General features: G+C 71.0%; 105 protein-coding genes (2 of these 105 running past the window's edge). 53 read left to right on the top strand and 52 right to left on the bottom strand.

The annotated features are described in order from the left end of the window. From AAHG03_RS13425 to AAHG03_RS13400, 6 genes are all read right to left on the bottom strand, one after another. On the bottom strand, window positions 1–215 hold the 5' portion of the coding sequence (locus AAHG03_RS13425; RefSeq protein ID WP_091941058.1) for a type III secretion system chaperone family protein. 292 nt of this gene lie to the left of the window's left edge; 215 of the gene's 507 nt are visible here — the first part of the coding sequence; it begins with the start codon at window positions 213–215; its stop codon lies off the left edge, out of view. Window positions 216–608: 393 nt separating this feature from the next. Further along, window positions 609–890 carry an accessory factor UbiK family protein gene (locus AAHG03_RS13420; protein WP_342151172.1) on the bottom strand — a complete coding sequence of 94 codons (282 nt, stop codon included), beginning with the start codon at window positions 888–890 and terminating at the stop codon, window positions 609–611. 138 nt (window positions 891–1,028) lie between these two features. Continuing rightward, the gene (locus AAHG03_RS13415) at window positions 1,029–1,241 is read right to left on the bottom strand and encodes a helix-turn-helix domain-containing protein (protein WP_342151171.1); all 213 of its coding nucleotides are present in this window, start codon (window positions 1,239–1,241) and stop codon (window positions 1,029–1,031) included. After that, a complete protein-coding gene (locus AAHG03_RS13410; RefSeq protein ID WP_342151170.1) occupies window positions 1,238–1,477 on the bottom strand; it encodes a Clp protease/crotonase-like domain-containing protein in 240 nt (79 codons plus the stop codon). Before AAHG03_RS13410 ends, AAHG03_RS13415 begins: the two co-directional genes overlap by 4 nt. 240 nt (window positions 1,478–1,717) lie before the next feature. Continuing rightward, window positions 1,718–2,050, bottom strand: a complete 333-nt coding sequence (locus AAHG03_RS13405; protein WP_342151169.1) for a helix-turn-helix domain-containing protein — start codon at window positions 2,048–2,050, stop codon at window positions 1,718–1,720. A gap of 2 nt (window positions 2,051–2,052) precedes the next feature. Continuing rightward, window positions 2,053–2,391, bottom strand: a complete 339-nt coding sequence (locus AAHG03_RS13400) for an addiction module toxin RelE (protein ID WP_342151168.1) — start codon at window positions 2,389–2,391, stop codon at window positions 2,053–2,055. A gap of 261 nt (window positions 2,392–2,652) precedes the next feature. Here AAHG03_RS13400 and AAHG03_RS13395 point away from each other — a divergent pair, with 261 nt between their 5' ends. Both AAHG03_RS13395 and AAHG03_RS13390 read left to right on the top strand, forming a co-directional pair. Then, window positions 2,653–3,375 (top strand): response regulator, encoded by a 723-nt coding sequence (locus tag AAHG03_RS13395; RefSeq protein ID WP_342151167.1) that lies wholly within the window; start codon window positions 2,653–2,655, stop codon window positions 3,373–3,375. Continuing rightward, complete coding sequence (locus AAHG03_RS13390) at window positions 3,372–4,802, top strand: ATP-binding protein (protein WP_342151166.1); 1,431 nt, start codon at window positions 3,372–3,374, stop codon at window positions 4,800–4,802. Before AAHG03_RS13395 ends, AAHG03_RS13390 begins: the two co-directional genes overlap by 4 nt. Window positions 4,803–4,811: 9 nt before the next feature. On the opposite strand, the gene AAHG03_RS13385 is transcribed toward AAHG03_RS13390, so the two are convergent. Next, window positions 4,812–5,468: a glutathione S-transferase family protein gene (locus tag AAHG03_RS13385; protein WP_342151165.1), complete on the bottom strand. Its 657-nt coding sequence runs from the start codon at window positions 5,466–5,468 to the stop codon at window positions 4,812–4,814. A 371-nt stretch (window positions 5,469–5,839) separates the two neighbouring features. Here AAHG03_RS13385 and AAHG03_RS13380 point away from each other — a divergent pair, with 371 nt between their 5' ends. Both AAHG03_RS13380 and rpsU read left to right on the top strand, forming a co-directional pair. Then, a complete protein-coding gene (locus AAHG03_RS13380; protein ID WP_342151164.1) occupies window positions 5,840–7,054 on the top strand; it encodes a polyhydroxyalkanoate depolymerase in 1,215 nt (404 codons plus the stop codon). 432 nt (window positions 7,055–7,486) lie between these two features. Further along, window positions 7,487–7,798, top strand: a complete 312-nt coding sequence (gene rpsU / locus AAHG03_RS13375; RefSeq protein ID WP_342151163.1) for a 30S ribosomal protein S21 — start codon at window positions 7,487–7,489, stop codon at window positions 7,796–7,798. A gap of 97 nt (window positions 7,799–7,895) precedes the next feature. On the opposite strand, the gene AAHG03_RS13370 is transcribed toward rpsU, so the two are convergent. Then, window positions 7,896–8,282, bottom strand: coding sequence for a response regulator (locus AAHG03_RS13370; RefSeq protein ID WP_342151162.1), 387 nt, complete (start codon window positions 8,280–8,282; stop codon window positions 7,896–7,898). Between the two features lie 301 nt (window positions 8,283–8,583). Here AAHG03_RS13370 and AAHG03_RS13365 point away from each other — a divergent pair, with 301 nt between their 5' ends. From AAHG03_RS13365 to AAHG03_RS13345, 5 genes are all read left to right on the top strand, one after another. Then, window positions 8,584–9,369: a class II glutamine amidotransferase gene (locus tag AAHG03_RS13365; protein ID WP_342151161.1), complete on the top strand. Its 786-nt coding sequence runs from the start codon at window positions 8,584–8,586 to the stop codon at window positions 9,367–9,369. A 261-nt stretch (window positions 9,370–9,630) separates the two neighbouring features. After that, window positions 9,631–11,064 (top strand): NAD-dependent succinate-semialdehyde dehydrogenase, encoded by a 1,434-nt coding sequence (locus AAHG03_RS13360; RefSeq protein ID WP_342151160.1) that lies wholly within the window; start codon window positions 9,631–9,633, stop codon window positions 11,062–11,064. A 353-nt stretch (window positions 11,065–11,417) separates the two neighbouring features. Then, window positions 11,418–12,776 carry a polyhydroxyalkanoate depolymerase gene (locus AAHG03_RS13355; RefSeq protein ID WP_342151159.1) on the top strand — a complete coding sequence of 453 codons (1,359 nt, stop codon included), beginning with the start codon at window positions 11,418–11,420 and terminating at the stop codon, window positions 12,774–12,776. Window positions 12,777–12,849: 73 nt separating this feature from the next. Then, window positions 12,850–13,056 (top strand): hypothetical protein, encoded by a 207-nt coding sequence (locus AAHG03_RS13350; protein WP_342151158.1) that lies wholly within the window; start codon window positions 12,850–12,852, stop codon window positions 13,054–13,056. A 77-nt stretch (window positions 13,057–13,133) separates the two neighbouring features. Further along, window positions 13,134–13,850 carry a RibD family protein gene (locus tag AAHG03_RS13345; protein WP_342151157.1) on the top strand — a complete coding sequence of 239 codons (717 nt, stop codon included), beginning with the start codon at window positions 13,134–13,136 and terminating at the stop codon, window positions 13,848–13,850. 125 nt (window positions 13,851–13,975) lie between these two features. Here the strand turns inward: AAHG03_RS13345 and AAHG03_RS13340 are convergent, their stop codons facing one another. Both AAHG03_RS13340 and AAHG03_RS13335 read right to left on the bottom strand, forming a co-directional pair. Then, complete coding sequence (locus tag AAHG03_RS13340) at window positions 13,976–14,446, bottom strand: SRPBCC family protein (protein ID WP_342151236.1); 471 nt, start codon at window positions 14,444–14,446, stop codon at window positions 13,976–13,978. A gap of 23 nt (window positions 14,447–14,469) precedes the next feature. Then, complete coding sequence (locus tag AAHG03_RS13335; protein WP_342151156.1) at window positions 14,470–14,889, bottom strand: VOC family protein; 420 nt, start codon at window positions 14,887–14,889, stop codon at window positions 14,470–14,472. Window positions 14,890–15,075: 186 nt separating this feature from the next. Here AAHG03_RS13335 and AAHG03_RS13330 point away from each other — a divergent pair, with 186 nt between their 5' ends. From AAHG03_RS13330 to AAHG03_RS13305, 6 genes are all read left to right on the top strand, one after another. Further along, window positions 15,076–15,882, top strand: coding sequence for an SDR family NAD(P)-dependent oxidoreductase (locus AAHG03_RS13330; protein ID WP_342151155.1), 807 nt, complete (start codon window positions 15,076–15,078; stop codon window positions 15,880–15,882). Between the two features lie 4 nt (window positions 15,883–15,886). After that, a complete protein-coding gene (locus tag AAHG03_RS13325; protein ID WP_342151154.1) occupies window positions 15,887–17,257 on the top strand; it encodes a dihydrolipoyl dehydrogenase in 1,371 nt (456 codons plus the stop codon). A 533-nt stretch (window positions 17,258–17,790) separates the two neighbouring features. Continuing rightward, entirely contained in the window at window positions 17,791–20,436 is a 2,646-nt protein-coding gene (locus AAHG03_RS13320) for a histidine kinase dimerization/phosphoacceptor domain -containing protein (protein WP_342151153.1), read from the top strand. A 12-nt stretch (window positions 20,437–20,448) separates the two neighbouring features. Then, entirely contained in the window at window positions 20,449–21,021 is a 573-nt protein-coding gene (locus tag AAHG03_RS13315) for a biliverdin-producing heme oxygenase (RefSeq protein ID WP_342151152.1), read from the top strand. Between the two features lie 214 nt (window positions 21,022–21,235). Further along, complete coding sequence (gene tmk, locus AAHG03_RS13310; RefSeq protein ID WP_342151151.1) at window positions 21,236–21,922, top strand: dTMP kinase; 687 nt, start codon at window positions 21,236–21,238, stop codon at window positions 21,920–21,922. Next, complete coding sequence (locus AAHG03_RS13305; protein WP_342151150.1) at window positions 21,912–22,994, top strand: DNA polymerase III subunit delta'; 1,083 nt, start codon at window positions 21,912–21,914, stop codon at window positions 22,992–22,994. Before tmk ends, AAHG03_RS13305 begins: the two co-directional genes overlap by 11 nt. Window positions 22,995–23,013: 19 nt before the next feature. On the opposite strand, the gene AAHG03_RS13300 is transcribed toward AAHG03_RS13305, so the two are convergent. Then, window positions 23,014–24,630, bottom strand: a complete 1,617-nt coding sequence (locus AAHG03_RS13300) for an acyltransferase family protein (protein WP_342151149.1) — start codon at window positions 24,628–24,630, stop codon at window positions 23,014–23,016. 229 nt (window positions 24,631–24,859) lie between these two features. Here AAHG03_RS13300 and metG point away from each other — a divergent pair, with 229 nt between their 5' ends. From metG to AAHG03_RS13285, 3 genes are read left to right on the top strand one after another with little or no spacing between them, the layout of a single operon-like run. Beyond that, window positions 24,860–26,422, top strand: coding sequence for a methionine--tRNA ligase (gene metG, locus AAHG03_RS13295; protein ID WP_342151148.1), 1,563 nt, complete (start codon window positions 24,860–24,862; stop codon window positions 26,420–26,422). A 42-nt stretch (window positions 26,423–26,464) separates the two neighbouring features. Further along, window positions 26,465–27,262 carry a TatD family hydrolase gene (locus tag AAHG03_RS13290; protein WP_342151147.1) on the top strand — a complete coding sequence of 266 codons (798 nt, stop codon included), beginning with the start codon at window positions 26,465–26,467 and terminating at the stop codon, window positions 27,260–27,262. Window positions 27,263–27,296: 34 nt separating this feature from the next. Further along, the gene (locus AAHG03_RS13285; protein ID WP_342151146.1) at window positions 27,297–28,106 is read left to right on the top strand and encodes an MBL fold metallo-hydrolase; all 810 of its coding nucleotides are present in this window, start codon (window positions 27,297–27,299) and stop codon (window positions 28,104–28,106) included. 184 nt (window positions 28,107–28,290) lie between these two features. Here the strand turns inward: AAHG03_RS13285 and AAHG03_RS13280 are convergent, their stop codons facing one another. Beyond that, window positions 28,291–28,683: a group III truncated hemoglobin gene (locus AAHG03_RS13280; RefSeq protein ID WP_342151145.1), complete on the bottom strand. Its 393-nt coding sequence runs from the start codon at window positions 28,681–28,683 to the stop codon at window positions 28,291–28,293. A 54-nt stretch (window positions 28,684–28,737) separates the two neighbouring features. Beyond that, complete coding sequence (locus AAHG03_RS13275; protein ID WP_342151235.1) at window positions 28,738–29,532, bottom strand: SGNH/GDSL hydrolase family protein; 795 nt, start codon at window positions 29,530–29,532, stop codon at window positions 28,738–28,740. Between the two features lie 802 nt (window positions 29,533–30,334). Here AAHG03_RS13275 and AAHG03_RS13270 point away from each other — a divergent pair. The 7 genes from AAHG03_RS13270 to AAHG03_RS13240 are packed head-to-tail and all read left to right on the top strand — an operon-like array spanning window position 30,335 to window position 38,490. After that, window positions 30,335–30,424, top strand: coding sequence for a K(+)-transporting ATPase subunit F (locus AAHG03_RS13270; RefSeq protein ID WP_342151144.1), 90 nt, complete (start codon window positions 30,335–30,337; stop codon window positions 30,422–30,424). A gap of 22 nt (window positions 30,425–30,446) precedes the next feature. Beyond that, window positions 30,447–32,162, top strand: coding sequence for a potassium-transporting ATPase subunit KdpA (gene kdpA / locus AAHG03_RS13265; protein ID WP_342151143.1), 1,716 nt, complete (start codon window positions 30,447–30,449; stop codon window positions 32,160–32,162). Window positions 32,163–32,164: 2 nt separating this feature from the next. After that, window positions 32,165–32,323: a hypothetical protein gene (locus tag AAHG03_RS13260; RefSeq protein ID WP_342151142.1), complete on the top strand. Its 159-nt coding sequence runs from the start codon at window positions 32,165–32,167 to the stop codon at window positions 32,321–32,323. A 27-nt stretch (window positions 32,324–32,350) separates the two neighbouring features. Next, window positions 32,351–34,462: a potassium-transporting ATPase subunit KdpB gene (gene kdpB, locus AAHG03_RS13255; RefSeq protein WP_342151141.1), complete on the top strand. Its 2,112-nt coding sequence runs from the start codon at window positions 32,351–32,353 to the stop codon at window positions 34,460–34,462. A gap of 20 nt (window positions 34,463–34,482) precedes the next feature. Next, window positions 34,483–35,085 carry a K(+)-transporting ATPase subunit C gene (locus AAHG03_RS13250; RefSeq protein WP_342151140.1) on the top strand — a complete coding sequence of 201 codons (603 nt, stop codon included), beginning with the start codon at window positions 34,483–34,485 and terminating at the stop codon, window positions 35,083–35,085. Window positions 35,086–35,092: 7 nt separating this feature from the next. Then, the gene (locus tag AAHG03_RS13245; protein ID WP_342151139.1) at window positions 35,093–37,801 is read left to right on the top strand and encodes a sensor histidine kinase KdpD; all 2,709 of its coding nucleotides are present in this window, start codon (window positions 35,093–35,095) and stop codon (window positions 37,799–37,801) included. After that, window positions 37,798–38,490 carry a response regulator transcription factor gene (locus AAHG03_RS13240; protein ID WP_342151138.1) on the top strand — a complete coding sequence of 231 codons (693 nt, stop codon included), beginning with the start codon at window positions 37,798–37,800 and terminating at the stop codon, window positions 38,488–38,490. The genes AAHG03_RS13245 and AAHG03_RS13240 overlap by 4 nt, the downstream gene beginning before the upstream one ends. Window positions 38,491–38,684: 194 nt before the next feature. Here AAHG03_RS13240 and AAHG03_RS13235 read toward each other — a convergent pair whose 3' ends face one another. The 3 genes from AAHG03_RS13235 to AAHG03_RS13225 form a co-directional block, all read right to left on the bottom strand. Further along, window positions 38,685–39,719, bottom strand: coding sequence for a sensor histidine kinase (locus tag AAHG03_RS13235; RefSeq protein ID WP_342151136.1), 1,035 nt, complete (start codon window positions 39,717–39,719; stop codon window positions 38,685–38,687). A 97-nt stretch (window positions 39,720–39,816) separates the two neighbouring features. Beyond that, the gene (locus AAHG03_RS13230; protein WP_342151135.1) at window positions 39,817–40,743 is read right to left on the bottom strand and encodes a DMT family transporter; all 927 of its coding nucleotides are present in this window, start codon (window positions 40,741–40,743) and stop codon (window positions 39,817–39,819) included. Window positions 40,744–40,782: 39 nt separating this feature from the next. Next, complete coding sequence (locus tag AAHG03_RS13225; RefSeq protein WP_342151134.1) at window positions 40,783–41,355, bottom strand: Uma2 family endonuclease; 573 nt, start codon at window positions 41,353–41,355, stop codon at window positions 40,783–40,785. A gap of 483 nt (window positions 41,356–41,838) precedes the next feature. On the opposite strand from AAHG03_RS13225, the gene AAHG03_RS13220 reads away from it, so the two are divergent. The 3 genes from AAHG03_RS13220 to AAHG03_RS13210 are packed head-to-tail and all read left to right on the top strand — an operon-like array spanning window position 41,839 to window position 45,037. Then, a complete protein-coding gene (locus tag AAHG03_RS13220) occupies window positions 41,839–42,663 on the top strand; it encodes an SDR family NAD(P)-dependent oxidoreductase (protein WP_342151133.1) in 825 nt (274 codons plus the stop codon). Between the two features lie 2 nt (window positions 42,664–42,665). Then, window positions 42,666–43,574, top strand: a complete 909-nt coding sequence (locus AAHG03_RS13215) for an alpha/beta hydrolase (protein ID WP_342151132.1) — start codon at window positions 42,666–42,668, stop codon at window positions 43,572–43,574. Then, window positions 43,571–45,037, top strand: a complete 1,467-nt coding sequence (locus AAHG03_RS13210) for a flavin-containing monooxygenase (protein WP_342151131.1) — start codon at window positions 43,571–43,573, stop codon at window positions 45,035–45,037. The genes AAHG03_RS13215 and AAHG03_RS13210 overlap by 4 nt, the downstream gene beginning before the upstream one ends. Window positions 45,038–45,191: 154 nt before the next feature. Here the strand turns inward: AAHG03_RS13210 and AAHG03_RS13205 are convergent, their stop codons facing one another. Next, on the bottom strand, window positions 45,192–45,500 hold the full coding sequence (locus tag AAHG03_RS13205; RefSeq protein ID WP_342151130.1) for a hypothetical protein: 309 nt from the start codon (window positions 45,498–45,500) through the stop codon (window positions 45,192–45,194). Window positions 45,501–45,593: 93 nt separating this feature from the next. Here AAHG03_RS13205 and AAHG03_RS13200 point away from each other — a divergent pair, with 93 nt between their 5' ends. Then, window positions 45,594–47,072, top strand: a complete 1,479-nt coding sequence (locus tag AAHG03_RS13200; RefSeq protein WP_342151129.1) for an MFS transporter — start codon at window positions 45,594–45,596, stop codon at window positions 47,070–47,072. Window positions 47,073–47,228: 156 nt separating this feature from the next. Beyond that, window positions 47,229–48,230 carry an alpha/beta hydrolase gene (locus AAHG03_RS13195; RefSeq protein WP_342151128.1) on the top strand — a complete coding sequence of 334 codons (1,002 nt, stop codon included), beginning with the start codon at window positions 47,229–47,231 and terminating at the stop codon, window positions 48,228–48,230. A 142-nt stretch (window positions 48,231–48,372) separates the two neighbouring features. On the opposite strand, the gene AAHG03_RS13190 is transcribed toward AAHG03_RS13195, so the two are convergent. From AAHG03_RS13190 to AAHG03_RS13175, 4 genes are all read right to left on the bottom strand, one after another. Then, window positions 48,373–49,344, bottom strand: coding sequence for a polysaccharide pyruvyl transferase family protein (locus tag AAHG03_RS13190; RefSeq protein ID WP_342151127.1), 972 nt, complete (start codon window positions 49,342–49,344; stop codon window positions 48,373–48,375). A 257-nt stretch (window positions 49,345–49,601) separates the two neighbouring features. After that, a complete protein-coding gene (gene argF / locus AAHG03_RS13185; protein WP_342151126.1) occupies window positions 49,602–50,546 on the bottom strand; it encodes an ornithine carbamoyltransferase in 945 nt (314 codons plus the stop codon). A gap of 72 nt (window positions 50,547–50,618) precedes the next feature. Next, window positions 50,619–51,815 (bottom strand): aspartate aminotransferase family protein, encoded by a 1,197-nt coding sequence (locus AAHG03_RS13180; protein WP_342151125.1) that lies wholly within the window; start codon window positions 51,813–51,815, stop codon window positions 50,619–50,621. Window positions 51,816–52,095: 280 nt separating this feature from the next. Continuing rightward, on the bottom strand, window positions 52,096–52,869 hold the full coding sequence (locus AAHG03_RS13175; protein ID WP_342151124.1) for a class I SAM-dependent methyltransferase: 774 nt from the start codon (window positions 52,867–52,869) through the stop codon (window positions 52,096–52,098). 337 nt (window positions 52,870–53,206) lie between these two features. Here AAHG03_RS13175 and AAHG03_RS13170 point away from each other — a divergent pair, with 337 nt between their 5' ends. Both AAHG03_RS13170 and AAHG03_RS13165 read left to right on the top strand, forming a co-directional pair. Continuing rightward, complete coding sequence (locus tag AAHG03_RS13170) at window positions 53,207–53,680, top strand: RidA family protein (RefSeq protein ID WP_342151123.1); 474 nt, start codon at window positions 53,207–53,209, stop codon at window positions 53,678–53,680. Continuing rightward, window positions 53,677–54,435, top strand: coding sequence for a glycerophosphodiester phosphodiesterase family protein (locus AAHG03_RS13165; RefSeq protein WP_342151122.1), 759 nt, complete (start codon window positions 53,677–53,679; stop codon window positions 54,433–54,435). The genes AAHG03_RS13170 and AAHG03_RS13165 overlap by 4 nt, the downstream gene beginning before the upstream one ends. Before the next feature lie 193 nt (window positions 54,436–54,628). On the opposite strand, the gene AAHG03_RS13160 is transcribed toward AAHG03_RS13165, so the two are convergent. Beyond that, entirely contained in the window at window positions 54,629–56,314 is a 1,686-nt protein-coding gene (locus tag AAHG03_RS13160; RefSeq protein ID WP_342151121.1) for a methyl-accepting chemotaxis protein, read from the bottom strand. A 130-nt stretch (window positions 56,315–56,444) separates the two neighbouring features. Here AAHG03_RS13160 and AAHG03_RS13155 point away from each other — a divergent pair, with 130 nt between their 5' ends. Further along, the gene (locus AAHG03_RS13155; protein ID WP_342151120.1) at window positions 56,445–56,633 is read left to right on the top strand and encodes a hypothetical protein; all 189 of its coding nucleotides are present in this window, start codon (window positions 56,445–56,447) and stop codon (window positions 56,631–56,633) included. 96 nt (window positions 56,634–56,729) lie between these two features. On the opposite strand, the gene AAHG03_RS13150 is transcribed toward AAHG03_RS13155, so the two are convergent. The 6 genes from AAHG03_RS13150 to AAHG03_RS13125 form a co-directional block, all read right to left on the bottom strand. Beyond that, on the bottom strand, window positions 56,730–57,848 hold the full coding sequence (locus AAHG03_RS13150; RefSeq protein ID WP_342151119.1) for an alpha/beta fold hydrolase: 1,119 nt from the start codon (window positions 57,846–57,848) through the stop codon (window positions 56,730–56,732). Beyond that, complete coding sequence (gene glpK / locus AAHG03_RS13145) at window positions 57,845–59,362, bottom strand: glycerol kinase GlpK (RefSeq protein ID WP_342151118.1); 1,518 nt, start codon at window positions 59,360–59,362, stop codon at window positions 57,845–57,847. Before glpK ends, AAHG03_RS13150 begins: the two co-directional genes overlap by 4 nt. A gap of 50 nt (window positions 59,363–59,412) precedes the next feature. After that, on the bottom strand, window positions 59,413–62,649 hold the full coding sequence (locus tag AAHG03_RS13140) for a matrixin family metalloprotease (RefSeq protein ID WP_342151117.1): 3,237 nt from the start codon (window positions 62,647–62,649) through the stop codon (window positions 59,413–59,415). Window positions 62,650–62,924: 275 nt separating this feature from the next. Beyond that, window positions 62,925–63,464: an ankyrin repeat domain-containing protein gene (locus AAHG03_RS13135; protein WP_342151116.1), complete on the bottom strand. Its 540-nt coding sequence runs from the start codon at window positions 63,462–63,464 to the stop codon at window positions 62,925–62,927. A gap of 73 nt (window positions 63,465–63,537) precedes the next feature. Next, on the bottom strand, window positions 63,538–63,822 hold the full coding sequence (locus tag AAHG03_RS13130; protein ID WP_342151115.1) for a hypothetical protein: 285 nt from the start codon (window positions 63,820–63,822) through the stop codon (window positions 63,538–63,540). 251 nt (window positions 63,823–64,073) lie between these two features. Beyond that, window positions 64,074–65,411, bottom strand: coding sequence for a capsule biosynthesis protein (locus tag AAHG03_RS13125; protein WP_342151114.1), 1,338 nt, complete (start codon window positions 65,409–65,411; stop codon window positions 64,074–64,076). A 292-nt stretch (window positions 65,412–65,703) separates the two neighbouring features. On the opposite strand from AAHG03_RS13125, the gene AAHG03_RS13120 reads away from it, so the two are divergent. Together AAHG03_RS13120 and AAHG03_RS13115 are read left to right on the top strand one after the other, a co-directional pair. Beyond that, window positions 65,704–66,087 (top strand): hypothetical protein, encoded by a 384-nt coding sequence (locus tag AAHG03_RS13120; protein ID WP_342151113.1) that lies wholly within the window; start codon window positions 65,704–65,706, stop codon window positions 66,085–66,087. Next, window positions 66,080–67,159: a lysylphosphatidylglycerol synthase domain-containing protein gene (locus tag AAHG03_RS13115; protein WP_342151112.1), complete on the top strand. Its 1,080-nt coding sequence runs from the start codon at window positions 66,080–66,082 to the stop codon at window positions 67,157–67,159. Before AAHG03_RS13120 ends, AAHG03_RS13115 begins: the two co-directional genes overlap by 8 nt. 5 nt (window positions 67,160–67,164) lie before the next feature. Here the strand turns inward: AAHG03_RS13115 and AAHG03_RS13110 are convergent, their stop codons facing one another. The 8 genes from AAHG03_RS13110 to AAHG03_RS13075 all read right to left on the bottom strand — a co-directional run bounded on the left by AAHG03_RS13110 (window position 67,165) and on the right by AAHG03_RS13075 (window position 72,724). Then, window positions 67,165–67,494: a helix-turn-helix domain-containing protein gene (locus tag AAHG03_RS13110; RefSeq protein ID WP_342151111.1), complete on the bottom strand. Its 330-nt coding sequence runs from the start codon at window positions 67,492–67,494 to the stop codon at window positions 67,165–67,167. Next, on the bottom strand, window positions 67,491–67,856 hold the full coding sequence (locus tag AAHG03_RS13105) for a type II toxin-antitoxin system RelE/ParE family toxin (protein ID WP_342151110.1): 366 nt from the start codon (window positions 67,854–67,856) through the stop codon (window positions 67,491–67,493). The genes AAHG03_RS13110 and AAHG03_RS13105 overlap by 4 nt, the downstream gene beginning before the upstream one ends. Before the next feature lie 107 nt (window positions 67,857–67,963). Then, on the bottom strand, window positions 67,964–68,740 hold the full coding sequence (locus AAHG03_RS13100) for an ABC transporter permease subunit (RefSeq protein ID WP_342151109.1): 777 nt from the start codon (window positions 68,738–68,740) through the stop codon (window positions 67,964–67,966). Then, window positions 68,737–69,651, bottom strand: coding sequence for an ABC transporter permease (locus tag AAHG03_RS13095; RefSeq protein ID WP_342151108.1), 915 nt, complete (start codon window positions 69,649–69,651; stop codon window positions 68,737–68,739). Before AAHG03_RS13095 ends, AAHG03_RS13100 begins: the two co-directional genes overlap by 4 nt. Next, entirely contained in the window at window positions 69,648–70,736 is a 1,089-nt protein-coding gene (locus AAHG03_RS13090) for an ABC transporter ATP-binding protein (RefSeq protein ID WP_342151107.1), read from the bottom strand. Before AAHG03_RS13090 ends, AAHG03_RS13095 begins: the two co-directional genes overlap by 4 nt. 35 nt (window positions 70,737–70,771) lie before the next feature. Next, window positions 70,772–71,518, bottom strand: a complete 747-nt coding sequence (locus tag AAHG03_RS13085) for a hypothetical protein (RefSeq protein WP_342151106.1) — start codon at window positions 71,516–71,518, stop codon at window positions 70,772–70,774. Further along, window positions 71,515–72,030: a hypothetical protein gene (locus AAHG03_RS13080; RefSeq protein WP_342151105.1), complete on the bottom strand. Its 516-nt coding sequence runs from the start codon at window positions 72,028–72,030 to the stop codon at window positions 71,515–71,517. The genes AAHG03_RS13085 and AAHG03_RS13080 overlap by 4 nt, the downstream gene beginning before the upstream one ends. A 1-nt stretch (window position 72,031) precedes the next feature. After that, window positions 72,032–72,724 (bottom strand): Crp/Fnr family transcriptional regulator, encoded by a 693-nt coding sequence (locus AAHG03_RS13075; protein WP_342151104.1) that lies wholly within the window; start codon window positions 72,722–72,724, stop codon window positions 72,032–72,034. A 340-nt stretch (window positions 72,725–73,064) separates the two neighbouring features. Here AAHG03_RS13075 and AAHG03_RS13070 point away from each other — a divergent pair, with 340 nt between their 5' ends. The 3 genes from AAHG03_RS13070 (at window position 73,065) to AAHG03_RS13060 (ending at window position 76,741) form a co-directional block, all read left to right on the top strand. Next, on the top strand, window positions 73,065–73,316 hold the full coding sequence (locus tag AAHG03_RS13070; RefSeq protein ID WP_342151103.1) for a hypothetical protein: 252 nt from the start codon (window positions 73,065–73,067) through the stop codon (window positions 73,314–73,316). 83 nt (window positions 73,317–73,399) lie between these two features. Continuing rightward, window positions 73,400–76,045, top strand: a complete 2,646-nt coding sequence (locus AAHG03_RS13065) for a DUF2339 domain-containing protein (RefSeq protein ID WP_342151102.1) — start codon at window positions 73,400–73,402, stop codon at window positions 76,043–76,045. Window positions 76,046–76,345: 300 nt separating this feature from the next. Then, on the top strand, window positions 76,346–76,741 hold the full coding sequence (locus AAHG03_RS13060; RefSeq protein ID WP_342151101.1) for a hypothetical protein: 396 nt from the start codon (window positions 76,346–76,348) through the stop codon (window positions 76,739–76,741). Window positions 76,742–76,866: 125 nt separating this feature from the next. Here the strand turns inward: AAHG03_RS13060 and AAHG03_RS13055 are convergent, their stop codons facing one another. From AAHG03_RS13055 to AAHG03_RS13040, 4 genes are all read right to left on the bottom strand, one after another. Beyond that, window positions 76,867–77,739, bottom strand: coding sequence for an SDR family oxidoreductase (locus AAHG03_RS13055; protein WP_342151100.1), 873 nt, complete (start codon window positions 77,737–77,739; stop codon window positions 76,867–76,869). A gap of 75 nt (window positions 77,740–77,814) precedes the next feature. Then, entirely contained in the window at window positions 77,815–80,754 is a 2,940-nt protein-coding gene (locus AAHG03_RS13050; protein WP_342151099.1) for an FAD-binding and (Fe-S)-binding domain-containing protein, read from the bottom strand. 248 nt (window positions 80,755–81,002) lie between these two features. Beyond that, complete coding sequence (locus tag AAHG03_RS13045; protein WP_342151098.1) at window positions 81,003–81,971, bottom strand: UDP-glucuronic acid decarboxylase family protein; 969 nt, start codon at window positions 81,969–81,971, stop codon at window positions 81,003–81,005. Next, window positions 81,893–83,257 carry a glycosyltransferase family 61 protein gene (locus tag AAHG03_RS13040; RefSeq protein WP_342151097.1) on the bottom strand — a complete coding sequence of 455 codons (1,365 nt, stop codon included), beginning with the start codon at window positions 83,255–83,257 and terminating at the stop codon, window positions 81,893–81,895. The genes AAHG03_RS13045 and AAHG03_RS13040 overlap by 79 nt, the downstream gene beginning before the upstream one ends. A 184-nt stretch (window positions 83,258–83,441) precedes the next feature. Here AAHG03_RS13040 and AAHG03_RS13035 point away from each other — a divergent pair, with 184 nt between their 5' ends. The 9 genes from AAHG03_RS13035 to AAHG03_RS12995 all read left to right on the top strand — a co-directional run bounded on the left by AAHG03_RS13035 (window position 83,442) and on the right by AAHG03_RS12995 (window position 93,656). Then, on the top strand, window positions 83,442–83,879 hold the full coding sequence (locus AAHG03_RS13035) for a GlcG/HbpS family heme-binding protein (protein ID WP_342151096.1): 438 nt from the start codon (window positions 83,442–83,444) through the stop codon (window positions 83,877–83,879). A gap of 7 nt (window positions 83,880–83,886) precedes the next feature. After that, window positions 83,887–85,482: a peptide ABC transporter substrate-binding protein gene (locus AAHG03_RS13030; RefSeq protein ID WP_342151095.1), complete on the top strand. Its 1,596-nt coding sequence runs from the start codon at window positions 83,887–83,889 to the stop codon at window positions 85,480–85,482. Window positions 85,483–85,651: 169 nt separating this feature from the next. Then, complete coding sequence (locus AAHG03_RS13025) at window positions 85,652–86,572, top strand: ABC transporter permease (protein ID WP_342151094.1); 921 nt, start codon at window positions 85,652–85,654, stop codon at window positions 86,570–86,572. Further along, window positions 86,569–87,654, top strand: a complete 1,086-nt coding sequence (locus tag AAHG03_RS13020; RefSeq protein WP_342151093.1) for an ABC transporter permease — start codon at window positions 86,569–86,571, stop codon at window positions 87,652–87,654. Before AAHG03_RS13025 ends, AAHG03_RS13020 begins: the two co-directional genes overlap by 4 nt. 264 nt (window positions 87,655–87,918) lie before the next feature. Continuing rightward, window positions 87,919–89,733 (top strand): aspartate--tRNA ligase, encoded by a 1,815-nt coding sequence (gene aspS / locus AAHG03_RS13015; RefSeq protein WP_342151092.1) that lies wholly within the window; start codon window positions 87,919–87,921, stop codon window positions 89,731–89,733. Between the two features lie 196 nt (window positions 89,734–89,929). Next, window positions 89,930–90,829, top strand: a complete 900-nt coding sequence (locus tag AAHG03_RS13010; RefSeq protein ID WP_342151091.1) for a glycosyltransferase family 2 protein — start codon at window positions 89,930–89,932, stop codon at window positions 90,827–90,829. A 97-nt stretch (window positions 90,830–90,926) separates the two neighbouring features. Beyond that, on the top strand, window positions 90,927–91,136 hold the full coding sequence (locus AAHG03_RS13005) for a ferredoxin (RefSeq protein ID WP_342151234.1): 210 nt from the start codon (window positions 90,927–90,929) through the stop codon (window positions 91,134–91,136). Further along, a complete protein-coding gene (locus AAHG03_RS13000) occupies window positions 91,133–92,395 on the top strand; it encodes an NAD(P)/FAD-dependent oxidoreductase (protein ID WP_342151090.1) in 1,263 nt (420 codons plus the stop codon). Before AAHG03_RS13005 ends, AAHG03_RS13000 begins: the two co-directional genes overlap by 4 nt. Before the next feature lies 1 nt (window position 92,396). Then, window positions 92,397–93,656, top strand: a complete 1,260-nt coding sequence (locus AAHG03_RS12995) for a cytochrome P450 (RefSeq protein WP_342151089.1) — start codon at window positions 92,397–92,399, stop codon at window positions 93,654–93,656. 153 nt (window positions 93,657–93,809) lie between these two features. Here the strand turns inward: AAHG03_RS12995 and AAHG03_RS12990 are convergent, their stop codons facing one another. After that, window positions 93,810–94,184: a HesB/IscA family protein gene (locus tag AAHG03_RS12990; protein ID WP_342151088.1), complete on the bottom strand. Its 375-nt coding sequence runs from the start codon at window positions 94,182–94,184 to the stop codon at window positions 93,810–93,812. A gap of 156 nt (window positions 94,185–94,340) precedes the next feature. Here AAHG03_RS12990 and AAHG03_RS12985 point away from each other — a divergent pair, with 156 nt between their 5' ends. Next, window positions 94,341–94,928, top strand: coding sequence for a Uma2 family endonuclease (locus AAHG03_RS12985; RefSeq protein WP_342151087.1), 588 nt, complete (start codon window positions 94,341–94,343; stop codon window positions 94,926–94,928). A gap of 4 nt (window positions 94,929–94,932) precedes the next feature. Here the strand turns inward: AAHG03_RS12985 and AAHG03_RS12980 are convergent, their stop codons facing one another. The 7 genes from AAHG03_RS12980 to AAHG03_RS12950 form a co-directional block, all read right to left on the bottom strand. Continuing rightward, window positions 94,933–95,316: an SUF system Fe-S cluster assembly protein gene (locus AAHG03_RS12980; protein WP_342151086.1), complete on the bottom strand. Its 384-nt coding sequence runs from the start codon at window positions 95,314–95,316 to the stop codon at window positions 94,933–94,935. Window positions 95,317–95,364: 48 nt separating this feature from the next. Then, the gene (locus tag AAHG03_RS12975) at window positions 95,365–96,621 is read right to left on the bottom strand and encodes a cysteine desulfurase (RefSeq protein WP_342151085.1); all 1,257 of its coding nucleotides are present in this window, start codon (window positions 96,619–96,621) and stop codon (window positions 95,365–95,367) included. 296 nt (window positions 96,622–96,917) lie between these two features. Continuing rightward, entirely contained in the window at window positions 96,918–98,240 is a 1,323-nt protein-coding gene (locus tag AAHG03_RS12970; RefSeq protein ID WP_342151084.1) for a SufB/SufD family protein, read from the bottom strand. Next, window positions 98,240–98,992, bottom strand: a complete 753-nt coding sequence (sufC, locus tag AAHG03_RS12965; protein WP_342151083.1) for a Fe-S cluster assembly ATPase SufC — start codon at window positions 98,990–98,992, stop codon at window positions 98,240–98,242. The genes AAHG03_RS12970 and sufC overlap by 1 nt, the downstream gene beginning before the upstream one ends. A 51-nt stretch (window positions 98,993–99,043) precedes the next feature. After that, the gene (locus AAHG03_RS12960; RefSeq protein WP_342151082.1) at window positions 99,044–99,508 is read right to left on the bottom strand and encodes a CCDC90 family protein; all 465 of its coding nucleotides are present in this window, start codon (window positions 99,506–99,508) and stop codon (window positions 99,044–99,046) included. Between the two features lie 9 nt (window positions 99,509–99,517). Further along, window positions 99,518–100,987, bottom strand: a complete 1,470-nt coding sequence (gene sufB, locus AAHG03_RS12955; protein ID WP_342151081.1) for a Fe-S cluster assembly protein SufB — start codon at window positions 100,985–100,987, stop codon at window positions 99,518–99,520. Window positions 100,988–101,072: 85 nt separating this feature from the next. Continuing rightward, window positions 101,073–102,245 (bottom strand): cysteine desulfurase family protein, encoded by a 1,173-nt coding sequence (locus tag AAHG03_RS12950; RefSeq protein WP_342151080.1) that lies wholly within the window; start codon window positions 102,243–102,245, stop codon window positions 101,073–101,075. Window positions 102,246–102,520: 275 nt separating this feature from the next. Here AAHG03_RS12950 and AAHG03_RS12945 point away from each other — a divergent pair, with 275 nt between their 5' ends. Then, window positions 102,521–103,177 (top strand): alpha/beta hydrolase, encoded by a 657-nt coding sequence (locus AAHG03_RS12945; protein WP_056237741.1) that lies wholly within the window; start codon window positions 102,521–102,523, stop codon window positions 103,175–103,177. A 73-nt stretch (window positions 103,178–103,250) separates the two neighbouring features. Next, on the top strand, window positions 103,251–103,424 hold the full coding sequence (locus AAHG03_RS12940) for a hypothetical protein (RefSeq protein ID WP_342151079.1): 174 nt from the start codon (window positions 103,251–103,253) through the stop codon (window positions 103,422–103,424). A gap of 43 nt (window positions 103,425–103,467) precedes the next feature. On the opposite strand, the gene AAHG03_RS12935 is transcribed toward AAHG03_RS12940, so the two are convergent. From AAHG03_RS12935 to AAHG03_RS12920, 4 genes are all read right to left on the bottom strand, one after another. Continuing rightward, window positions 103,468–103,746, bottom strand: coding sequence for a virulence factor (locus tag AAHG03_RS12935; RefSeq protein WP_342151078.1), 279 nt, complete (start codon window positions 103,744–103,746; stop codon window positions 103,468–103,470). After that, window positions 103,746–103,958 (bottom strand): DUF5397 family protein, encoded by a 213-nt coding sequence (locus AAHG03_RS12930; protein WP_342151077.1) that lies wholly within the window; start codon window positions 103,956–103,958, stop codon window positions 103,746–103,748. Before AAHG03_RS12930 ends, AAHG03_RS12935 begins: the two co-directional genes overlap by 1 nt. A 69-nt stretch (window positions 103,959–104,027) precedes the next feature. Further along, complete coding sequence (locus AAHG03_RS12925; protein ID WP_342151076.1) at window positions 104,028–108,110, bottom strand: Pls/PosA family non-ribosomal peptide synthetase; 4,083 nt, start codon at window positions 108,108–108,110, stop codon at window positions 104,028–104,030. Between the two features lie 262 nt (window positions 108,111–108,372). Further along, on the bottom strand, window positions 108,373–108,969 hold the full coding sequence (locus AAHG03_RS12920; RefSeq protein WP_342151075.1) for a histidine phosphatase family protein: 597 nt from the start codon (window positions 108,967–108,969) through the stop codon (window positions 108,373–108,375). Between the two features lie 113 nt (window positions 108,970–109,082). Here AAHG03_RS12920 and AAHG03_RS12915 point away from each other — a divergent pair, with 113 nt between their 5' ends. The 3 genes from AAHG03_RS12915 to AAHG03_RS12905 form a co-directional block, all read left to right on the top strand. Further along, a complete protein-coding gene (locus tag AAHG03_RS12915) occupies window positions 109,083–110,123 on the top strand; it encodes a polyphosphate kinase 2 family protein (protein WP_342151074.1) in 1,041 nt (346 codons plus the stop codon). A 260-nt stretch (window positions 110,124–110,383) separates the two neighbouring features. Beyond that, window positions 110,384–111,661, top strand: coding sequence for a bifunctional phosphopantothenoylcysteine decarboxylase/phosphopantothenate--cysteine ligase CoaBC (gene coaBC, locus AAHG03_RS12910; RefSeq protein WP_342151073.1), 1,278 nt, complete (start codon window positions 110,384–110,386; stop codon window positions 111,659–111,661). A gap of 86 nt (window positions 111,662–111,747) precedes the next feature. Continuing rightward, on the top strand, window positions 111,748–112,044 hold the beginning of the coding sequence (locus AAHG03_RS12905) for a putative bifunctional diguanylate cyclase/phosphodiesterase (RefSeq protein ID WP_412759744.1). 1,674 nt of this gene lie beyond the right edge of the window; only the first 297 of its 1,971 coding nucleotides appear in the window; its start codon is at window positions 111,748–111,750; its stop codon lies off the right edge, out of view.

Raw genomic sequence — 112,044 nt, 5'->3', positions numbered from 1 at the left:
TTCAGGTCGAAGGCGGCGGCGACATGCAGGGCCTCGACCTCCTCGATCCACGTGAAGGCGACGTGATACTCGGCCCAGCGCCCCGAGACCGACACCGACATCTCGTCGGTCTCGATCCGGTCGAAGATCCAGTCGCGCAGCGAGGCGAGACGCTCGACCACGTCGATCGGGTGCTCGGACCGGTCGTTGTCTTCGATGAGGCTGAGCTGGGTCATGGCGATCCAAGTAGTCGGTCCGGTCGGACGGGTCCGATCGGGCCGGCGGGCAAAGCAGGGCCGTGGCGGAACCCGGACGAGTCCCGTCGTTCTCCGTCCTGCGGAGGATGTCGGTCTAAGTTCAGGCGCCCCCGCGGTCCGGCTGGTCTGTCCCGACGGGGCGAATCGTCTTGAAACCGGTTATAGCCCGCAGCCCCGGCGGGCTTCAAAGCGTCGTCCCGGCATCAGCGGTGGGCAACGAACGCTTTCCACCGCTGCTTCCTGTGCAAAGAAAATTCGAATCCGGACGGTGTTGCCTCGCGCCGACGTGCGGATCGCGGCCCCGCCGCGGGGAGGGAATCCGGAAGAGCGCCCCCGGTTTCCCTCTGCCGCGACGACGAGGTCGCAAAAGAATCAGACCGCTTCGGTACTGCCCGCGGTGCCGGCTTCCGTCCCGAGCCGGGCTTCGAGCGCGGTGACGCGGGCGGCGAGCGCGTCGTTCTGGCTGCGCAGGGCCGCGACGAGATCGCGCAGGACATCGACCTCCTCGCGGGTGGCGACGTCCATGTCGCGGATCAGGCGCTCGGCCTGTCCCTTGATCAGGGTCTCGGCCTCGCGGCGCACCCCCTGGGCCGCCCCGGCGGCATCGGTGAACAGCCGGGCGACGTCGTCGAAGAGGCGGTTCGGGCTCTGCATGGGGTACTCCTCCCGGGCCCGAGGGTGTCCGGGCGCGTGGTCCGACATAAGAATCCGCGGGCGAAGGGGCAATCGAGGGCGCGCAACGCGGCAATCGTCGGGCACTCTGCATCTGCAATCGCGGACAGGCCGCTGTCGTCACGCCGAGCGGCGGCGCCAGCCTTCGGGCGCCGGACGCCGGGCATGAGCCTCGGCAAGGTCGGCCAGCCACGTTGCCACGTCCGGCGGCACGGTGGCGTCGCCGGAAGCCCAGCGGCGCACGAGGCGGTCGTCGCAGCCCAGCGCCTCGGCCAAGCCCCGCTGCGACCAGCGCAGCAGGGACAAGGCCTCGCGGAGGCGGAGGGGACTCACGGGAAGAAGACCTTCACGACGGCCGCCGTGCCGCCGATCAGCGCGGCGGTGGCCGCGACGGAGGTCGCCACGATCTGCCAGGGGGCGAGGGTGCGGTCGCGCTCGAACTTCGCCGCTTCGGCGCGGAGCTTCGCCTGCTCCTCGATGAACTTCTGCGTCTCGGCATTCGAGCGGCGGATGCGGGCGAGCTGCTCTTCGAGGTCGGCGACGCTGGCGGGAATGGGGGAAGCGGTCATCGGGACGACCTTCCGTTCGGAAAGAGACGGCTCTTTGGGATGCCTCTTTCATGTCCGCAATATGAGGGAGAAACTGAGCCCGTCAAGGTGCCGAGTCACCTCGATCGGACCGTTCCGAACGAACACTTACAATCCCATACCTCCCGCCAACTTCCAGCGTGGACGCGTGCAGGTTCATGACTTTACCCCGCCAAGACTTCACCCCGCCATGAGCGCGAAGGCTCCCGCATCCCCATCGCCTCAAACGCCGGCCCCAAGCGTCTCCTGAACGAGACGCGGGTTCTTCTCGATCAGCGCCAGCAGCACCCGCGCGGGTCCCTCCGGTTGGCGGCGGCGCTGCTCCCAGCCCCGCAGCGTGCCGACGGCGACGCCGATGCTGCGCGCGAAGGCGTCCTGAGAGAGCGCGGTCGCCCGCCGGATCGCGGCGACATCGATCTCGCGGGGAACGTCGATTTCACGCGGGGCGTGGACGACGAGGCCCGGCACGGTCTCGCCGCGAACATGCGCGGCGGCCTGCTCCAGCCCCTCCATGATGTCGTCGAACACCTGACGGTCGGTGGTCTTCTTGCCCATCGTCACCCTCTCTCCTTGGCCTTCTGCTTGACCGCTTTCGTCGCCGCGCGCATCGCCGCGACCTCGGCGTCGGAGAAGTTCGCCCGTTGCCCCTTCGCCAGGACTGAGAGCAGGAACACCGGCACGTCGATGCCGAGGTAGGCGGCCATGACCCGGAAGCCCCCGGAACCGGCGAAGCGCACTTTGCGCACGCCGCCGGAGCCGCGCACCACATCGCCGTCCGTGGGATCGGCTGCGACCTGATCCACGATGGCGGTCCGATCCTCGTCCGTCAGCCCGACACGCTTGGCCGCCGCGAGGTAGGCGGAGGTCTCGACGACGGTGTGCAGCGGGTCGGCCATGGTGCCCTGTACTTCATTGACGCATATACGTCAATGACGTAAAAGTGGGCTGCACATTCGGCGCCGGCGAATGCGCCGTGCTCGATGCCCCGACACGACGCCGAGTGCGGCCGCTGCGTCACGCGCTCCCACGGCACCGGCGGCCCGCCCCACCTTGTTGCCGAACCTCTCTCGACACCGCCCGCGAAACCGCCAGTTACAATCCTCTTCCGCCCACCCGCTTCCGGCCCGAGCCCGAGCCGGCCTAAGACTTCTGCCGCCATGAGCGCGAACGCCCCCAGCCCCCACATCCTCGTCGTCGAGGACGACCGCGAGATCTCGGCGCTCGTCGCCCGCTATCTGCGCGCCAACGAGTGCCGGGTGAGCGTCGCCGGCGACGGGCGCGAGATGGACCGGGTGCTGGCGGATGCCCGCGTCGATCTGATCGTGCTCGACCTGATGCTGCCCGGCGAGGACGGCCTGAGCCTGTGCCGACGGCTGCGGGCCTCGTCCCAGGTGCCGATCCTGATGCTGACGGCCAAATCCGAAGAGATCGACCGGATCGTCGGGCTGGAGATCGGCGCCGACGATTATCTCGGCAAGCCGTTCAACCCGCGCGAGTTGCTCGCCCGCATCCGCGCGATCCTGCGGCGGAAAGGCGCCGAGCCGCAGGACGGCGACGGGGTGCGCCGCTTCCACTTCGCCGGCTGGACGCTGGATGCGGGCCTGCGCCAGGTGCTGAGCCCGGAAGGCGCGCGCCTCTCGATCACCGGGGCGGAGTTCGACCTGCTGCACGCCCTCTGCCTGCGGCCGGGCCGGGTTCTTTCGCGCGACCAGCTTCTGGACCTGACCCAGGGGCGGGCGGCGGGGCCGTTCGAGCGCAGCATCGACGTGCTGGTCTCGCGCATCCGCCAGAAGATCGAGCGCGATCCGCGCAACCCCGAGATCATCCGCACCATCCGCTCCGGCGGCTATCTGTTCGCCCCGGAGATCGCCCGCTCATGAGCGCCGGCCGCACGCCCGCCGTGTCCGTGCCCGTGGCGGAGGCCGCCCCGCGGCGGCGCCTCCTGTCCTGGCCGCGCCCCAAGAGCGCGGCGGGGCAGATCGCGCTGCTCGTCGTGGCGGCGATGCTGGCCGCCCACGTGCTCGCCACCGTCGCGGTGATCGCGCTGCGCGAGCCGTGGCGGGCGGACGGGCGGCCCGGCGTCGCGGCGATCCGGCTCGCGACCGTGGTGCGCCTGATGGATGCCGCCGAGCCCGCCGAGCGCGAGGCGATCCTGCACGCGGGCGCCCGCAGCCTGCCGAGCCTGCGCATCGCCCCCTGGGACGGCACGCCGCCCCCGGCCGGGGCGGAGGGAGCATCGCTCGAACACCACCCACTGGTCGAGCGGCTGCGCGACGGCTTCGGGCGCGGCCTCGTCCTCACCGACCTCGCCCCCGCGGGCCACGAATCCGGCTTCCTCCAGATCGGGCTCGCCACGCCCGCGGGCGCCCGGCTGCGGGCGGCGTTGCCGGACGACAACCCGCGCCCGCCGATCGGGCAGGGCGCCCTGATCTTCACCTTCGTCTTCCTCGGCGTCAGCCTGCTGCTGCTGCTGTTCTGGGCGACGCGGGCGCTCACCGCGCCGCTCGCGGGGCTCGCCGCCGCCGCGGAGGCCTTCGGCACCGCCGAGGAGGCGCCGCCGCTGCCCAAGCGCGGGCCCGAGGAGGTGCTGGCGCTGGCGCGCGCGCTCGACCGGATGCGCGCCCGCGTGCTGCGCCTCCTCGACGACCGCACCCAGATGCTGGCGGCGATCAGCCACGACCTGCGCACGCCGATCACCCGGCTGCGGTTGCGCGCCGAGTTCATCGAGGACGAGCGCGCCCGCGAGATGACGCTGCGCGACCTCGACCAGATGAACGGCCTCGTCGAATCCGCCCTCTCCTACGTCCGCGACGGGCAGGGCGGCGCGATCGAGGGCGAGCCCGCACTGATCGACCTCGCCTCGGTGGTCCAGACCGTCTGCGACGGGTTCTCCGACATCGGCGCGGCGGTGAGCCTGGAGCGCAGCCGCCACGTCCTCGTGCGCGGCCGGCCCGACGACCTGCAGCGGGCGTTGACCAACCTCGTCGACAACGCCGTGAAGTACGGCGGCGGCGCCCGCATCCGCATGGGCCCCGCGGGGCAGGGAAGCCGCCCCGGCGTCGCCGTCGAGGTGCTCGACGACGGCCCCGGCATCCCGGAGGCCGAGCGCCACGCCATGCTCCAGCCCTTCGTGCGCGGCGACCGCGCCCGCAACCTCGACACCGCCACCGGCTTCGGGCTCGGCCTGTCGATCGTGCTGGCCATCGTCGAGGGCCATGGCGGGCGCCTGACCCTGGAGAACCGCGAGGGTGGGGGCCTCTGCGCCCGAATCGAGCTGCCGCTGGCCGCTTCCGCCCGGGCCGGCTGAGGCCGCCCCTCAGAACTCCATGTCGAGTTCCTCGATCTCGTCCGGCTCCTCCTCGGCCTGGGCTGCCCATTCGTTGAGCAGGTCCCAGCCCAGAATCGTGTCGCGGTAGGTCGCCGCGGTGAAGGGCAGGGCGACGTCGTAGGTGCGGAAGCGGGTGCAGACCGGGGCGTACATCGCGTCCGCCATGGTCGGCGCCGCGCCGAACAGGAACGGCCCGCCCGAGCGCGACAGGCAATCCTCGAAGATCGCGCAGATGCGCTCGATGTCGCCCTTGGCGCCGTTGAAGATCTTGAAGCCGCGGTGCAGGCTGCGCAGGTTCATCGGCAGCGCCGAGCGCAGGTTGATGAAGCCGCCGTGCATCTCGGCGCAGATCGAGCGGCAGCGGGCGCGCTCGGACGGCGCCTCCGGCAGCAGGCCGGCCTCGGGCCTGATCTCGTTGAGATATTCGGCGATGGCGAGCGCGTCCCAAACCGCGATGCCGCCGTGGTCGAGCCGCGGCACGAGGAAGGACGGCGACAGGTGGAGCAGTTCCGCCCGCGTCGAGGCGTCGGAGCCCGGCAGCAGCTCCACCGCGAGGTCGAGCCCGGCCATCCGGCACAGCAGCCAGCCGCGCAGGGACCACGAACTATAATTCCGGCTGGAGATCGTGAGCGTCGCCTCGGCCATGGTGTGTCCCCCGCTTCGTCCCGGTGGGGGCCGATCCAAGACTTGTGCCGAATGCTTGGCAAGAAGCTTTTCGAACAACTTGGCAAGCCGTTTGCCAGGGACGGGGCGGGCCGCGTCCACGGCCCGGCGCAAGCCCGGCTCAAGCCACTCGTGCGACACGAGGAACGGACGTTCTCCCGAGGAGCGCCCGCGCGATGTGATGCATCCACGTCACAGGCGGCATCTGTGTACTTTTGGTCGGTTGCGCGGTTTCGCGAACGGCTTAGCCTGGACCGTCCGAGATCGCGGCGTTGGGGGCGGCGGCCGCGGACTGAAAAAGTACCGCGGCCGACGCCGGGCATCGGGACGTTCGTGCTGGGGAGTGTGACCCGATGCTGTATCAAGCCTTCGATGTCCAGTCGGACATCGCCCGGCAGACCCGCCAGTGGGGGAGCCTCCTCCACGACGTGGCGGCGCCCTGGCTGCGCACGCCCTGGCATCATAACGCCAAATGGTGGTCCGCGGGCGCCCGGATGATGATGCGGGCCGGGCTCACCTTCGTGCGGCCCGCCTACGGCATCAACACGGTCACCGTCGGCAACCGCGAGGTGCCGGTGGTCGAGGAGCCGGTGCTGGCCACGCCCTTCGGCACGCTCCTGCGCTTCCGCAAGGACATCGACACCGCCCAGCCCAAGCTGCTGCTGCTCGCCCCCCTCTCGGGCCACTTCGCCACGCTCTTGCGCGGCACCGTGCGGACGCTCCTGCCCGACCACGACGTCTACATCACCGACTGGCACAACGCCCGCGACGTGCCGCTCTCGGAAGGCCGCTTCGGCTTCGACGACTACGTCGATCACGTCGTGCGCTTCATGGAGGCGATCGGCGAGGGCGCCCACCTGATGGCGGTGTGCCAGCCTGCGGTGCAGGCGCTCGCCGCTGCCGCGGTGATGGCGCATACCAAGAACCCGGCCCAGCCCCGCAGCATGACGCTGATGGCCGGGCCCGTCGATTGCCGCATCAGCCCGACCTCGGTGAACCAGCTCGCCACCTCGAAGCCGATCGAGTGGTTCGAGGACAACCTGATCGCCACGGTCTCGGGCCGCCACAAGGGCGCGGGCCGGCGGGTCTATCCCGGCTTCATGCAGGTGACGGCCTTCATGGCGATGAACGCCAAGCGCCATCAGGACGCGCACGCCAACCTGTTCTGGCACTACGTCGAGGAGGACACCGAGAAGGCGCGCGCCGTCGAGACCTTCTACGACGAGTATTTCGCCGTGCTGGATCTCGCCGCCGAGTTCTACCTCGAGACGGTCAAGACCGTGTTCCAGGACTACACGCTGGCGCGCAACGAACTCACCTACCGCGGCGAGCGGATCGACATGGGCGCGATCCGGCGCACCGCGCTGATGACGGTGGAAGGCGAGCGCGACGACATCTGCGCGGTCGGCCAGACCATGGCGGCGCACGACCTCTGCTCCAGTCTGCCGCCGCACATGAAGAGCCACCATCTCCAGGCTGGCGTCGGCCATTACGGCGTGTTCTCCGGCCGCAAGTGGGAGAGCCAGACCTACCCGCTCGTGCGAAACTTCGTCGCCGCGCACGCGTGAGGCGGGGCGCCTTTTTGATCCTCCACCACCACCATCATTCCGGGGCGCGAAGCGAACCCGGAATCCACCCGTGATGCGGGAAGCCCGGCCGAAGTCGAACCGTCGCGGCCAGTCGTGGATTCCGGGTTCCGCTTCGCGGCCCCGGAATGACGGTGGAGGGGTTCGACCCTCCCGCAGCGACCCGGCAAAGCCGCAAAATCTGCGTGGGGAAAAACTTTCGGGAGGCCTTGTCTTCCGCGTGCACTTCCAACCGGAGCCGGCTTCGTGTAAGTCGCGCGCCCAGGTGCCATTCATTCGCGCCGACTCGGCCGCCGTCGCGACGCCTCCCCCGGAAGGAACCGGGGACCGGGGCGCCTGACGGCTTTTTCCCGGTTCAGCCGGGAATCCGAGGCCGGTGCGGTCCGAAACATCAGAACTCAGGGGTTGATTCCGTTGCAGGTACTCGTCCGCGATAACAACGTCGATCAGGCGCTTCGCGTCCTCAAGAAGAAGATGCAGCGCGAGGGCATCTTCCGCGAGATGAAGCAGCGCAAGGCCTACGAGAAGCCGTCCGTGCGCAAGGCCCGCGAGAAGGCCGAGGCCGTCCGCCGCGCCCGCAAGCAGGCCCGCAAGACCGCGATCCGCGAGGGCTTGATCGCCGCTCCGAAGCCCAAGCCCCGGACCGGCGCCCCGCGTCGCCCCGGCGCCCCGAGCTTCTCGCAGCAGCCGGCCGCGCCCGCCGCGACGCCCGCCGCCGCTTCCTAAGATTTCTTGTTCCCAAGATTTCTTGGGCCGGCCCAGCCGGCTCGATCGGACACGAAAAAGGCCCCGCCGATCGGCGGGGCCTTTTTCGTGTCCGGGATCAGGCGGCGCGGGCCGTGAGGGTGGCGCGCTCGGCCTGCCGCAGCAGGTCCAGCGGCAGCCACGGCTTGCTCATGTAGACGGCGCGCGGCGGCAGGTCGGCGCGGGGCTTGCCCTCGGAGGTCACTACGAGCCGCACCTGCGGCCAGCGGTCCCCGACCGTGCGGGCGAGCGTCGCCCCGTCCATCTTGCCCGCGAGCCGCGTGTCGGCCACCACCATCGCGACGGTCACGTCGCCCCGCTCCAGCACCGCCAGCGCGTCCTCCGCGCTCGAAACTGCGATCACGTCGAGGTCGGTCTCCTCGATCAGGGCGGAGGCAAGATCGCGGGCGGCCTCGTCGTCCTCGACGACGAGCGCGACGGGACAGTCGGATGGCGATTGGGGCATGCTGCCTCCTCTGGCGATGACAAAGAGGCCGGCGCGGGAAGAACGCGGCGCCGGACGGATCGGGACGCGGACGGGTACGCTGCTCGTTCAATCTGCGACGATGCTTGCCCTGCGACAACAGGTGGGCGGATGATTGGTTCAGGGCGGATCGTCACCCCGCCCCGCACCGGCCGGAAGGGTCTTTCTTAACGGACTGTTCACCCTGTCGGTCAAATTGTTACACTCCGGTGACGCGAGCGGAGCGGTTCGGACCGCGGCTTGCATAGCCGGCCCAGGAGGCAAAGGAGGCCGACGTTCCGCCATGTGCCGTTTTCTCGCCTATCTCGGTGAGCCGGTCTTCCTGAACGAGCTCGTTTGCGCGCCGACGCACTCGCTGGTGCACCAGTCGCTGCACGCGGCCGAGGCGAAGACGGAGACCAACGGCGACGGCTTCGGCATCGGCTGGTACGGCGAGCACGCCGAGCCCGGCCTCTACCGCGACGTCTGCCCGGCGTGGTCGGACGACAACCTCGTCAACCTCTGCCGACAGGTGCGGGCCAAGACGTTCTTCGCCCATGTGCGGGCGGCGACCGGCACCGCGACGACGCGGGCGAACTGCCATCCCTTCGCCCACGGCCGCCACCTGTTCATGCACAACGGCCAGATCGGCGGCTACCACCGGATCAAGCGGCGCCTGGAGGCGCTGATCCCGGACGAGCTCTACGACACCCGCCGCGGCACCACCGATTCCGAGGCCCTGTTCCTGCTGGCGCTCGCCAACGGGCTGGAGGCCGACCCCGTCGGCGCCATGGAGGCGACCTGCGCCACCGTGCGCGACCTGATGCAGGCGGCTCGCATCACCGAGGCCTTCCGCTTCACCGCGGTGCTCACCGACGGCGACAGCCTCACCGCCTTCCGCTGGGCCTGCGACGGGCGCCCGCCGAGCCTCTATTACCGCGAGAGCGAGCGCGGGCTGACCGTCGTCTCCGAGCCCATCGACGGCTGCCGCGACGGCTGGCAGGTGGTGCCCAAGGGCGCCACGCTCCACGCCCGCCGGGGCGCTCGCGCCGTGGTGAGCCGGCCGGAGGCCGGCCGCGCCGCGGCGTGATCGACCCCTCCCATCCAATCCCCTCATCCTGAGGTGCTGCGAAGCAGCCTCGAAGGAGGGCTCCAGGGATCGCCGAGACTTTTGGAGCTCTCCTTCGAGGCTTCCGCTGCGCTTCGGCACCTCAGGATGAGGGGGAGGGTGGGAGGATCGCGGCATCGAGCGGTCCCTGAGCCGCCGCAGGCCAGCCTTCCGCCCGCGCCGGTCCACAAGCGAGCCCCACTCGCCTAGATAAGAGCCGTTCCTGCCCAAGGAGTTCGGCCCATGGATCTCGACGTTTCGCTGCACATCGCCGGCCAATGGCGCGGGGGCGGGGCGGGCGAGAGCCTGCCGATCCTCAACCCCGCCACCGGCGAGCGCATCGGCCGGGTCGCGGTGGCGACGCGGGACGACCTCGACGCGGCCCTCGCCGCCGCCGAGCGCGGCTTTTCCGCATGGCGCAAGGTCTCGGCCTTCGAGCGCGGAAAGGTGCTGCGCCGGGCCGCCAGCCTGATGCGCGAGCGCCTCGAGTCCATCGCCCGCACCATGACCCGCGAGCAGGGCAAGCCGCTCGCCGAATCGCGCATGGAGACCGGGGTCGCCGCCGACATCATCGAGTGGTTCGCCGAAGAGGGCCGCCGCGCCTACGGCCGGGTCATCCCGGCGCGCGCGGAAGGCGTGCTCCAGATCGTCACCCGCGAGCCGGTCGGCCCGGTCGCGGCCTTCACCCCGTGGAACTTCCCGATCAATCAGGCCGTGCGAAAGATTTCGGCCGCCCTCTGCACCGGCTGTTCGGTGGTGCTGAAGGGCCCCGAGGACACCCCGGCCTCCTGCGCCGAACTGGTCCGCGCCTTCCTCGACGCGGGCGTGCCGCCTGACGCGCTCGGCCTCGTCTACGGCGATCCGGCGGCGATCTCCGGCCATCTCATCCCGCATCCGGTCATCCGCAAGATCACCTTCACCGGCTCGACCGCGGTCGGCAAGGAACTCGCCGCGCTCGCCGGGCGCCACATGAAGCGGGCGACGATGGAACTCGGCGGCCACGCCCCCGCGATCGTCTTCGACGACGCCGACGTGGATCAGGCCGTGCGCGTGCTGTCGGCCAACAAGTACCGCAATGCCGGCCAGGTCTGCGTCGCGCCCACCCGCTTCCTCGTGCAGGAGCGCGTCTACGACCGCTTCGTGGATGGCTTCGTGGCGGCCTCCAAGGCCCTCGTCGTCGGCGACGGGCTCGATCCCGACACCGGGATGGGCCCGCTGGTCCACGGCCGCCGGGTCGAGGCGATGGAGGCGTTCGTGGCGGACGCCGAGGCCAAGGGGGCGCGCCTTGCCACGGGCGGCAAGCGCATCGGCAACCGCGGCCACTTCTTCGAGCCCACCGTCTTCACCGACGTGCCGTTTGAGGCCCGCATCATGAACGAGGAGCCGTTCGGCCCCATCGCCGCCATCCGCCGCTTCTCCGCCGACGACGAGGCGCTCGAGGAGGCCAACCGCCTGCCCTACGGCTTGGCGGCCTACGCCTATACCCGCTCGGGCGCGCGGGCGACCCGCGTCGGGATGAGCGTCGAATCCGGCATGGTCTCGATCAACCACCACGGCATCGCGCTCCCCGAGACGCCCTTCGGCGGCGTCAAGGAATCCGGCTACGGCAGCGAGGGCGGCTCGGAGGCGATCGAGGCGTATCTGGTGACGAAGTTCGTGACGCAGGCGAGCGCCTGAGGGGCTTTCCTGGGCTTTACACCCCCGCCTTCATTCCGGGGCGCGAAGCGAACCCGGAATCCACGACTGGCCGCGACGGTTCGACTTCGGCCGGGCTTTCCGCATCACGGGTGGATTGCACGCCTCCGGCGCGCCCCTTCGGGTCCGGGTTCCGCTGCGCGGCCCCGGAATGATGGCGGAGGGGGTGAAGAGGGAGGCAGGCCCCAACCGCCCTACGGCGCTGCAAAATAAATCCGGCTATCCCCAGGCCCCGCTTCATCAAAGGAAACTTCCTGCAACCCTGTGAGTTTAATCCCCCACCACCTGAAGATAAGGACAGCTTGGGTCTGCGAGCTGCTCCGGGGAGTGCTCGCTTGCTGTATCCTCTCTACGAGGCCGGACATCTGTGGCTTGCGCCCATGCGCATGGCTGCCGAGGCCGCCAAGATCGCCTGCGAGAACCCGTTCAACCCGCTCGCCTACGCCCCGCAGGGCCGGCTGGTGGCGGCATCCTGCACGATGTTCGAGCGCGCCACCCGCGTCTACGCCAAGCCCGCGTTCAATCTCGGCGTGCCCGAGCGCATCGTCTGGGAAAGCCCGTTCTGCCGCGCCGTCGCCTTCGGCGAGCCCGGTCCGGAACTCGACGCGCGCCCGAAGCTGCTGATCGTCGCGCCGATGTCGGGCCACTACGCCACGCTGCTGCGCGGCACGGTCGAAGGCTTCCTGCCCACCCATCAGGTCGTCATCACCGATTGGATGGACGCCCGGCAGGTGCCGCTCGCCGCCGGCCGCTTCGGCCTCGACGACTACGTCGATACCTGCATCCGGCTGTTCGAGGCGCTCGGGCCCGATCTGCACGTCGCTGCCGTGTGCCAGCCCTCGGTGGCGGTGCTGGCCGCCATCGCCCGCATGGAGGCGGAGGACAACCCGCTGGTGCCGCGCTCGGCCACCGTGATCGGCGGCCCGATCGACACCCGCCGCTCGCCGACCGCGGTCAACGCGCTCGCCGCCGAGAAGGGCTTTGCGTGGTTCGAGAAGAACTGCATCCACACCGTGCCGCCGGGCTATCCGGGCGCGGGTCGCGCCGTCTATCCGGGCTTCCTGCAGCTCGCCGGCTTCATGGGCATGAACCTGCAGCGCCATACGGACGCGCACCACGCGATGTTCGACCATCTCGTGCGCGGCGACGGCGATTCGGCGGCCAAGCACCGCGCCTTCTACGACGAGTACCTCGCGGTGATGGACCTCACCGCCGAGTTCTACCTCGAGACCATCCAGCGCGTGTTCATCGACCACGAGCTGCCCCGCGGCGTGTTCCGGCATCGTGGGCAGCGGGTCGATCTCGGCGCGATCCGCCGCTGCCACCTGATGGCGATCGAGGGCGAGAAGGACGACATCACCGGCATCGGCCAGACCAGGGCCGCGCTGGAGCTGGCCGTGAACCTGCCCGCGAATGCCAAGGCCTACCATCTCCAGCCGGGGGCGGGGCATTACGGCATCTTCAACGGCTCGCGCTTCCGCGCCGAGATCGTGCCGCTGATGCGCGCCTTCATGGAGCGCAGCGTCGCCCCCACCGTCCAGCAGGTGATCGAGGCCGATCCGCGCCCGATCCTCGTGCCCGCCGAAATGACGGCGCACCCGCACCGTCACGCCGCCGCGCCCCGGGCCGCGCGACGCGAATGGGCCGCGATGCGCGAGCGCCCCGCTTTGCCGGAGCAGCGGATCGCGGGTTGACCTTGCCACGGTGGGAAGGTGCAAAGCCTTCCGATCCGCGCCGCCGGGCGCGGACGACCCAGGAGACAGCCCCGTGAAGACACTCGTTGCCGCCGCGACCGCCCTCGCGCTGATGGGAGCGGCCCCCGCTATGGCGATGAGCTGCTGCGGCGGCTCCAAGGGCAAGGCCGCGATGTGCGCCAAAGGGGACATGAAGGGCCGCACGGCCATGAACATGAAGGGCAAGGGCTGCTGCTGCGAGGGCATGTCCTCGGGCCGGATGAGCAGCCGCCGCAGCTGATGCGGTCGGGCGGCGCAGGGACATCGCCCCGGCCCGCCCTAGTTCGGGACGGAAATTCCGAACCGAACAGGCTTTCGATGAGCGAGCACGCCCAGAATCGCCCCTACACCGTCTGCCACATGACCACCTCGGTCGACGGCCGCATCAAGGTCCGGCGCTGGAAGACGGTCGATGCCGACGCCCACTACGAGGAAGTCCACGGGAAGCTCGGGGGCGACGCCTGGATGTGCGGGCGCATCACCATGCAGGGCTACGCCGACAGCGCGCAGCCGCTCGCCGAGGCGCCCTCCGACGAGCCGGTCTCCCGTGAGGACCACGTCGCCAAGCGGGACGCCGCCGGCTACGCCGTGGCCCTCGACGCCCGCGGCGCGATGGATTGGGGCGCGCGCAACGACATCACCGGCGACCACGTCGTCGTGGTGACGACGGGGCAGGCCTCCGACGACCGCCTGCGCCGGCTCCGGGCCGGGGGCCAGTCCTACATCGTCGCGGGCGAGCGGGAGGTCGATTTCGCGCTGGCCCTGCGCAAGCTGAAGGCGCTGTTCGGCATCGAGCGGCTGCTGATCGAGGGCGGCGGGCGCATCAACGGCTCGCTCCTGAAGGCCGGGCTGATCGACGAACTGAGCCTGCTCTTGGCACCCGCCGTCGACGGCGTGTTCGGCACGCCGGCCCTGTTCGACTTCGACGGCGAGGAAACCGACTCGATGGGATCGCGCCTGCGCCTCACCCGCACGGCCTGCGAGCCCTTCGACGACGGCACGGTGTGGCTGCGCTACCGCGTCGAGCCGGCCTAAGTCCAGGATCCCTAAGGACGAGTCCTTTGGCGGGGCGCCGGGGCAGAGCCCCGGCTTCCCACCAAGACCAGGGCTCCGCCCTGGACCCGCGAAAGGACTCGTCCTTTCGAAACCTCGACTTGAGGTCAGACCAGTCTCTTGGCCAGTTGCTCCAGTTGGTCGGCGCATTGGCCCCAGCCCTGGTGGAAGCCCATGCTTTCGTGGGCGTCGCGGTCCTCGGGCGTCCAGTGGCGGGCCCGCGCGGTGTAGCGGGTGCCGCCGGCCTCGTCCGCGAAGGTGAGGATCACGGTCAGGAACGGCTTGGGGGAGGGCACCCAGGCGCTCGTGTAGGCGTCGGTGACGACGAGGCGTTCCTCCGGCACCACCTCCAGGTAGACGCCCGGATTGGGCATGTCCTGCCCCTCGGGGCTGCGCATCACGATCAGGCTCGCCCCGCCCGGCCGCACGTCGAGTTCGGCCACCGGCGTCGTGTAGGGCTTCGGGGCGAACCATTGCCTGAGCAGGTCCGGCTCGGTCCAGCACCGCCACAGCGCGCGCCGCGGCACCGGGATCAGGCGAGTCAGGACGAGGTCGCGGGGATCGTCGGTGTCCTCGATCATGCGGAGGCTCCTGCGAAAACTCAGGCCGGGCGCTTCGACTGGTTCATCGCCCAGGTGACCCCGAACGGGTCGCGCAACTGCCCGTAGACGTCGCCCCAGAACATCTCCTGATACGGCATCACCACCGTGGCGCCGGCCGCGACCGCCCGGTCCCACCACGTCGCGATGTCGTCCACCGGCAGCATCAGGCTGAAGGATTGCGGCGGCTGGAGCGGGTGACCGTATTCGGGAAAGGCGTCCGAGAGCATCAGCGACGAGCCGTTGAGATAGAGGTGGACATGCATCGTCCGCCCCTTCTCGTCGGGTGGGATCGCGGCGGCCACCTCGGCCCCGAAGGCTTGTCTGTAGAACTCCGAGGCCCGCATCGCCCCGTCCACCGTGAGGTAGGCGACCACGCCGCCCCGCGTCGGCGGCAGCGCGCCGGTTCCCGTCTCGCTCATCGTCACGCCCTCCTGCTTCGCCCGGACTTTACCGCCGCGCGCCGATCACGGGCAAATCCGCATGCCCCATCCCGGTCGGATCGCCGCAGCGGCGGACGCGGGCGGAACGATCGCAAACGCCTCCCGTTGGCCCGCGCATCTCACGAAGGCCAGTCGCGTCGGCGCCCGCCCAGGAAGGACACCCCCATGGATCTCGGTATCAGCGGCCGCGTCGCGGTGATCACCGGCGGCGATTCCGGCATGGGCTACACCAGCGCGGAATTCCTCCTGCGCGAGGGCGTCCGCATCGTCCTCTCCGACGTGAAGGAGAAGGAGCTGCAGGAGGCCGCCGAGCGTCTCTCCGCGCTCGGCGCGGTGAAGGCCTGTCAAGCGGACCTGTCGTCCAACGAGGGCGCGCTGAAGCTGCGCGACTTCGCCGACACGGCGTTCGACGTGAAGCCCACGATCCTCGTCAACGCCGCGGGCGTCACGGGCGCCACCGGCGACTTCCTCGACATCGACGACGACGGCTGGCTCTCGACCATCCAGGCCGACCTGATGGCGGCGGTGCGCACGGCGCGTGCCTTCATCCCCGGCATGCGCGAGGCGGGTTGGGGGCGGATCGTGTTCTTCACCTCCGAGGACGCGGTGCAGCCCTATGTCGAGGAACTGCCCTACTGCGCCGCCAAGGCCGGATTGATGAACCTCACCAAGGGCCTGTCCAAGGCCTACGGGCCGGACGGCGTGTTGGTGAACTCGGTGGCGCCGGCCTTCGTCGCCACGCCGATGACCGACGCTATGATGGAGAAGCGGGCCGAGGAACTCGGCGTCTCGTTCGACGAGGCGATCAAAAGCTTTCTGGAGGAGAAGCGCCCCGGCATGGTCGCCAAGCGGCGGGGTCGGGCGGAGGAGGTCGCCGCCGCGGTCGCCTTCCTGTGCTCCGAGCAGGCGAGCTTCATCACCGGCGAGAACCTGCGGGTCGATGGCGGCGCCGTCCTGACCATGGCGGCCTGAGCGAATGCGCGAGATCGATTGCGACGTGGCGGTGATCGGCGCCGGCACGGCGGGCATCGCCGCCCACCGCGCCGCGCTGAAGGAGGGCGCCCGCTCGGTACTGATCGAGCAGGGACCGGGCGGCACTACCTGCGCCCGGGTCGGCTGCATGCCCTCCAAGCTCCTGATCTCGGCGGCCGAGGCGGCGCATGCGGCGCGGCACGCCGACGTGTTCGGCGTGCGCGTCGAAGGGGTGCGGGTGGACGGGCCGGCGGTGCTGAAGCGGATGCGACACTTCCGCGACGACTTCGTCGGCTCCGTCTTCCAGGGGCTCGACGATCTGCCCGCGGACACGCGCCTCACCGGCCGGGCCGTGTTCGAGGGGCCGGAGACGCTGCGCATCGACGACCACACCCGCCTGCGCTTCAAGGTGGCGGTGATCGCCACCGGATCGAGCCCCAGTGTGCCGAAGCCGCTGCGGGACCTGGGCGACCGGGTGCTCACCACCGATACCGTGTTCGAGATCGAGGACCTGCCGGATTCGCTCGCCGTGCTCGGCGCCGGCCCGGTCGGGCTCGAACTCGCGCAAGCCATGGCCCGGCTCGGCGTACGGGTCAGCGTGTTCGATCCCGGCGACAGCCTAGGCGGCCTGCGCGACCCCGACTTGTCGCGCGCCGGCCGCGAGATTTTTTCGCAGGCCTTCGATCTCCGTCTCGGCACGGAAGTCGAGGCCGGCGAGCCGGACGGCGAGGGCGTGCGCCTGTCGTGGAAGGGCGGCTCGGGGCACTTCACCCGCGTGCTCTCCGCCGCGGGCCGCCCGCCGAACGTCCACGGCCTCGGCTTGGGAGAGACCGGCGCGACGCTCGACGAGCGCGGCAGCCCCGCCTTCGATCCCCGCTCCCAGCGTTGCGAGGGGACCGCCCTGTTCATCGCGGGCGACGCCAACGCCGACCGGCCGATCCTGCACGAGGCGAGCCGCCAGGGCCGGATCGCCGGACGCAACGCCGCCCGCCTCGCCGCGGGCGAGGGCGTCGAGCGGCCGGAGCGCTGGGTCATGCTCGCCATGGTGTTCAGCCAGCCGCAGATCGCCAGCATCGGCGGCGGCTTCGACGGGGAGGCGGGTCACCGCGTCGGCCGCGTGGATTTCTGCGACCAGGGCCGCGCCCGCGTGATGGACCGGGCGCAGGGCGGTATCCGGCTCTACGCCGAACCGGACGGGCGCCTCGTCGGCGCCGAGATGATCGGCCCGGAGGTCGAGCACCTCGCCCACTTGGTCGCCCACGCGGTGCAGGACGGGCTCGACGCGAAGACGTTTCGGGATCGCCCGTTCTACCACCCGACGCTGGAGGAGGCACTGGATACGGCGCTGGCGAACCTGATCGAGGGGGACGGCTGATCGCGCGTCCGGTCGGTCTCTCCGGCGCCGCGCATCCCCTCGCCCCGCCGCGCGGGGAGAAGGCTTCGGCGACCTTGTCGTCGCCGAAGCGAGGCGGCAGCCGAAGGTGAGGGGGCTTGTCCGCAGGAGTCTCATCCGGGCAAGCCCCCTCACCGCCGCTACCGCTTGTCGCGACGACGACAGGGTCGTCGCGACCCTCTCCCCGCACGCGGGGAGAGGGGGTGGCTGCCTCGCTCGCGCCTCCTCGCGGCGGCATCCGAAAGGGGCAGCCGGTCACATCCGAACCCATCCCCCGCCCGAGCGGATGAACGATCCACCCCTCCCAACCGTTAAGGTTCCGAAGCCCACCCCGTCCGACCCTGTTCGGCCGGCGGGGAGCGGGAGCCGCGGGAGGCGGGTCGGTCCGGCATGCGCGTTCTGTGTGGTTCCCGACAAAACGCCGAGCGCACAACAGCTTGGCCGTTCTCGAACGCCGAATCCTGCCCGCCGGAGCATTGCGCAACGGGCGCGCCGCGGGCATACCGGACGGCATAATGGTCGATCCGTCCCAGATGCACGCCAGCGGGGCGGACCATGCCCCGATCGACCCGCCCGTCGATCTCGACGCCCTGACGGCGGCCGAGCGGGATGCGGTCGAGGCGGGGCTCCTCGCCCTCGACGCGACCGGTACCGTGCTCGCTTGCAACCGGGCGGCGGCGATGCTCTGCGGCTTCGCGCCCGAAGGGATGATCGGGCGCAACTACTTCCGCGAACTCGTGCCGAGCGCCCGCGTGCCGGGCTTCTACGGCCGCTTCCTCGCGACCCGGCGCGGCAGCCTGGGGCCCCAGAGCTTCGAGTTCGTGTTCGGCCGCCTGCCCGCACCGCTGCGCGCGCGCATCGATCTGCGGCCCGGCGCGGACGGACGCACGTGGCTCGTGATCAACCCGCTCGCGCAGATCGCCGCCGGCCCCTCGCGCGAGGCGGTGCTGGCCGCAATTTCCCGCCGCAGCCGGGCCGAACCGGTCGATCCCGGCCTGTGCGAGCGCGAGCCGATCCACGTTCCCGGCTCGATCCAGCCCAACGCCGTGATGCTGGCCGCCGATGCGGCCACCTTCGCGATCCTGGCCTTCAGCGCCAACGCGGGCGACGTGCTGCCGCCCGATCTGTTCCCGCCGACCGGGCAGCGCCTGGACGCGGTGCTGCCGGCGCATATCGTCTCGGCCATCCGCGACGGGATCGCCGCCCACAGCCTCACCGACGGACGCGGGCTGCGTAGAACCATCACGCTCCCACCGCGTGGCGAAAACTTCCACCTCGTCGCCCATGTCCATCTCGGCCGGGTCATCGTCGAACTCGAACTCGCGCCCGAGCGGGCCGAGGATTTCGCGTCGGCCAGCCCGCTCGACACCGAACTCGCCATGGCGCGCCTGCGCGCCGCCGAAAGCCTGACCGAGGCGGCGCAGATCGCCGCGCTCGAGATCCGCGCCGTCACCGGCTTCGAATCCGTGCTGGTCTACCGCTTCGATTCCGACTGGAACGGCGAGGCCATCGCCGAGGACATGGTGCCGGACTGGCAGCGCCCGCTGATCGGCCTGCGCTTTCCGGCCTCCGACATCCCGGCCCAGGCGCGCGCGCTCTACACCAAGGCCAAGAGCCGCTTCGTGATCGACCGCGACTGCGTGCCGGTGCCGCTGGTGGCGGATCGCGCGGCGGGCAACGCGCCGATCGACCTCACCTTCGCCCAGAACCGCACGCTCTCGCCGATCCATCTGGAATATCAGCGCAATCTCGGCGTCGACGGCTCGATGTCGATCTCGATCATGGTCGAGAACCGGCTCTGGGGCCTGATGATCGGCCATCACCGCCGCCCGCACTACGTCGCGCCCGAGACCCGCGCGGCGGCGACCGTGCTCACCGACGCCTTCGCCATGCGGGTGCAGGAGATCGAGGGCAAGGCGCTGTGGAGCGAGCGCCAGCACCATCTCGACATCCAGGGCCGGCTGGTGCGGCGGCTGACCCGCACCGAGGACTTCACCCACACCCTGATGCAGGGCGATCCCGCCCTGATCGACCTGTTCGGCGCCACCGGCGCGGCCATCGTCTCCGACGACACCGTCTGGCAGGCGGGCGCGACGCCGGGCGAGGCGGGAATCGGCGCGCTCGCCCGTTGGCTGCGCGCCGAATTGCCCGCGGGGGCGCGCAGCTTCGTCACCGACACGCTGGTGCTGCACCACGCGGCGGCCTCCGCCTATACCGAGACCGCGAGCGGCCTGCTCGCGGTCTTCGTCGGGGCCGAGCGGCGTCACCTGCTGCTGTGGTTCAAGCCGGAGATGCCGAGCGTCGTCACCTGGGGCGGCGACCCGCGCAAGCCCGTCCTGCCCGGCAGCGGGCCGGTAGCGGTGCTGCCGCGGCGCTCGTTCGAGCGCTGGGTCGAGGAGCGGCGCGGCCATTCCGCCCCGTGGGCGCCATGGAACGTCGATCTCGCCGAGCAGCTCGCCGAGGCCGTCGACGGCGTGGTGCTCCGCCAGCGCCGCAAGATCGCCGAACTCACCGGCCTGCTCGCCGAAAAGGAGCGCCTGCTGGAGCAGAAGGATCTGCTGACCCGCGAGATCGACCACCGGGTCAAGAACTCGCTCCAGATCGTCACCGCCTTCCTGCACATGCAGCGCCGCCAGATCGCCGATCCGGCCGCGCGGCAGGCCTTTTCCGAGACCTCGGCGCGGGTGATGAGCGTGGCCCGCGTCCACGACAGCCTGTACCAGGGCGACAGCCTGGAGGAGGTCGATCTCGGCCAGACCATCCAGGCGCTCTGCGACGACCTCGCCGGCATGGCCGGCGACGCGCACAGCGTCGCGATGACCGCCGAGACCGGGCTGATGGTGCCCTATCGCCACGCGGTGGCGCTCTCGCTCATCACCACCGAACTCGTCACCAACGCGTTCAAGTATGCGGGCCGGCCCGACAGGGGCGCGCACATCACCGTGACGGTGAAGGGCCGGAAGGACGACGAGGCCCGCGGCGAGGGCGCCGTGCGCCTCACCGTCTGCGACGACGGCGACGGCATGCCCGCCGACTGGGAGAGCGGCCGGGCCCAGGGCACCGGGCTGGGGATGAAGCTGGTGCGGGCCATGCTGGAGCAGATCGGCGCCCGGCTCGAGGCCGAGAACGCGGGCGGCGCCTGCTTCACCGTCCACGCTTGAGCCGGGGTTTCCTTGACCCAGCCCGACACCCTGCACGCCCGCCTGCGCGTCGCAACGGCCGAGGCGCACGAGGCGCTGGAACGCGACCTTGACTGGCAGGAGCGGGTGGCGACGCTCCCCGGCTACCGCGCCCTGCTGGCCCGGCTGCGCGGCTTCCACGCCGCCTACGAGCCCGCCATCGCCGTGGCGCTCGCCGACGAGGCCTTCTTCGCCCCGCGCCGCCGTCTCGCCGCGCTCGACGCCGACCTTGCCGCCCTCGGCCTCGACGACGCCGCCCGCGCCGCCCTGCCGGCCCCGCTCGCCCCGCGGCTCGCGGGGGAGGGGGCGGCCATGGGCGCGCTCTACGTGCTGGAGGGCTCGACGCTGGGCGGCCTCGTCATCGGCCGCCATGTCGGCGGCCTGCACGGGGCGGGCACGCCGCTCGCCTACTACGCCGGCCGCGGTCGCGAGGCCGGGCCGCTGTGGCGGGCGTTTCGCGAGCGGTTGGACGGTTTGGGCGCAGGCCAGGAGCAGGCGGCGTTCGCGGCGGGCGTCGCGACCTTCGAGACGATGCGGGTTTGGCTGACGACGGGGTCGGCCGTCTGAATTTCCAAACTCGCCGCCGTCATTCCGGGGCCGCGGAGCGGAACCCGGAATCCACCCGTGATGCGGGATGCCGGGTTTAAGCTGCTCCGTCGCGGCCAGTCGTGGATTCCGGGTTCGCCTTCGGCGCCCCGGAATGACGGTGGAGAGGGTTCGCGTTGCGCGCCCCCCTCGCCTCCGCTGTCCCGCCGGCCCACCCTGTGCTAGCCCGCTGTCCATGTCGAGCGATGCGCCGCGGGGCGTCTTCATCACCTTCGAGGGCGGGGAGGGGGCGGGCAAGTCCACCCAGATCGCGCGCCTCGCCGCCGCCCTGCGGACGGCAAGCGGGCGCGAGGTCGTCACCACCCGCGAGCCCGGCGGCACGCCGCGCGCCGAGGGCTATCGCGCGGCGTTGCTGCGGGGCGTGGCGAAACCCTTCGGGCCGTTCGCCGAAGCGCTGATGTTCGCCGCCGCCCGCATCGACCACGTCGATGCTCTGATCCGCCCGGCTTTGGCGCGGGGCGCGATCGTGCTGTGCGACCGCTTCGCCGATTCCACCCGCGCCTACCAGGGCGCCGCGGGCGGGCTCGATCCGGCGCTGATCGTCAGCCTGGAGCGGGTGACGCTTCAAGGCCTGCGCCCCGACCTCACCCTGATCCTCGATCTGCCCGCGGAGGCCGGCCTCGCCCGCGCCCGGCGCAGGGGCGGGGAGGGAGCGGACCGGTTCGAGGCGGAGGCGTTGAGTTTCCATGAGCGCCTGCGCTCGGCCTTCCTCGCCATCGCCGCGGCCGAGCCGGCGCGCTGCCGGGTGATCGACGCCTCCCCCGGCCCCGAGGCCGTGGAGGCGGCGATCCGCGCGGCCGTGGCCTCGCATCGCCCCGACCTGTTGCCGGGCGAGACGGGGGACCGCGACCATGCCGCCTGAGGGAGGCCGCGCCCGCAAGGAGGCGCCCGCGGTCTCGGAGGCCGAGGCCGGCGACCTCGCCCACGTGCCGCGCCCCCGCGAGCAGACCCGCCTCGTCGGCCACGCGGCGGCGCAAGGCGCCTTCGCCGAGGCGCTGGCGGCGGGCCGCCTCCATCACGCGTGGCTGATCGGCGGCCCCGTCGGCATCGGCAAGGCGACGCTCGCCTACCGGGTCGCCCGCCGGCTGGTCGCCGATCCCCGCACGCTGCCCGCGTCCGACACGCTCGACCTGCCCGAGGGGCACCCGGCGGCGCGTCAGGTCGCGGCCCTGTCGCATCCGAACCTCGTCGCGCTGCGCCGGGTCCAGGCGCCGGGCGCCAAGACCCTGCCGACCCGCATCTCGGTCGATGCCGCCCGCGAGGCGCTGGCGCTGTTCGCCACCACCGCGGGCGGGGAGGGGGGCTGGCGCGTCTGCATCGTCGACAGCGCCGAGGATCTGAACGCCAACAGCGCCAACGCGCTCCTCAAGATGATCGAGGAGCCGCCGCCGCGCGCCATCTTCCTGATCGTGTCCCACGCGCCGGGGCGGCTGCTGCCGACGATCCGCTCCCGCTGCCGCGCGCTCACCCTGCGTCCGCTCGCGGACGAGCAGGTGCGCAGCGTCATCGAGGGCTTCCAGGCCCCCTTCCCCCGGCCCGAGCCGGCGGCGCTCGCCCGCGCCGCCGCGCTCTGCGAGGGCTCGGTGGCCCGCGCCGTCGCCCTGCTCGATCCGGCGACGCAAGCCATCGAGGCGGAGGTGTCGAGCCTGCTCGCCGGCCTGCCTGATCCGGACTGGCGGCGCGTGCTCAAGCTCGGCGAGAGTCTGGCGGGCCGCGACGCCGAGCCCCTGCTGACCGCCGTCCTCGACGCGATCCAGCGCCACGTCGCCGCCGAGATCGACCGCCGCCAGGGCGAGGGCCCGGCCCGGCTCCTGGCGCTCGTCGAGGCCGCCGAGCGCATCGCGTCCGCCGCCCGCGAGGCCGCGATCTACAACCTCGACCGCCGCCCGCTGGTGCTGGCGGCGTTCGAGACGCTGGCCGCGGCGGGGCGCTGAGGCCCCACGGCCCGTTGCCTCAACGGCCCGCCGTGCCGGGCAGCACCGCCATGCGCCCGTCCGCGTCGATCGCCACGCCGAGCGGGACGGCGCCCGCCGGGCAGGCCGCGAGCGGCAGGCGCATCCGGTAGCCGGTCCGGCGCCGGGCGATGCCGTCGAGGCCGGGCCGGGCGGCGAGGTCCTTGCGGTAGCGCCGCGGACGGTCGAGCCCGACGAGCCGCCCGTCGCAGAACACGGCGAGCATCGTCTCGAGCTTCGGTCGCTCGGGATCGAAGGCGAAGGCGCTCACCACGATGTCGGTCGGCGAGAGCGTCTCGATCGCCTCCAGTTCCCCGCGCAGGGAGGCCGGCAGGGCGAGGCCGCGGCCGGACAGCGCGGATTCGGCGAGCGTCCGGCTCGCCCAGCTCTCCGGCGGCAGGGCGGCCAGCGCGGCACGCGCCCGGCTCTCCTGCCGGTCGTTCCGGGCGGTCTCGACGCTGCCCCAGGCGGCGCAACCGAGGAAGACCGCGAGGTAGAGGCTCAGGCCCCGGCGCAGGGCGCGCGGCGCGGTCGCGTCGATGCGGCGGCGCAGGCGCCGGTAGAGCGCGACGTCGAGGGGGCCGAGCAGGGCCGCGACCCCGAGCGAGGCGGCGATGCCCGCCAGCCCGTAGGCGAGGCCGGAGCCGGGCAGCAGCGCGGCGGCGAGCCACAGCACCGGCACGTGGACGAGATAGAGCACGTAGCTCCAATCCCCGAGCGCGAGCGCCGCCCGCGACAGGGGGTTTCTGGCCTGCATCTGCCGGCCCGCGGCGGCGGCGCCGACGAGCAGCACCGCCGCGGCACCGCCGAGCCAGCGCGCCGCCTCGGTCTCGACCAGCAGGCAGGCCGCCCCGAGCGGCAGCGCCAGCAGGCCCAGCGAAGGGGTCAGCCGGCCGCTCGCGATCAGGCGGGGCAGGAGCAGGCCGCCCGCGAAGGGGATGCAGGCGCCCGACAGAGCCAGCGCGTAGAGCGGCGGCGCGGTGAGGTCGATCGCGCCCCGCGGCAGCAGCAGGGTCGCCGCCGCGATGAGCCCGAGCCAGCCGAGCGCCAGCGGCACGATCCGGTGGGCGAGCCCGGCCACGGCCACGACGAACAGGCCGACATAGAAGCTCGTCTCGAAGACCAGCGTCCACTCGACGTTGAGCGGGTAGCTGCGCGGCCCGGCCGGGGCGAGCGACAGGGCGAGCGGCTTGAGCCCGCCGAAGGTCAGGCCGAGGGCGGCGAACAGCCCGGCGAACAGGGCCACCACCGCGAGATAGGTCGGAAAGATCCGCACGATCCGGTGGGCCAGGAAGGCGAGCGGCCGGTCGCGCACGACGAGCCCGGCCATCAGGAAGCCGGAGATCGCGAAGAACACCGCCACGCCCCACAGCCCTAACGCGGCGTCGAGGCCGGGGAACGGCCGCTCGGCGCCGCGCAGGAACTGCGCGTAGAACGCCGCGTGGTGGACGAGCACGCTCAGCGCGGCGAGCCCGCGCAGGGCCTGGATGTTGGACAGGCCCGCCGCGGCGCGCGCCGGCGCGGCGGCGGGCGCGAGGCCGGGCACGAGCCCGGCCGGCAGCGCGAGCGGGGCCGCGCGCAGCGGTCTGGGCAACCCTCGGACGAGGCGGGCGATCATGGCGTGCGGATCATGGCGTGCATCCCGGCGGACCGGCGGGTTCGTGCGCAGCCATACCGGGAAACATGGCCGCAATCGTGCGGACCGGGCCTTTCCCGCCCGAGGCCGGGATCGAGGCTCGGAATTTCCGCGACACCCGGGCCCGCGGCCGGGCTCGGTTGCGCCGCGCAACGATGCGCGCCACAAGGCCTTTCAAGCCCATGCTCGAACCGACCGGGACCATCGACACGTGAGCGAGACGCCGGAAAAACCCTTCCTCATCACCACGGCGATCTCCTACCCCAACGGCGCGCCGCATATCGGCCACGCCTACGAGGTGATCGCCACCGACGCGATCGCGCGGTTCCAGCGCCTCGACGGGCGCGCCGTGCTGTTCTCCACCGGCACCGACGAGCACGGCCTCAAGATCCAGCAGACCGCGGCGAGAGCCGGGATCAGCCCGCGCGCCTTCGTCGACGACATGGCCGGGCGCTTCAAGGCGATGGCCGACCGCCTCAACTGCGCCTACGACCGCTTCATCCGCACCACCGAGGCCGACCATTACGCCGCGGCCCAGGAGCTGTGGCGGCGGATGGAAGCGAACGGCGACATCTATCTGGCGAAGTACGCCGGCTGGTACTCGGTGCGCGACGAGGCCTATTACGACGAGGCCGAGACGGTCGTCGGCCCCGACGGCAACCGCCGCTCGATCAAGACCGACACGCCGGTGGAATGGATGGAGGAGGAGAATTTCCTCTTCCGCCTGTCGAAGTATCAAGACAAGCTGCTCGCGCTCTATGCCGAGCGGCCGGATTTCCTCAGCCCCGAGACGCGGCTCAACGAGGTCGCGAGCTTCGTGCGCTCGGGCCTCAAGGACCTCTCGATCAGCCGCACCACCTTCGACTGGGGCGTGCCGGTGCCGGGGCATCCCGCCCACGTCATGTATGTCTGGGTCGATGCCCTGACGAACTACCTCACCGTCTGCGGCTTCCCCGACGAGACCGACCCGCGGTTCCGCTTCTGGCCCGCGGACGTGCACGTGATCGGCAAGGACATCGTCCGCTTCCACGCCGTCTACTGGCCGGCCTTCCTGATGTCGGCGGGGCTGCCGGTGCCGGAGCGCGTGTTCGGCCACGGCTTCCTGCTGTCGCGCGGCGAGAAGATGTCGAAGTCGCTCGGCAACGTCGTCGATCCGATGGATCTGGCCGAGACCTACGGCGTCGATGCCCTGCGCTATTTCGTGCTGCGCGAGGTGCCGTTCGGCGGCGACGGCAATTACAGCCATGAGGCGATCATCAACCGCATCAACGCGGACCTCGCCAACGATCTGGGCAACCTCGCCCAGCGCTCGCTCTCGATGATCGCCAAGAATCTGGACGGGGCCGTGCCGGAGCCGGGCGCCTTCTCGGACGCGGACACGCGGCTGCTCGCCGCCGCCGCCGCGCTGCCCGGGAAGGCGAGGGGGCTGATGCGCGATCTGGCGCTCCACACCATCCTGTCCGAGATCTGGACCGTGGTGGCCGACGCCAACCGCTACTTCGCGGGCGAGGAGCCGTGGAAGTTGCGAAAATCCGACCCCGCCCGGATGGCGACCGTGCTCTACGTCACGGTCGAGACCCTGCGCCGGGTCGGCCTGATGGTGCAGCCCTTCGTGCCGAGTGCGGGCGCCGCGCTCCTCGACCTGCTCGCCGTGCCGGCGGATACGCGGACCTTCGCCTTCGCCGACGAGGCCCACCGCTTGGTACCGGGCACGGCGCTGCCGGCACCGACCCCGATCTTCCCGCGTTTCGAGAAGCCGGAGGCCGCGGCCTGACGGCCTCGACCTTCCTGCCCCCTACCCCGATCAAAAGAATCCATGCTGGTCGACAGCCACTGCCATCTTGATTTCCCCGACTTCGCCGAGGATGTTCCCGGCGTCGTCGCCCGCGCGGCGGCGGCGGGGGTAACGCGGCTCGTCACCATCTCGACGCGGGTCGCCAAGGCCGACACCTACCGGGCGATCAGTGAGGCCAACCCCGCCGTCTGGTACACCATCGGCACCCATCCGCACGGGGCCGCCGAGGAGCCGGACGTGCCGGCGGACAGAATCGCGGCCCTGGCCGACGCTCCGCGCTGCGTCGGCATCGGCGAGGCCGGGCTCGACTACCATTACGAGGACGCCGCGCCCGAGGCCGTGCAGGAGCGGGTGCTGCGCGCCCATATCGAGGCCGCCCGCCTCTCGGATCTGCCGCTGGTGATCCATTCCCGCGACGCCGACGCCCATATGGAGGCGGTGTTGATCGACGAGATGGTCCGCGCGCCGTTCCGGGCGGTGCTGCACTGCTTCTCGTCGGGCGCGCGGCTGGCTCAGGTCGGGGTGGAGCTGGGGCTCTACGTGTCGTTCTCCGGCATCGTCACCTTCCGCCGCTCGGACGCTCTCCGCGATATTGCTCGCTCCATCCCGCGCGAAAAAATCCTGGTGGAGACCGACGCGCCGTTCCTGGCGCCGGAGCCGCATCGGGGCAAGCGCTGCGAGCCCGCCTACACCGCCGACACCGCCCGCGTGCTGGCGCGTACCCTCGACCTGCCGTTCGAGGAGTTTGCCAAGCTCACCACGGGCAACTTCTACCGGCTGTTCTCAAAAGCTGCGGCGCTCGATGGAGTCGCTGCATGACGCCGGGCCACGCGATGGCGGGCCGGGAGGGCGCATGGCCAGCCTGACACTGCGCATCCTCGGCTGCGGCTCGTCCGGCGGCGTGCCGCGGGTCGGCTCCGGCTGGGGCGCCTGCGATCCCACCGACCCGCGCAACCGCCGCCGCCGCTGCTCGCTGCTGGTCGAGCGGCGCGAAGCAGGGGAGGGGGCGCCGACCACGGTGCTGATCGACACCTCGCCGGACCTGCGCGAGCAGCTGATCGACGCGGGTGTCACCAGCCTCGACGCCCTGCTCTACACCCACGCGCATGCCGACCACACCCACGGCATCGACGACGTGCGCCCGCTGGTGATCCAGATGCGCCGCCGCATCCCGGTCCACGCCGACCCCCTCACCCGGACCCTGCTGACGGCCCGGTTCGGCTACGCCTTCGAGACCCCGCCGGGCAGCGCCTACCCGCCGATCCTCGATCTGCACGAGCTGCGCGCGGGCGAGCCGGTGCGGATCGACGGCGCGGGCGGCCCGATCGAGGCGGTGGCCTTCTGGATGGAGCACGGCAACGAGGCCGCCCACGGCTTCTGCTTCGGCCCCGCGGCCTACGCCCCCGACGTGAGCCTGATGCCGGAGCCCGCCAAGGCGATGCTGCGCGGCCTCGATCTGCTCATTATCGATGCACTGCGCGAGACCCCTCACCCGTCGCACTATTCGGTCTCGGACGCGCTCGCCTTGATCGAGGACGTCGCGCCGCGCCGCGCGATCCTGACCAACCTCCACACCGACCTCGACTACGCGACGCTGGCGAAGAAGCTGCCGCCGGGGGTGGTGCCGGCGCATGACGGGTTGAGCGTGTCGGTGGATCTCTGAGAGCACCGGCCTGCCTGGTTTCTCCCACCCCACCCCCTCATCCTGAGGTGCCGCGTCAGCGGCCTCGAAGGAGGGCTCCAGGGATCGCGGAGACTTCTGGAGCCCTCCTTCGAGGCCTCCGCTTCGCTGCGGCACCTCAGGATGAGGGCAGGGGTGGGACGGGCCGGCGCGTCGGCGTCTCACCTCACGCCCGCACGCCCGCGAGATCGGGCCGAAAGAACAGCCCCGCCTTGAGACTGTCGCCGATCCGGTGCGCCCGCCCGACGATTTCCTCAGCCAGTTCCGGCGAAAAGAACTCCGCCGCCGTCGCCTCGAACAGGCCGAGCCAGCGGGCGAAATGGTCCGGGGCGAGACCCGCGATACCCATATGGCGGCCGAACGGGTTGCCCTTGTAGCGGCCGGTCCTGAGCAGCACCGAGGACCAGAAATCGGTCACCCGCGCCATGTGGTGCGGCCAGTCCGCGTCCGGGATTTTTCCCGCGAACACCGGCCCGATCAGCGGGTCGCGCCGGACCTTTGCGTAGAACGCGTCGAGGAAGGCGGCCAGCGCCGCCTCGGTCAGTTCGGTGTGGGGCATGATGGGCGGGGAGGGGGCTTCGGTGGCCCCTTGGAAAGAGACCCCTCCTCCCGCTCAGTTCCGGGCGAGCGAGGGCTGGATCAGGCCGGCGCCGACGAGGATCTGGGCGGCGGCCGCCTTGGCGAGCTGGCGGTAGCCGGCATCCGTCATGTGCAGGCCGTCGGGGCCGATCATCTGCGCGGGCGTCATCAGGCCGTGGGTGACCCAGGACTGCATCAGGGCGCGGCGGCGGATCACCGGCACGCCGAGTTCGGCGGCGAGCGCGTGGAGGGCCTCGCCGTAGCGCTCGGCGCCGTCGACGCCGGAGAGCTTGCGGCACCATTGCTGGTCCATCAGCACCACGTCGGCCCCGGTGGCGCGGATCGCCCGGAGCCCCTCGCGGGTCAGTTCGACGAAGCGCTCCACCGGCACGCCGCGCAAGGGGTCGTTGCTGCCGGTCTGCCAGACCACGAGGTCGGGCCGCTCGGCCAGCACGTCGCGCTCCAGGCGTGCCGCCATCTCCTCGGAGGTGTCGCCGCCCTTGCCGCGGTTGATCACGGTGATGGAGCGCCGGCTCGACGCGCCGATCTGCAGCCGCTCCTCGAGGTCGCGCTCCAGCAGGGCAGGGTAGGCCATGGCCGGCGAGGACGCGCCCGCCCCTTCCGTCGAGGACGAGCCGAACGCCACGATCCGCACGTCGCCGTCATGCCCCAGCAGCGAAGCGAGCCGGGCGAGCTTGGCCGGCACCCGTTCGACTGGGCGTTCCTGCACGACCGCGCCGGTGACCGGCGGCGCGTCGGGCTGGGCGCGCACCGGGCCGGCCGCCAGCACGGCGATCGACAGCAGTCCGGGGAGCAGGCGGAACGACATGGCGAAACGCTTGAGCGGGTTCATCGATTCGGCCGTGTTGCCCGGGAAATGTGACGATTGCGAGGGTCGCGCCGCCACCAGAGCCCGAATTGGATACGTTATGCACGATTTTGCCGCCAGAGGGGGCGGGATGCAATTTCGTGCCGGATCGACGGGCGATCCGTGCGGGCATCATCGGGCCGAACCGATCCGATTCCCTGGCGGAATTCGATAAAATGCGATGGGGTTATGGTTAACGGAATTAACCATGAGAGGGTCCGGACGGCCTGAAGACGGCCTGTAGTTCCATAATATATCTTATGCGAACGGCTCTAGTGCGGGCTGGGCTCCCCGTTGCGGGCCTCATCCAGCCCTTCTCGCGCACGCCCCGCGATCAGGATCGCGTACGTCTCCTCCCCCTTGCGGGGAGGAGGTAGGAGGTGGGGGTGGTGCAGGATCGAGCGTGAGTGGTGCCGTCTGCCCGACCCCCACCCCTGACCCCTCCCCACCCAGATCGGGCTTGCCCGATCTGGGCAAGCAAGGTGCGGATCTCGGGCAAGCCCGAGATCCGTGGGGAGGGGAACGCCTCGGCGCTCCAAAAACACCCCTCCCCGGCCGATCCTGATGCGATCCTTATGCGGGGGGCCGCCTTTCCCCCTCGAACCCTCACGCGGTTTGGCGGCCTGATCCGGGCCTCGGCGCCTCTCGCCGAACGGACCGAACCGCCATGCTCGACCTCGTCCTGATCGCTGCCGGCCTCGCCTTCTTCGGGCTCGCCGCGGGCTACACCGCGCTCTGCGCGCGTCTTTAGAGGGTTTTTTCCATGACCCTCGACCTCGCCCTCGGCGCCTTCGTGACGGCCGGGCTCCTCGTCTACCTCACGGTCGCCCTCGTCCGCCCCGAGCGGTTCTGAGCGGCGCGACGGATCGTTTCCCATGACTCTCGACGGCTGGATTCAGGTCGCGCTGTTTGGCGCGATCGTGCTGGCGCTGGTGAAACCGCTCGGGCTCTACATGACCCGCGTCTTCACCGGGGCCCCCACCCTCCTCTCGCCCGTGCTCGCTCCGGTCGAGCGCGGGCTCTACTGGCTCGCCGGCATCGACGCGCGCCAGGAACAGGGCTGGCTCGGCTACGGGCTGGCGCTCTTGGTGTTCAACGCGCTCGGCTTCGTGCTGCTCTACGGCCTGCTGCGGCTGCAGGCGGTTCTGCCGCTGAACCCGGCCGGGCAGGCGGCGGTGACGCCGGAGCTGGCCTTCAACACCGCGGTCAGCTTCGTCACCAACACCAACTGGCAGAACTACGGCGGCGAGACCACGCTGTCGCACCTCTCGCAGATGCTCGGGCTGACGACCCAGAACTTCCTCTCGGCCGCCACCGGCATCGCCCTCGCCCTCGCTTTGATCCGGGGCTTCGCCCGCGCCTCGACCGGCACGGTCGGCTCGTTCTTCGTCGATCTGACCCGCGCCACCCTCTACGTCCTCCTGCCGCTCTCGCTCGGTCTGGCCCTGTTCTACGTCTGGCAGGGCATGCCGCAGACGCTCGAAGCCACGGTCGATGCGACGACGCTGGAGGGCGCGCGCCAGACCCTCGCGGTCGGGCCGGTGGCGAGCCAGGTCGCCATCAAGATGCTCGGCACCAACGGCGGCGGCTTCTTCAACGCCAACGCCGCCCATCCGTTCGAGAACCCAACGGCGCTCGCCAACCTCGTCCAGATGGTGACGATCTTCGCGGTGGGTGCGGCGCTCACCAACGTGTTCGGCCGCATGGTCGGCGACGAGCGCCAGGGCTGGGCGATCCTGGCCGCCATGGGCGTGCTGTTCCTCGCCGGTGTCGCCGTGACTTACGCCGCGGAAGCGGCCGGCAGCCCGGTGCTGAACGCGCTCGGCCTGACCGGCGGCAATATGGAGGGCAAGGAGGTCCGCTTCGGCATCTCGGTTTCCGCCCTGTTCGCGGTGGTGACGACGGCCGCCTCCTGCGGCGCGGTCAACGCCATGCACGACTCGTTCACGGCGCTCGGCGGCCTGATCCCGCTCATCAACATGCAGCTCGGCGAGATCATCGTCGGCGGCGTCGGCGCGGGCCTCTACGGCATGCTGGTCTTCGTCGTGGTGGCGGTGTTCGTGGCCGGCCTGATGGTCGGGCGCACGCCGGAATATCTCGGCAAGAAGATCGAGGCCCGCGAGGTCAAGATGGCGATGCTCGCCGTCCTGTGCCTGCCCGCCGCCATGCTCGGGCCCACCGCGCTCGCCACCGTCATCCCCGCCGGCCTCGCGGGGCCCGCCAATGCCGGCCCGCACGGTTTTTCCGAGATCCTCTACGCCTTCACCTCGGCGGCGGCCAACAACGGCTCGGCCTTCGGCGGGCTCTCGGGCAACACCCCGTTCTACAACGTGGCTTTGGGTTTCGGCATGCTGGCCGGCCGCTTCCTCGTCATCGTCCCGGCCCTGGCGCTGGCCGGCGCCTTGGCGGCCAAGAAGACGGTCCCGGCCTCGGCCGGCACCTTCCCGACCGATAGCGGGCTGTTCGTCGGCCTTCTGGTCGGCGTCATCCTGATCGTCGGCGGGCTGACCTTCTTCCCCTCGCTCGCCCTCGGCCCCGTGGCCGAGCATTTCGCCGGGGCGGCGGGCCAGACCTTCGGGGCAGGGGGGTGAGGATGCCGCGCCCCCTCCCCGTGCGCCGACGCCTCCCCCGGCACCGCGCCCATGGCGGGCGGATCACGCCCGCCCGCACCTCCGACCTCGTGCTGGCGCTCCTCGGCGTCGTCCTGCTCGGCGGCCTCGCCCTCGCCGCGGCCTTCGCGGCGGCGGCCTGACGCCCCCTCCCCTCACGGACCCCTCCCATGTCCTCTCAGAAGAACTCCCCGTTCGGGGCCGCGCTCGCGGGCCGGGCGCTGCTCGGTGCGCTCGTCAAGCTCGATCCCCGCTCCATGGTCCGCAACCCGGTCCTGTTCGCCGTCGAGGTGGTCGCGGTGCTGACCACGATCCTGTTCGCCCGCGACCTCATGGCGGGCGGGCCCGACCTCCTGTTCTCCGGCCAGATCGTGCTGTGGCTGTGGTTCACCCTGATCTTCGCCAACGCGGCCGAAGCCTTGGCGGAGGGCCGCGGCAAGGCCCAGGCCGACAGTCTGCGCCGCACCCGCACCGAGATGACGGCAAAACGCCTGACCAACTTTGGCCTGACCGATCCGGGCGTCAGCCGCGCCGTCGAGACCGTGCCGGGCGCGAGCCTCAAGGTCGGCGACGTGGTGCGTGTGGAGGCCGGCGAACTCATCCCCTCCGACGGCGAGGTGATCGAGGGCGTGGCCTCGGTCGACGAGGCCGCCATCACCGGCGAATCCGCCCCCGTCATTCGCGAATCCGGCGGTGATCGCTCGGCGGTGACCGGCGGCACGCGGGTGCTGTCGGACGCGATCCTCGTGCGGATCACGGCGGCGGAGGGCTCCACCTTCGTCGATCGCATGATCGCGCTGGTCGAGGGCGCCTCGCGCCGCAAGACCCCCAACGAGATCGCCCTCGACATCCTGCTCGCCGGGCTCACCCTGGTCTTCGTGTTCGCGGTGGCCTCGATCCCGAGCTTCGCGCACTACGCCGGCGGCACGATTCCGGTGATCGTGCTGGCGGCACTGTTCGTCACCCTGATCCCGACGACGATCGGCGGGCTGCTCTCGGCCATCGGCATCGCCGGCATGGACCGGCTGGTGCGCTTCAACGTGCTGGCGATGTCCGGCCGCGCGGTGGAGGCCGCGGGCGACGTCGATACGCTGCTCCTCGACAAGACCGGAACCATCACGCTGGGCAACCGCCAGGCCACCGCCTTCCGCCCGGTCTCGGGCGTGTCGGAGCGCGATCTGGCGGACGCCGCGCAGCTCGCCTCATTGGCCGACGAGACGCCCGAGGGCCGCTCCATCGTCGTGCTGGCGAAAGAGGCCTACGGGATACGCGGGCGCGACATGGCGGCCTTGAACGCCACCTTCGTCCCGTTCACCGCGCAGACCCGCATGAGCGGCGTCGATCTCGGCGGCTCCGCGATCCGCAAGGGCGCGGTCGAGGCAGTGCTCGCCGCACTCTCCGTCTCGGCCCCCTCCCCCCGCGGCGGGAATGCGGCGCTCGCCTTCCGCCCGGCCGACGAACCGGAGGGGGCAACGGAAATCCGCACCATCGCCGAGGAAATCGCCAGGGCCGGCGGCACGCCGCTGGCGGTCGCCCGCGACGGGCGCCTGCTCGGAATCGTGGCGCTCAAGGACATCGTGAAGGGCGGCATCCGGGAGCGCTTCGCCGAGCTGCGCCGCATGGGCATCCGCACCGTCATGATCACCGGAGACAATCCCGTGACGGCGGCCGCCATCGCGGCGGAGGCGGGCGTGGACGACTTCCTCGCCCAGGCGACCCCGGAGGACAAGCTGGCCCTGATCCGGCGCGAGCAGGCCGGCGGCAAGCTCGTCGCGATGTGCGGCGACGGCACCAACGACGCGCCCGCGCTCGCCCAGGCCGATGTCGGCGTGGCCATGAACACCGGCACGGTGGCGGCGCGCGAGGCCGGCAACATGGTCGATCTCGATTCCGATCCGACCAAGCTCATCGAGATCGTGCGCATCGGCAAGCAGTTGCTGATGACGCGGGGGGCGCTCACCACCTTCTCCATCGCCAACGACGTGGCGAAGTATTTCGCGATCCTGCCGGCGATGTTCGCCGCGCTCTATCCGCCGCTCGCGGCGCTGAACGTGATGGGGCTCGCCTCGCCCCAGAGCGCGATCCTCTCGGCCATCGTCTTCAACGCGCTGGTCATCGTCGCGCTGATCCCGCTGGCTTTGCGCGGCGTGGCCTACCGCCCGGTCGGCGCCGCCGCGCTGCTGCGGCGCAACCTCCTCGTCTACGGCCTCGGCGGCGTCCTCGTGCCGTTCGCCGGCATCAAGGCCATCGACATCGCCGTCACCGCCCTGCATCTCGCCTGACACGTCCGAGGCTCAAAGCCATGCTGAACCAACTCCGCCCCGCCCTCGTCCTGCTCGTCGCCTTCACGGCGCTGACCGGGCTTGCCTACCCGCTCGCGGTCACCGGCCTCGCGCAAGCCGTCTTCCCGGCCCAGGCCGCGGGCAGCCTGATCGAGCGCGACGGCCGAGTCGTCGGCTCGCGCCTGATCGGCCAGAACTTTGCCGAGGCCCGCTACTTCCACGGCCGGCCCTCGGCCACCACCGCGGCCGATCCGGCGGACGCCGCCAGGACCGTGCCGGCGCCCTACAACGCCGCCGCCTCGCTCGGCTCGAATCTCGGGCCGACCAGCGCGGCGCTCGCCGAGCGCGTGAAGGCCGATCTCGATGCGCTCAAGGCCGAGAACCCCAACGCGCCGGTGCCGGTCGATCTCGTCACCACCAGCGGCTCGGGGCTCGATCCCGACCTCTCGCCCGAGGCCGCCCGGTTCCAGGTGCCGCGGGTCGCGAAGGCCCGCAACCTCCCCGAGGAGACCGTGCAGGACCTCGTCACCGCCCAGATCGCGGGCCGGACGCTCGGCTTCCTCGGCGAACCCCGCATCAACGTCCTGGCGTTGAACCTCGCCCTGGACGAACTCGGACGCTGACAAAGAAATGCGGGAGACCGGCCGCGAGCCCGAACGCCCCTCCCCCGACGCGCTGCTCGCCGCCGCGCGCCGGGAGGCGCGCACGCGCGGACGGCTCAAGGTCTTCCTCGGCGCCGCACCGGGCGTCGGCAAGACCTACGAGATGCTCACCGTCGGCCGCGCCCGGCTGAAGGCCGGGCTCGACGTGGTCGTGGGCGTGGCCGAGACCCACGGCCGGGCCGAGACCGCCGCCCTGCTCGACGGCTTCGAGATCGTGAAGCGGGCCCGCGTGCCCTATCACGGCACCGTGCTGGAGGAGATGGACCTCGACGCCCTGCTGGCGCGCCGCCCGCAACTCGCGCTGGTGGACGAACTCGCCCACACCAACGCGCCGGGCTCGCGCCACCGCAAGCGCCATCAGGACGTGGAGGAGCTGCTGGATGCCGGCATCGACGTCCTGACCACGCTCAACATCCAGCACGTCGAGAGCCTGAACGACGTGGTGGCCGGCATCACCCGCATCCGCGTGCGCGAGACCGTGCCCGACGGCATCCTCGACCGGGCCGACGACATCGAGGTGGTTGATCTCAATCCCGACGACCTGATCCAGCGCCTCAAGGACGGCAAGGTCTACGTGCCCGAAGGCGCCGAGCGGGCGCTGCGGCACTACTTTTCCCGCGGCAACCTCACGGCGCTCCGCGAACTCGCCCTGCGGCGCACCGCCGACCGGGTCGACGACGAACTCTTGGGCCACATGCGGGCCAACGCGATTCCCGGCCCCTGGGCCGCGGGCGAGCGGGTGCTGGTCTGCGTCAGCGACGATCCGCGCGCGGTCGGCCTCGTGCGCTATGCCAAGCGCCTCGCCGACCGGCTGCACGCCCCCTGGACCGCCCTGTTCGTGGAAGGCCCCCGTGCCGCCGCGCTGGGCGAGGCCGCCCGCGACCGGGTGGCCGAGGCGCTCCGGCTCGCCGACCGGCTCGGGGGCGATGCCGTCACGATGCCCGGCGGGCGGCGCATCGCCGACGACATCCTGGCCCATGCCCGCGGGACAAACGTCAACCACATCGTCGTCGGCAAGGCCGAGCGCGCCTGGGTGTTCGAGCTGATCCACGGCTCGGTGGTGCACGACCTCGTGCGCAAGAGCGGCGCCATCAGCGTCCACGTCGTCCCCGGCGAGGCGCTGCCGGGCGAGACCCCGCGCGCGCGGCCGGTCGCCACCGCCCCGGCCGGGCCGCGGCTGGACTGGCGACCCTACGGGCTGGCGCTGCTCGCGACCGCGGCGGGCCTCGGCCTCGCCCTGCTGCTCCAGCCCCAGACCGGCATCGAGAACGCCGACCTGATCCTGCTGACGGCGGTGGTGGCGGTCGCGGTTCGCTTCGGGCTCGGGCCCTCGCTCGCCGCCGTGGTCGCGGCCTCGCTCGCCTACAACTTCTTCTTCCTGCCGCCGGTCTACACGCTGACCATCGCCGACCCGGCCAACATCGCGGCCTTCGTGCTGTTCACCCTGGTCGCGGTGGTGGTGTCGAACCTCGCCGGGCGCTCGCGCCGGGCCGCCGTGATGGGCCGGACGCGGGCGACGGCGACCGAGCGGCTCTACGGCTTCTCGCGCAAGCTCGCGGCCTGCGCCACCCTCGACGACGTGCTGTGGGCGACCTCGGCCCAGGTCGCCGTGATGCTGCGGGTGCGGGTGGTGGTGCTCCTGCCCGAGGACGGCGCGCTCGCCGTGCGGGCGGGCTATCCGCCGGAGGACCGGCTGGAGCCCGCCGATCTCGCCGCCGCGCAATGGACCTTCGACAACGACCGCCCGGCCGGGCGCGGCGCCGACACCCTGCCGGGCGCCCAGCGCCTGTTCCTGCCGATGCGCACCGGGCGCGGCACCCTCGGGGTCATCGGCCTCGATGCGGACGGCACCGGCCCGATCCTGACGCCGGAGGGCCGCCGCCTCCTCGACGCGCTGGCCGACATGGGCGCGCTCGCCATCGAGCGGGTGCGGCTGGTGGCCGACCTCGACCGGGCCGAGCGCGCCGCCGAGACCGACCGGCTCGCCCGCGCGCTACTGACCTCGATCAGCCACGACCTGCGCACGCCGCTGGCCTCCGTGCTCGGCGCGGCGAGCACCCTGCGCGACCTCGGCCCCGCCCTGCCCCCGGAGGCGCAGGGCGAACTTTTGGCCACCGTCATCGAGGAATCGGAGCGGCTCAACCGCTTCATCGCCAACCTCCTCGACATGACGCGCCTGGAGGCCGGGGCGGTGGCCCCCAACCTGTCCGATCAGGACGTGGCCGACCTCGTCGACACGGCTTTGCGCCGCACCGGCCCGGCGCTTGCCGCGCACAGGATCGCGGTCGCGGTCGAGCCCGGCCTGCCGCCGCTCCGGCTCGATCCGGTCCTGTTCGAGCAGGCGCTGGTCAATCTCCTCGACAACGCCGGCAAGTACGCGCCGGAGGGCAGCACCGTCACGGTCCGGGCCGAGCGCAAGGGAGAGCGGGTGATCCTCGCGGTCATGGACGAGGGCGAGGGGCTGCCCGAGGCCGAGACCGAGCGGGTGTTCGACAAGTTCCACCGCCTGCGCAAGGGCGACCGGGTCCGCGCCGGCACCGGGCTCGGGCTTGCCATCGCCCGCGGCTTCGTCGAGGCCATGGGCGGCACCGTCACGGCGGGGAACCGGCGCGACCGCGCGGGCGCCGTCTTCACCGTGTCGGTCCCGATCCCAGCCGCGGGGGAGCGCGCCGCATGAGCCCGACCGTCCTCGTGATCGACGACGAGCCGCCGATCCGCCGGCTCCTGCGGGTCGGCCTCGCGACGCAAGGGTATGCCCTTCTCGAAGCGCCCGATGGCGGCACCGCGCTGGCGCTGCTCCGGCGCGAGCGGGTCGATCTCGTCATCCTCGATCTCGGCCTGCCCGACATGGGCGGGCACGACCTGCTGCGGGCGATCCGCGCCGACCATCCCGACCTGCCGGTGGTGGTGCTGTCGAGCCGCGGCGACGAGTCCGGCAAGGTCGAGGCGCTCGATCTCGGGGCCGACGACTACGTCACCAAGCCCTTCGGCATGGGCGAATTGCTGGCCCGCCTGCGCGCGGCGCTCCGCCACCAGCTCGCCGCCAAGGGCGAGCGCCCGGTCTTCACCGTCGCGGGCCTCAGCGTCGATCTGGTGCGGCGCATCGTGCGGGTGGACGGGGCGGAGGTGCGGCTCACGCCCCGCGAATACGAGTTCCTGCGCATCCTCGTGCTGCATGCCGGCAAGGTGCTGACCCATGCCCAGCTCATGCGCGAGGTCCCGGCCTCGTCCGATCCGCAATACCTGCGCGTCTACATGCGCCAGCTCCGCCAGAAGCTCGAGGCCGATCCCGAGCGCCCGCGCCTGCTCCTGACCGAGACCGGCGTCGGCTACCGCCTGCGCGCCCCGGACGACGGATTGGCGTGAGGCGGCGCCCCGGCGCCCGCTCATCCCACCCATCCCCCTCATCCTGAGGTGCCGAAGCGAAGCGGAGGCCTCGAAGGAGGGCTCCAGCGAAACGCGCGCTGGCTGGAGTCCTCCTTCGAGGCCGCTGCGCAGCACCTCAGGATGAGGGGGTGGGTGGGATGTCGGCCGATTAAAAGGGCCGAGGCGGCAGGCCCTTACGCCGCCCGCATCGCCGGGAACACCAGCCGCACCACCGTGCCGCCCTCGTTGGCGTAGGTGAGCTTGCCGTCGAGCTGGGCGGCGAGCCCCTGGACGATGCGGAAGCCGAGGCTGCGGCTCGCCGCCGGGTCGAAGCTCGTCGGGATGCCGGGGCCGTCGTCGGCGATGGTCAGGGCCGCGAGCGTGCCCTCCAGCGGCTCCAGGCGGATCGTGATGGTGCCGCGCCCGGCCTCGGTGAAGGCGTGCTTGAGGGCGTTGGTGACGATCTCGACCACGAGCAGCGACAGGGTGGTCAGCCGGGCGAGGTCGAGGCGCAGCGGCGGCACGTCCACGAGGCAGACGATGTTGCGCGCCCCCGTGGCCTCCAGCAGGTCGGCGCAGAGTTCCTGCAGGTAGAGCCCGACCGGCTGGTCGATCCGGCTCGGATCGTAAAGGCGGCGGTGGATGCGGGCGATGGTTTCCAGCCGGGCCTGCGCCTCGTCGAAGGCGGCCATGGCCGCCTTCGGATCGTCGGCGATCTTGCGCTTCTGCAGCGAGAGCAGGGCGGCCACGAACTGCATGTTGTTGGCGACCCGGTGCTGCAGTTCCTGGAACATGGTGCGCTGCTGCTCGTAGAGGTCGGCCGTCACCGCCCGCTCGGCGGCGAGCCGGGCGCCCGCCACCCGCATCAGGTGGATCAGGGCGATGTCGACGGCGACGATGAAGGTGTAGAACGCCATCGTCAGCGCGGTCGGACCGTTCAGCACGAACGTCTCGACCGGGCTGATGAAGAAGTACCACGCCGCGAGCCCCGACAGCACCGCGCAGACGATGCCCGGCCGTAGCCCCAGGAAGAACGTCGTCAGGATGACGGCGGGGAAGAAGGTCAGGAACGGGAAGCCCGGCGGCAGCACCGGATCGAGCCCGAAGCGCAGGGCCGCCGCGAGCCCGGCCACCGCCGCGGCCAGCAGTTCGCCCAGCCAGGGCGGCAGGCGCGAGGGCGCGACGGCCGGATCGCCGGCCCGCGACAGGGGAGCGGGAAGCTGGGACATGGGTGGGGCGAAGAGTCCCGAGGCGGTGATTCGCCACCATAGCGCATCGCCGGGCCGAACCTGTGTCCGCTTGGCCGCGATGGTTGCTTTTTGATGTTTATTTCGTCGCGGCCCGGCGTCCGGCGGTCTCGGCGATCAGGATGCCGCCGAGCACCAGCGCCAGCGCCAGCCCGTCGAAGGCGTCGAACGGCTCGCCCGCGAGCAGGACGGCGAGGCCTGCGCCGAACACCGGCACGAGGTTGACGAACAGCCCGGCCCGGTTCGGCCCGATCAGCTCGACCCCGCGGATGAAGGAGAGCTGCGCCAGGAGCGACGGCCCCAGCGCCACGAAGGCCACGAGCGGCCAGCCGACCTGAAGCGAGGGCCAGATCAGCCGCCCGGCCGCCCATTCGGCGGCGAGCGGCGGCAGCGAGGAGAGCAGGGCGGCGAGCGCCAGCCCCGTGAAGAAGGCGAGCCCCGACACCTTCGGCCGCGACGGCAGCGCCACGGTGTAGCCGGCATAGACGAGGCAGGCGGTCAGCATCAGCCCGTCGCCGAGGTTGAAGCTGAGATGAAGCAGCGCGTTCAGGTCGCCGTGGGAGGAGGCCACCGCCACGCCCGCCAGCGTGACGGCTGCGCCCACGATCTGCCATCCCTTCACGCCGGCGCCGCGGACGAGGAAGTTGAGCAGCATCACGAAGATCGGCACCGCCCCCTGGAGCAAGGCGACGTTGAGCGCGGTGGTGCGCGCGCCCGCGGCGTAGAACAGGCTCGCGAACACGGTGTAGCCGCTCGCCCCCATCAGCAGCACGTAGCGCCAGCGCACCGCGAGCCGGGGCCACTCCGCCGCCACCTGACGCCGGGCGATGACGGCGAGCAGCCCGAAGGCGAAGAGCCAGCGCAGGGTCGTGAGCGCCTGCGGCGACACCTCGCCCACCGCCCACTTGCCGGCCACCGCGTTGCCGGCCCAGAGCAGGGCGGTCAGCGTCAGGATCGCGTAGGCGGTCGCCGTGGAGCCGCGCCGCCGGCTTGAGTCTGCCTGCACGATGGGGGTTGTCCGAATGCGGTGGGCGGGCCGGGCGGCCTATCCGGGGATCGGGCGATAGATGTCGGCGAGGCGCAGCCGCGCCCCGATCACGGGAAAGACGATCTCGGCGGCGATCCCCTCGACCAGGGCGGGCGCGTCCGGCCAACCGCCCTCCCCTTTGATCCAGATATAGGCGCGGGGCTGCTGCTGGTCGAACACCGCGTAGCAGCGCAGCGTCTCCCGGCGGGCGTAGCGCGCGAACTTTTCGACGTGATGGTCGTAATCGGTGCTGGCCGAAAGCACCTCCATGACGACGACCGGCGTCAGGGTGGCGCGCTCGCTGCCCGCGGCGCTCTGCGCATCCACCACCACGTCGGGATACAGGATGCTGCCCCGGCCCTCCCCAGGCCTGATCCGCACGCCGAAATCGCCCTTGTTGACGTCGAAACGCGCCTCGTCGACCTGTCCGTAGAGCAGCGAGAAGATGCGCTTGGCCACCCGCTCGTGATCCCGCGTCGCCCCCGCCTGCATCGTCACCCGGCCTTCGACGAGTTCGTAGCGCCCGTCGCGGCCCTCGGCCCAGGCGAGGAACTGCTCCTCCGACATCGCGGGGTGGGGGTCACGCTCCATCTCTCCGACCTCCGGCCAGGGCCGCGCCTGCCGGATGAGAATAGAGGGACGGCGGCCGGGCTCCAACCGGCGCCGCGGGCGGGGCATGACTGCGCGGCCCCCCTTTCGTCGGCTTGACGAAAGGGGGCTTGGGCCCGACCTCACTCTCTCCGCCGGAGTCGCCGTCCTGCCCGTTCTCCTGTCCGTCTCCCTCTCCCCTCGCTCTGTCGGGCTGACGCAGCGCGTGGTCGGCGGAGTGAGGCGCCTCTCCTCCCCCTTGCGGGGAGGAGGGAGGAGGTGGGGGTGGTGCAGAATTGAACGGGGCGGTGCCTTCTGCCCGCCCCCCACCCCTAACCCCTCCCCACCCAGATCGGGCCTGCCCGATCTGGGCAAGCAAGGTGCGGATCTCGGGCAAGCCCGAGATCCGTGGGGAGGGGAACGCGCGCTCCACGTCGCTCCGATAGAGCGAAGAATCCGCCCCGTACGGGCCCGGCGGGCGGGGTGATGGCGAATCCCTTCGTCTTTCCGGGCCGCACCGCCCTCGTCACCGGGGCGGCGAGCGGCATCGGCGCAGCGCTGAGCCTCGCGCTGGCCGAACGCGGCTGCGCCCTGGCGCTCGCCGACCGCGACGGCGCCGGGCTGGCCGCGGTGGCGGTCGCCGCCCGCGGCAAGGGCGTGGCAGTGAGCGAGCACGTGATCGACCTCACCGACGCCGCCGCCATCGCGGCGCTGCCCGCCGCCGTGCAGGCCCGTCACGGTGGGCTGCAGCTCCTGATCAACAACGCGGGCGTGGCGTTGGCCGGGCGGTTCGAGGAGAGCGACCTCGACGACGTGGCGTGGCTGATGGACGTGAACCTGCACGCGGTGATGCGCCTCACCCATGCCTGCCTGCCGCTGCTGCGGGCTGCGCCCCAGGCACAGATCGTCAACCTGTCGAGCGTGTTCGGCATCGTCGCGCCCGCGGGGCAGGCGGCCTATGCGGCGAGCAAGTTCGCGGTGCGCGGCTTCTCGGAGGCGCTGGCGCACGAGGTTGCCGGCACCGGCCTCGGCGTCACCCTGGTCCATCCGGGCGGGGTCGCGACCCGCATCGCGAAGAACGCCCGCATCCCCCGCGGGCTCGACCCGGAGGAAGCGGCCCGCGGGCTCGCCGCCTTCGAGCGGCTGCTGACGATGGACCCGCACACCGTCGCCGCCGCGATCCTGCGCGGCATCGAGGCGCGTGCGCCCCGCCTCGTGATCGGCAAGGATGCGCGGCGCGCCCTGCTGATCCAGCGCCTGATGCCGGTGCGCTACTGGTCGCTGATGCGCCGCGCCGTGGGAGAGAGCTGAGCATGGCGAGCCTGCGCGCGCATTTCTACGACATCGCCGTGCGGGTGGCCGTGAAGGCGCGCATCGGCCGGGAGCGCGACATCGCGGCGATCCGCCGGGCCTTCGACCGCGAGACCTTTCCCGCGCCCCTCGGCGTCGCCTTCACGCCGGGCGAACTCGGCGGCGTGGCCGGCGAGTGGGCGGAAGCGGAGGGCGGCTCCACGGAGTGCCCGGCCCTGCTCTATCTCCACGGCGGCGGCTTCATCGCCTGCTCGGCCCGGATGTACCGGCCGATCACCGGGCACTTCGCCAGGGCGGGTTTGCGGGTGTTCGCCCCCGATTACCGGCTCGCCCCGGAAGACCCGTTTCCGGCGGGCGTCGAGGATTGCGCGGCGGCGTGGCGCGCGCTGTCGGCGCGGGGGCCCGCGGCCATCGCGGGCGATTCCGCGGGCGGAAACCTCGCGCTCGCCACCATGGTCGAGGCGCGCCGCCTCGGGCTGCCGCTGCCGGCTGCGGCCGCCCTGTTCTCGCCCGCCACCGACCTCGTCGGCCGCAGCCCGTCCTTCCGCACCAATGCCCGGCGCGACGCGATGTTTCGGCCCGAGGCGCTGACCCGGCTGGTGCCGGCCTATCTCGACGGCGCCGACCCGGCCGATCCCCGCGCCTCGCCGATCGAGGCCGATCTGTCGGGGTTTCCGCCGCTGATGATCCATGTCGGCACCCGCGAGATCCTGCGCGACGATTCCCTGCGGCTGGCGGACAAGGCGCGCGCGGCGGGCGTGAGCGTGTCGCTCACCCAGTTCCCGGTGGTGCCGCACGCGTGGCAACTCGCCGAAAGCTTCCTGCCGGAGGCCCAGGCTTCGCTGACGGAGGCGGCCGTGTTCCTGCGCCGCGCGCTTCGGACGGTTCCGGTCCCGGAGGTCGCCGCGTGAGCGACGCCCCGCTCGATCTCGTCATCGTCGGCGCCGGGTTTTCCGGCCTCGCCATGGCGATCCGGGCGGATCGGGCCGGGTTCCCGCGCTTCGTCGTCATCGAGAAGGCCGAGCGCATCGGCGGCACGTGGCGGGACAACACCTATCCGGGGGCGGCGAGCGACGTGCCGGCCCATCTCTATTCCCTGTCCTTCGCCCCCCGCTCCGACTGGTCGCGGCTGTTTCCCCGCCAGGGCGAGCTTCAGGCCTATCTCGAAGCGCTCGTCGCCGAGCACGGGCTCGCGAACCGCCTGCGCCTCGCCACCACCGTCCGCGGCGCCACCTACGACGAAGCCGCCTGCCTGTGGCGGGTCGAGACCGACCGGGGCGTGGTGGCGGCCCGCGTCCTCGTCGGCGCGGTCGGCGCCCTGCACGCGCCGGCCCGGCCCGCGCTGCCCGGCCTCGACGCCTTCGCCGGCCCCTGCTTCCACACCGCCGAATGGGACCACGGCTGCGATCTTCGGGGCAAGCGCGTCGGCGTGATCGGCACGGGGGCGAGCGCGGTGCAGATCGTGCCGGAGATCGCCGGCCGCACCGCCCATCTCACCCTGTTCCAGCGCAGCCCGGCCTGGATCCTGCCCCGCCACGACCGGCCCTACGGCGCGGGGGCGAAGACGCTTCTCAAGGTCGGCCCGCTGCGCCGGCTCTACCGGGCGAGCCTGTTCTGGCGCCGGGAACTCACGGCGCTCCTTGGCTTCACCCGCGTCTCGCGGCTGACCGCGGGGGCGGAGTCGCTCGCCCGCGCCCACCTGAAGCGCGCGATCACCGATCCCGACCTGCGCCGCCGACTCACGCCATCCTACCGGCTCGGCTGCAAGCGGGTGCTCCTGTCGGACGACTTCTATCCCGCGCTGACGCGGCCCGACGTGAGCCTCGTCACGCAGGCGATCCGCGCCGTCACGCCCCACGGCATCGTCACCGCGGACGGGACCGCCCACCCCCTCGACGTGCTGATCCTCGCCACCGGATTCGCCCCTGCCGGCAGCTACGACCGCCTCGCCCTCACCGGCCGCGGCGGGCGCACCCTGGGGCAGGCGTGGCGCGAGGGGGCGGACGCGTTCCAGGGCATCGCCCTGGCCGGTTTCCCGAATTTCTTTTTGCTGCTCGGGCCGAACACGGGGCTCGGGCACAACTCGGTGCTAGCGATGGTCGAGGCGCAGGTCGCTCACGTGCTGGGGGCGTTGCGGTGGCTCGCAAAGAATCCGGGCCGGGCCGTGGAGGTGCGCGCGGATGCGCAAAGCGCGTTCCGCGATGCGATCGATGCGCGGCTGTCCGACAGCATCTGGGCGCGCGGCGGCTGCGGCAGCTGGTATCTCGACGGGGAGGGCCGCAACCGCACCCTCTGGCCCGGCACCGCCACGGCCTATCGCCGTGGGGCGGGGCGGCTGCGGCGGCGGGACTATGCGCTCGTCGGGCCGGGCTGACGACGGCCCTCCCACCCAATGCCCTCATCCTGAGGTGGCGACGCGAAGCGGCGCCCTCGAAGGAGGGCTCCAGGGATCGCTGAGCGAGCTGGAGCCCTCCTTCGAGGCCGCTTCGCGGCACCTCAGGATGAGGGGGTTGGATGGGACGGACGTTTCAGCGTTCCGCCGCGACGGCGACCGGCCCGTAGCCCTGATAGATCACCCGCACCGCGCGCCGCTCGCCGGGCAGGTCCGAGAGCGGGATCGCCTTCGTGCCCCGCAGCAGCGGCGCGGGGGCGGGGACCGGGTCCGGCGCGCGGGCCGGGCGCAGCGCCCAGCGCTCGGCCCCGGCCGCACCCGGCCGGTCGGAGGCCAGAGCCGAGGCGGCGAGCACGCCGCCGAGCGCGGCGAGCGGCAGGAGGGCTGATCTCGAAAACCCGATGACGGAAAAGTTCATGGCGGCAGGCCCGGCGAATGGGGCCATTTCGCGCATTCAAGCGTTGCGGGAGTCGGAACCGCGCCGCGCCTTGCGCGCCGTTGCGAACAAGAGTCCGGATTCACGGTAAACGGGGGCCCAATGACGAGCCGCGTGGAAGGTCAGGGCGGGGCGAAGGCGCCCGAGCGGGTGGCGGCCGGGACCGTCATCGACACCGACATCTCCGCCCGGCTCGACCGGCTGCCGTTCGGCCGCTTCCACACCCTCGTCATCGTCGCGCTCGGCATCACCTGGGTGCTCGACGGCCTGGAGGTGACGCTCGCCGGCGCCCTCGTCGGGGCGCTCCGCAAGGAGCCGATGTCGTTCACCGAGTTCGACGTCGGCTTGGCGGCGAGTTCCTACCTCATCGGCGCGGTGACGGGCGCGGTCGGCTTCGGCTGGCTCACCGACCGGATCGGGCGGAAAAAACTGTTCTTCATCACGCTCGCCCTCTACCTGATGGCGACGGCGGCCACGGGCCTGTCCTGGGACATCTACAGCTTCTGCCTGTTCCGCTTCCTCACGGGGGCCGGCATCGGCGGCGAGTACACCGCGATCAATTCGACCATCCAGGAGCTGATCCCGGCCCGCGTGCGCGGCTGGACCGACCTCGTCATCAACGGCTCGTTCTGGATCGGCGCGGCGCTCGGCTCGTTCCTGTCGATCGCGCTCCTGCGCCCCGAAGTCATCGATCCGGCCTGGGGCTGGCGCATCGCCTTCTTCGTCGGCGGCGGCATCGGCCTCGTCATCCTGCTCCTGCGCACATGGATTCCCGAGAGCCCGCGCTGGCTTGTCACCCACGGCTACGCCGCGGAGGCCGACCGGGTGGTGTCCGGCATCGAGAAGCGCTTCACCGACGAGGGCATCACCCTGCCCCCGCCCGACGAGAAGCGGCGCCTGAAGCTCAAGGTCCGCAGCCACACCCCGCTCTCCGAGGTGGCGGGCGCGATGTTCGTGACGAACCGCCGCCAGACGCTGGTGGGGCTGGCGCTGATGATCGCCCAGGCGTTCTTCTACAACGCCCTGTTCTTCACCTACGCGCTCGTGCTGGAGCGGTTCTACAACGTGCCCGGCGGCGATGTCGGCTGGTACCTCCTGCCCTTCGCCCTCGGCTCCTTCCTCGGCCCGGTGCTGCTCGGACGGCTGTTCGACACGGTCGGACGGCGCCCGATGATCGCGGCGACCTACGGCATCTCGGCGGTGCTTCTGGCCGTCGTCGGCTACCTGTTCCAGCTCGGAATCCTCGGCCCCGTGGGCCAGACCGCGGCCTGGATGGTGGTGTTCTTCTTCGCTTCCGCCGCGGCCAGTTCCGCCTACCTCACGGTCGCCGAGACCTTCCCGCTGGAGATCCGGGCGCTGGCGATCGCCGCCTTCTACGCCATCGGCACCGGCATCGGCGGCGTGTCCGGCCCGCTCCTGTTCGGCACGCTGGTCGAGACCGGTTCGCGCGACTGGGTGCTGTTCGGCTACCTCATCGGCGCCGCGCTGATGGCGGTGGCGGCCGTGGTCGGCGGGCTCTACGCCACCGCGGCCGAGGGCAAGTCGCTGGAGGACGTGTCGAAGCCGCTGGCCTCGGCCTGACGGAAACCTCTTCATTGCCTCGCGTTGTCGCCGGACATCGCTGGAGCATCGGCCCGAAAGGTGGGAACCGGCTTTCGGCAAAAGCCGATGCGGCACAAGAAGCTGAAGCATCGTCTTGGATACGATCCAGGACGATGCTTCAGGCCGGAGGAAACGGTGGATCGGACACGCAGATCGGGCGGGCGGGAAAAAACCCTGAAAGCCGCCGCCCTGCTGCCGCTCGCGGCGGCGGGCGCCTGGATCGCCTGGAGCCATCTCGGCCTCGCCCGCGGCGGCCCCCTCCCCCCGGCCCTGCCGGGGCGGCGCACGCGCCTTCGCACCCGCGCCGGCGCGGTCGGCCTCTACGCCGCGGATGCGCGGGCGGGCCGTCCCTTGCTGCTGATCCACTCGATCAACGCGGCGGCCAACGCCTACGAAGTCCGGCCGCTCTACGAGCATTTTTACGAGTCGCGCCCGGTCTATGCGCTGGAGCTTCCGGGCTTCGGCTCGTCCGAGCGGGCGAACCGCATCTACACGCCGCGCCTCATGGCCGACGCGATCCTCGACGCGGCGGCCGAGATTTCGGCCCGCCACGGCGGCGTCGCGATCGATGCGATGGCCCTGTCCCTGTCCTGCGCCTACCTCGCCCGCGCGGCGCTGGACCGGCCGGAGGTGTTTTCCACCCTCGGCCTGATCAGCCCGACCGGGTTCGACGCCCGCCTCTCCGGCCGCGGCCCCCTCGACCGCCATCGCGGCAAGGAATGGGCCCGCCAGCTCACCGCCTTCCCGCTCTGGGGCCGCCCGCTGTTCGACGCGCTGGTGAGCGCGCCCAGCATGCGCTTCTTCCTCGAAAAGACCTGGGGCAGCCGCGACATCGACGAGGGCCTGTTCGCCTACGACCAGCTCTCGGCCCACCAGCCCGGCGCCGAGCACGCGCCGTTCTCGTTCATCGCCGGCTACCTGTTCCCCGACGACACCACGCGGGTCTACGAGGCGCTGACGCTGCCGGTCTTCATGGTCCACGGCTCGCGCGGCGACTTCGTGGATTACCGCCATGTCGGCGAGGTCGTCGGCCGGCCGAACTGGACGGTGCTGCGGCTGCCGACCGGCGCGTTCCCGCATTTCGAGCGGTTGGGCGCAGTGACGACGGCCTACGAAGACTTCTTGGTCGATCGCTGAGCTGCCGCACCGAGATCGGAACGAGGGCGCCTGGGCGGCATCGATCCTGCCCAGGGGGCTGGAGCGAGTCTCGCGCCCGCTTCATGAACGGCGAGCGTCAGAGCCTCGGCCCGACAGCCGATGCGCCGGTATCTCGACCCCATCAGCCCGGCAGCGTTCCTCCGGACGCGTCCCGATGCCGTAACCCGGCATGACACGAAAAGATCGTATCGCCGCCGGCGAGTTGAACGCCTGCCTCGATCAAACTCTGCTTCCTCTGTGACGAGAGGAAGGGGCAAGCCTCGATCAGCGCGAACAAATCCACTTCGACGATGCCCGGCCCGGAGACAAGCTCATCGAGCGGTACGCAGGGTTCGATCCTCGTGTCGAAGGGCCGATAGTCATCATGTCCGATGGACGACCAATAATCCCGGAACTTGAAATCATCGCCGAGGGGACGATCGCTCGCTTTTACCCAAATGCCGCGCCGGCCGTATGCGTGAGCCAGGATCACGCCATGAAGAGAACTCGAGACGATGGTCTTGCAGGAGAGCACCGCATCGATCGTGCTGCGAACGCCCCCGGTTATGTCGATGACGCGATGGTTCAGGTGTTGCGGGACTTGCGGTACGGCCTCCGTGCCGACCTCACGGAAATGCTGGATGATTCCGACATCGAACGACGGCGCGATGGTCGGCCGATACAGCAGGGGTAGCAGTAACGCGGGATCGCCGAGCGGCATCGCGGCGTCGCCGCCGGCCTGCGCGATCTTCTTTCGGCTCAGCGGTCCACGAGCCGCAACGACGCGCTCCGGGGAGCAGGACAATTGCAGGTCCGATTGTATGAAGCCGCTGCCCCAAACGATGGCATCCTGCCTCGCCCAAGACAAGCTACTGCCGATCACGTAGAACACGGGCGTGCCCGGCACATGATCCGATGGATCTATATCGCCGATGTTCCTCACGGCGCGACCCGTCAGGGCCGCGATGAGCACAGGATTGAGCTTATCGCCCCAGTTCTGCGCGACCATCCCCTTGTTTGGCCAATATGCCGTCAGCGGCGACGAGTCGGTGCCGTCGGGTGTCAGTCCGGGGAGGGTATCCTCGCCGTCAGTTCCGGGCTCGACATCGATCATTCACGACTTTCGCGTGGATAGAGCATCGGCCCGAAAGGCGGATACCGGCTTTCGGAAAAAAGCCGATGCGGCACAGCAACTTAGACGATCGTCCTGGATTTCGTATCCAGGAGGATCGTCTATGCGTCCGGTATCGATCGGTCCGAGGCACGGCGCCTTCGGAAAGCCGCCGACCGCCTTCCCGACCGCGATGCGCTCGGTCCTCGTTCTCGGATCACTGTTTCTCGAAGCCTGAAGCCGCCTTTCGGGATGATGCCCTAATCCCCCAGACACCACGCCAGAATCCCCTTCTGCGCGTGGAGCCTGTTTTCGGCCTCGTCGAACACCACCGATTGCGGGCCGTCGATCACTTCCGCCGTGACCTCCTCGCCGCGATGCGCCGGCAGGCAGTGGAGGAAGATCGCGTCCTTCGCGGCATGCGCCATCAGCGCGGCGTCGACCCGGTAGGGCGAGAGCAGGTTGTGGCGGAAATGCTCGTCGTCGTCGCCCATCGAGACCCAGCAATCGGTCACGACGGCGTCCGCCCCCTTCACCGCCTCGTAGGCGTCACGGGTGGCATGCACCCGGGCGCCCTCGCGCTCGGCCCAGGCGACGAGCGCCGGCGGCATCGCCAGCTCGTCGGGGGCGGCGACCGTGAGGGTGAAGTCGAAGCGGGCGGCGGCGTGGACCCAGCTCGCCAGCACGTTGTTGGCGTCGCCCGACCACGCGATCGTGCGGCCCTTGATCGGCCCGCGATGCTCCTCGAAGGTCATGATGTCGGCCATGATCTGGCAGGGATGCGAGACCTTGGTCAGCGCGTTGATCACCGGCACCTCGGCGTGCTCGGCCAGTTCCAGCATCAGCGCGTGGTCGAGGGTGCGGATCACGATGGCATCGACGAAGCGCGACAGCACGCGGGCGGTGTCCGCCACCGTCTCGCCGCGGCCGAGCTGCATCTCCTTGCCGGTCAGCATCAGGGTGTCGCCGCCCAGTTCGCGCATGCCGACGTCGAACGAGACGCGGGTGCGGGTGGACGGCCGGTCGAACACCATCGCCAGCGTCTTGCCGGTGAGCGGGCGCTCCGCGGCCTGACGGCCCTTCACCCGCGCGCGCTTGATGGCCGCGCCGGAATCGAGGATGCCGCGCAGGGTCTCGGCGGAGAAATCCTTGAGATCGAGGAAATGGCGGACTGCGGGTCCGCTGCCGTTCAGGGTCGTGCTCATAATCGATTTCGCTTGCAGGCCGGCCTTGGGGCCCCATGAAGCGCCGCTGAGGCGCTTCATGGGAAAAGCCCGTTAGGCCGCGCCGCGCATCTGCGCCTCCAGATCGGTCGCCGCGGCTTCCAGCCGGACCACGGCCTCGTCCACCTCCGCCTCGCCGACGATCAGCGGCGGCAAGAGGCGGACCACGTTGTCGCCCGCCGGGATCACCAGGAGATGGCGCGCGCGGGCGGCGGCCGCGAACTCGGTGTTCGGCAGGTTGAGCTTCAGGCCGCGCATCAGCCCCTGCCCGCGCAGCTCGGCGAAGACGTGCGGGTGGCGGTCGATGAGGCCGGCGAGCTTCTGCGTCAGCAGCAGGCCCATCCGCTCGACATGCGCCAGGAAACCCTCGCCCAAAACCACGTCGAGCACGGCGTTGCCCACCGCCATGGCGAGCGGGTTGCCGCCGAAGGTGGTGCCGTGGGTGCCCGCGACCATGCCGCGCGCGGCCTCCGCGGTGGCGAGGCAGACGCCGAGCGGGAAGCCGCCGCCGATGCCCTTGGCCGCGCTCATGATGTCGGGCGTGACGCCCGACCATTCATGCGCGAAGAACTTGCCCGTGCGCCCGACGCCGGTCTGGACCTCGTCCATGATGAGGAGCAGGCCATGCTCGTCGCAGAGCGCGCGGAGCCGCCGCAGGGTCTCGGGCGGGATCAGCCGCAGGCCCCCCTCCCCCTGGATCGGCTCGATCATCAGGGCGGCGGTCTCGGGGCCGATCACGGCGTTCAGCGCGTCGAAGTCGCCGACCGGCACCTGATCGAAGCCCTCGACCTTGGGGCCGAAGCCGTCGATGTATTTCTGCTGCCCGCCCGCCGCGATGGTGGCGAGCGTGCGCCCGTGGAAGGCGCCCTCGAACGTGACGATGCGGTAGCGCTCCGGGTGGCCGCCCGCCGCATGGTACTTGCGTGCCATCTTGATGGCGGCCTCGTTCGCCTCGGCGCCCGAGTTGGCGAAGAAGGCGACATCCGCGAAGGTCGCGTCCACCAGCCGCCGGCCGAACCGCTCGCCCTCCGGGATCTGGAACAGGTTCGAGGTGTGCCAGACCTTCTGCGCCTGCGTCGTCAGGGCCTCGACCAGATGCGGATGCGCGTGGCCGAGCGCGTTGACCGCGATGCCCGCGCCGAAATCGAGGTATCGCTCGCCGCGCTCCGTCACGAGCCAAGCGCCCTCGCCGCGCTCAAAAGCGAGCGGCGCGCGGGCATAGTTCGGCAGCAGGGCGGAGGTCGCGGTCATCCGGGTCCTCAGGCAGCGTTCCAAACGAAAGTGCCGCCTCGGGACGCGGGCGGCACGGTCGCGATTACACTGGAAGGGGGTCGCTTCGCAACGGCGGGGCAATCGCTCCCGGCGATTGCCCCAGTTGGCTCGCTGGCCTCAATCGCCGGCGCTCGCATCCGCGAGCTTAGGCTTTCGCTCCGCTCGACGCTTTTCAGGACCGATGTCCTGAAAAGCACGCTCCGCGCGGCGCTCTTCGCGCCGTGAAGCCGCATCGGCGGCTTCGAACGATCGTCCCGGATCAGGCCGCCTTCAGGCCGAAGGTCTCGCGCATCTCCGCCTCGCTCGCCACGCGGGCGGTGCTGGTGATGTTGCAGGCGGCCAGGAAGGCCTTCAGGGTCTCGTGGGTGGTCTCCATCGCCTGTATCTCGGCGAAGAGATCGTCGTAGGCGTCCGGTAGCACGGTCGAGTGCGGATCGAGGTTCGACAGGGCGACGAGCCCGGTCGGGCCGGCGTCCAGGCAGGTGATGGTCAGGTCCTTGCGGTACTTCTGCAGGATCGCCAGCGCCTTCCAGACGTCGCCTGTCCACGTCGCCGGATGCGGCGTGAGCTTGCGGATCTCCGCGTCGAACTGGTGCCGGCGCGCCATGTAGATGTCGCCCGGCAGGCAATCGTGCAGGAAGATCACCGAGTTCGGGCCGCACAGCCGCTCGGTGTTGAAGATGTCGCGCAGCAGCACCTCGGCCTCGTGCAGGCCGTCGAGGAAGGCGATGTCGATCGGGCCGCCCGCGAGCGCCGGCACGTCGGTCCCGGCGAAGAAGGCGTCGCTGGTCTGCTGGAACAGAAACAGCTTCTCCTTCTTGCCGACCACGTCGGCGCTGAACTTGAAGTTCGGATCGACGCCGATGACGCAGCGTTCGGCGAGCGTGATCGTCGAGCCGGTGTTGACGCCGACTTCGAGGTACCAGTCCGGCCGCAGGAAGGCGTGGGCGTTCTTCAGGACGGTCTGATAGTTGGCGCCGCGGTGGTGATGGAACCTGCGGAAGTCCGGGAAGCTGCTGGTTGCCTCGGCCATCTCGTCTCTCCCCTGCCCTGCGCGCCCGGCTCGTCGGCCGGCGCCCCCGCGGTCGGGGCGGCAGGCCGCTCGCGCACGCGCCGTCTCGACCATCGCTCGAAGCGTCGGCGGCCCTGCCGCAACCCAGCGCTGAGCCCGCTCGCTGCGAGCGGGAAGCCGGCCGTCTACGATATCCCGGAAGTCCTGTCACCGCCCCGCGGTCGGGCGCTGCGCCGCCGGGCCGCGGCGCTGGGTGAGCGGCCCGTCACCCGCATCGTCGCGCGGCCCGGCGGCCCCCTTGCGCCCCACCCCGCCCCCGTGCTTCGTCCCCGGCGACGAAGCAGGAGCCACGCACGCGATGAACTCGGTCAAGGAACGCCTGGAAGCCCTCGGGCTCACCCTGCCGAAGGCGGCGGCCCCCGTGGCGAACTACGTGCCGTTCGTGCGCTCGGGCAATCTCGTGATCGTCTCCGGCCAGATCTGCTTCGGGCTCGACGGCAAGCTCAGTGACGCCCACAAGGGCAAACTCGGCGCCGAGGTCTCGAACGAGGCGGGCATCGAGGCGGCCAAGCTGTGCGCCCTCAACGTGCTGGCCCAGATCGAGGCGGCGGTGGGCGATCTCGACCGCGGCGTCGTGCAATGCGTGCGGCTCGGCGGCTTCATCAACGCCGTGCCGACGTTCTCCGCGCTCGCCCCCATCATGAACGGCGCCTCCGACCTGATGGTCGCGGTGCTCGGCGACAAGGGCCGCCACGCCCGCTCGACGGTGGGCGTCGCCGAACTCCCCCTCGACGCCGCGGTCGAGGTCGAGGCGATGTTCGAGGTCGCGTGAGCCGCGCCCTCAACGCCCCCGCCTGGCTGACCGCCCGGCCGATCGCCCATCGCGGCCTGCACGACCGCGCCGCCGGCATCCCCGAGAACACGCTGGCCGCAGCCGAGGCCGCGGCGTCCGCGGGCTACGCCATCGAGTGCGACGTGCAGCTCAGCGCCGACGGCGAGGCGATGGTGTTCCACGACGCCACGCTGGGCCGGCTCACCGGCACCGAGGGCGCGGTGGACGCCACGAGCGCCGCGGATTTCGGGCAACTCACGGTCTTCGGCACGGCCGAGCGCATCCCGACGCTCGCCGCGTTCCTCACCCATATCGGCGGGCGGGTGCCGGTGGTGGTCGAGATCAAGAGCCGCTTCGACGGCGACCGCCGCCTCACCCGCCGCACCGCGGAAGTGGTGGCCGGGTTCGACGCGCCGATCGCACTGAAATCCTTCGATCCGGGCATCGTCGCGACGCTCGCCGAGATCGCGCCGTCTGTTCCGCGCGGCATCGTCGCCGAGGCGAGCCAGGACGATCCCGAATACGACCGCCTGAGCCCGTCGCTGCGCACCGCGCTGTCGGGCCTGCTCCATCTCGACGAGAGCCGCCCCGATTTCCTGTCCTGGCGCGTCGGCGACCTGCCGGGCCCGGTGCCCTATCTCTGCCGGCGGCTGGGCAACATGCCGGTGATGACCTGGACCGTGCGCACCCCCGAGCAGCGGGCGCTGGCGCAGGCGCATGCGGATCAGATGGTGTTCGAGGGGTTCCGGCCCTGAGGTTTCAGGGGCCTGTTCGACCGGCTCCTCCTACCCACCCCCTCATCCTGAGGTGCTGCGCAGCAGCCTCGAAGGAGGGCTCCAGCCAGCCGCGCGATCCCTGGAGCCCTCCTTCGAGGCTCCGCTTCGCTATGCACCTCAGGATGAGGGGGATGGGTGGGAGGAGCCGATCAGGCGGCAAGCCTTGAAAAACTCAGGCCGCCCGCACGGTGTCGAGGAAGCGGGCGACGTCCGTGCCGAGCTGCTCGGATTGCCGCGACAGCTCGGTCGCCGAGGCGAGCACCTGGGAGGCTGCCGCCCCGGTCTCCTCCGCGGCCGAGGCCACGCCCGCGATGTTGGCCGTCACGGCGCCCGCGCCGGTCGCGGCCTGGGCGACGTTGCGCACGATCTCGTGGGTCGCCGCGCCCTGCTCCTCCACCGCCGCCGCGATGCCGGTGGCGACCGCGCTGATCTCGCGGATGCGGCCGGCGATGCCGTCGATCGCCGTCACCGCCTGACCGGTCGAGGCCTGGATGCGGCCGATCTGGCCGGTGATCTCTTCCGTCGCCCGCGCGGTCTGGTTGGCCAGTTCCTTCACCTCCGCCGCGACGACGGCGAAGCCGCGGCCCGCCTCGCCGGCACGCGCCGCCTCGATGGTGGCGTTCAGCGCCAGAAGATTGGTCTGGCCGGCGATGGTGGCGATCATCGCCACCACGTCGCCGATGCGGGCGGCCGCGTCCGACAGGTCGCGCACGAGCACGGCCGTCTGGCCCGCCTCCCCCACGGCGGCCTGGGCGAGCGCGGCCGAGCCGTCGACCTGACGCCCGATCTCGGCCACCGAGGCGCCGAGTTCCTCCGCCGCCACGGCGACGGTGCCGACATTGGTCGCCGCCTCGTCGGCGGCGCTCGCCACCGAGCCGGACTGGGCCGCGGTCTGGGCGGCGGTGGCGGTCATGGCGCGTGCGGTCGCCTGCAGCTGGCTCGCCGCCGCCGAGAGGCCGCCGATGACGCCGCCGACATTGCGCTCGAACGCGTCGGCCATGTCGCGGGCCGCGGCCCTGCGCTGGGCCTCCGCCCCGGCGCGGGCGAGCGCCGATTCCTCTTCGAGCCGGCGGGCGCGGATCAGGTTGTCCTTGAACACCTGCACCGCCGCCGACATCGCGCCGATCTCGTCGCGCCGGCCCCTTCCCGGCACGTCGATGCCGGCGTCGCCCGCCGCCAGCCGGCCCATCGCCGCGGTCATCCCCTCGATCGGCCGCGAGATGCCGCGCCAGCCGAACAGGGCGGCGAGCAGCGCCGAGAGCAGCGTCACCGCCATGGCGATCCAGGCGGTCGTGGCGGCGGAGGCCGCGCTCTCGACGGCGTGGGCGACGCTGTCCTTGGCGCCGCGTTTGTTCAGGGCGAGGTTTTCCTGGAGCGCCTTGGTGGCGGATTGGGCGAGCGCCAGGGTGTCGGGCCCGGCGAGCGCACTCAGCGCCTCGGCCTTGCGCCCGGCCTGCATCATCCCGACAATTTCCTCCAGCCGCGCCGTGTAGGTCGCCCAGGTGGCGGAGAAGCGCTCGTAGAGCGCCCGCTCCTCGGGCGAGGCGATCAGCGGCTCGTAGGCCTTGCGCAGGTCGGCGAGCGCCTTCTGGGCCACCCGCACGCTCTTCTCGTTGGCGGCGAGCAGTTCCGGCGTGTCCGAGGTGGAGGCGTAGCGGTAGGTCTTCACCCGCTCGTCGCGGGTGGCCGTGCTGATGTCGCCGAGCAGGCCGACCGAGGGCAGCCAGTTGTCGGCGATCTCCCGCACCTCGTGGTCGATCGTCGCGAGCTTGACGATGCTGAGCCCGCCCTGGAATGCCGCGACGACGGCGAGCAGGCTGAACGAGCCGGCGAGGGCCGCTTTGAGGGTGACGCGCATGCTGGGGTCCGGTCGGGGCGAGACAGGTCTGGTGACCGGATTAGTAATTTAAAGAGTTAATTTTCCGTCGCAGAGTGGCGAAGGAAGTCATCGTCCGTCCGTCGCCGCGGCAAAATAATGTCACGTCACCGTGATCGACGCGGACGCCGAGCTTAGAAAACGATCCTTCGCTAAGATTTCAGCAAAAGGACTGTTGGTGGATTGCCGGATGATCCCGCCGGGCTCCACTGCACGCCGTCATTGCGAGGCGAAACTGACGCAATCCAGAGCGCGACGTTTCCTGAAAGCGCGCGAGCGCGCCGACGACGCGATTACGTGAGCGGTCCCTCTTGGGAGTGCGGAGCCCTGGATTGCTTCGGCTCCGCCTCGCAATGACGGGGAGCCGCGGCCATCGATCCGCTGCCCCCCGCGGGCCTCAGCGCTTGGCCGGCCCCTCCGGCGAGTTCGCCCCCTCGGTCTTCGCCTCGGGCGATCCCAGAAACTCGGCCAGATGCCGCTTCCACAGGGAGGCGTAGCGTAGCGACTGGTGGCCGTGGGTCTCGGGCGAGGTCGGCACCAGCACGAAGCGGCCGTCCTTCACTTTGCCCATCGCGGCGTTCATCACGTCGAGCTGGGGCGGGTTCAGCTCGTCGTCGGAAAAATTCACCGCCAGCACCTTGGCCTCGATCTTCGCCAGATCGGGGAAGGGGTCGTAGTCGAACGAGGAATCGAACCAGCGCAGCCAGTCGTTGGCGTCGGCTTTGTTCTCGTAGCCCGCGACCATCTTGTCGTAGACGGCGTCCGACGCGGCGCGGGTGGGCGCCTGCTTCTGGAGGCCGAGCACGCTCTCGGTCATGATGTTGAAGATCGGCAGGATGCGCTCGAAGCTTTTCGGCTGCTTGGTGTAGTCGCCCCCGTTCCAGTCCGGGTCGGAGCGGATGCCCTCGATCAGCAGGCGCCGCCACAGGGCGTTGCGCCCGCTCACGGGAATCGGCTGGCTCGCCACCGCCATGATCAGGTCCATGGCTTGCGGATAGCGGATGCCCCACATCCAGGCCTGCATCCCGCCCATGGAGGTGCCGAGCACGAGGCGCAGGCGCTTGACGCCGAGTTCCTCCACCACCCGGTGCTGGCCCTCGACGACGTCGCCGTAGCCGTAGCGGGGGAAGCGGCCTTTGAGCCCGTCGGACGGCTTCGAGGAGCCGCCGCGCCCGAGCCCGTCGGGCAGGATCACGTACCAGCGCCGGGCATCGAGGGGCGCGCCCTCGCCGAACAGCTCGGGCCCGAGCGTCGGGATCAGGAAGCTCTTGCCCGTGCCGGTGGTGCCGTGCAGGACCAGCACCGCGTTGTCGATCGCGCCGTCGGCGCCGCGGCGCGGCGTGCCCAGCGTGGTGTAGTGCAGCTTGGCCTCGGACAGGCTCTCGCCGCTCGCAAGGCGCAAGTCCCGGACGACGACGTCGCCCTCGCGCTGCTCCGGATAGGTCTGCGGCGCGGCCTCGGCCGCGGTTGCGAACAACATCGACATCGCCAGAAGTGCCGCCCGTCCGCGCCTCATGCCTCGTCTCCCGCGTCGTCCTGCACCCAACCGAAGGAGCGCTCCACCGCCCGGCTCCAGCCGGAGAACAGCGCCGCGCGCCGCTCCGCGTCGAGATGCGGATGCCAGCGCCGGTCAACCGCCCAATTGTCCTTGAGGTCCGAGAGGCCGCCCCAGAATCCGGTGGCGAGGCCCGCGGCGTAGGCGGCACCCAGCGCGGTGGTCTCCGCCACCTTCGGGCGCAGGGTCTCGCGGTCGAGGATATCGGCCTGGAACTGCATCAACAGGTCGTTGACGGTCATGCCGCCGTCGCAGCGCAACTCGCTCAGGCGAATACCGGAATCGCGCTCCATCGCCTCCAGCACCTCGCGGGTCTGGTAGGCGGTGGCTTCGAGACAGGCGCGGGCGATGTGGCCCCGGTTGGCGTAGCGGGTGAGCCCGATGATGAGGCCGCGGGCGTCGTCGCGCCAATGCGGGGCGTAGAGGCCGGAGAACGCCGGCACGACGTAGACGCCGCCGTTGTCCTCGACGCTGCGGGCCAGCGCCTCGACCTCGCCTGATTCGCGGATCAGCCCGAGATTGTCGCGCAGCCACTGCACCAGCGCGCCGGTGATGGCGATGGAGCCCTCCAGGGCGTAGGCCGGGGGTTCATCGCCGATGCGGTAGGCGACCGTGGTGACGAGGCCGGCCTTCGAGGCGACGGGCTCCGCGCCGGTGTTCATCAGCGCGAAGGCGCCGGTGCCGTAGGTGTTCTTGCCCTCGCCCGCCGAGAAGCAGGTCTGGCCGAAGAGCGCCGCCTGCTGATCACCGAGGATGCCGGCCACCGGCACGCCCTCGAACGGGTCGCGGGTCTCCCCGAGCACCGCGCTCGACGAGACGATTCTGGGCAGCACCGCGCGGGGGATGCGGAACACGCCGAGCATCCCCTCGTCCCAGTCGAGGCTCGCCAGCGACATCAGCTGCGTGCGGCTGGCGTTCGTCACGTCGGTGACGTGCAGGCCCCCCTCCTCGCCGCCGGTGAGGTTCCAGACCAGCCAGGAATCGATGGTGCCGAACAGGGCGCGTCCGTCCTCGGCCTTCTCCCGCGCCCCCTCGACATGGTCGAGCAGCCACGCGAGCTTGGAAGCCGAGAAGTAGCTCGCCAGCGGCAGGCCGGTGAGATCGCGAAAACGGTCGCGCCCGCCGTCGCGGGCGAGCGCCGCGACGTGGCGGTCGGTGCGGGTGTCCTGCCAGACCAGCGCGTTGTGCAGCGGTTCGCCGGTCGCGGCATCCCACAGGAGTGCCGTCTCGCGCTGGTTGGTGATGCCGATGGCCGCGAGGTCGGAGGGTTCGAGGCCCGCCCGCACCAGCCCCTCGCGCATCACCGTGCGGGTGTTGCGCCAGATCTCGCGGGCATCGTGCTCGACCCAGCCGGCTTTGGGGAAGATCTGCTCGTGCTCGCGCTGGGCCTGGCCCAGGATGGCGCCGGAGCGGTCGAACACGATGAAGCGCGTGCTCGTGGTGCCCTGGTCGATCGCCCCGACCGCCTGCGCCATGACATCCCTCCCCGGCCCGGATCGTTGGCGTCCGGGCCGCGGGGGCGATCCTACACGACGATCAGGAAGTCGGAAGCCGCGAGCGTCACGACGTTGTCGAACACGGCGATCTTGACCTGGGCCTGCGCGCCGGTGCCGTCGGCATCGAAGTAGAGGCTCCGGCTCTTGGCGTCGAAGATGACGCGGTCGTCGGCGTCCTGGGCGCCCGTGCCGGCGTGGAACTGCCCCTCGGCGAGGCGCCCCGCCTTCAGCCCGGCGACGATGTCGGCCTTGAGCCAGATTGCATCGGTGCCGGAGGTGAGGTCGGAGATCCGATCGACGTTGTCGGCGCCGAGGCGGGTGCTGAACACGAACCGGTCGCTGCCGGACCCGCCGAGGAGGAGGTCGGCGCCCGCGCCGCCGTCGAGCCGGTCGTTGCCGGACCCGCCGAAGAGCATGTCGAAATCCGCTCCGCCGTCGAGCGCGTCGTTTCCGACTCCCCCGGAGAGGGTGTCCTCCCCCGCCCTGCCGTCGAGCCGGTCGCTGCCGGACCTGCCCGAGAGGTAGTTCGCGACGCCGTTGCCGATCAGGGTGTCGTTACCCGCACCGCTGAAGACGTTCTCGACGTTGCCGATCCTGTCGCGGCCGATGTCGTCGCCGAGGGCGTGGTAGACCTTGTAGACCACGTTGGGGCGCTCGTCCGCGATGCCGTTCAGATCGACGAGGATCGCCTCGCGCGCGGTCTCGTAATCGACCCTGTCGCCCGAGAACTCGCTGCCGCCGTCGAGGCGGTCGTCGCCCGCGCCGCCGATCAGGATGTCGTCCCCGGCCGCGCCGTCGATGCGATCGTTACCCGCGCCGCCGTCCAGGATGTCGCTCCCGGCGCCGCCGATCAGCATGTCCTGTCCATCGCCCCCGTCGAGGTGATCGTCCCCCGCATTGCCGAAAAGGTGGTCGAGGCCGGCGCCGCCGAAGAGGCGGTCGTTGCCGCTCCCGCCGATCAGCCGGTCGTTGCCGGCTCCATCCTCCGGGGTACCGCCACCCGAGCCGCCCGTGCCGGGGTCGGTGCCGATATCGGGCCGATCCGCACCGTCCCCGCCCTTCAGGATCAGGAAGTCGGACGCGCGGAGCGAGGTCACCTTGTCGAGCAGGGCGACCTTGACCTGAGCCTGCGCGCCCGTGCCGTCGGCATCGTAGAACAGGGTCTTGGTCCCGGCGTCGAAGATCAGGCGGTCGTCGGCGTCGCGGGCGCCCGTGCCGGCGTGGAACTGCCCTTCCGCGAGGCGTCCCGCCTTCAGCCCGGTGAACACGCCGGCATCGAGGTCGATCGCATCGGTGCCGGAGGTGAAGTCGGCGATCCGATCGACGTTGTCGGCGCCGAGGCGGGTGCTGAACACGAACCGGTCGCGGCCGGCTCCGCCGGAGAGGATGTCGGCGCCCGCCCTGCCGTCGAGCCGGTCGTTGCCGGACCCGCCCGAGAGGCGGTTCGCGACGCCGTTGCCGATCAGGGTGTCGGCGCCCGCGCCGCCGGCGACGTTCTCGACGCTGCCGATCCTGTCGCGACCGATCTCGGCCCCGATGGCGTGGTAGACCTTGTAGACCGCGCCGGGTCGCTCGTCCGCGACGCCGTTCAGATCGACGAGGATCGCCTTGCGCGCGGCCCCGTAATCGACCGTGTCGCCCGAAAGCTCGCCGCCCTTGCCGCCGTCGAGGCGGTCGTTGCCCGCGCCGCCGACCAGGAGGTCGTCCCCGACCGCGCCTTCGAGGCGGTCGTCGTCCCGGCCGCCGACGAGGATGTCGTCCCCGTCGCCGCCGATCAGGACGTCCCGTCCGTCGCCGCCGTCGAGGCGATCCTTCCCGGCATTGCCGAAGAGTTGGTCCGTCCCGACTCCGCCGAGGAGACGGTCGTCGCCGAGCCCGCCGGTCAGCCCGTCGTTGCCGGTTCCGCCCTCCAAGGTGTCCTTGCCGTCGCCGCCGTCGAGCCGGTCGTCGCCGTCGTCGCCGACGAGGCGATCGTTGCCCGTGCCGCCGTCGAACCGGTCGATGCCCCAGCCGCCGCCGAGGTAGTCGTCGCCCGCGCCGCCCGCGGCGGCGTCGTTGCCGCCCCCGCCGATCAGCGTGTCGGCGTCGTCGCCGCCGTTGAGCGTGTCGTTCCCCTCGCCGCCTTCGAGCCGGTCCCGCCCCGCGCCGCCGTCGAGCCGGTCCGCGCCGTACTCGCCGTGGAGGCGGTCGGCGTCGGCGCCGCCGTCGAGCCGGTCGTCGCCGACCCCGCCCCACAGGACGTCCCTGCCCGCCGAGCCGGACAGGCGGTCGTTGCCGACGCCGCCGAAGATCGCGTCGTTGCCGGCGCCGCCGTCGGCCCGATCGTTGCCATCGTCCCCGCCCAGCAGGGTGTCGTCGCCGTCGCCGCCGTCGAGGGTGTCGTTGCCGACGCTCCCGTCGAGCGTGTCGGCTCCGGCCCCGCCGCGGAGGGTGTCGTCGCCGCTGCCGGCCTCGATCCGGTCGTCGCCCGCGCCCCCGTCGATCGTGTCCCTGCCGCTCCACGTGACGACGATGTCGTCGCCGCCGCCCGCGGCGACGACGTTGGCCGTGGAGACGCCGCGCAGGGTCTCGCCCGCCTCGGTGCCGGCCTGGGTCAGGGTGAACGTCGCCGCGTCCCAGGACCAGTTCGCCCCCGGCCCGCCGTCGCGGTCGTTCGTGCCGTAGATCGACTGGATCGCGGTGATGTCGAGGGTGCCGAGCCGCGGCGTGTCGCCGTTGTAGCTCATCACCGTGTAGATCGTGTTGTCGAGGGTCCCGTCGAGCTGGAGGTCGCCCTCGAACGGATGCTTGAGGCCCAGCGTGTGGCCGATCTCGTGCAGCAGCACGTGCAGCGTGCCCTCGGCGGTGTAGCCGTCGACCTCGCGGCCGAGATAGACGTCGCCCGGCGCGCCGCGGCCGTCGGGCAGGCCCTCCCCGACGGCGTAGGGATAATAGGCGAAGGCGGCCGAGTCCCGCACGTCGAACCGGCTGGAGAAGTCGTAGCTGCCGAAGCGGATGTCGCCCTGGCCGGCCGCCACCTCCACGAAGCGGATGCCGCTCGCCTGATCCCACATCGTCAGGGCGGCCTGGGCCTGCTGCCGCTGCATCGCCGTGAGTTCGCGGAAGGAGCCGCGGAACGTGTCGAACCACGACATGCCGTCGAGATAGTCGTAGTGCGTCGTCTCGAACGAGTAGGTGACGAACAGCGGCCCGGCGGCGCCGGTATCGCCTCCCCACCAGCTCCGGCCGGAGAGGAGGGCGGTGTGGTCGCTGACGGTGGTCGACATCGTGACGTTTCTTTCCCCAACGTCACAATCGTTAGATGACCGCATCAGACACAGACAAGGAAACGCTGTGCCTCCCGCGCATGGTCGCGGACGACCGTGTCGTTCCGGCTACAGGTGAGGCGCGGGCCGGAGCCGTATCCGCGCTGACCGCATCCGGTCGATGCCGCTCTAAGTCTCTGCTTTGTCGCGCTTTCTTTCGACGGGCCGGCCTCCACGTCGTCGGAATACGCTCCAGGTTGCGCTGCCGCGGTCAGGTTGGCCGGGATCGGTCGCGGTCAGCCCGCCGCCCGCTCCAGCAGGGCCGGGGTCTCCCGCGCGCCCATCTGCCGGGCGAGGTCCGCGGCGTTCATCCCCGAGGCGTCGCGGCGGGCCGGGTCGGCGCCGCGGGCGAGCAGCCGCTCGACGATGGCGACGCGGTCGAACATCGCCGCCAGCATCAAGGCCGTGCGCGCGCCCTCGTCGGTTCCGTCCACCGCCGCGCCGTGGTCGAGCAGCAGATCGACGATGGCCGCGTCGCCCTTGAAGGCCGCGCCCGCGAGCGGGGTCTGGCGGCGGTCGTTGGCGAGTTCGGGGTCGCCGCCGGCCTCCAGCACCACCCGCGCGGCCTCGGCCTGCCCGTTATAGGCGGCGAGCATCAGGAGGCTGTCGCCCTTGTCGTTGCGCAGGTTGGCCGGCAGCCCTTGCGCGAACAGCCCGGCCAGCTCCTCGGCATGCCCCATCCGGGCGTACTGGAAGACGCGGCCCGCGAAGGCGAGGGTGGCGTCGTCGAGGGCGGGGGGCGCGGACGGGGGCGTTTCGGGGGGATCGGCCTGCATCGAGGGGGCTCGCGGGGATGCTCTGAAGGGGGCGGCCGTGATGTGGGGCCCGGGCCGGGTTCGTCCAGCCGGTTCAGCGCCGCCGCCCGGAGAGCCGCGCGGCCTCGGCGTCCTGGGCGGCCTTGGCCTCGGCGATCTTGCGCAGGGTCTGGAAGCGGGTGATGTCGAACTCGACGTCCCGGATCGTCTCCTCGATCAGGTGGCGCTGCATCAGGATGCCCGGGTCGTCGGCGGCGAGCCCCTCGCGCTCCTGCAGCCGCTGCACCGCCGCCCGGACCACGTTGTAGACATCCTCCCGCTCCTCCCGGCTCATCGCCGGGCTCACCGCGCGGGCGACGAGATCCGAGAAATCCGCCATGCAGCCTGCTCCTGTGACGTGCTCCGCCGACGGCCGGGACGGACCGGGGCCGCTCCGGCGACAAGAGGGACATCGCCCGCGGCAGCGGCCCGATCAAGGGGTGGCCCCCGAGCAAGGGCAACCGTGCGGCAGCACCGTATCACCGGGCGCGAAGAGCGCCCCGCTTGAGCGGCCTCGGCTCTCAGCCGAGGCGTCTAGCGGAGCGATAGCCTAAGGCCGCGGACGCGGCCGCCGGCGCCTGAGGCCAAGCATCAAAGTCTATTATCCACCACGGCGGCCCGGATCAGCGAGACGGCGCTCCAGAGCATCGTGAACAGGAACGCCGCCACGGCGACGGCATTGAACGGGGCCGGATAGGCGGAATAGCTCGGCAGCAGGGGCTCGACGAAGGTCGCGATGTAGATCTGCTGCTTCGAGGCGGCGACGCGGGCGCGGTCGAGGATCATGTTCATCGACGCGTTGAGCTTCTCGGCGATCAACTGCTCGACCATCAGGCCCTCGTATTCGAGCAGGGCCTGGGTGAGGTTGTGCGAGGCGTCGCTGACGAGGCCGTCGGTGGTGAGGCGGTTCTGCAGGTCCTTCATCTGGCCGTCGATGGCCGCGACGGTGGCGACGAGCGCCTGGATGCTGCGGGTCCGCTCGTCGAGCTTGGAATCGCGCAGGACGCGCAGGTCGTTCTCGGCCTTGATCTTGTCCTTGCGCAGCAGCTCGATGGTGGTGACGGTGGCCTGGGCCGACTGCACCGGGTCGATGATGCCCCAGCGGTTGCGGAACTCCTGCAGGGCCATGCGGGCCCGCTTGAGCCGATCCACCGCCTTGTCGACCTCCTTCTGCGCCTGGGTCAGCATGTCCTGCTGGGCGCGGCGGGAGATCATGTTGATCAGGATCTCGGCCTGGGCGATCACCTCCTTGGAGATCGCCACCGCGTCCTGGGGCGAGAAGGCCCGCACGGTCAGCCGGATCACGCCGGAAACGACGTCGATCTGCGGCGTGACGTGGCGGCGCCAGTGGCGCACCAGCCGCTCGACCGGCTGGTCGGCGTCGTAGCGCGCCCAGAAGTCGATCCCGTCCTGCGAGAACATCTTCGCGAGACCGAGCTTGGCATCGACCGACTCCACCAGCGGCCGGCTCTTGATGTAGTCGCGCAGGATGAAGCTGTCCTGGCTGTTATGCTTCTGGATCAGCTCCTGGTAGACGCCGAGCTGCGTGGACGCCATCGGCTCGATGTCGCCGCGGATGGCGAACTGCGATTCGGCGATGTATTGCGGCGTGGCCAGCACGAAGACGTAGAAGCCCACCGCCGCCGTCGGCACCAGCACGAACAGGCAGTAGCCGCGCACCAGCCGCACCAGCAGCCGCGGCTGCGGGCGTTCCTCCTCCTCCCGGCGCCGGAGGCCGGGCAGGCGGGTCCAGCTCAGGGTCCGGCGCATCCGCGCCGCCAGCGCCCCGCGCCGGCCCGCGGGCACGGGCTCGATCGTCTCGGCGTTGCGCCGCAGATCCGGCACGGAGCGGCGGGCCAGCTCCATGAGCGACTGGACGCTCGGGCTCGACCGGACCTTCGTCTCCTGCTTGACCTCGTCCGAACTCATCGAAGGGACATCCTCGCGGGAAAACCGCCGCCGGCCGTCGGCCGGCCTTTGTGCCGACCCGTCGTCGGCGTCCTGTCGCACCCGGCCGCGACGCGCCGGCCAAGCGCCGGCCAAGCGCTCTTGGCCAAGCGCTCTCGACCCCGGCTGAGGTCACGTTCTTTTCGGCCCTTTTTAAGGCGCGGCGATCCGCCGGGATTGCCGCGCGGGGCGACGGCTGCGATAGGCCGCCCTCGATCCGCAACGGCAGGTGCGCGGGAATCGGTGCGGGAGTCGGCCGCGAGCGGAGGGGCGATTGGGACGGCGTCAGGAACCGGGCGGCCCGGCCCCCACGGCGGGGCCCCGCACGGCGAAGGCCGGCTTCGCGGAGGTCGTGCTGGTCTGCGGCAAGTGCGCCAAGCGCCAGGGCGTGGACCGCAAGCGGCTCGGCCGCGCCCTCAAGCGCGCCGCCGCCCGGCCCGAGGGCGAGGCGCGTCAGAAGGCGCGCAAGGTGAAGGTCGTCGAGACCGGCTGCCTCGGCCCCTGCCCCAAGCGCCTGCTCACGGTGGCGACGCCGGCCTCCCTGGCGCGGGGCCGCGTCGTGCTGCTCGCGCCCTCCCTCGATGCGCTCTCGCCCGCCTCCCTCTCCCTCGACGCGCCCGCCCCGCCGCCCGTGACCGCGCCCGACGCCGATGGCTGAGCCCCTCTCCACGCCGCGCCGCCTGCTGCGGGACCTGACGCGCCGCCTGCCGCTGCTCGGGACGCTGGCCGGGCTGGCGCTGGGCACGTGGCTCGTGGCCACCAACGACCTGACCGCCATCGGCGACGCGTTCGGGCGCATCGGCGCGCTCGGGCTCATTGGCCTCGTCGCGGTCCGCGCGCTCATCATCCTCGTATGCGGGCTCGCCTGGGCCCGCCTGCTCGCCGGCATCCGTGCCGCCGCGCCGGAGCCAAAGGGACTCGGGTCGCCGATCGAGACCGGCGCCTTCGTGATCCTGCGCTTCGTGCGCGAGGGGGTGAACGTGCTGTTGCCCGTCGCCTCGGTCGGCGGCGAGGTGGTGGGCGGGCGCCTCCTCACCTTCTGGGGCGTGGCCGGCAGCTTCGCGGCGGCCTCGCTTCTGGCCGACATGCTGATCCAGGTCGCCACGCAGGTGGCCTTCACGGTGCTCGGCGCCGGCCTGCTGTGGCGGCTGCCCGGCGAGGCCGCCGCGACGCTCGCCCGCTGGACCGTGGAGGTGGCGGCGATCGCGGTGGCGGCGGTCGCGGCCTTCTTCGCCCTGCAGCGGCTCGGCTCCGCCCGCGGCCTGGAGCGGCGGCTCGCCGGCCTCCTGCGCCGCGTCCTCGGCGGGTCCGAGACCGACGCCGCCGCGGGTCCGTCGGTCCGCGACGCCCTCGACGCGGTCTGGGGGCGCGACCGCCGCGGCCCGCTCGCCCAGGCGACGCTGCTCCACGCAGCCGGCTGGCTCCTGGGCGCCGCCGAGATCTGGATCGTGCTCGCCTGCATTGGCGTCGAGGCGAGCCTGACCGAGGTTCTGGTGCTGGAATCGCTGTCCCAGGCGATCAAGTCGGCGGCCTTCCCGGTGCCGAGCGGGCTCGGCGTCCAGGAGGGCGGCTTCGTCTTCGTCGGCGCCCTGTTCGGGCTGGACGCCGGCATCGCCATCGCCCTGTCGCTGGCCAAGCGCGTCCCCGACGTCGTCCTCGGCCTGCCCGCGCTCCTCGTCTGGCAGACCCTGGAGGCGCGGCGCGCGCAGGTTCTGGCGCCGCCGGGGTAGGGCGCTCAGAGGATCGTGTCGATGCCCTTGTGGGCGGCCAGCGACAGCAGCTTCAGCGAGGGACCGCTCGGGCGGCGCTCGCCGCGCTCCCACTGGCTGACGAGGGTGACGGTCACGTTGAGGGCGCGGGCGAAGAGCGCCTGACTCATCTTGGCCGTCTCGCGCACCTGCCGGATCGCCTCGGGCGACAGCGGCTCGACCGGGGTGAGGCAGGCGAGGTCGAAGTGGCGCATCGTGGCCTTGTCGATCGCGCCGACCGCGTGGGAATCGGACGCGGCCTCGTGCAGCGCCTGAAGCGCGTCGCTGCGGGGCTTGGCTCGGGATTGGTTCGTCATCCGATCTGTCTCCATCCGCGCTCGGCCACGAGGCGGGCGAAATCCGCTTCGGTGTGGCGGGTCAGGGTCTCGGCGTAGTCTTGGTAGGCGTCGCGCTCGGGGCCGGTGAGGTTGGCGCGGGCGCTCTTGGGGAAGAGATACAGGAACACGACGACATCGCCGGCCTTGTGGGCGAGGATGGCCCGAAAGCCGCGGGCGCGGCCCTGGGCGGGGCGGGCGATGCGCTGCTTGATCAGGAACTTGCCGATCGGCCCGTCGATCTGGCCGCGCTCGGCGCGTTCGACCGCATCGATCAGGTCGGCGTCGGACACACCCTCCTTGCCGGACAGCCTCGTGAAGGCCGAGGTCGCGTAGATCCTCATTCCCGGCCTCCCGCGGCGGCCCGGCGCGATCCGCATCGACAGCGGAGCGCATCGTTGCGTTCTGATATAACGCAGAGCGTTATAGTTCAAGCCTGTAGAGTGGTCTCCTACCCCCCCTGCCCCCGCCGCGCGGTCAGCCACGACGCCATCAGCACCACCAGCCCCACGGTCGCGATCATCAGGGTCGAGGCGGCGTTGATCTCCGGGTTCACCCCGAGCCGGACCTGACTGTAGAGCCGCATCGGCAGGGTGGTGGCGCCGGGGCCCGACACGAAGCTCGCGATCACGAGGTCGTCGAGCGACAGGGTGAAGGCGAGGAGGAAGCCCGCCGCCACCGAGGGGGCGATCAGCGGCAGGGTGATGCCGAAGAACACCCGCATCGACGACGCGCCGAGGTCGGCCGCCGCCTCTTCCAGCGAGCGGTCGAGGCCTTTGAGGCGCGCCCCCACCACCACGGCGACGAAGCCGGTGGCGAAGGTGGCGTGCGCGATCACGATGGTGCTGACGCCGCGATCCAGCCCGATGCCGACGAACAGCAGCAGCAGCGACAGGCCGGTGATGACTTCCGGCATCACCATCGGGGCGTAGAGCAGGCCGGTATAGGCGCCGCGCCCGCGGAAGCGCCCGTGCCGGTCCAGCGCCAGCGCGGCGAGCGTGCCGAGCACGCCGGCGATGGCGGCCGAGAGCAGCGCGACCTTCAGCGAGACGAGCGCGGCGGCGATCAGCGGCCCATCGGCGAACAGCACCGCGTACCAGCGGGTCGAGAACCCGCCCCAGACGGTCACGAGCTTCGAATCGTTGAAGGAATAGATCACGAGCACGAGGATCGGCGCGTAGAGGAAGGCGAGCGCGAGGGTCAGCGCGGTGCGGGCGAAGGCGCTCATCGCCCCCTCCCCTCGGCGGCCTCTTCCCGGCGCAGCTCCGCCTCACGGAACAGCACCACGGGGCCGACGATCAGGATCAGCAGCAGCACCGCCACGGCGGACGCCAAAGGCCAATCGCGATTCGAAAAAAACTCGCTCCACAGCACGCGCCCGAGCATCAGCGTGTCGGAGCCGCCGAGCAGGTCGGGGATGATGAACTCGCCGACCATCGGGATGAAGCAGAGCAGCGCGCCCGCCGCCAGCCCCGGCAGGGCGAGCGGCAGGGTGAGCGTGAAGAAGGCCCGCCTGCGCCCCGCGCCGAGATCGGCGGCGGCCTCCAGCAGCGTCGGATCGAGCCGGCTCATCACCGCGTAGAGCGGCAGCACCATGAAGGGGAGATAGGCGTAGGTCAGCCCGATCAGCACGCCGTAAGGCGAATCGAGGATCGGCAGCGGGCTCGCGATCAGCCCGAGCTTCATCAGCGCGCCGTTGAGCAGCCCCTCGGGCTTGAGGATCGCGATCCAGGCGTAGACGCGGATGAGAAAGCTCGTCCAGAACGGCACGATCACGAGCGCCACGAGGATCGGCTGCCAGCGGGCGGAGGCGCGGGCCATGGCGTAGGCGGTCGGCGTGCCGATCAGCGCCAGGATCGCGGTGGCGAGACCCGCGTAGCCGAGCGAGGACAGGGCGGCGTCGCGGTAGAGCGCGTCCTCCGCGATCATGCGGTAGTTCTGGAAGTCGAGCGCCTCCAAGAACTCGCGCCAGCCCTCCAGCCCGCCCTGCCAGTCGATGACGGGCAGGTAGGGCGGCTGGGCGGTGGCGGGCGAGGAGAAGCTGATCTTCAGCGTCACCGCGAAGGGCACGAGGAAGAACAGCACCAGCCACACGAGCGGCAGCCCGCGCACGAACAACCTCGCGAGGCGCCCGCTCATGCCGGCAGCACCCGGGCGGCGTCGGCCGGAATCGCCACGGTGACGGGGGCGCCGACGGCCGGCATCGGCCCGGCCATCGGCAAGGCCGCGGAGGCGCGCAGCACCGAGCCGTCGGCCATCGTGATCCGCGCGCGGATGCGGTCGCCGAGAAAGGTCTGTTCGACGAGTGTCCCTCGGAGGGTGCCGGGCAGGCCCTCCGCCCCGCCGACGACCAGCCGCTCGGGCCGCACCGCGACCACCACGGCGGCGCCCGCCGCGCCCTCCCCGCTCGCGCGGATGGCCCCCAAAGCCGTCTCGACGGTGCGGATGCCGCCGGGCGCGTCCGGCCCGAGCCGGCCCTCGATCAGGTTCACGTCCCCGAGCAGGCCGGCGACGAAGCGGCTCGCCGGGCGCTCGTAGAGGTCGCGCGCCGGGCCGACCTGCACGAGGCGCCCGCGCTCCATCACGCCGATGCGGTCGGCCAGCGCCATCGCCTCTTCCGGATCGTGAGTGACGACGACGAAGCCGGTGCCGAGCCGCCGCTGGATCGCCCGCAGCTCCCCTTGCGTCTCCTCGCGCAAGGTGCGGTCGAGGGCGCCGAGCGGCTCGTCGAGGAGCAGCAGCTTGGGCTCGCGCGCCAGCGCGCGGGCCAGCGCCACCCGCTGCCGCTGCCCGCCCGAGAGTTTTTCCGGGCGTCGCGTCTCGAAGCCTTCGAGCCGCACGAGCTTCATCAGCCCGGCGATGCGCTCGGCCGCCTGCTTGCGGCTCAAGCCCAGACCTTTCAGGCCGTAGCCGACATTGGCGGCCACGCTCATATGCGGAAACAGCGCGTAGGACTGGAACATCATGTTGACCGGCCGCCGATGCGGCGGCAGCGCGGTGAGGTCCGCCCCGTCGAGCCGGATCGCCCCCGCATCCGGCGCCTCGAACCCGGCCACCAGCCTCAGCAGGGTGCTCTTGCCGCAGCCCGAAGGCCCGAGCAGGCAGAACACTTCGCCGGCTGCGAGATCGAGGGAGACGCCGTCGACGGCCGTGTGGGGGCCGAAGCGCTTGGTGATCCGCTCGAGGGTGAGCAGCGGGGCGGCGGGGGGAAGGGGCGCGTGCAAGGCGGACAGAGCGATCCGGTTCGGCGAGGAAGGCCTCAGGCGGCCAAGCGGAGGAGTTCGGAATCCGGTTCGGCCGCATCGAAGATTCGTGCCGTGCGGCCGAGCATCACGAGACTTTCGTTCGAGAAGGCCTCGCGCCGGATCAGCACGGCGACCGGCGTCGGCGCGTTCTCGATCCGCCGCACGTCGTCGAACTTGAGATAGGCCGACGCCACCGAGGTCGCCGCGGGGGTGACTGCGTTGAAGGCCATGAGCCCGTCGCGACCGCGCACCAGGGCGTCGAAGCGCCAAGCCCGCGACGAGGCGCCGACGATCTCGTGGCGGTCCCGCTCGAAGGCCTCGCCGAACAGGGCGGACAGGCGCCGGGCCAGCGTGCCGGACGCCTCCCGGTCGAGCCGCTCGGCGAGCTGATCCGAGGTCAGCTGCGCGGCGAGCCGGGAGGCTTCCGCGACGAGGGCGATGAGGCCGGGCAGGGTCTCGCCCGTGGCATCGGCTTCGAACAGTTCGAGGTTGTCGTCGAGGCGGATGCCGAGCCGGTCCGCGGCCCGGCGGCCCTGGCGCGCGAAGGAGGCGGCGGCCCCCATCGTCTCGGCTTCCCGCGCCGCGCCGCCGCCATCGGTCACGAGGAACCGGTCCGGTCCGCCCGAGACCGTCACGCTCACCATCGCGCCGGAAGGGTAGAGTACGGGCACGGTCAGGCGCGCGCCGCCCTCGAAGCCGCGGACCCGCGACAGCCGGGCGGCGGCTTCGCGCACGGCGCGTTCGACGGACGGCTCGGTCATGGAAACAGGCGAGGCGACCATGGGGGGACGGGTAAGGCGTTCGCGTTGACGATGTTCAGGGTAGCAGAAACGGCGGCGAGTGCATCCGCGTAGGATGCGGGCTCCGGCAGCAGCGGCCGGCAGACGGGCAGGTTCTTCGCCTTCATCGCCGTCAGGCCGTGGACGGCGTTCTCCTCGAACGGATGGAGGCCCGAATCCCACACGGTCGTCCCCCGGAAGGCATCCGGCATGCGGTTCGTGTGGGGGCTGACGGGGCGCCAGTCGATCCGGGCGACCGGCCAGGTCTCGTCCGGCTCGTCGAGGCAGAGCTGGAAGCTGACATCCTCGTCGGGGCGGTGCGGGTGGGCCCGCCCGTGCAGTTGGACGCCGATGGTACGGCTCTGGCAAAGGGCCGCGAGGACGAGCTTGTCCGGGCGCTGTCCGGTCCGCCACGCGACGGGGAGGAGCAGGCGTTTCGGTTCGGCCAATGCCTGCCGGATGCGGGCGAGGATGGCCGCGTCGTCGCGGGCCACCTCACGCGTCTTCCCGCAACGCCTCCTGCACCCGCGCTTCCAGCAGGTCGGGGCGGCGGATCACGAGGGCGCCGCGGGTGCGGTCGATCAGGCCCTCGCCGGCCATCACGGTGAACTCGCGGGTCACCTGCTCGCGGCGGCAGCCGATGCGGGCGGCGAGCACGTGGTGGTAGGGCGGCGGCGTCACCACGCGCTCGCCCTCGTGTCCCGCCCGCGGCACCGAGAGGCGCAGCAGTTCGGCGTAGAGGCGGTGGCGCAGGTCGAGCAGCGCGTGCTCCATCAGCCGCGTGTTCAGTTCGCGCACGCGCTTGGCGAGCAGGCGGAACAGCCGGTCGGCGATGGATTCGGAGGCGAACACGATCTGGCGGAACACGGTCGCCGGCACGACGCAGACCTCGCCGCGGGTCAGCGCCGTGACGTTGGCCGAGCGGCCGATCCCGTCCAGCGCCGCGAGTTCGCCGAAGAAGGCGCCCGCGCGCATCTCGCCGAGGATCACTTCCTTGCCGGATTGCGAGCGGTTGAGGATGCGCACCTCGCCGGTGGCGAGGAAATACACGTCGGTCGAGATGTCGTCGTAATCGACGAGCGTCTCGTTCTCGTCGAAGCGCCGCCAATGGCAGCGCGTCTCGTAGGGAGTGAGATCGACACCCGGCTCCTTGAAGAACGGGATGCTCGCCAACCGGCCTGTCGCCACGCCTCTAAAACCTTCTTCGCGTGGGGCGGATCGTGGGGCGGCGCTTGCGGCCGGTCAAGTCGTCGCGGGCGGGCCGGTCCACCTTCGCCGTGGATGAGCCTCCGGGACGGCGCTCGAAGGCGCACGCCGCCGCCGCGCGAAACACCATGGCCTTCAACACCGCCCGGATGCAACCAAAAGATTTGACATGGAACGAATAAGAAACGCGCTTGCCGCATTCATGAACTCGCGCACCATGCAACGGGTTTTTTGCCGGCCCATGGAAAATTTCCCGCGTGATTTTGGAAGAGAGTAACCGTACAGTTAACCCTCGAAGCCGCTGCGGTCGCGGAGTTAACCAATGATGCATATGGACCGTGATTTGTTTCTTCAAGACGCGTTCAAGGTAGGACTGATTTCGTCCGGCGACAGCGCCGGTTCGATTGGTTGCCTGATCTGGGATTCTTCGCCCGACGGGGTCGATGTCGAAGTCGATCCGGCGGCGATCGTGCCCGACACCGTCCACCTCTCGATCGCCTCGCTGGCGATCGACCGGCCCTGCGCCGTGGTGGAGCGCGAGGGCAGCCGGCTGCATCTCGTCTACATGCGCTGAAGCTGTGCCGGTGAGGGGCCGCACCCGCATCGTCTGGACACTGCGCTAAGCTCGCGGCCTCCCCGAACCGGACGGCCGGGCCCATGGACGACAGCTTCTTCCTTCTCCTCGCCCTCCTCGGGCTCGCCCTGGCGGTGGCCGGCCCCGCGGGGCTGCTCGTCGCCCTGGGGCAGCGCGGGCGCATCGCCGCGCTGGAGCGCCGAATCGCCCGGCTGGAGGCGACCGCCGATCCCGGACGCGCCGCGATCCGGACCGAGGCGCCGCCCGCGGAAGCGCCCGCAAAGGCCGCCGTGCCGATCCCGCCGGACCCAACCCCCAAAACCGCCCCCAAGATCGCCTCCCCGGCCCCACGGCCGGCGGCGCCGCGTCCCTCCCTCGAAGAACGCTTCGGCACCCGCTGGACCGTCTGGGTCGGCGGGCTGGCGCTCGCCTTCGGGGCGGCGCTGCTGGTGCGCACCTCGATCGAGCGGGGCTTCTTCGGGCCGGGCGTGCGGGTCGCGGGCGCCGTGCTGCTGGCGCTCGGGCTGCTCGCCGCGGGCGAGTTTCTGCGCCGACGCCTGCGCGGGGCGGCGCCGGTTCCGCCGAACTGGCCCGACGTGCCCGCGGTCGTCACCGCCGCGGGCACCGTCGCCCTGTTCGGCGCGCTCTACGCGGCGCACGCCCTCTACGGCTTCCTCGGGCCGCTCGCCGCCTTTTCCGGGCTCGCCGCGACGGGACTCGCCGCCATGGCCGCGGCCCTGCTGCACGGGCCGGCGCTCGCCGGCATCGGCCTCGTCGGCGCCATGGCGACGCCGCTCCTCGTCGGCGGCGGCGCGGCCAGCCTGTGGCCGCTCGCGCTCTATCTCCCCGTGGTGGCCGGCAGCGCCTACGGCTTCGCGTGGCTGAAGGGCTGGCGGGCGCTGGCCGTCGCGGGCGGGCTCGGCGCGGCGGCGTGGTCGGTGGTGATGGCGCTGCACGCCGCCGGGGCCGGGCCGGCGCAGGCGCATCTGGTGCTGCAGGGCGCGCTCGCCGCCCTCGTGCTCGCCGTGCTGCCGGGGCGCGGCGTGGCGGACGAAGACGCGCGCCTCGACCGATTCGCCGGTGCGGCGCTCGCCGCCTTCGTCTTCGTGGCCGGGGCGGTGCTCGGCCTCACCGCGGAGGAGGGCGCGACGACGGGCTGGATCGCGGCGGCCTTCGCGGCCGTGGCGCTCCCCGCCGCCGCCGGCTTTTTGGCCGCTCCCGCCGCCCTCGGCCTGCCGGTGGCGGCGGGGGTGCTCGCGGGCGTCCTCGCGCTCTGGCCGGAGGCGAGCGAGGCCGCGCTCGACCCGCTCGGCCTGTGGCACGGCGTCGATGCGGCCGGCGCCCTGCCGTGGTTCGCTGTTCTGGCCGCCGCCCTCGTCGCGGGCGCCGGGACGCTGCGCCTCCTCGGCGGCAGCCGCCTGCCCTACGCCACCGCCCTCGCCACCGCGGCGGGCGCCGGCCTCGGGCCGCTCGCCGCCCTGGCGATGTCGTATCTGCGCCTGTCCGACGGCGGGATCGCGCCGGGCTTCGCCGCCGCCGCGGGCGCGCTGGCCGCCGGGTTCTGCGGGATCGCCGCTACCTTCCGCCGCCAGGGCGAGGGCACGCCGTCCCCGGCCCTCGTCCTCGGGCTCGGCGCCTTCGCTTCCGCCGCCGTGGCGGCGCTGTGCCTCGGGCTCGTCTTCGCGCTGGCGGGCGGCTCGCTGACCCCGGCGCTCGCGGGTGCGGCGCTGGCGACCGGCTTGATCGCCCGGCGCCTCGACATCCCGGCTCTGCGCTGGTGCGTCGCCGGCCTCGCGGCCCTGGTGGCGGGGCGGCTCGCCTGGGACCCGCTGCTGACCGGCCCCGGCCTGTCGGCGACGCCGATCCTCAACGGGCTGCTCATCGCCTACGGCCTGCCCGCCCTGTGCCTCGGCCTCGCGGCCCACGTGATCCGCCGCGGCGCGCCGGATGTGCCGGAACAGGTGGCGCAGGCGGTGAGCCTCGTGCTCGCCGGCCTGCTGGTGTTCCTCCAGATCCGCCACGCGCTGCACGGCGGCGACCTCGCGGCGCCCGATACCAGTCTCGTCGAGCAGGGGCTGACGACGCTCTCCGCCCTCGGCTTCTCCCTGGTGCTGGGGCGCGTCTCGGGCGCGGCCGCCTCGCCGGTGATCCGGTTCGGCGGCCTCGCCTTCGCCGCGCTCGCGCTCTTCCAGGGGGCGCTCGGCCTGGGGTTGGCGGCCAACCCGGCGCTCACCGACGAGCCGGTGGCGGGCGGCCTCGTCCTCAACGACATCGTGCTGGCCTACGGCGCGCCCGCGCTCGCGGCGCTCGCCCTGGCGCGGGCCTCCCAGGGGCGCCGCCCGCTCTGGTTCGTGCGGGCCGCAGGGCTGTTCGGCCTCGGCCTCGCCTTCCTCGGCACGTGCCTGACTGTGCGCCACGGCTTCCAGGGCGAGCGGATCGGCCTCGACCGGGAGACCGGCCAACCCGAATTCTACGCCTACTCGGCGGCGTGGCTGGTGCTGGGCCTCGTGGCCCTCGCCGTCGGCATCCGCCGCGGCTCGACGCTCGCCCGCCTCGCCTCGGCCGGGCTGGTCGGGCTCGCGACGCTCAAGGCGTTCCTGTTCGATCTCGCCGGGCTGGAGGGGCCGTTGCGGGCGCTGTCCTTCCTCGGCCTCGGCGCCTGCCTGATCGGCATCGGCCTCGTCTACCAGCGCCTCGTCTTCGCCCGGCCCGCCGGGGAGCCGGGGTGAGTCGATCCCATTCCGGGACCGCGGCGCAAGCGCAGCCTTGAGGGCCGGCTAACCGGAACCGGGCATGGTCCCTGTCGAGCCGCGTTGCGTATCGGCTCCGTCGTGCGGAACACGACACGCCCCGCCGCTCCCCCAGCGAGCGGCGGGGTCGCCGCCTGCTCCGGTCGATGCGGGCCGGCCCGCCGCAACCCCCAGGCGATCGAAACTGTTTCCACTTTCTCCTACCGAAGGATCGGGCGGGATAGGACGGCCTGGCGTAAGGGTTACAATGGGGCCGGACGCGGAGACGGGACAGGCGGCATGGCGGACAAGCCGACGGACGAGGACGACCGGGCGGTGGAGCGGCTGACGCTCTACATGCTCAAGGAGACCTACGGCGCGGCCGCCGCGGCGCTGATGCGGATGAACCCGCGGGCGGCGAGCGAGCTGTTCCAGGCCTTCGAGCGCCAGATCGCCGACGCGCTGGAGCGGATGCACGTCCACCGCTCGGAGGGGCCGGATTCGACGACGATCGCGGTCGCGGTCGGCGGTCGCATCGCCGACATCCTCGACCACGCCCACCGCCGCCAGTTCGAGGCGAGGCCCGCCGAGCCGCGCTCGGAGGACCCCGCCCTCCAGGCCGCCCGCGAGGCCGGCATCTCCCAGGACGCGGTCGACATGCTCGCCACCCTCCAAACCCGCTGGCCGAAGGGCTGAAAAGTCCAAGGTTTCGAAAGGACTACGTCCTTTCGCGGGTCCAGGGCAGAGCCCTGGTTTGAAGGGATGCCGGGGCTCTGCCCCGGCGCCCCGCCAAAGGACTTGTCCTTTGGGATCCTACGACCTCACAGCACTGGCATCGCGCCTGCGACCGTGATCAGTGCGCCCGAGGTGTAGCTGCTCTCTTCAGCCGCCAGCATCACGTAGGCCGAGGCCAGCTCGGCCGGCTGGCCGGGGCGGTTGAAGGGGACTTGGCTCCCGAACGTCTTCACCGCATCCTGGCTCATCCCGGAGGGGATGAACGGCGTCCAGATCGGGCCCGGCAGCACGCCGTTCACGCGGATGCCCTTCTCGGCGAGCAGTTGCGACAGGCTCAGCACCATGTTGCTGAGCGCGCCCTTAGTGGCGCTGTAGGCCATCAGGGTCGGCATCGGATGCTTCGAGTTCACCGAGGAGGTGAAGATCACGCTGCCGCCCGGCGGCAGATGCGCGAGCGCGGCCTTGGTGGCGTAGAACGCGCCGAACACGTTGGTGCGGAAGTGTTTTTCGAACGTCTCGTCGTCGAGCGCGTCGAGGCCCCGGTTCGGCTCCTGGAACGCGGCGTTGTTCACCAGCACGTCGAGGCGGCCGAATTCACGCGCCGTGCGCTCCACGATTTCGCGGGCGAAGGCGGCGTCCTTGATGTCGCCGGGCAGCAGCAGGGCGCGGCGGCCCGCCCGCTCGATCCACTGGCCCACGGCCTCGGCATCCGCCTGCTCCTCGGGCAGGTAGGCGATGGCGACGTCCGCGCCCTCGCGGGCATAGGCGATGGCCACCGCCCGGCCGATGCCGCTGTCGCCGCCGGTGATCAGCGCGGCCTTGCCGTCGAGCTTGCCCGCGCCCCGATAGCTCTCCTCGCCGTGGTCCGGCTCGGGCTGCATCTTCGGCGTCTTGCCCGGAAAGCTCTGAGGCTGCTCGGGGAAGGGCGGGCGCGGGTACTTTGTGAGGGGATCGGTCATCGCAGGTCCTTGATGGAATGCCGCGACAACCGGGGGCCGGCCCCGTCGTTCCGCCCCGCGCCGCAGGGCCGCGGGTCAGGCCAGAGCAGCATCCAGAACGCGGGCGACGTGGATCGCCTCGCGCTTCAACCCGTCATGGATCTGATGGCGGCAACTGGTGCCGTCGGCGACGACGAGGTCGTCGGGGCCCGCCTTGCGGAGCGCCGGGAACAGCGAGAGTTCGGCCATGGCGAAGGACACGTCGATCGTGTCGGCGCGGTAGCCGAACGCCCCGGCCATGCCGCAGCAGCTCGATTCGATGACCCGCACATCGAGCCCCGGCACGTGGCGCAGCACCGTCTCGACGGACCCCATCGCCCCGAAGCTCTTCTGGTGGCAATGGCCGTGCAGATGGGCGACGCGGCCCCCCTGGTCCTTCATCGGCAGACTGATCCGCCCCGCCGCGAGGTCGGCGGCCAGCAGTTCCTCGAACAGCAGCGCGCTCTGCGCCAGGGTCTTGGCCTCGTCGCCCGGCAGCAGCGACAAGAACTCGTCGCGGAAGGTGAGGAGGCAGGAGGGCTCCAGCCCCACCACGCGGGCGCCGGCCCGCACGAAGGGCAGCAGCGCGTCGAGGGTGCGGCGCGCCTCCTCCCGCGCCCGGTCGGTCTGGCCGGAGGCGAGCCACGTGCGGCCGCAGCAGAGCGGGCGCCGGCCCGAATGCGCCAGCACCCGGTGCAGGCGGTAGCCCGCCGCGCTCAGCACCCGCTCGGCGGCTTCCAGATTCTCGCGCTCGAAGGCGCGGTTGAAGGTGTCGCCGAACAGGACGATGTCGCGGAACTCGCCCGTCACGTCGGAGGGGTGGGCCGGCTCGCCGCTCTCGCGCCAGGGCCGGCGCCACGCCGGCAGCGAGCGCCGGGCCGAGAAGCCGAGGCGCTGCTCGCCGAACTTGGCGAGCGGGGCGTAGCGGTTGCGCAGGTTGAGCAGCGGCGCCAAAGCGGCGGCGATGCCGGCGAAGCGCGGCATCTCGGCGACCAGTCGCTCGCGCAGCGGCAGGCCGTGCCGGGCGTGGTAATGGTGCAGGAACTCGACCTTCATCTTGGCCATGTCGACGCCGGTCGGGCATTCCCGGCGGCAGGCCTTGCAGGAGACGCACAGGTCCATCGTGCGCTTCATCTCCGGCGACAGGAACGCGTCCTGGCCGAGCTGCCCGGAGATGGCGAGGCGTAAGGAATTGGCGCGGCCCCGCGTGAGGTGCTGCTCGTCCTTCGTCGCGCGGTAGGACGGGCACATCGCCCCGCCCGCGAGCTTCCGGCAGGTGCCGTTGTTGTTGCACATCTCGACCGCGGGGCCGAACCCGCCCCAGTCGGACCAGTCGAGCGCGGTCCGCGCCGGCTCGCTCACCGCGTAGCCGGGGGCGAAGCGCATCAGCGAGCGGTCGTCCATCTTGAGCGGGCGGACGATCTTGTTGGGGTTCAGGCGGTTGTCGGGGTCGAAATCGTCCTTCACCGCCTCGAAGGCGCGGGTCAGCTTCGCGCCGAACAGGGGCTCGACGAACTCGGAGCGCGAGATGCCGTCGCCGTGCTCGCCCGAATACGAGCCCTTGTGGCGGCGCACGAGTTCCGCCGTCTCCTCGGCGATGGCGCGCATGGTCGCCACGTCGCCCCCGTCCTTCATGTTGAGGATCGGGCGCACGTGCAGGCAGCCGACGGAGGCGTGGGCGTACCACGTGCCGCGGGTGCCGTGTTTCGAGAACACCTCGGTGACGGCGTCGGTGTAGTCGGCCAGATGCTCCAGCGGGACGGCGCAATCCTCGATGAACGAGACCGGCTTCCGGTCGCCCTTCATCGACATCATGATGTTGAGGCAGGCCTCGCGCACCTCCCACACCGCCTTCTGGCGGTTGGGCTCGACCACCTCGACCACGGCGTCGGGGAAGCCGTGGTCCGCCATGCACTGGTCGAGGCGTTTCAACTCCTGCTTCAGCGCGGCGAGATCGTCGCCCGCGAACTCGGCGAGCAGCAGGCAGTTCGGCTGGCCCCTGGTGATGTCGGCGAGCGTGGTGCGGAACAGCGGGATGTCGGCGCCGAGCACCAGCACGTTGTTGTCCACGAGTTCGACCGCGACGGGATCGAGATCGACGATGTGGCGCGTCGTCTCCATCGCGGCGCGGAACGAGGGGAAGTGGCACACGCCCATGGCCCGGTGCGTGGGCAGCCGCGAGAGCTTGAGCGTCACCGAGGTGGTGGCGGCCAGCGTCCCCTCCGAGCCGACGAGGAGATGGGCGAGGTTCGGCCGCGGCTCGATCAAGCTGTCGAGGTTATAGCCGCCGACCCGCCGCTGCACCCGCGGATACATTTTTTCGATTTCGTCGCGGTGCGCGTCGGCCAGCGCGAGCATCCGGCGGGCCAAGTCGTCGGCGCGGGGGCCGCCGGTGACGGCCTGCGCCTCGTTGCCGGTGAGCCCGAAGCCGAAGGCGCGCCCGTCGTGGAACAGCGCCTCCATGGCGAGGATGTTGTCGCTCATCTTGCCGTAGCGCAGGGAGCGGGCGCCGCAGGAATTGTTGCCGGCCATGCCGCCGATGGTGCAGCGGGTCGCGGTCGAGGGCTCGACGGGGAAGAACCAGCCGTCGGCCTTGAGCCGAGCGTTCAGCCGCTCCAGCACGTGGCCGGGCTCGACCGTGACCGTGCCGGCCGCCGCGTCGTAGTCCTTCACGGCGTTGAAGTGGCGCGAGCAATCGACCACGAGACCGGAGCCGATCGGCTGCCCGTTCTGCGAGGTGCCCCCACCCCGCAGGATCACGGGCAGATCGTGGTCGGCCGCGACCTTCAGGGTCGCGGCGATGTCATCGGCGTGTCTGGGGAAGACCACGCCCGCGGGCATGATCTGGTAGATCGAGGCGTCGGTCGCGTAGCGCCCGCGGGTGAAGGCGTCGAAGCGCGCCTCGCCCCGCAGCACCTCCGCGAGCTTGCGGGGCAGCCCCGCCGCATTGCGGACCGTCGCCCGCGGACTCGCCGCCGGTTTCGCGCTCGCGCCCAACCGGGCCTCCCCTCTCGCCGGCCGTTGCCGGCCTTTTTGAATTCATAATTCAAGCGAGGGGGCCGGGTCAAACGGCCTTCGGTCGCGGGCGGGTGGACCCGGTCACTCCCATCCACCCCCCTCGTCCTGAAGTGCCGCGCAGCGGCCTCGAAGGAGGGCTCCAGGGATCGCGCGATACACTGGAGCCCTCCTTCGAGGCTGCTGCGCAGCACCTCAGGATGAGGGGGTGGGGTGGGACGGCCCGGCGACTAACCTTCCTTCGGCTCGGAGGCGAGGTAGGCGTCGAAATACCCGATCGTCTTGGTCAGGCCCTCGCGCAGCGCGATGGTCGGCTCCCAGCCCAGCACCGCCTGGGCCTTGGTGATGTCCGGCCGGCGCTGGCGCGGATCGTCCGGCGGCAGCGGCCGGTGGACGAGCTTCGACTTCGAGCCGGTGAGGTCGATGACGGCTTCGGCCAGCTCGCGGATCGTGAACTCGCCCGGATTGCCGATGTTGATCGGGCCCGTCACCTCGGGGCCGGTCGCCATCATCCGCATCATCGCCTCGATGAGGTCGTCCACGTAGCAGAACGAGCGGGTCTGCTGACCGTCGCCGTAGAGGGTGATGTCCTCGCCCTTGAGCGCCTGGACGATCAGGTTCGAGACCACGCGCCCGTCGTTGGGGTGCATGCGCGGCCCGTAGGTGTTGAAGATGCGCACCACCTTGATCGGCACCTTGTGCTGGCGGTGGTAGTCGAAGAACAGCGTCTCGGCGCAGCGCTTGCCCTCGTCGTAGCAGGAGCGGAAGCCGATCGGGTTGACGCGGCCCCAATATTCCTCCGCCTGCGGATGCACTTCCGGGTCGCCGTAGACCTCCGAGGTCGAGGCCTGGAGCACGGTGGCCTTCACCCGCTTGGCGAGCCCCAGAACGTTGATCGCGCCGTGGACGGAGGTCTTCGTCGTCTGCACCGGGTCGAACTGGTAATGCACCGGCGAGGCCGGGCAGGCGAGGTTGTAGATCTCGTCCACCTCGACGTAGAGCGGGAACGTCACGTCGTGGCGCAGCAGTTCGAAGTTCGGGTCGTCGAGCAGGTGGGCGACGTTGCGGCGGGCGCCGGTGAAGAAGTTGTCGACGCACAGAACCTCGTGGCCCTGCGCGATCAGCCGCTCGCACAGGTGCGAGCCGAGGAAGCCCGCCCCCCCGGTGACGAGGACCTTCTTGATGGTTCCGTAGCGCATGACACCCGCTTCGTTTCGTGTGGTGCAGCCCGTCCGGGCGCGCAAGGCCGACGGGCTCCCTCGGGCGTTCCGCCCCGCGGCAGCGCCCGACACCCCGAGGTTTGGTGTACCGGAACCCCGCGCTTGGCAAGGCTGTCGCCTCCGCCGGAGCGGGGCCGAGGCCCGACGCCGGTCGCGCCGGACCCGCATCCGTCGGCGATCAGGTAGAACCACGGCCTGATGTAGGTGTTGCTCCTGATCCTCATGTTCAGCTCGATCACCCTCAACTGCGGGCCACCGAGCACGAGGTTGGTCAGGCCGGCGCCGTGGGGGGAGACGATGATCTCGGCCTCGGAGAACAGGGCGGCCTGGCGGCAGAAATCGAGTTCTTCCGGGCGGATGAGCGTGAAGCCCCGGCGCTCCTGCAGGGCCCGCACCACCGCGTCGGCGTAATCCGGCAGGCGGTCCGCATCCTTGCGGACCAGGATGTGGCGACCGCCCTTCGCCGGCGCGCCCGCCGCGCCCCGGATCGCCCGCGCGGCGCGGGCGAGCAGGCTCCCGCGGGGGGGCTCCGCCGCGAGGATGCGGCGGCGCAGCGCGCGCATGGCGCTCTGGAACGGATGGAGGCAGGCCAGGAAGGCGGGCTGCGGATAGTCGAGCCACGCCACGTCGAGGCGCCGGAACCGGTAGACGCCGTCCTTGAGCGGCAGGAGGCGCGGCGCCACCCCGGACGCGTGCAGGGTCTGGTCCCAGACGGCCCGGGCGAAGCCCGGCGGATGGCGTCCCGGATGGGCGCTGCGATGGGCGAAGTCGGCCACGACGACCCGTCTGCGGTCGTCGAAGACGCGGTCGTGGATCATCATGCGCCCGACGGCGGTGACCATCCAGTGATAGTAGTTCGTCCAGCCCGGATCGATCCCGAGGAACACCTCCTCGTCGATCGTCTGCGCCTGCGCCCTGAGCGTCGCGAGATCGTAGCGCCGGTAGTCCCGGGTCGAGAACTGCGCCGTCTCCTTCAGGTAGCGGCCGTCCTCGGCGAAGACGACGCCGTCGCTGCCAGCCTCGATCAGCAGGAACCCGCTGCCAGCCTCGATCAGCAGGAACCCCTTGTCCAGGCTGGCGACCTTGTAGGCGAGGGCCGGGGCGAGGAAGGGATCGGTCACGAAGGGGGCGAGGTCGGAGAAATCCTGATCGGGCGCGGAGCGCCGCAGGGTCCGCCCCATCGGCTGCGGGGCCTGGGAATAGACGTAGCGGACCGGGAAGCGTCGGGCGTCGGAGGCCAGGACCGGGGCGGCGGAGAAGGTCACGGAACGTTCGGGCCGGGAGCGGGAGGGCGAGGCTGTCGCGTCGCAAAGCCATAGCCAGAGTTCGGCGCGCGCGACAGCGCCGCCGCGAACCGCTGACGATCGCGCCGGATCGCCGGTCCCGCCGCTTGGCGCGGCCCGCCTCTCCGGTGCATGTCGTGGGCGGACCCGCCGAGGATTGACCGACATGACCGACCTGACGCTCGCCGCCGCCCAGACCCTCGTGGCGACCGCCCTCGAGACCGCCCGCGCGCGAAACCTGAAGCCGCTCGCGGTCGTGGTCTACGACGCCCGCGGCGCCCTCAAGTGCCTGGCCGCGGAGGACGGCACCTCCCTGCGCCGCGCCGAGATCGCCCGCGGCAAGGCCAACGGGGCGCTGGCGCTCGGCCTCGGCTCGCGCGCCATCGCCAAGCGGGCGGAGGAGCAGCCCCACTTCGTCGCCGCGGTGAGCCATCTCGTCGGGCCCGATGCCCTGGTGCCGGTGGCGGGCGGCGTGCTGATCCGCGACGGCGCGGGCAGGCTGCTCGGCGCCGTCGGCATCTCCGGCGACACCTCGGACAACGACGAGATCTGCGCCCTCGCCGGCATCGAGGCGGCCGGGCTCGTCGCCGAGACCGGCGCCTGACGCCCAGATGCGCTCCGACCGCCGCCGCTGGCTGCAGGGAGGCGCGGCGCTCGCCGCCGGCCTCGTGTGGCCCGTGCGCGCGGCGGGCGCCCCCGTCTACCGCCGCGGCAACGACGCCGACCCGGAGACGCTCGACCCGCACAAGACCTCGACCGTGGCCGAGGCGCATATCCTGCGCGATCTCTACGAGGGGCTGCTCACCTACGACAATTACGGCGCCATCGTCCCCGGCGCCGCCGAGCGCTGGACGATCTCCGACGACCGCCTGACCTATCGCTTCCGCTTACGCCCCAACGGGCGCTGGTCGAACGGCGACCCGGTCACGGCCGAGGACTTCCTGCATTCCCTGCGCCGCATCCTCGATCCGAAGACGGGGGCCAAATACGCCGAGGTGCTGTTCCCGATCCGCGGCGCGGCGGCCGTCAATGCCGGGCAGGCCCCGCCGGAGACGCTCGGCGTGTCCGCCCCCGATCCCGCCACCGTCGAGATCGCGCTGGCCGAGCCGGTGCCCTACCTGCTCGAACTCCTGACCCACCAGACCGCGCTCCCGGTCCACCGCCCCTCGCTCGCGCAATGGGGCGACGGCTTCACCCGGCCGGGCCGGGCCGTCACCAACGGCCCCTACGCCCTGATCGACTGGGTGCCCAACGACCGCATCAGCCTGCGAAAGAACCCGCACCACCGCGACGCGGGCGCGATCGCGATCGATCGGGTCGATTTCATACCGACCCCCGACCTCGCCGCGGCCGTGCGCCGCTATGCGGCGGGCGAGATCGATTCGCTCGCCGACCTTCCCGCCGACCAGATCACCTCGTTGAAGCAGCGGTTCGGCCCGCAGGTGCGGCTCGGGCCGGGCCTCGGCCTCATGGCGATCGGGATCAACACGCGCAAAAAACCCTTCGACGACGTGCGGGTGCGCCGCGCGCTCTCGCTCGCCATCGACCGGGAGTTTTTAGCGGCCGCCGTCTGGGGCGAGACCATGGCGCCGGCCTATTCGTTCTGCCCACCGGGCCTTGACAACGCGCTGCCCTCTCCGCTCCTGCCCGGCCGCGACGACGGCCCGATCGACCGCGAGGAGCAGGCGCTGCGGCTCCTCTCCGAGGCCGGGTTCGGCCCCAGGAACCCGTTGCGCGTCGAGTATCGCTTCAACGTCACCGACAACAACCGCAACACCGCCATCGCGCTGGCCGACGTCTGGCGCGGCATCGGCGTGACGACGCGCTTCGTCGCCACCGACGCCAAGACCCACTTCGCCTATCTGCGCGACGGCGGCGATTTCGACCTCGCCCGCATGTCCTGGATCGCCGACTATTCCGACCCGCAGAACTTCTTGTTTTTGCTCCGCACCGGCAACGACGGGTTCAATGCCGGGCGGTGGTCGAATCCGCGGTTCGACAGGCTGCTGACGCAGGCGGCGCAAGAGCGCGACGTGGGCGCGCGCGCCCGGATGCTGTTCGAGGCGGAAAAGATCGTGCTCGACGAACTGCCCTGGATTCCGGTGCTGCATTACCGCTCGAAGGCGCTGATCGCGCCGCGCCTGCACGGCGTCCACGAGAACATCCGCAACGCCGCCCCCACCCGCTACCTCCGGCTCGACGCATGACGGACCACAGCGCGTTCCCCTCCCCCTTGTGGGGAGGGGTCAGGGGTGGGGGTGGTGCAGAAGGCACCGTGACGCCGCATTCTGCACCACCCCCACCTCCTACCTCCTCCCCACAAGGGGGAGGAGAGGCGTCCAGTCCTGTTCGCTCCCCGCCACGGGAGCGCGCCGCGTGACCGCCCTCCTCCTGCGCCGGCTCGCCCAAAGCCTGCCGACCCTGTTCCTCGTGATTGCCGGCAGCTTCTTCCTGATCCGGCTCGCCCCCGGCGGCCCGTTCGATCTGGAGCGCCCGCTGCCGCCCGCCGCGATAGAGAACCTGCGCCGGCTCTACGGCCTCGACGCGCCGCTGCCCGTCCAGTTTTTTCGCTATCTCGCCGGTCTCGCGCGGGGCGATCTCGGCCCCTCCTTCAGCTTCCGCGACCTGACCGTCGCCGATCTCTTCGCCCGCGGCCTGCCGGTCTCGGCGACGCTCGGGGCGCTGGCGCTCGTGCTGGCGCTCACTCTCGGCCTCGCCCTCGGGAGCCTTGCCGCCTTCCGCCGCGGCGGGCTCGCCGACCGGTTCGTCGGCCTCGTCGCCTCGCTCGGGCTCGCCGTGCCGAACTTCGTGATCGCACCGCTCCTCCAGATCGGCTTCGGCTTGGGGCTGGCGTGGCTCCCCGTCGGCGGCTGGGGCGGGGGCGCCCCGCAGAATCTCGTCCTGCCGGTGATCACGCTGGCGCTGCCCCACGCCGCCGGCATCGCCCGGCTCACCCGCGCGTCGCTCGCCGAGGTGCTGGTGCAGCCCCACATCCGCACGCAGCGCGCCATGGGGTTCTCCCGCGCCCGCGTCGCCCGCCATGCCCTGCGCGGCGCGCTGCTGCCGGTCGTGGCGACGCTCGGGCCGCTCGCCGCCGGGCTGATGACCGGCTCGGTCGTGGTCGAGACCATCTTCGGCCTGCCCGGCATCGGCCGCTACTTCGTCGATGGGGCGCTCAACCGCGACTACACGCTGGTGATGGGCACGGTGGTGCTGGTGGCCGTGCTGGTGCTGGCCTTCAACCTCATCGCCGACCTCATCGCCGCATGGCTCGACCCGCGCATGAGGGCCGCATGAGCGCTTCGCTCACCGCGCTGGCCCGTCGGCGGCTGGCCCGCGACCGCGGTGCCGTGGCTGCGCTGATCGCGCTCCTCGCCATCACGCTCGCCTGCCTGATCGGCCCGTTCCTCACCGGCCACGCGCCGGAGCGGATCTATCCCGATTTCGTCCGCACGCGCCCGAGCCTTGCCGCCCACCCGACGCCCGACGAGATCCGCCCGGCCCTCGACCGCCTCGCCCAGCGCATGCGCGTCACGCTCGCCGAGATGCACCGGGAGGGCGGACAAGTCCGCCTGACGCTCACCGCGTCCAAACCCATCGACCCGCGCAACCTCGTCCTCCTGCCCCGTTCCGACCTGTTCGGGCCCGCAACCATCGTGGAGCGCTCGCCCGACGGCCAAAAACTGGTGGTCGAGGCGCCCGTGCGGCGGCTCCACTTCCTCCTCGGCACCGACATGCTCGGGCGCGACCTCCTCACCCGCTGCCTCGTCGCCGGCCGGGTCTCGCTGCTGATCGGCCTCGTCGCGACCCTCGTCGCCCTGTCGCTGGGGGTGGCCTACGGCGCGGTCTCCGGCCTCATCGGCGGCGGGCTCGACGCCCTGATGATGCGGGTGGTCGATATCCTCTACGCCCTGCCGTTCGTGTTCTTCGTCATCGTGCTGCTGGTGTTCTTCCGCGCCGGGCTGTGGCTGGTGCTGGTGGCGGTCGCCGCCGTCGAATGGCTCGACATGGCCCGCATCGTCCGCACCCAGACGCTGAGTCTCAAGAGCCGCGACTTTATCCGCGCGGCCTATGCGCTGGGCTCGGGCACCGGGGCGGTGCTGGTGCGCCACGCCGTGCCGAACACGCTCGGGCCGATCATCGCCGCCGCGACCCTCTTGGTGCCGCGGGTGATTCTCTTGGAAAGCTTCCTGTCGTTCCTCGGCCTCGGCGTGCAGGAGCCGGCGACGAGTTGGGGCGTGCTGATCGCGGAAGGGGCGCGGGCCCTGGAGGCCGCGCCGTGGATGCTGGCGGCGCCCGCGGGTTTCCTCGTCGTGACCCTGATGGCGCTCAACCGCCTCGGCGACGGGTTGTCGGACGCGCTCGACCCGCGGCTGTGACGTCCGTCTTCAAACCACCACCGTCATTCCGGGGCGCCGCAGGCGAACCCGGACCCGAAGGGGCGCGCCGGAGGCGTGCAATCCACCCGTGATGCGCGGTGCCCGGTCGCAATCGAACTGTCGCGGCCAGTCGTGGATTCCGGGTTCCGCTGCGCGGCCCCGGAATGACGGTGTGGAGGACGGGAAAGCCGGCGGAGAAACCGCTTATCCTTGACTTCCCCCCCTCCCCGTGAATGGTGCCGGCCTCATTCTCAAGAGCCCGCCATGCACCGTTACCGTACCCACACCTGCGGGGCGCTTCGCCCGTCCGACGTCGGCGGCACCGTCCGCCTGTCCGGCTGGTGCCACCGCATCCGCGACCACGGCGGCGTGCTCTTCATCGATCTGCGCGACCATTACGGCCTGACGCAGTGCGTGATCGACACCGATTCCAAGGCGTTCAAGGCCGCCGAGACCGCCCGCTCCGAGTGGGTGATCCGCATCGACGGGCGCGTCCGCACCCGTCCCGCCGGCACCGAGAACGCCGAGCTGCCGACGGGCGCGATCGAGGTCTACATCGACGACCTCGAAGTGCTAGGGCCCGCGGGCGAACTGCCGCTGCAGGTGTTCGGCGACCAGGAATATCCGGAGGAGACGCGGCTCAAGTACCGCTTCCTCGACCTGCGCCGCGAGAAGCTGCACGCCAACATCATGAAGCGCGGCGCGATCATCGATTCGCTCCGCCGCCGCATGCGCGAGGGCGGTTTTTTCGAATTTCAAACGCCCATTCTCACGGCGTCGAGCCCCGAAGGTGCACGCGATTATCTGGTCCCGTCCCGCGTCCATCCCGGAAAATTCTACGCGCTGCCGCAGGCCCCGCAGCAGTTCAAGCAGCTGACGATGATCGCGGGCTTCGACCGCTACTTCCAGATCGCCCCGTGCTTCCGCGACGAGGACGCCCGCGCCGACCGCTCCCCGGGCGAGTTCTACCAGCTCGACATCGAGATGAGCTTTGTCACGCAGGAAGACGTGTTCCAGGCGGTCGAACCCGTGCTGCGCGGCGTGTTCGAGGAGTTCGCGAACGGCAAGCGGGTCACCAAGGAGTTCCCGCGCATCACCTACGCCGACGCGATGCTGAAATACGGCGTCGACAAGCCGGACCTGAGGAACCCGCTGATCATCGCCGACGTCACCGCCGAGTTCGGCGAGGACGCGGTCGAGTTCAAGGCGTTCAAGGGCGTGATCAAGTCGGGCGGCGTCGTGCGCGCGATCCCCGCCACGGGGGCGGGGAGCCAGCCGCGCTCGTTCTTCGACAAGCTGAATGACTGGGCCCGCTCGGAAGGCGCGCCGGGGCTCGGCTACATCGTGTTCGAGGAGGAGGGCGGGGCGCTCACCGGCAAGGGGCCGATCGCCAAGTTCATCCCCGCCGACATCCAGGCCCGCATCGCCCAGAAGGCCGGCGCCAAGGCGGGTGACGCGGTGTTCTTCGCCGCCGGGACCGAGGCCAAGGCCGCCGGGCTCGCCGGCAAGGCGCGCATCCGCATCGGCGACGAGCTGGGCCTGTACGATAAGGACCAGTTCGCATTCTGCTGGGTCGTCGACTTCCCGATGTACGAGTGGAACGAGGACGAGAAGCGCATCGACTTCTCCCACAATCCGTTCTCGATGCCGAACTACGACCGCGACGCTTTCCTCGCCTTGGGCGAGGAAGACTCCCAAGAAATTCTTGGGATCAAGGCGTTCCAGTACGACATCGTCTGCAACGGCATCGAGCTGTCCTCGGGCGCGATCCGGAACCATCGCCCCGACGTGATGGAGAAGGCGTTCGCCATCGCCGGGTACGGCCGCGACGTGCTCGAAGAAAAATTCGGCGGCATGCTGAACGCCCTGCGGCTCGGCGCGCCCCCGCACGGCGGCATCGCACCGGGGGTGGACCGCATCGTCATGCTGCTGTGCGAGGAGCCGAACATCCGCGAGGTCGTGCTCTACCCGATGAACCAGCGCGCCGAGGACCTGATGATGGGCGCCCCCGCCGAGGTGACGCCCAAGCAGCTGCGCGAGCTGCATATTCGGTTGAACCTGCCCGAGAAGAAGGGGTGAGGCTGTCACCGAACCCTCCCCCCTCCGCGGGGGAGGGTGCCCGCGGAGCGGGCGGGAGAGGGGCAGCGCGACGCTTCCGCTTGGCCGCACTCGTCCAGCGATCTCCTGAAGCGTCGCTCCCCTCTCCCGACCCCCTTCGGGGGCCACCCTCCCCCGCAGAGGGGGGAGGGTTGTGGCAGCGCGGGTTTCATAGGCCGTGACCCTCACCGCCATCGTCGTCGCCCACGACAGCGCCAGCGCCCTGCCCGACTGCCTCGCCGCCCTCACCCGCGAGGGCGTCCAAACGATCGTCGTGGACAACGCCAGCCGCGACGCCTCCGTCGCGGTGGCGCGGGCGCACGGCGCGCAGGTGATCGAACCCCCCCGCAACGAGGGCTACGGCCGCGCCAACACCATCGGGGTGCGCGCAGCAGGCACGTCCCACGTCCTGATCCTCAACCCCGACCTGATCCTCCAGCCCGGCGCCGCCGCCGCGCTGACGGCGGCCGCGCGCACATGGCCCGACGCCGGCCTGTTCGCCCCGCGCATCCACGAGCCGGACGGGCGCTTCTTCTATCAGCCGCGCTCGCTGCTCGCCCCCTACCTCACCAACCCGAAGGGCGTGCGCGCGCTCCCCGAAGGCGACGCCTGCGCCCCGTTCCTGTCGGGCGCCTGCCTGATGGTCGAACGGACGTTCTTCCTCGATCTCGGCGGGTTCGATGAAGAGATCTTCCTGTTCTACGAGGACGACGACCTCTGCCGCCGGGTCATCGATGCCGGCCGCGCATTGATCCACGTCCACGACGCGGTGGCCCTGCATGGACGCGGACGCTCCTCCGCGCCGGAGCCCGGCCGCACGTTTCGGACGCGCTGGCATCAGGCGTGGTCGCGCGCCTACGTCTCGCGAAAATACGGGCTACCGGACCCGAGCCTCGGCATGCTGCTGACCAACGCCCCCAAGGCCCTGCTCTCGGCGCTGATCCTCCGCCGGGCCGGAATCGAGCGCTACGGCGGATCGGCGATGGGCGCCTGGGCGGCGCTCCGCGGCGCCTCGGCGCTCGCCCGCGAGGGGCTGGCGCCGGAGCGGCGGCATGGTGGAGCCCCTTCTGCGCCCTAGCTTGCGTCAAAACGCCGGGCGCGCGGCGGGGACAATCGGCCGCGCGCGGCGTTGCATGAGGCCATCCACCCTGCTCCCGGAGCCGGACGAACCGCGCATGAAGGTCGTCGTCGATCTCAACCGCTGCCAGGGCTACGCCCAGTGCGTCTACGCGGCGCCGCGGCACTTCGTGCTGCAGGGGCGCGAGGCCCTGATCTACGACCCCTCCCCCGACGAGGCGGCCCGCGCCGAGATCGAGCGGGCGGTCCATGCCTGCCCGGTGCGGGCCATCACCGCCGATCCGGATGCAGCCGGAGAGGCGAAGTGAGCAAAGTGCCGGAGCGGATCGTCGTCGTCGGCGCCTCGCTCGCCGGCCTCTCCGCCGCCCATGCGCTACGCGCCGAGGGTTTTGCCGGGTCGCTGACGCTGGTCGGCGACGAGAGGCACGCCCCCTACGACCGACCGCCGCTGTCGAAGCAGGTGCTGCGCGGGTTGTTTTCGCCCGACACCACCCTGCCCCGCCATCCCGACCTGAACGCCGAGTTCCGCCTCGGCACGCCGGCAAACCGCCTCGACCTCGACGCCCGCACGGTCAGCCTCGGCGACGGCACCACGCTCGCTTACGACCGCCTGCTGATCGCCACCGGCACCCGCGCCCGGCCCTGGTCGAAGCCCAAGGAGGCCGCGCTCGACGGCGTGTTCACCCTGCGCAACCGCGACGACGCGGAAAAACTCTCGGCCCGGCTGAGGGCGGAGCCGCGGCGCGTCGTCCTCGTCGGCGGCGGCTTCATCGGCTTCGAGGTCGCCTCGACCTGCCGCGACCTCGACATCCCGGTCACCGTTCTGGTGCGCGACGGCCAGCCGCTCGAAGCCGCGCTCGGACCCCGCCTCGGCGGCCTCGTCGGCGAGATCGCGCGGGAACGCGGCGTCGATCTGCGCCTCGGGGCCGAGATCGAGAGCATGGAATCCGAGGGCGGGCGGCTGACCGGCGTGGCGCTGAGGGACGGCGAGCGGATCGAGGCCGATCTCGTCGTCGTGGCCATCGGCGCTTTGCGCAACGTCGAATGGCTCGAAGGCTCCGGCCTCGCCGCGGACGAGGGCGGCGTGCTCTGCGACGGCTATTGCCGGGTGCTGCGCGCCAACGGCGACATCGTCCCGGACGTGTTCGCGGCGGGCGACATCGCCCGCTGGCCGAACCCGCACGGGGACGAGGCGCTGGTCGCCGTCGAGCACTGGGGCAACGCCCGCGCCCAGGCGAAGGCCGCGGCGCGCAACATGCTGGCCGGCCCCGCCGCGGGGCTGACGCGGCACGACCACCTGCCGGATTTCTGGTCGCAGCAATTCGGGCTGACGATCAAGCTCGTCGGCCTCACCGAGGGGGCCGACGGCTTCGCCATCGTCCACGGCTCGCCCGAGGAACGGCGCCTCGTGGCGCTCTACGGGCGGGACGGCCGCACGGTCGCGGCGGCCTCGATCGACAGCGCCCGCTGGCTCCCGGCCTACGCGGCGGCGATCCGCGAGCGCGCGCCGTTCCCGCCGATTTCGGACGCCATCGACCAGCCACGCCTGCGCATCAAGGAACCGTGACGTGAGCTGCACCACGCTGTTCGAGCAGGTGCTCGACCCCGACAACCGGGCGAACCCCTACCCGCTCTTCGCCGAGTTGCGGCGCCAGCCGGTCTGTCGGCAGGAGGACGGCACGTGGGTCGTCAGCACGCACGCGGAGATCGCCCGCCTCGTCTCCGACCCGCGCATCAGCTCCGAGGACCTGCCCGACCCGCAAAAATTCCGCTGGACCGGGCACCCGATCACCGACCTGTTCATCCGCCCGATCCGCGCCGAGATCCGGCGGCGCCACCAGCCCTTCATCTTCCGCGATCCGCCCGACCACGACCGCCTGCGCGGCCTCGTGATGCGCGCCTTCTCGCCCGAACGGGTGCGGCGGATGCGCGAGGAAACCACCGATCTCACCAACGAACTCATCGAAAAATTCGCGGGCAAGGCCCGCATCGATCTCGTCGATGACTTCTCCTACCCGCTGCCCGTCACGGTGATCTGCAAGCTGCTCGGCGTGCCCCCCGAGGACGAGCCGCAATTCCAGGGCTGGGCGACGCAGCTCGCCACCGCGCTCGAACCGAACCAGCGCGCCGATGAGGAGACGCAGGCCAAGAACGAGCAGTGCTTCACCGAGATCTCGGATTTTCTGCGCGACCTGATCAAGAAGAAGCGCGACGAGCCGCAGGACGACATCCTCACGGATCTGGCGAATGGGAGTGAATCGGGCGACGACGACACCGAGCGGATGAACGATTTCGACCTGATCGCCACCGCGGTGCTGCTCTTGGTCGCCGGCCACGAGACCACGGTGAACCTGATCACCAACAGCGTGCTGACGCTGCTGCGCTTTCCCGAGCACTGGCAGCGGCTGCGCGACGATCCGGCCGTCGCGCCGCGCCTGATCGAGGAGATGCTGCGCTACGAGCCGCCGGTCCAGTACCGCACGCGGCTCGCGGTGGCCGACATTCCGATCGCGGGCGTGACGATTCCGAAGGACGCCCCCGTCGTGCTGCTGCTGGCATCCGGCAACCGCGACCCGGACCGCTTCGCCGATCCCGACCGCTTCGACCCCGACCGGCCCGACAACCGCCATCTCGGCTTCGGCGGCGGCCTGCATTACTGCGTCGGCGCGCCGCTCGCCCGGATCGAGGCCGAAGTCGCCCTCGTCGCGCTGGCGAAGCGGCTGAAGAACCCGCGCCTCGTCGAGGACCCGCCGCCCTACCGCCCCGGCGCCTCGCTGCGGGGGCCGCGCCATCTGTGCCTGGCCTTCGACGGGATCGCGGAGGCATAAGCTCCGCCTCTCCCACCCATCCCCTCATCCTGAGGTGGCGGCGCGAAGCGTCGCCCTCGAAGGAGGGCTCCAGTTCGCTCGGCGACTTCTGGAGCCCTCCTTCGAGGCTGCTGCGCAGCACCTCAGGATGAGGGGATGGGCGGGAGAATCCGATCAAACCGCCGCTTGCAGCCGGTCCGGCGTGGCGGGCGTGATCGCCACCGACTCGCCGCAGCCGCAGGCCGAGGTCTGGTTCGGGTTGTTGAACACGAACTGCGACGACAGCTTGGTGGTCTGGAAGTCCATCTCGGTGCCGAGCAGGAACAGCACCGCCTTGGGATCGATGAACACGGTCACGCCGCGGTCCTCGATCACGTCCTCGCCGGCCTTCCGTTCCTCGGCATATTCCATCGTGTAGGACATGCCGGCGCAGCCGCCGTTCTTCACGCCGACGCGAAGCCCCGCGATGGGGCGCTCGGCATCGGCCATGATCGCCTTGACCCGCTCCGCCGCGCGGTCGGTCAGCGAGATCACCTTGAAACCTGACATCGTGCTCTCTCTCCTGCGGCCGGGTTCAAGGCCCGGGCGGGTGAGTCCTTTTGGGTGTCTCGAAGATAAGCATTCGCCGGGCGAGGGTCCACCGGAGGGCGGCCCGCGCGGCACGCATTCGGGCGTGCTATGCTCAACCGGTCACGGAGGGGTGCGATGGCTGATCCTGCGCGGCGGCGGATGACGCCGGAAGAGTTCTTCGAATGGCAGTTGGCCCAGGATGGGCTCTACGAACTCGTCGACGGCGTGCCGGTCCCTCACGTTAAGATGATGACCGGTGCGAGCGTTCAGCACGACCGCGCGACCGTGAACATCATCGCCGCGCTTCACACTCAGTTGCGCGGGAGCGGCTGTCGCCCAACTACCGACGACGTCGCCCTGCGTACCAGCATCGCTACGATCCGGCGGCCCGACGTGACGGTGGAGTGCGGCGAACTCGTCCGCGATACCTACGAGAATCGCTCGCCGCGTCTCGTCGTAGAGGTACTATCGCCCTCCACGACGAACATCGATCGGTTCCGCAAACTCGACGAGTACCGGCGCCACCCCACCCTTGCCTATATCCTGCTCGTCGAGACACGCTTTTCCAGCGCTGTCCTTTATCGCCGCGAGGACGAGGCATGGCTGGAAGAGAGTTTTGAAGCGCCTGACGCCGTGATCGAACTACCCGCCATCGGCGCGCGGCTGGCGCTCGCCGACATCTACGAGGACGTCGTCTTCGAGCCGGGCCGCGCACCGCGGTGACGCGCTACCACATATCGAGCGCGACGCGAGCCTCGTCGGACATGCGGCTCTGGTCCCACGGCGGGTCGAACACCATGGTGACCTGACAGGACTGCACGCCCGGCACCGCGGTCACCGCGTTCTCGACCCAGCCCGGCATCTCGCCGGCCACCGGGCAGCCCGGGGCGGTGAGCGTCATGTCGATCAGCACGCGCCGGTCGTCCTCGATCTGGACGCGATAGATCAGGCCGAGCTCGTAGATGTCGGCGGGGATCTCGGGGTCGTAGACCGACTTCAGCGCCGCGACGATGTCGTCGGTCAGGCGGTCGATCTCCTCCGGCGGAATCGCCTGGGCCGCCGCGAGGGCGGGGGCGTTGGTGCCGCCGGTGATGGTGGCGTCTGCGCTCATCGGATCACTCCTCCGGCCAGCGGGGCCCCGGGCCCCGCGGCCGAACTTTTATGAAAACAGCATCTCGGCCTTGGTCAGCGCCTCGGCCAGCGCGTCGATCTCGTCGGTCGTATTATACAGGCCGAACGAGGCGCGACAGGTCGAGGTGACGCCGAAGCGGTTGAGCAGCGGCATGGCGCAGTGGGTGCCGGCCCGCACCGCCACGCCCTGCCGGTCGATGATGGTGGCTACGTCATGCGCGTGCGCGCCCTTCATCTCGAAGGCGATGACGCCGCCCTTGTCCTTCGCCTTCCCGATAAGGGTCAGCGCGTTCATCGCGCCGAGCCGCTCCTGCGCGTAGGCCGTCAGCGCCGCCTCGTGCGCTTCGATCCGGTCGCGCCCGAGCTTCATCATGAATTCGAGCGCGGCCCCTAAGCCCACCGCCTCGATGATCGCCGGCGTGCCCGCCTCGAAGCGATGGGGCGGGTCGTTGTAGGTGATCGCGTCCTGGCTGACGGTACGGATCATCTCGCCGCCACCCTGGTAGGGGGGCAGCCGCTCCAGCCACTCCTTCTTGCCGTAGAGCACGCCGATGCCGGTCGGCCCGTAGACCTTGTGGCCGGTGAAGACGAAGAAATCGCAGTCGAGCGCCTGCACATCCACCGCCCGGTGGACGGCGCTCTGCGCCCCGTCGAGCAGCACCGGCACGCCGTGGGCGTGGGCGATCCGCACGATCTCCTCGGCCGGCGTCACCGTGCCGAGCACGTTCGACATATGGGTGATCGCAACCATCTTGGTGCGCGGGGTGAAGAGCTTTTCGTATTCTTCGACGAGGAAGTTGCCCTCGTCGTCCACCGGCGCCCACTTGATCACCGCACCGCGCCGCTCGCGCAGAAAATGCCAGGGGACGATGTTGGAGTGGTGCTCCATGATCGAGAGGATGATCTCGTCCCCCTCCCCGATCAGCCCGGCCTGCCCCATCGCGGAGGCGACGAGGTTGTAGGCCTCGGTGGCGTTGCGGGTGAAGATGATCTCGTCGGTCGAGGCGGCGTTGAGGAACTGGCGCGTGGTCTCGCGCGCGCCCTCGAAGCCTTCGGTGGCGGCATTGGCCATGTAGTGCAGGCCGCGATGGACGTTGGCGTAGCCGGTCTGCATGCACGAGACCATGGCGTCGATCACCGCCTTCGGCTTCTGCGACGAGGCCGCGTTGTCGAGATAGACCAGCGGCTTGCCGTAGACTTTTTCCGAGAGGATCGGAAATTCCTTCCGGATCGCCTGGACGTCGTAGGGGGCCACTTGGGGAGTGGGGCGGACGGGTGCGTTCATCGTCTCGACCTTGAAGCGTGACGGCCAAGGTGCCGCCGATCCCGCTCCTCCCCTCATCCTGAGGTGCCGGAGCGAAGCGGAGGGCTTTGAGCGAGCCCTCCAGATATCTGTGCGATCCCTGAAGCCCTCCTTCGAGGCTGAGCTGACGCTCAGCACCTCAGGATGAGGTTCAGGAGTGGACCAATAGGCTGTGTGACGCACCCTTTCCCACCTCAAGTCGAGCTTGCCCGACTTGAGCGCTCAGGATGCGGATATCGGGCAAGCCCGATATCCGTGGGGGAGGGTTTTGCCGACGCTTACCCCCGCGCCTTCAGCCAAGCCTCGATCCCGCCGATCAGCGCCTCGCGGGCGCCCTCGTGCGTGACTGCCTCGACCGCCTCGCCGACGAAGGCCTGGACCAGCAGGCTCTCGGCGGTGGCGCGCGGCAGGCCGCGGGCCATGAGGTAGAACAGCAGTTCGTCGTCCGGCGCGCCGCAGGTGGCGCCGTGGCCGCAGGCGACGTCGTCGGCGAAGATCTCCAACTCCGGCTTGTTCATCATCTGCCCCTCGTCCTTGAGGAGCAGGCAATCGGACTTCATCTTGCCGTCGGTCTGCTGCGCGACCTGGCGGACGATGATCTTGCCCTGGAACACGCCGGTCGACTCGCCGTCGATCACCGTCTTGAACATCTCGCGGCCGACGCCCCCGGTCGCCGCGTGGTCGGCGAGCAGAGTCGAATCCGCGAGCTGGCCCTCGCCCAGCAGCGCCGCGCCGTTGACGACGGCGTTGGCGTCCTCGCCCGCGATGTGCAGGTAGAGCTGGTGGCGCGAGAGCTTGGCGCCGGTGACGAGGTTGACCGTCTCCAGCTGCGCGCGGGCATCGAGCCGCGCCGACAGGGTGGAGAGCGCGATGGCCGCGTCACCCTCGCGGTTGATCCGGCTGTGGCGGAAGGCGGCGTCCTCGCCGATGCGCACGTCGAGCGCGTCGTTCGGCTGATAGATCAGCCCGGACGGTCCCTCGTGGCTCTCCAGCAGAAAGAACTCGGCGCCCGCGCCGACATCGACCAGCACGCGGGTCGCCGTCGAGAACGACGTGTCACCGGTGCCGACGAAGCGCAGATGCACGGGGGTGGCGGGCTTGGCGCCGGCCGCGACCGAGATCAGCGCGCCGTCCGCCAGGAAGGCGGTGTTGAGCTGGTAGACCGGGTTCTCGCGCACCTGCTCGACGGGAGCGAGCAGCTTCAGGCGGTCGTCGCCCTTCGACAGCGCCTCGTTGAGAGCCGTGACGGTGACGCCCTCGGGAACCCGGTCGAGGTCCGACAGGGCCGGCACGAGATGGCCGTTGACGAAGGTGAGGCGCACGGCCTCGACCCCGGCAAAGCCCGTGGCGCCGGCCACCGCGTCCTTGGCGGCCGCGTCCGAGGGCGCTTCCGCCGGCGGGGCGGCCTCGGTGATGGCGGCACGCAGGTCGGTGTACTTGAACGCCTCGACCCGGCGGCTCGGCAGGCCGGTCGCCTCGAAGAAGCGGAACGCCTCCTCGCGGCTGATCGCGGACTCGCTGGCGAACGCCGCGCGGGACGACTCGAACAGCTTGGACAGCCCGGCCTCGGCGGGGGAGCGGAGATTGGTGACGTCGGCCATCACGCGGCCTCGCTGGTGCGGTACTCGGCGTAGCCCGAGGCCTCGAGTTCGAGCGCCAGTTCCTTGCCGCCGGTCTTCACGATCTGGCCCTTCGACATGACGTGCACGGTGTCGGGCACGATGTGGTTGAGGAGCCGCTGGTAGTGGGTGATGACGAGGAACGAGCGCCCTTCCGCCCGCAGCGCGTTCACACCCTCGGAGACGATGCGCAGGGCATCGATGTCGAGGCCGGAATCGGTCTCGTCGAGGACGCAGAACTTCGGCTGCAGCAGCGCCATCTGCAGGATCTCCATGCGCTTCTTCTCGCCGCCGGAGAAGCCGACGTTCAGCGCCCGCTTGAGCATCTCCTTGTTGATCTCGAGCTTGTCGGCGGCGCCGTTCACCGCGCGGATGAACTCGGGGGTCGACAGCTCGTCCTCGCCGCGCGCCTTGCGCTGGGCGTTGAGGCAGGCCTTAAGGAAGGTCATCGTGCCCACGCCCGGGATTTCCAGCGGGTACTGGAAGGCGAGGAAGATGCCGGCAGCGGCGCGCTCGTCGGCCGCCATCTCCAGCACGTTCTGCCCATCGAGCAGGATCTCGCCGTCGAGGACCTCGTAGTCCTCCTTGCCGGCGATGACGTAGGAGAGCGTCGACTTGCCCGAACCGTTCGGACCCATGATCGCGGCGACCTCGCCGTCGTTCACGGTGAGATTCAGGCCGTTGAGGATGCGGTTGTCCTCGATCTGTACGACGAGGTTCTTGATTTCCAGCATGTTGTACGAAGTCCCAAGTCTAGGTTCGACGGCCGCTTACGCGCTGCGCCGTCAAAGGAATTTCTGAAGCGCGGCGACCGCGGCGACGGCCGCCACCATCATCGCTCCGAGCTTCACGGTCATCCGGAGCTCGAGTTCGCGCAGCGAGCCCTCGAACTCCTTCTTCATGGTGCCGAGTTCGGTTTTCAGAGAACCGACATCGGCCTTCAGCGTGCCGATCTCGGTTTTCATCCCGCCGGCTTCAGTCCTGAACTCGGACCTCGCCCCGGAAATTTCCGTCTTGAGATCGGATTTCACCCCGGCGATTTCAGTCCTGAACTCGGACTTCACCCCGGAGATTTCGGCCCTGATCTCGGCTTTGAGAGACGCCTCGAGGGCGGCGAGATCGGCCTTCGTCGCCACGTCGGCCAGGATCATGTCCCGCGCGAGTTCGGCGTGGGCCTCGGCCTGTTCGCGTCCGACGCCGACCTGTTCAAGCCGCTGAGTGAACTTGAGGGTGTCGAACGCGTAGGTCATGGCCGGCCGTCAGCCCACCGAGCCTTCGAGGCTGATCGAGATCAGCTTCTGGGCCTCCACGGCGAACTCCATCGGCAGCTGCTGCAGCACGTCGCGGACGAAGCCGTTGACGATGAGCGCGGTCGCCTCCTCCTCGGAGAGGCCGCGCTGCAGGCAGTAGAACTTCTGGTCCTCGGAGATCTTCGAGGTGGTGGCCTCGTGCTCGAACACCGCGGACGCGTTCTTCGACTCGATGTAGGGCACGGTGTGCGCCCCGCACTGGTCGCCGATCAGCAAGCTGTCGCAGTTGGTGAAGTTGCGCGCGCCCTTGGCCTTCCGGTGGGCCGAGACGAGGCCGCGATAGGTGTTCTGCGAGCGGCCCGCCGAGATGCCCTTCGAGATGATCCGGCTGGTGGTGTTCTTACCGAGATGGATCATCTTGGTGCCGGAATCGACCTGCTGCATGCCGTTCGACACCGCGATCGAGTAGAACTCGCCGCGGGAATCGTCGCCGCGCAGGATGCAGGACGGGTACTTCCATGTGATCGCCGAGCCGGTCTCGACCTGCGTCCACGAGATCTTCGAGCGGGCGCCGCGGCAATCGCCGCGCTTCGTCACGAAGTTGTAGATGCCGCCCTTGCCCTCGTTGTCGCCGGGGTACCAGTTCTGGACGGTCGAGTACTTGATCTCGGCATCCTCCAGCGCCACCAGCTCGACCACCGCGGCGTGGAGCTGGTTGTCGTCGCGCTTCGGGGCGGTGCAGCCCTCGAGATACGAAACGTAGGAGCCCTTGTCGGCGATGATGAGGGTCCGCTCGAACTGGCCGGTGTCGCGCTCGTTGATGCGGAAATAGGTCGACAGCTCCATCGGGCAGCGCACGCCCGGCGGGATGTAGACGAACGACCCATCCGAGAAGACCGCCGAGTTGAGCGTCGCGAAGAAGTTGTCGGTCACGGGCACGACCGAGCCGAGATACGTCTTCACGAGGTCCGGGTACTCGCGGATGGCCTCGGAGATCGGCATGAAGATCACGCCGGCCTTCTCGAGCTCCTTCTTGAAGGTGGTCGCGACCGAGACCGAGTCGAACACCGCGTCCACCGCGACGCGGCGCTCGGGGGCGATGCCTTCCAGCATCTCGACCTCGCGCAGCGGGATGCCGAGCTTCTCGTAGGTCTTGAGGATCTCGGGATCGATCTCGTCGAGCGATTCCGGGCCCTTCCGCTTCGGCGCGGCGTAGTAGTAGATGTCGTTGTAATCGACCCGGTCGTACTCGACGCGGGCCCATTCCGGCTCCTTCATCGTGAGCCAGCGCTTGTAGGCGTCGAGGCGCCATTCCAGCATCCACTCGGGCTCGTTCTTCTTCGCCGAGATGAAGCGCACCACGTCCTCGGAGATGCCCTTCTCGGACTTCTCCATCTCGATGACGGTCTCGAACCCGTACTTGTACTGGTCGATGTCGATCGAACGGACCCGATCGATGGTCTCCTGCACAGCAGGCATTCAGCCTCTCCTAACCGACTCCGGCGTCAAGGACCGGGGGTTTCAACGACAGTGATTGGCTTGGGCGGGCGGCGCTGAGCGTGGCTCAGGCGGCCTGCCCTCGCCGTTGATATAGGGACGACACGACCCGTTCGAACCCCTCGAGGAAGCGTCGCAGGTCGGCATCGTCCGAATTCCAGCCCAAACTCACGCGCAGCGCCCCCGCGGCCAGCGCAGGGCTCACGCCCATGGCGGCGAGCACGGGCGAGCGGGCGACCTTGCCCGAGGCGCAGGCCGAGCCCGAGGAGACGGCGACGCCCGCGAGATCGAGGGCGATCAGCGCGGTCGCGGCCGCCAGGCCCGGCACGGCGAAGCTGAGCGTGTTGGGCAGCCGCGCGGCGCACTCGCCGAACACCACCGCGTCGGGGGCGAGCGCACGAACCTGATTCTGGAGCGCATCGCGCAGGCCCGCGAGGCGCACGGCCTCGGCGTCGAGGGCGGTGCGGGCGATCTCCGCCGCCTCGCCCATGCCGACGATTCCCGCGAGATTTTCGGTACCGCAGCGCAGCCGCGCCTCCTGGCCGCCGCCGCGCAGGAACGCCGTCTCCAGCGTCACGCCCTCGGCCAGCACGAGGGCCCCGACGCCCTTGGGCGCGGCGAACTTGTGGCCCGACAGGGTCAGGGCATCGAGCCCGAGCGCATCGAAATCCAGAGGAATCTTGCCGACCGCCTGCACCGCATCGCTGTGGACCAGCGCGGCGCCGTGGGCGCGGGCGAGGCGGACGATCTCGGCGAGCGGCTGCACCACCCCGGTCTCGTTGTTGGCCGCATGCACCGAGACCAGCACGGCCTCGTCGCGGCGGGCGTCGAGCCGCGCGGCGAGCGCGTCGAGGCGCAGCGTCCCGGTCTCGTCCACCGGTAGGACCTCGACGGCGCTCTCAGGAAAGCGGTGGCCGGCGGCGACGCAAGGGTGCTCGGTCGCCGAGATCATCAGCCGGGTCGGCGCGGGGCAGCCATTCCGGCGTAGCGCACCGGACAGGACGGCGTTGGCGGCTTCCGTCCCGCCGCTCGTGAACACGACCCGCTCCGGCGCGGCGCCGACGAGGACGGCTAGTCGCGCGCGGGCGGTCTGGAGCGCAGCGCGGGCGGCGCGGCCCTCGGCGTGGATCGAGGACGGGTTGCCCGGCAGGTTCAGGGCGCGTGCGACCGCCGCCGCCACCTCCGGCCGTACCGGAGAGGTCGCGTTGTGGTCGAGATAGCTGCGCGCCGCCGTGTCCATCCGTGCCAGAACTGTCCTTGTCGCCTTAAGAGCCCGTGATTTCCTTGATTTGTCCCCCCGTCCCCATGCTAAGGCGCCCGCAACGGCGCACTCCCGATTGGGTCGAGGTTTCGAAATCCTCTTCTTTAGAACGGTTCTAATCACCTAGAATCATTCTAAGACCGTTTTTAAGAGGCGCGCCGAGCGAGTCAAGGCAGGGTCGGCGCGTGCCGGCCCTCGCAGCCATGCCCGTTCGGCCTCGTCCGGGCGGGTGTGGTGAGTCATCTGAGGACACCATGCCCGAAGTCATCTTTTCCGGCCCCGCCGGCCGCCTCGAAGGCCGCTACCAGGCGCCCAAGAAGAAGGGCGCGCCGATCGCCATCGTGCTGCACCCGCATCCCCAGTTCGGGGGCACGATGAACAATCAAATCGTGTACAATCTTTTCTACACCTTCGCCAATCGCGGCTTCGCGGCCCTGCGCTTCAATTTCCGCGGGGTCGGGCGCAGCCAGGGCGCGTTCGATCACGGCTCGGGCGAGCTGTCGGACGCGGCGGCGGCGCTGGACTGGGTGCAGTCGGTCAACCCGGAGGCGAAGTCCTGCTGGATCGCGGGCGTCTCGTTCGGCTCGTGGATCGGCATGCAGCTGCTGATGCGCCGCCCGGAGATCGAGGGCTTCATCTCGATCGCCGCCATGGCCAACCGCTACGACTTCACCTTCCTGGCGCCCTGCCCGTCCTCGGGCCTGTTCGTGCACGGCTCGGAGGACCGCGTGGCGCCGGCCCGCGAGGTGATCCCGGTGATCGAGAAGGTGAAGACCCAGAAGGGCGTCATCATCGAGCACCAGATGGTCGAGGGCGCCAACCACTTCTTCGACGGCAAGGTCGACGAGCTGACCCAGACGGTGGACACGTATCTGGACAAGCGGCTGGGCGGGAAGACCGAGGCGGCGTGAGGTGCACGACTCACGGCGGCGTCAGCCTTCGGCGGTCGCCGTGAAGCACCCTCCAGAGAACGGACGGGCGATCATGCCGGATGGCACGACGGCTGAGGCCGCGACCCGTGGCACGGATTGGGCCGCCCTCCGCAACATGGCCGAGGACGACATCGAGCGGATCGCCGCCGAGGACGCCGACAACCCGGCCACAGACGAGAGCCACTGGTCCGGGGCGCCCGACGGTCTGTCGGTCGTCAAGACGTAGCTCTCATCATGCCGGGCGGGTAGCGACAGGAAACGAGCGCACGTCAGCTTTTGACCGTTGCGGTGAAGTCCGACCACTGCTCGACGCGGAAGGCGCGCAAATCGCGCACCGAGGCTGGAAACCAGGGCAGCGCCTTGAGCGCCATAATGGCCGCGAACAGCTTGGCGAGATCCTCGCCCTGGCTGATGTAGAGGCTGCCCTGAATCCAATCGAAGCCGTGGCTCGCGAGCGTCGTGCGGATGTCGCTGTAAGCCTGCGAAAGCCCCTTTGGGTGATGAGCCTGGGTGTCCGCCACGACGAGATCGAAGGCGATCGCGAACATCAACGCTCCTTCGGATCGTCGAGAATGTCCGCGAGCGGGTAATCGATCTCCTCGCCCGTCTCCACGACCCGCACCCGCATCAGGGACCCTCCCCGCGGCAACGGCTCACGGGTGCCGATGATTTCATAGACCGGACCGACCGGGCCGAAACGCCGCCACGTGCCGATCAGGCTACGTGGCTCGGGCAAGGCAGATGGGTTCGCGTCGAGCATGGATGGCCTCCGGGGCGCGCGTAGGTTCGCACGAAACGCCCGCGGTGCCGAGGCGCCCCAGGCGAAGGATCACGCCACCTTCGCCGGCTCCGCCCCATGCACCACCGGCACCGCGGGCGCCCCCTCCCACTGCGAATGCGCGGGGATCGACTCGCCCTTCATCACGATGGTGAGGGGGCGCAGGCGTGCGTAGTCGCCGACATGGCTGTCGTAGAGGACCGTCGAGAAGGCGCCGACCGAGACGCCGTTGCCGACTTCGACGCGGCCGACCTTCATGATGCGGTCCTCGTAGAGGTGGGTCTGGAGCGCGGCCGAGCGGTTGATGGCGGCATAGTCGCCGATCGAGACGCAGTCGAACTCGGTGATGTCGGTCATGAGCAGGCAGGCGCCCCGGCCGACCTTCACGCCGAACAGGCGCAGCACCCAGGGCAGGAACGGCGTGCCCATCAGGTGTTCCAGCAGCACCTTGCCGGCCAAGCCCCAATAGGCCACCGCGATGGCCTCGGTGCGCATCGCCCACCACGACCACATCGGCCGCATGCCGGGTTGGTAACGCCCCATCAGCAGCCACTTGAGGGCGATGACGGTGGAGGTCTGGATCAGGGCGATGACGACGCTCGCCACCACGAACGAGACCCCGAGCCCGAGCCAGTTCTCCTCCAGGATCGCGGGGTAGAACACCCAATCGATCGCGCAGATGGCGAGCGAGAGATAGAGCATCGGCGAGAACGAGGTGGCGAAGGCCTCGAACAGGCCGCGGCGGAGCTTCGCCCAAACGCTCGGCTCGAAGGTCTGGGCGCGTGAGCCGAGATCGACCCTCTGGCGCACCGGCAGGCGGATCGGCGGCGAGCCGAACCACGTCTCGCCCGGATGCATCATGTCGTTCTTGGGCGGCTTCGACTTGATGCCGATCAGCACGTCGTCGGGGATTTTCGCACCCGGTGGCAGCACGCCGTCGTTGCCGACGAAGACGCGGGCGCCGGTCTCGACGGTGTGGAGATGCATCCAGCCGCGGCGGATCTCTTCCTCCCCAACCACCACCTCGTCGGCGACGAAGTTGTTGGCGCCCACGCTCACGAGGTCGTGGCGCGAGCCGAGATTGGTCGAGATCTCGGCGCCCTTGCCCATGCGGGCGCCCATCAGCCGGTACCACGCCCGCATGTAGACCGTGGCGAACAGCGAGGAGAGCGTCTCCAGCGTCACTTCCGCGGCGAGCGCCACCAGCCATTTGCGCAGGTAGAAGCCCGACCAGATCGAGTAGGTGCCCGAGGTCGCCCGCGGCAGCACCGCCCAGCGGATGCCGGAGATCAGCAGCACCGTGCCCGCCGTCATCAGCATCGCGGTGGGCCAGGTCAGCAGCGGCAGGTAGGCGTGATAATCGACGTCGGTGACCTCGGAGAGCCGGTCCGAGATGCTGTCGAAGACGAAGAAGGCCGGGAAGATCGGCAGCAGGCCGACCGCCGGCACCGCCGCGAGCAGGAAGGCGTAGACCGCGCCGAACGCCGCGCGCCGGGCGGGCGAGGCGGTGGCCGGTTCGGGCAGGCTCGCGAAATCGACGGTGCCGACGCGCCGGCCCGGCGAGCCGTCCCAGGATTCGGCCGTGCCGACGGTCGTGCCCGCCGGCACGGTGGTGAGGTCGGCGATCTCGGCGTGGTCCTCGATCACGGTGTTGTGGCCGATGACGCAGGAGGTGCCGATGGCGACATCCTCGCCGATGACGACGGGGCCGATGATCAGTTCGTTGCCGACCACCTCGGCGTTGGCGATGACGAGCCGCCCGCCCAGCGACGCCCCGCGGCCGATGGTGAGGAGATCGGGCGCACCGACATCGAGGTCGGAGATCAGCACGTCCTCGCCGATCCTGGCCCCTAAGAGTCGCAGATAGGTGGCGAGGGCGGGCGAGCCCTGGAGCCACTTGATGTGGACGAGCGGCGCCAGCCGCTGCGCCAGCCACCAGCGGTAATAGTAGACGCCCCAGAGCGGATAGCGGCCGGGCCTCGTCCGCCCGAGGATCAGCCATTTGGCGCAAATCGCGACCGTCGCCGTCACGACGTTGATGCCGATATAGACGAGCAGCAGGACGGCGAGTTCGCCCCAGAAGCCGAGGCCCCCGCCGGTGAGCAGCAGGTAGGTGACGAAGATGCCGAGCCACTGCGACGTGGCGAGCGCGATCACGAAGGGAAGTGCGGCGGCCTGGGCCAGCCCGCAGAGCGCGCGGCGCAGGAGCGGGGGCGGTGCGAAGCTCAGGTCGCGGATCGCCGTCTCGGTGCCGACGCCGCCGGTGCGCTCGATCAGGTTCGACGCCATGACCCGCAGGGTGCGCCCGGCATAGACGTCCTGCAGGGTGATGCCGGCGAGCGCGGGCGTCTCGCGCACCGCGCCGACGAAGCGGGCGGCGAGCAGCGAGTGGCCGCCGAGTTCGGAGAAGAAGTCGGCCTCAAAGCCGATCGGCTGCTCGCCGAAAATCTTTTTCGCCGCCGCCAGCAGGGCGGCCTCGGTCTCGTTGTCGGGTTCTTCCTGCGTGCCGTCGCTCGCCGCGACGGTCAGCGGGGTCGCTTTCAGGGCCTTGCGATCGACCTTGCCGGAGGTGAGGCGGGGCAGGGACTCGACCGTCTCGAAATGGCCCGGCACCATGTAGGGCGGCATCTGCGCCGCCAGATCCTTTCGCAGTTTGCCCCGGTCGATCTCGACGCCGCGCTCGGGGACGAGGAAGGCGACGAGGCGGTCCACCTCGTCGTCGCGGCGCAGCACCACCGCGGCTTGGTTCACCCCCTCCTCGCCGCGGATGCGGGCCTCGATCTCGCCGAGTTCGACCCGGAAGCCGCGAATCTTGACCTGATCGTCGATGCGGCCGTGGAAGACGATGTCGCCGTCTTCCGTCATCGAGACCGCGTCGCCCGAGCGATAGAGCACCGGATCGGTGCCGTCGGATGCGTAGGGGTTGGCGACGAACTTTTCCGCCGTCAGCTCCGGGCGCTTGAGATAGCCCTTCGCGACGCCGGGGCCGCCGATCAGCAACTCGCCTTGCTCGCCGGGTTTCAGGAGGTTCAGCGCCTCGTCGGCGACGTAGACGGAGTAATTCGGGATCGGGCCGCCGATGGTGACGGGCACGCCCGGCCGCATCTCGGCGGCTGTGGCCACGACGGTGGCCTCGGTCGGGCCGTAGGTGTTGAACAGGCGCCGGTTCGGGGTGGCCCAGCGCGCCACCAGCGGCTCGGGCAGGGCCTCGCCGCCGAGCAGCACGAGGCGGACGGTGGGGAGGTCGCCGGGGATCATGGCGAGCAGCGTCGGCACCGTGTCGAGCACGGTGACGCCGGCCCGCTCGATCAGGCCGGGCAGCGCCTCGACGTCGCCCATCATGGCCGGGCTCGCCACAAAGAGGCAGGCGCCGACGAGATAGGGCACCCAGATCTCCTCCATCGAGAGATCGAAGGCGACGGAAGCGCCCTGGAACACCACGTCGTCGGGGCTCATGCCGTAGACGGCGTTGCCCGAGCGCAGGAAGTGACAGATGTTGGCGTGGCTGATGACGATGCCCTTGGGCACGCCGGTCGAGCCCGAGGTGTAGATCAGGTAGGCCGGGTGCTCGGGGGTGAGGCCCGCCGCGTCGAGATCGGGGGCGCCGCCTTCCGGCGTGGCGCTCAGGAGTTCGGCGGTGGTGACGGGTGCCACGCCGTCGGGCGCCTGCGGGCGCAAGGATTCCGATACGAACAGGGCTTTCGCCGCCGCGTCCGAGAGGCAGACCGCGACCCGGTCGGCCGGAGCCTCGGCGTCGAACGGGAGCCACGCCGCGCCCGACTTGGCGATGGCGATCTGGGCGATCAGCAGTTCGGTACCGCGGGCCATCCACAGGCCGACCACGTCGCCCGGCCCGATCCCGCGGGCACCGAGCGCGGCGGCGAGCCGGTCGGAGCGGGCATCGACTTCGGCGTAGGTCAGGACCGGGGGGCGGCCGTCGGGGCCGCTCGCGGCGGCGTCGATCAGGCAGGGGGCTTGCGCCCGCGCCCGCGCCGAATCGCGGAAGATCGAGGCCAGGGTCTCCCGGCGGATCAGGTCGGGCCGCGCGGAGCCGCGCAGGACCGCCCTGCCGCGCGGCGGGGTCGCGCCCTCGCCGTTCGGCCGGGTCGGGCTCATCTCGGCGAGACCGTCCATCCGCTGCTCCGTGCCGGCCCCTCGGCCGATCGATTGTCCGTCCGCCCCCTCGGCGTCGGCGCCTGACTAGCGCGGCGCGCGGGGCGCTTTTGCGACGGGATCGCGCCCGCTTGGCGGCCCGGTCCCTGTCAGGGGCGTCCCATACACCTGCTGAACGGCGATGGAACCTGCGGCGCCGCCCGCTCGCATCGACACGGAGAGATGGCGGGTGCACCCGAAAGAAAACGGCGGCGCATGGCGGCCCTGCCGGCGCCGAAGGGCTCTAAGCCCAGCGCCAGCCCTTGGCGTCGAGGACCAACACGCTGCCCTGGCGGATGCCCATCCGCACCGCGGCGTGGATGTCGAGATGGCCGAGGATGACGAGGAGCGCGCGGGCGACGCCGCCGTGCGAGACCATCACGGTGGGGCGGCGCAGCTCGCTCACCACCTCCTCGACGCGCGCCTCGACCATGGCGTAGCTCTCGCCGTTCTCGCCGCGCGGGCGGTAGCCCCAGCGGTCGCGGTCGCGGTCGCGGGCCCCCGTGGGGTCGCGGCGGCGGATCTCGGCCCAGGTGTGGCCCTCCCAGTGGCCGAAGCCGATCTCGCGCAGGCGCGGGTCGGCGCGGTAGCCCGTCGGCGGCAGGCCGATGCGGGCCCGCACCGTCTCCATGGTCCGGCGGGTGCGCAGCAGCGGGCTCGCGACGTAGTCGGCGGTGGGGAGGTCCGCTCCGGCGACGCGGCGCAACCGATCGGCCGCCTCCCCGGCCTGGGCGAGGCCGTGGGCGTTGAGATCAACGTCGCGGTGGCCCTGGAGGCGGCCTTCCGCGTTCCAGTCGGTCTGGCCGTGGCGCAGGAACCAGATCGTCGGCGCATCGCTCACGCCCGCCCGCTCCGGTGGGAACGGCGGGGGCGGCGGATCTGTTTGGGGCTCAACGCTTCCCCTCCCCGCGGGCCTCGCGCCCGCGATCGGCTCACGAGCGGGTGATCTTCGGTATGAGCAAGACGAACGGCAAGGATGCGGGCGGCCCGGAGACGGGGAAAATCCGGGAAACAGCGTCGCAGGGTGACGTGGAGCACAAGAGCAAGGACAAGAAGGCGAAGAAGGAAGCACGCAAGGCGCGGGCCGACGACCATCCGCCCTCCTCCGCCGCCTGGGCGCGGGCGGTGGATGCCGGGCTCGGCACCGCGCCGAGCCTGTCGCCGCACCGCGCTCCGCCCCTGCCGCGGGCCGCCCCCGGCATCGTCACGGTGGAGCCCGGCACGCGCTTCAGCCTCAGCCATGTCGATCCCGACGCGACGGGCGGCCTCGAGAAGGCCGAGGCCAAGGCGGCGCTGGCCGGCGTGCGCGAGCGGATCAAGGCGTTGCAGGAGAAACTCTACGCCGAGCACGCCCGCTCGCTCCTCGTGGTGTTCCAGGCGATCGACACCGGCGGCAAGGACGGCACCATCCGCTCCGTGCTGGAGGGCGTGAACCCGCAAGGGTGCCGGGTGTGGTCGTTCAAGGTGCCGAGCGCCGAGGAACTCGATCAGGATTTTTTGTGGCGCTACCACCTCCGCGCCCCGGGCCGCGGGTTGATCGGCGTGTTCAACCGCAGCCATTACGAGGACGTGCTGGTGGTGCGGGTGAAGGGGCTGGTGCCCGAGGAGACGTGGTGCGAGCGCTACGGCCTCATCAACGATTTCGAGCGGCTGCTGACGCTGTCGGGCACCACGATCCTGAAGTTCTTCCTCCACATCTCCAAGGACGAGCAGAAGGAGCGCCTGGAGGCGCGCCTCGAAGACCCGGACAAGCACTGGAAGTTCGACCCCGCCGACCTCACCGAGCGAAAAAGCTGGGACGCCTACCGCACCGCCTTCGACGACGCGCTGTCGCGCTGCTCGACCCCTTACGCCCCCTGGCACGTGGTGCCGGCCAACCGCAAATGGGCCCGCAACCTCATGGTGGCCCGCACCATCGCCGACACGCTGGAGGCGATGGACCCGCAGTTTCCGCCGGCGCGGGAGGGGATCGCGGGTTTGACGGTGCCGGATTGAGGGGGAGGCGGGGTTACAGCCCGCGTTTCACCCCTCCCCCGTCATTCCGGGGCCGCGCAGCGGAACCCGGAATCCACCCGTGATGCGCGGCTGTACGAGGCGTCGCGGCCAGTCGTGGATTCCGGGTTCGCCTTCGGCGCCCCGGAATGACGGCGGAGGGTATTCGAGAGCGTTGCGCCTTGCATCAGAATGGGCGTCGGTCCGAGGCTGGTGCCCCCTCCCCTTGACGCGCAGCCCCAAAGAATCTCGTGCTGCGCCCCATGTCCCGCTCGCCCTCCCCGCTCGCCGGCCGCCGCGTCCTCCTGATCGTCGGCGGCGGCATCGCCGCCTACAAGGCGCTCGACCTGATCCGGCGCCTGCGCGACCGGGGCGCGGCGGTGCGCCCGCTGCTGACCGAGTCGGCGCAGGAATTCATCACGCCGCTCGCGGCGGCCGCGCTCGCGGGCGAGCGGTCGCACACCGACCTGTTCGACCGGGAGAGCGAGGCCGAGATCGGTCATATCCGCTTGGCGCGCGACGCCGACGCGGTCGTGGTGGCGCCGGCCACCGCCAACATGATGGCCCGGATGGCGACCGGCCACGCGCCGGATCTGGCCGCGACGGTGCTGCTCGCCACCACCCTGCCGATCCTGATCGCCCCGGCCATGAACGTGCGGATGTGGCTGCATCCGGCCACGCAACGCAACCTCGCGACCCTGAAGGCCGACGGCGTGAGCGTGGTCGGCCCCAACGAGGGCGCGATGGCCGAGGCCGAGTTCGGCCCCGGGCGGCTGGCCGAGCCGCACGAGATCGCCGACGCGCTGGAGGCGATGCTGGCGGCGCGCTCAGGCAGCACCGGCTTCGGCTTCCTGGCGGGTCGCGAAACCGCCAAGAAACCGCTCACGGGGCGGCACGTACTGGTCACCTCGGGTCCGACGCACGAGGCGATCGATCCGGTGCGCTACCTCGCCAACCGCTCGTCCGGCCGCCAGGGCCACGCGGTCGCCGCCGCCGCCGCGGAAGCGGGCGCGCGGGTCACGCTGGTGTCGGGGCCGGTGGCGATCCCCGATCCGGCGGGCGTCACGGTGGTGCGGGTCGAGAGCGCCCGCGACATGCTGGCCGCGGTCGAGGCCGCCCTTCCGGCCGATCTGGCGATCTTCGCCGCCGCGGTCGGCGACTGGCGCCCGGCCGAGACCCGCGGCGCCAAGATCAAGAAGGACGGCAGCACGCCGGCCCCGCTGACGCTGGTCGAGAACCCCGACATCCTCGCCACGATCTCCGCCCGCACGGCCGCCCGCCCGTCGCTGGTGGTGGGCTTCGCCGCCGAAACCGATGCGGTGCTCGACAACGCGCGGAAAAAAATCGCGCGCAAAGGCTGCGACCTGATCGTGGCCAACGACGTCTCGGCGGAGGGCGGCGTGATGGGCGGGCTCGACAACACCGTCCATCTCGTGTCCCGCGACGGCGGCGTCGAGACCTGGCCGAAACTCGGCAAGGAGGAGGTCGGGCGCCGGCTGGTGACGCGGTTCTCGGAATTGCTGGCCGCCCGGTCGGGCTGAGGTCCCGGCGCGGCCGGGATTCACCACGTCATCGATTCTTAAGGCGATTCGCTCACATCTGGGTGATCGAGCGAGAGCGCGGAAGCATGTCGTCCTTCGAACGAATTCGCGCGCCGGTCCGCAGGCTTCTGGGCGAGGAGCTGTTCGCGCGCGTCTCCGGCCGCATGGCCGTCCGGCAGCTCGTCGAGCTGCGCACCCAGATCGTCTCGCTCTACGCCCTGCTCTCGGTCAATGCTTGCGCCCTGGCCTTCACCCATCTCGGCCTCGCGCCGGCCTCGCTCACCCTCGCCTGCCCGGCGGTGTTCGTGGCCCTGTGCGCCGCCCGCGCGCTGCACTGGTGGCGGATGCGGCCCGAGACGTTTTCCGAGGCGCGGGCCGAGCGC

Source organism: Methylorubrum subtropicum (genome assembly GCF_038442325.1).
Lineage (GTDB): Bacteria > Pseudomonadota > Alphaproteobacteria > Rhizobiales > Beijerinckiaceae > Methylobacterium > Methylobacterium subtropicum.
This window is presented reverse-complemented; position numbering and strand designations above follow the sequence as displayed.

Excerpts from the sequence above, each read along its gene's own strand:
- AAHG03_RS13400 (WP_342151168.1), bottom strand. The coding sequence starts at position 2,391 with ATGGCCGACCCGCTGCACACCGTCGTCGAGACCTCCGCCTACCTCGCG.
- AAHG03_RS12970 (WP_342151084.1), bottom strand. The coding sequence starts at position 98,240 with ATGGCCGACGTCACCAATCTCCGCTCCCCCGCCGAGGCCGGGCTGTCC.
- AAHG03_RS13190 (WP_342151127.1), bottom strand. The coding sequence starts at position 49,344 with ATGATCGATGTCGAGCCCGGAACTGACGGCGAGGATACCCTCCCCGGA.
- AAHG03_RS13285 (WP_342151146.1), top strand. The coding sequence starts at position 27,297 with ATGGCCAGCCTGACACTGCGCATCCTCGGCTGCGGCTCGTCCGGCGGC.
- tmk (WP_342151151.1), top strand. The coding sequence starts at position 21,236 with ATGTCGAGCGATGCGCCGCGGGGCGTCTTCATCACCTTCGAGGGCGGG.
- AAHG03_RS12925 (WP_342151076.1), bottom strand. The coding sequence starts at position 108,110 with ATGGACGGTCTCGCCGAGATGAGCCCGACCCGGCCGAACGGCGAGGGC.
- AAHG03_RS13005 (WP_342151234.1), top strand. The coding sequence starts at position 90,927 with ATGAAGGTCGTCGTCGATCTCAACCGCTGCCAGGGCTACGCCCAGTGC.
- kdpA (WP_342151143.1), top strand. The coding sequence starts at position 30,447 with ATGACTCTCGACGGCTGGATTCAGGTCGCGCTGTTTGGCGCGATCGTG.
- sufB (WP_342151081.1), bottom strand. The coding sequence starts at position 100,987 with ATGCCTGCTGTGCAGGAGACCATCGATCGGGTCCGTTCGATCGACATC.
- AAHG03_RS13270 (WP_342151144.1), top strand. The coding sequence starts at position 30,335 with ATGACCCTCGACCTCGCCCTCGGCGCCTTCGTGACGGCCGGGCTCCTC.
- AAHG03_RS13235 (WP_342151136.1), bottom strand. The coding sequence starts at position 39,719 with ATGTCCCAGCTTCCCGCTCCCCTGTCGCGGGCCGGCGATCCGGCCGTC.
- aspS (WP_342151092.1), top strand. The coding sequence starts at position 87,919 with ATGCACCGTTACCGTACCCACACCTGCGGGGCGCTTCGCCCGTCCGAC.
- AAHG03_RS13045 (WP_342151098.1), bottom strand. The coding sequence starts at position 81,971 with ATGCGCTACGGAACCATCAAGAAGGTCCTCGTCACCGGGGGGGCGGGC.
- AAHG03_RS13055 (WP_342151100.1), bottom strand. The coding sequence starts at position 77,739 with ATGACCGATCCCCTCACAAAGTACCCGCGCCCGCCCTTCCCCGAGCAG.
- AAHG03_RS12990 (WP_342151088.1), bottom strand. The coding sequence starts at position 94,184 with ATGTCAGGTTTCAAGGTGATCTCGCTGACCGACCGCGCGGCGGAGCGG.
- AAHG03_RS13300 (WP_342151149.1), bottom strand. The coding sequence starts at position 24,630 with ATGATCGCCCGCCTCGTCCGAGGGTTGCCCAGACCGCTGCGCGCGGCC.
- AAHG03_RS12985 (WP_342151087.1), top strand. The coding sequence starts at position 94,341 with ATGGCTGATCCTGCGCGGCGGCGGATGACGCCGGAAGAGTTCTTCGAA.
- AAHG03_RS13100 (WP_342151109.1), bottom strand. The coding sequence starts at position 68,740 with ATGAGCGCCTTCGCCCGCACCGCGCTGACCCTCGCGCTCGCCTTCCTC.
- AAHG03_RS13085 (WP_342151106.1), bottom strand. The coding sequence starts at position 71,518 with ATGACCGAGCCGTCCGTCGAACGCGCCGTGCGCGAAGCCGCCGCCCGG.
- AAHG03_RS13290 (WP_342151147.1), top strand. The coding sequence starts at position 26,465 with ATGCTGGTCGACAGCCACTGCCATCTTGATTTCCCCGACTTCGCCGAG.
- AAHG03_RS13260 (WP_342151142.1), top strand. The coding sequence starts at position 32,165 with ATGCCGCGCCCCCTCCCCGTGCGCCGACGCCTCCCCCGGCACCGCGCC.
- AAHG03_RS13380 (WP_342151164.1), top strand. The coding sequence starts at position 5,840 with ATGCTGTATCAAGCCTTCGATGTCCAGTCGGACATCGCCCGGCAGACC.
- AAHG03_RS12935 (WP_342151078.1), bottom strand. The coding sequence starts at position 103,746 with ATGTTCGCGATCGCCTTCGATCTCGTCGTGGCGGACACCCAGGCTCAT.
- AAHG03_RS12915 (WP_342151074.1), top strand. The coding sequence starts at position 109,083 with ATGAGCAAGACGAACGGCAAGGATGCGGGCGGCCCGGAGACGGGGAAA.
- AAHG03_RS13335 (WP_342151156.1), bottom strand. The coding sequence starts at position 14,889 with ATGAGCGAGACGGGAACCGGCGCGCTGCCGCCGACGCGGGGCGGCGTG.
- AAHG03_RS13245 (WP_342151139.1), top strand. The coding sequence starts at position 35,093 with ATGCGGGAGACCGGCCGCGAGCCCGAACGCCCCTCCCCCGACGCGCTG.
- AAHG03_RS12940 (WP_342151079.1), top strand. The coding sequence starts at position 103,251 with ATGCCGGATGGCACGACGGCTGAGGCCGCGACCCGTGGCACGGATTGG.
- glpK (WP_342151118.1), bottom strand. The coding sequence starts at position 59,362 with ATGGCGCAGGCGGTCGGGGCGATCGACCAGGGCACCACGAGCACGCGC.
- AAHG03_RS12960 (WP_342151082.1), bottom strand. The coding sequence starts at position 99,508 with ATGACCTACGCGTTCGACACCCTCAAGTTCACTCAGCGGCTTGAACAG.
- AAHG03_RS13330 (WP_342151155.1), top strand. The coding sequence starts at position 15,076 with ATGGATCTCGGTATCAGCGGCCGCGTCGCGGTGATCACCGGCGGCGAT.
- AAHG03_RS13140 (WP_342151117.1), bottom strand. The coding sequence starts at position 62,649 with ATGTCGACCACCGTCAGCGACCACACCGCCCTCCTCTCCGGCCGGAGC.
- AAHG03_RS13220 (WP_342151133.1), top strand. The coding sequence starts at position 41,839 with ATGGCGAATCCCTTCGTCTTTCCGGGCCGCACCGCCCTCGTCACCGGG.
- AAHG03_RS13150 (WP_342151119.1), bottom strand. The coding sequence starts at position 57,848 with ATGAGGCGCGGACGGGCGGCACTTCTGGCGATGTCGATGTTGTTCGCA.
- AAHG03_RS13345 (WP_342151157.1), top strand. The coding sequence starts at position 13,134 with ATGAGCGAGCACGCCCAGAATCGCCCCTACACCGTCTGCCACATGACC.
- AAHG03_RS13280 (WP_342151145.1), bottom strand. The coding sequence starts at position 28,683 with ATGCCCCACACCGAACTGACCGAGGCGGCGCTGGCCGCCTTCCTCGAC.
- AAHG03_RS13110 (WP_342151111.1), bottom strand. The coding sequence starts at position 67,494 with ATGACGAACCAATCCCGAGCCAAGCCCCGCAGCGACGCGCTTCAGGCG.
- AAHG03_RS13405 (WP_342151169.1), bottom strand. The coding sequence starts at position 2,050 with ATGGGCAAGAAGACCACCGACCGTCAGGTGTTCGACGACATCATGGAG.
- coaBC (WP_342151073.1), top strand. The coding sequence starts at position 110,384 with ATGTCCCGCTCGCCCTCCCCGCTCGCCGGCCGCCGCGTCCTCCTGATC.
- AAHG03_RS13175 (WP_342151124.1), bottom strand. The coding sequence starts at position 52,869 with ATGGCCGAGGCAACCAGCAGCTTCCCGGACTTCCGCAGGTTCCATCAC.
- AAHG03_RS13275 (WP_342151235.1), bottom strand. The coding sequence starts at position 29,532 with ATGTCGTTCCGCCTGCTCCCCGGACTGCTGTCGATCGCCGTGCTGGCG.
- AAHG03_RS13135 (WP_342151116.1), bottom strand. The coding sequence starts at position 63,464 with ATGCAGGCCGATCCCCCCGAAACGCCCCCGTCCGCGCCCCCCGCCCTC.
- AAHG03_RS13325 (WP_342151154.1), top strand. The coding sequence starts at position 15,887 with ATGCGCGAGATCGATTGCGACGTGGCGGTGATCGGCGCCGGCACGGCG.
- AAHG03_RS13215 (WP_342151132.1), top strand. The coding sequence starts at position 42,666 with ATGGCGAGCCTGCGCGCGCATTTCTACGACATCGCCGTGCGGGTGGCC.
- AAHG03_RS13385 (WP_342151165.1), bottom strand. The coding sequence starts at position 5,468 with ATGGCCGAGGCGACGCTCACGATCTCCAGCCGGAATTATAGTTCGTGG.
- AAHG03_RS13360 (WP_342151160.1), top strand. The coding sequence starts at position 9,631 with ATGGATCTCGACGTTTCGCTGCACATCGCCGGCCAATGGCGCGGGGGC.
- AAHG03_RS13130 (WP_342151115.1), bottom strand. The coding sequence starts at position 63,822 with ATGGCGGATTTCTCGGATCTCGTCGCCCGCGCGGTGAGCCCGGCGATG.
- AAHG03_RS13170 (WP_342151123.1), top strand. The coding sequence starts at position 53,207 with ATGAACTCGGTCAAGGAACGCCTGGAAGCCCTCGGGCTCACCCTGCCG.
- AAHG03_RS13390 (WP_342151166.1), top strand. The coding sequence starts at position 3,372 with ATGAGCGCCGGCCGCACGCCCGCCGTGTCCGTGCCCGTGGCGGAGGCC.
- AAHG03_RS12930 (WP_342151077.1), bottom strand. The coding sequence starts at position 103,958 with ATGCTCGACGCGAACCCATCTGCCTTGCCCGAGCCACGTAGCCTGATC.
- AAHG03_RS13060 (WP_342151101.1), top strand. The coding sequence starts at position 76,346 with ATGGCGGACAAGCCGACGGACGAGGACGACCGGGCGGTGGAGCGGCTG.
- AAHG03_RS13030 (WP_342151095.1), top strand. The coding sequence starts at position 83,887 with ATGCGCTCCGACCGCCGCCGCTGGCTGCAGGGAGGCGCGGCGCTCGCC.
- AAHG03_RS13125 (WP_342151114.1), bottom strand. The coding sequence starts at position 65,411 with ATGAGTTCGGACGAGGTCAAGCAGGAGACGAAGGTCCGGTCGAGCCCG.
- argF (WP_342151126.1), bottom strand. The coding sequence starts at position 50,546 with ATGAGCACGACCCTGAACGGCAGCGGACCCGCAGTCCGCCATTTCCTC.
- AAHG03_RS13160 (WP_342151121.1), bottom strand. The coding sequence starts at position 56,314 with ATGCGCGTCACCCTCAAAGCGGCCCTCGCCGGCTCGTTCAGCCTGCTC.
- AAHG03_RS13370 (WP_342151162.1), bottom strand. The coding sequence starts at position 8,282 with ATGCCCCAATCGCCATCCGACTGTCCCGTCGCGCTCGTCGTCGAGGAC.
- AAHG03_RS13410 (WP_342151170.1), bottom strand. The coding sequence starts at position 1,477 with ATGACCGCTTCCCCCATTCCCGCCAGCGTCGCCGACCTCGAAGAGCAG.
- AAHG03_RS13200 (WP_342151129.1), top strand. The coding sequence starts at position 45,594 with ATGACGAGCCGCGTGGAAGGTCAGGGCGGGGCGAAGGCGCCCGAGCGG.
- AAHG03_RS13250 (WP_342151140.1), top strand. The coding sequence starts at position 34,483 with ATGCTGAACCAACTCCGCCCCGCCCTCGTCCTGCTCGTCGCCTTCACG.
- AAHG03_RS13365 (WP_342151161.1), top strand. The coding sequence starts at position 8,584 with ATGTGCCGTTTTCTCGCCTATCTCGGTGAGCCGGTCTTCCTGAACGAG.
- AAHG03_RS12945 (WP_056237741.1), top strand. The coding sequence starts at position 102,521 with ATGCCCGAAGTCATCTTTTCCGGCCCCGCCGGCCGCCTCGAAGGCCGC.
- AAHG03_RS13115 (WP_342151112.1), top strand. The coding sequence starts at position 66,080 with ATGGCTGAGCCCCTCTCCACGCCGCGCCGCCTGCTGCGGGACCTGACG.
- AAHG03_RS13320 (WP_342151153.1), top strand. The coding sequence starts at position 17,791 with ATGGTCGATCCGTCCCAGATGCACGCCAGCGGGGCGGACCATGCCCCG.
- AAHG03_RS13180 (WP_342151125.1), bottom strand. The coding sequence starts at position 51,815 with ATGACCGCGACCTCCGCCCTGCTGCCGAACTATGCCCGCGCGCCGCTC.
- sufC (WP_342151083.1), bottom strand. The coding sequence starts at position 98,992 with ATGCTGGAAATCAAGAACCTCGTCGTACAGATCGAGGACAACCGCATC.
- AAHG03_RS13420 (WP_342151172.1), bottom strand. The coding sequence starts at position 890 with ATGCAGAGCCCGAACCGCCTCTTCGACGACGTCGCCCGGCTGTTCACC.
- kdpB (WP_342151141.1), top strand. The coding sequence starts at position 32,351 with ATGTCCTCTCAGAAGAACTCCCCGTTCGGGGCCGCGCTCGCGGGCCGG.
- AAHG03_RS13205 (WP_342151130.1), bottom strand. The coding sequence starts at position 45,500 with ATGGCCCCATTCGCCGGGCCTGCCGCCATGAACTTTTCCGTCATCGGG.
- AAHG03_RS13065 (WP_342151102.1), top strand. The coding sequence starts at position 73,400 with ATGGACGACAGCTTCTTCCTTCTCCTCGCCCTCCTCGGGCTCGCCCTG.
- AAHG03_RS13240 (WP_342151138.1), top strand. The coding sequence starts at position 37,798 with ATGAGCCCGACCGTCCTCGTGATCGACGACGAGCCGCCGATCCGCCGG.
- AAHG03_RS12980 (WP_342151086.1), bottom strand. The coding sequence starts at position 95,316 with ATGAGCGCAGACGCCACCATCACCGGCGGCACCAACGCCCCCGCCCTC.
- AAHG03_RS13105 (WP_342151110.1), bottom strand. The coding sequence starts at position 67,856 with ATGAGGATCTACGCGACCTCGGCCTTCACGAGGCTGTCCGGCAAGGAG.
- AAHG03_RS13395 (WP_342151167.1), top strand. The coding sequence starts at position 2,653 with ATGAGCGCGAACGCCCCCAGCCCCCACATCCTCGTCGTCGAGGACGAC.
- AAHG03_RS13070 (WP_342151103.1), top strand. The coding sequence starts at position 73,065 with ATGATGCATATGGACCGTGATTTGTTTCTTCAAGACGCGTTCAAGGTA.
- AAHG03_RS12975 (WP_342151085.1), bottom strand. The coding sequence starts at position 96,621 with ATGAACGCACCCGTCCGCCCCACTCCCCAAGTGGCCCCCTACGACGTC.
- AAHG03_RS13305 (WP_342151150.1), top strand. The coding sequence starts at position 21,912 with ATGCCGCCTGAGGGAGGCCGCGCCCGCAAGGAGGCGCCCGCGGTCTCG.
- AAHG03_RS12950 (WP_342151080.1), bottom strand. The coding sequence starts at position 102,245 with ATGGACACGGCGGCGCGCAGCTATCTCGACCACAACGCGACCTCTCCG.
- AAHG03_RS13035 (WP_342151096.1), top strand. The coding sequence starts at position 83,442 with ATGACCGACCTGACGCTCGCCGCCGCCCAGACCCTCGTGGCGACCGCC.
- AAHG03_RS13020 (WP_342151093.1), top strand. The coding sequence starts at position 86,569 with ATGAGCGCTTCGCTCACCGCGCTGGCCCGTCGGCGGCTGGCCCGCGAC.
- AAHG03_RS13225 (WP_342151134.1), bottom strand. The coding sequence starts at position 41,355 with ATGGAGCGTGACCCCCACCCCGCGATGTCGGAGGAGCAGTTCCTCGCC.
- AAHG03_RS13095 (WP_342151108.1), bottom strand. The coding sequence starts at position 69,651 with ATGAGCGGGCGCCTCGCGAGGTTGTTCGTGCGCGGGCTGCCGCTCGTG.